This window comes from Alcanivorax sp. HI0007, from assembly GCF_001635525.1.
Classification (GTDB): Bacteria; Pseudomonadota; Gammaproteobacteria; order Pseudomonadales; family Alcanivoracaceae; genus Alcanivorax.
This window is the reverse complement of the sequence record NZ_LWEJ01000084.1, coordinates 1-111502: the sequence shown is the minus strand read 5'-3', so window position 1 is coordinate 111502 and position 111502 is coordinate 1. Positions and strand designations below refer to the sequence as shown.

Sequence of the window (111502 nt, the reverse complement as noted above, 5' to 3'; positions counted from 1 at the left end):
CAAAGCGCCGCAGATCTGCCATTCAGGTCACCTTTTCCGGGGCTTCAAGGCTGACCCACACCCGCTATTGCGTGTTGACGTTGAAACGCTGATGGAGAGACATCTCTCGATTCCCCTTGAGGGGGTAGCGTCAAAATTGCGCCCCTCGTTACCTGGCCGAGGGGCGACCAGCCTCAAAGACGGGGCATGCAAGGTGTTACTCAGAGGCTCCCTGGGCGCACCATTTGTTGATGCGCCGGATTGCCATTATCGGCCGTAAGTCTGGTCCAGATAATCGAGAATATCCGCAGACTCGAACAGTTCAGTGCCCGTATTGGGATCGACCAGGTAAGGAACGGCGATACGACCGGCCCGCTCCATCAGAGCGATGCGGTTTCGCTGACGGGGTGAATAGTCACTGAGAAGACGCCGGCGCATCGGCGGCAATACCCAGTCCTGCCACTGATCCCGTCCGCACTGGCGTAGCAGGTAGGGAAGCTGAAGCTCGGTGAGGCGTTCGCGAACCAGGCGGGCGAAGGGGCTGGCCTCAAAAGAGTAGAGTTCCAGCGCCTGCTCCGGCGTTTTGCTATCCAGGGCGTGCAGGCCCCGTGACGCGCGGGGGAGGGAAGCGGACACCGCCGCTGCCGTGCGCAAACTGCGTACCAGCCAGCGGCGAGGTGCCGGGCGACCACCGTATTCCCGGTAAAGGTAGTCGATGATATCCGCGGACTCGTAAAGGGCAGCCCCGGTATTCGGATCCATCAGGTAGGGGAACTGCTGGCGCCCACCCAGGCGTTCTACCAGGGGACGATAACGCTCCCCCCCTTTGGGACAGGGGAAAATCAGCACATCCAAGTCCAGATCCGTCAATGCTTCACGGACCAGGCGGCAGAACGGGCACCCTTCCATGTCATACAGTTCAAGGGGCTCCTGGGGGTTCTTGCGGTGGCCTTTGCTGGCAATGCCGCGGCCCTGTTGCAGGGCGGAAGCGGCCAGGGAGCGCAGCACCTCGGTGTTATGGGACATAGCGAATTCTCCTGAAACGAATGTCCGGACCTTAGCATCTCTGGGGCGCCCCGCATTGGCCCTTAAGACACCTTGCATATCAAGCGGTTAACCACTGCCCGTTCCGCTCACCCCGGCTGTTAACTCCTGTCATTGAGTGACGGGCGCGGGTAGGGCAATCTCTCGGGTCTACATTTGGCCGGCACCTGTCACTTTGTTACGCATGATCCAACACATGCACAGACAGGTGCTGCCCTTCACAACCCGTCAGCTAAGCTGACATCTGCCTGAGGCAAGAGGAAGGTTCCATGACCGAAGCCTATATTTACGATGCCATCCGTACTCCCCGTGGTCGGGGCAAAAAAGATGGCTCACTGCATACGGTGAAGCCGCTGGACCTGGTGGTCGGCCTGATCGATGAAGTGAAAGCCCGTTTTCCCAATATGGACACCAACCGTATTGATGACCTGTTGTTGGGCGTGGTTACCCCGGTGGGCGATCAGGGCGCCTGTATCGCCAAGACTGCGGCGCTGGCTGCGGGCCTGCCGGATACCGTGGCGGGTTACCAACTGAACCGCTTTTGTGCTTCCGGCCTGGAAGCGGTGAATACCGGTGCCCAGAAAGTGGCCTCCGGGTGGGATGACCTGATTCTGGCGGGTGGTGTCGAAGCCATGAGCCGTATTCCCATGGGCTCCGACGGTGGCGCCTGGGCCATGGATCCGGTGACCAACTACAAGACCGGTTTCGTGCCCCAGGGCATCGGTGCAGACCTGATCGCTACCATCGAAGGTTTTTCCCGCCGTGATGTGGATGAGTTTGCTGCCGAATCCCAGGCGCGCGCTGCCACTGCCTGGGAAAAAGGCTACTTCGGCAATTCCGTGGTACCGGTGAAAGACCTCAACGGCCTGACCGTTCTGGATCGTGACGAGCATGTCCGTGCCGGCACCACCGCCGATGGCCTGGCGGGCCTGAATCCCTCTTTTGCCATGATGGGCGAAATGGGGGGGTTCGATGCGGTAGCGCTGCAGAAATACCACTGGCTGGAAAAGATCGATCACGTTCACCACGCCGGTAACTCTTCCGGCATCGTGGATGGCGCGGCACTGGTCGTACTGGGTAACGAGCAGGTCGGCAAGGATTACGGCATGAAGGCTCGTGGCCGCATTGTCTGCACCGCCATCAGCGGGGCGGATCCCACCATCATGCTGACCGGTCCGGGCCCGGCTGCCAGGAAGGCGCTGGCAAAAGCCGGCCTCAAGGCCAGCGACATCGATCTGTGGGAAATCAACGAAGCGTTCGCCGCTGTGGCCATGCGTTTCATGAAGGACATGGATATCACCCCGGATGTGACCAACGTGAATGGTGGTGCAATTGCCATGGGCCACCCCCTGGGTGCCACCGGCGCCATGATTCTGGGCACCGCGCTGGATGAACTCGAACGTCGCGACAAGAAGTACGCGCTGTGCACCCTGTGTGTGGGCGGTGGCATGGGTATCGCCACCATCATTGAGCGTCTGTAAACCGCGTCGAACGAATTCGGAGAAATGAAATGAGTGAACAAACTGCTATCCGTTGGGAACAGGACGCGGACAACATCGTTACCCTGATTCTGGATGATCCCAATCAGTCCGCGAACACCATGAACGAGCTGTACGGCAAGTCCATGGCCGCCACCGTAGAGCGTCTGGAAAAAGAGAAAGACAACATTGCCGGCGTCATCATCACCTCTGCCAAGAAGACCTTCTTTGCCGGCGGTGATCTGCGTGACCTGCTCAAGGCGAAAAAGGAAGACGGCCAGGTATTCCTGGATAACGTGACCGAGATCAAGCGCCAGCTGCGTGTGCTGGAAACCCTGGGCAAGCCGGTTGTGGCAGCCCTGAACGGTACGGCCCTGGGCGGCGGTCTGGAAATCGCTTTGGCCTGTCATCACCGTGTTGCCATCAACGATAAATCGGCCCAGTTCGGTCTTCCTGAAGTGACCCTGGGTTTGCTGCCCGGTGGTGGCGGTGTCACCCGCGTAGTGCGCATGCTGGGCATCCAGGACGGCCTGATGAAGGTGTTGATGCAGGGCCAGCGGATGAAAGCCGACAAGGCCCAGAAAGTGGGGCTGATCGACGAATTGGCCGCCGACCGTGATGAGATGCTGGCCAAGGCCCGCGAATGGATCAAGGCCAACCCGAAAGCCCAGCAGCCCTGGGACCAGAAGGGTTACAAGATCCCCGGCGGCGACCCCAAGAATCCCAAGTTCGCCATGAACCTGCCGGCCTTCCCGGCCAACCTGAAAAAGCAGATCAAGGGTGCCAACTACCCGGCCCCGCTGGCGATCATGTCGGCGGCCGTGGAAGGGGCCCAGGTGGATTTCGATAATGCCTCCACCATTGAAGGCCGCTACTTCGTGTCCTTGGTCACCAGCCAGGTGGCCAAGAACATGATCACCGCTTTCTTCTTCAACCTGCAGGCGATCAACGCCGGTGCCAGCCGTCCCAAGGATGTGCCGAAATTCCGCGCCGAAAAAGTCGGTATTCTCGGTGCGGGCATGATGGGTGCAGGTATCGCCTATGTGACCGCTCGCAGTGGTGCCCAGGTGGTGCTGAAAGATATCTCCCAGGAAAACGCGGAGAAAGGCAAGGACTACTCCCGCAAACTGCTCGACAAGGAAATCTCCCGGGGCAAGATGACCGAGGAGAAGAAAGAGCAAATCCTGTCCCTGATCCACGCCACGGCGGATGCCAAGGATCTGGAAGGGGTGGACTTCGTGATTGAGGCGGTATTCGAGAGCACCGAACTGAAGCACAAGGTCTTCCAGGAAATCGAGGATGTGGTGAAGCCGGATGCCGTGCTTGGCTCCAACACCTCATCGCTGCCGATTACCGGCCTGGCCAAGGGTGTGAAGAAGCAGGACAACTTTATCGGTATCCACTTCTTCAGCCCGGTGGACAAGATGCCGCTGGTGGAAATTATTTCCGGCAAGGACACCAGTCCGGAAGCGCTGGCGAAAACCTACGATTACTGCCAGCAGATCAAGAAGACCCCCATCGTGGTCAACGATGCCCGTGGCTTCTTCACCACCCGCGTGATTGGCACCTTTGCCAACGAAGGTATTGCCATGCTGGGTGAGGGCATTAACGCCCAGTCCATTGAGCAGGCGGCCATGCAGGCGGGTTATCCGGTAGGCACCCTGAACCTGATCGATGAGATCAACATGGAAACTGCCCTGAAGATCGGCAAGGCAGCCCGTGATGATGCCAAGCGTGAAGGCACAGAGCTGCCGCCGGAGCATCCTGCGGAAGTGGTCATGAAGAAAATGGTCGAAGAGCTCAATCGTCCGGGCAAAGCCCAGGGCAAGGGCTTCTACGAATACCCGGAAAACGGCAAGAAGCACCTTTGGGCTGGCCTGAAAGACGCCTTTGGTGGTGACAAGGAAATCCCGTTCGAAGATATCAAGGAACGGATGATGTTCGTGGAAGCCATTGAAGCGGTGAAATGCTTTGACGAGGGAGTGATGGAATCCGTGGCGGACGCCAACATCGGCTCCATCTTCGGTATCGGCTTCCCGGCCTGGACCGGTGGCGTGATCCAGTACATTAACCAGTATGAGGGTGGCCTGCGCGGTTTTGTGGCTCGTGCCCAGGAGCTGGCCAAGCTGTACGGTGATCGCTTCAATCCGCCGGCTTCCCTGGTGGAGAAAGCGGAAAAGGGCGAAATCTACAAATAACGTGGATGTCGTCTGTTAAAAAGCCCGGCCCTGTGCCGGGCTTTTTTATGTCTATCCGTTGCTGATACTAGCGAGGTCCAACCCAGAAGTGCGGGTTGCAGGCGACTTCCCAGAGATGGCCATCCGGGTCGGCAAAGTAGCCGGCGTAACCGCCCCAGTCGGTGGGCTGGCCGGGTTTGATCCGTTGTGCGCCGGCTTCCCGGGCCTGGGCGAGCAGCTGGTCAACCTGCTGTGGGCTTTCCACATTGTGTGCCATCGCCACTCCCCGAAAACCCTCACCGGCTGCTCCAACGCCGGCATCAGCCGCCAGGTCGTCATGACCGAACAACCCCAGCCAGGTGCCATTCAATTCAAAGAACGCCACCGGCGCATCGTCGGGACCGTGGCGGCGAGGCAGGCCCAGGCCCTGTTCATAAAAGCGGATCGCCGTGGCCAGATCCCTGACGCCAAGGGTGATCATGCTGATGCGTGGTTCCATGAAAATCTCCTTTTTGCGTGCGGGGCTTCTGGATCACGCCATGCGCACTCGCGCGGCCGATATGCTTTTCAGGCCTCCTCTGCCGGCGCTTCCAGGCTGACCGGCACTCGTTGTTGCGGTTTTTCGGTGGATGGACATACACTTTCAAAACCGCGCATTCTGTGCTCTGCGAGTGGGGATTGCGACCCAGCCTGAAAGACTGAGCATGCAAGGAGTTATTCAGAGGCTCCCGAGATCACGCTGCCCATTATGCTCAATACGGTATACCCAAGGGAGTCAGCATGGAACTGGACCGCTTTGGTTGGCCCTCAGGACCGACCCTCAACGTGCAGAGTTTGCCAACACGTTTTCCGGACTCTCCGGAGCCGTGCCTGGATACGGCACTGGCCGGCCTGCAAGAATACCAACGGCGACTGTTTGCCAATCGGCGTAATGGGGTGCTGCTGGTTGTGCAGGGTCTTGATGCTTCCGGCAAGGATAGTTTGATTCGCACCCTGGCCGGAGCAATGGATCCGGCCGCGTTCCGGGTGCACGGATTCAGTCGCCCCCTGGGTGAGGAGGTGGACCATGATTTTCTCTGGCGAGTATGGCGGCATTTGCCGGCCAGGGGGGAAGTGGTGGCATTCAATCGCAGTCATTACGAATCGGTACTGGCCGAACGGTTATGGCCGGTCACCGAGCACAGTAGTGATGACTGGCCACTGAAATATGAGGCCATCAACGCGTTCGAACAACATCTGCATCGGGAAGGCACCCGGATAATCAAAATCTGGCTGAACACCTCTCGCGAAGAACAGCGCCGCCGGCTGTTGAAGCGACTGGACAAGCCTCGCAAGCGCTGGAAGTTCGATCCCGCCGATGTGGAAAGCTGGATGGCGAGGGAATCCTATCTAACGCTGGTCAATGAGACCCTGACGGCAACCCATACCCTTCATGCTCCCTGGCATCTTATTCCCAATGATGACAAGCACCGTGCCAGGGCGGCTGTGGCACAGTTGTTGTTGTCTACGCTTCAGGAGCTGGCACCAGAATATCCCCGTGAAGACCTGCAGTGTATCGAGCACTATCGCCGGGAACTGATGAAAACGCATGATTGAGTTGCAGGTATGAACAGTGTGCTGACCATGATTGCCGGGCTGGGGTTGTTCCTGTTTGCCATGCAATTGGTGGAGCAGGCGGTGCAGACCCTTTTCAGCGAAAAGGCCTCACACTGGCTGCAACGGTCCACCAACACCACGCTGAAAGGCGTTGTGGCAGGTGCGTTGATAACTGCCGTGATGCAGAGCAGCTCCCTGGTCGGATTGCTGGTCCTGGCATTCGTGTCGGTGGGCATCCTACCCCTGCGTCATGCCATGGCAGTGATGCTGGGTGCCAATCTGGGCACTACGGTTACCGGCTGGCTGGTGACACTGCTGGGTTTCAAACTCTCGCTCTCTGCGGTGAGCTTGCCACTGGCGGGGGCCGGTGCTCTTTGCTACGTGCTTTTGCCGAAAGGGTTGTGGCGCTCTGGCGGCCTGTTTTTGCTGGCATTCGGATTGCTGATTTTCGGTCTGGATACCATGAAGGTGGCGGTTGAAGGCGTCGGCCAGCGTTTTGATGTGAGCTGGCTGCAGGGCTACCCACCACTGGTCTATCTGCTGGCCGGCGTGCTGCTGACCGCCATCATCCAGTCGTCGTCGGCGGCCATGTTGATTACGCTATCGGCGCTCAATGGCGGTTTGATCGCCTTGCCGGAAGCCCTCGCGTTGGTGATTGGTGCGGATCTGGGTACCACGAGTACCTTGTTGCTTGGCGCGATCAAGGGCTCCGTGCAGAAGAAACAGGTGGCGGCCTTTCATGTGTTATATAACGTGGGAACGGCCCTGATGGCGTTTTCTCTGATGATGCCTGTATGGCCACAAGTGGCGGCCTGGCTTGGTGTCAATGATCCGTTATATGGCCTGGTGGCCTTTCATACCGGTTTCAACCTGATCGGGATCGTCGTGTTCGCGCCGTTTCTGGCCGCCATGGAAAAGGGGATTGAGAAACACATTGGTAAGCGAGCACATCATGACCTGTTTGCCGATATCAGCCCGCAATCGGTGGAGCCGGCGTTACTGGTGCTGAGTCGTGAGACGGACAGTCTCATTGAGCGGGTCCGCAACTATTGCCGTTACCCCCTGCAGGGGCGTTCCTTGTCGCGTTTCCTGGAGGAGTATGAGCAGGTAACAGATCAGGAAATGCAGTTGGCGGATTATGCCAACCGGCTGGCTCAACAGACCCTGACCGAGGGACAGGAACAGCGCCTCCAGCGGCTCCGGGCTCGGGTTCGCGAGGCCGTTTATGCCTTGAAAGCGTTGAAGGATGTGGCCGATGATCTGGCGCTTCTTGCAGAAAGCCGGGACCCCGGTCTGAAGGGATTCAGTGAGCAGATTTTGCTGGCGCTGGACAGGCTTTACCAGGCATCGCCCGGCGCCGAGCTGGCGGCTGAGCATCGTCTGGCCATGGAGAAACTCCAGCGTGAGGCCTATTCGCTGGTCTCAGGCGCTCGTTTACGGGGTATCAGCGTGTTGAATCTGGCCCGGGAAGTGGATGAGAGCGGGCGGCACTGGTTACGCAGTCTGGCGGTGACAAATGACGTTAGGCAATGAGGGCTGAGGTCAAGCGGAGGCGTCAGAGGGGGCAAGGTTGCCGGCAGCTAACTGGCTGAAAGCCATTTCCAGCCAGCGCCGCAATTCACTGGGTCGCAGGGGTTTGGGCATCAAGGTCTCGCCGCCAGCGTCCAGGCATTGTTGCCGATAGGATTCGCTGTTGTTGCCGGATATAAAAAGGATGGGAGTATGGCCATTCTGGTTGCGGATTTCCCGGGCGACGCTGAAGCCGTCCAGAGACGGTAGTTCCACATCCAGAATCAGCAGATCCACCTTCCGTTGTCGAAAAAGGCGAAGCGCCACTTCACCGTCGGCGGCCAGCACATATTCATGGCCCAGCTCTTCAATGATGCGGCAAATGATCAGACTGACAGCTTTATTGTCTTCGACAACGAGAACATTCATGACTGATTTTGTAACGTAATGACGGGTGGATAACAAGGGTGAAAGATGCGTCAAGGCGATTTTTGTTATTTCCACGTACAATGGCACGGTCGGACCGGGTAAACACTATGTCAATTATAGCGAGTTTCTTTATTATTGACGGCCCGGATTCCGTGCTGAGGATTCGAGAGACAAGCCCGTTGGACAACAATGATGAACGGGTAACCATTTCAGGATACTGAATAAGCGGTTAAGCCGTTTTTTGGCATTGCCAGCGGTGTGAGGGTGGCGGTCGATGTACCAGCGCAGAACAATCAATATCAATCGCGTCGTAAAATTGCTCCAGGGGGCGGCCCGGTCTGGTGCCAGCATTCCCGATCTCTTGGATCAGTGCGACATTCCCCGACAGTTGCTCGATGACCCGAACGGGAGCATTGAGCGCGACACCTTTATCAAGATGATGCTGCTGATCATGCAGCAGACCCAGGACGAGTTCCTCGGTTTCGGCCAGGGGCGCAAATCCAAGCCCGGCACCTTTTCCATGATGGCCCATGCGGTCATCAATTGCCCGACCCTGGGGGCAGCCGTTGAGCGGGGTATCCGTTTTTACGATTTGTTCGAGCTGAGCATGTATTCCCGCATTACGCGAGAAGGCGACATCGCCAGGTTGGTGGTTCGCGCGGACCCCCGTCTGGATTTTCGGGAAGTAATCATCGAGACCTCCCTGTTTGTGTGGCTGCGCTTCATGAGCTGGCTGGTCGGCAAGGCCATTGAGCCGAAACTGGTGAAACTGGATTACACCGATGTGAGAAACGACGAAGAACATCGTTTCCTGTTTGATTGCCCGATTGAGTACAGTGCCGACGAGAGTTCGGTGACCTTCCGGGCCGACTTTCTTGATTTGCCGCTGGTGCAGAATGAGTTGTCCCTGTCCAAGTTCCTGAAGGATTCTCTGACCCAGCTGTTTAACGGCAATATTCATAATGTGGGCCTGCCAGCGCAAATACGGGCCATTATCTCCAACGAATACGGCAACAGTTTCCCCGATTTCACGGAAATCTGCGGTAAACTCAACATGACGCCGCAAACCCTGCGCCGGCGGCTGAAAGAGGCCAATACCAGCTACCAGGAGATCAAGGATTCCATCCGCAAGGATGCCTCGGTCTACTACCTGTCCAAGCCGGATCTGAGCATTGATGAAATTGCCCTGTTGATGGGCTTCAGCGAGGCCAGCTCTTTCCACCGTGCTTTCAAGAAGTGGACGGGCAAGACCCCATCCAGCTTCCGCAAGGAGCACTTCGGCGTCAGTCAGTAATTTGTGCCGACCCGTTAATTCAGGACCTGCAATGACAGTGCAAGACGCCAATACGGCGCGCCTGCTGGTGACCTGTCCGGACAAGCCGGGCATCATCAGCGCCGTCAGTACCTTTCTGTTCAATCACGGTGCCAACATCACCGATTTCGACCAGCATTCCAGCGATGCCCGTGGCGGCACCTTCTTTTTGCGACTGGAATTCCAGACGCCGGAGCTGGACTGTTCCCGGGAGGCCCTGCGTAACAACTTCGCCAGCCGGGTTGCCGAACCCTATGGCATGCAGTGGCAAATCAGCTATGCCAGCGAGAAAAAGCGCATGGCGGTGATGGTGTCACGCCATGACCACGTGATCATGGACCTGTTGTGGCGTACCTCCCGGGGCGATTTGCCTGCCACCATTCCCATGGTGATCAGCAACCATGAAGACCTGCGCGGCGAAGTGGAGCGCTTTGGTATTGAGTATCACCATATTCCTGTCAGTGGCGACAACAAGGCCGAGGCGGAAGCCAAGGCATTGGCGCTGCTCGAGGGCCAGGTGGATGTGATCGTGCTGGCACGCTACATGCAGATATTGAGCAGCGATTTCGTTTCCCATCACCCGCACCGCATTATCAATATCCACCATTCTTTCCTGCCGGCCTTTGTGGGGGCGAATCCCTATCAGCAGGCCCACGATCGTGGTGTCAAACTGATTGGTGCCACCAGCCATTATGTGACCGAAGATCTGGATCAGGGGCCGATCATCGAGCAGAACGTGCAGCGGGTAAGCCATCGCCATTCCGCCGAGGAGCTCAAATCGCTGGGGCAGGATGTGGAGCGTCAGGTGATGCTGCGAGCGGTCCGTTGGCACCTGGAAGACCGGGTGATCGTGGATGGCAACAAGACCGTAGTGTTTGTGAAGTAGCAGCAGAGGGTGGTCTGCTGTGGGATGAAAAGGCGTGGCGCGGTTGGAGCCTTGCAAACAAAGGCTCCAACCGCGTTTTCGAATCAGTTGGAAAAACGCAGCCCGACACCAAAGGTGCCATAGTTTTCGGATTCCAATTGCGTTTGGCGGTAATCCGCGGTGACGGACAGCTTGTCCAGAACCGGGATGGCCAGGCCCACGCCGAGATAAGGGGCGATACCACTTTGGCTGTCGTTCGTTGGGGCTTCGTTCACGCTGGCAACCGTGTCTGAATTATCGTCAAGAAATGCCCGTTGCTGACGGTTTTCGAGCTTGAAATCGTAGATATAAGCACCGCCTTTCAGATAGACCCAGCGTTTGGTCTGCCAAACAACCCCCACTGTAATGCCGTTAAGGCGAAGGGAGTTCTCTTCGTTGATTCGGACAGTGTCGATGGGAGTGCCATTAATCGGGGTTTCGTTGGATTCTGGGGCTCGTTCAAACTGACGGCCGTTCGAGTCTTCGCTGTGACGCAGGAAGCCCGCCTCCAGTCCCAGCCGAGAGTTTCCACCGATATCAACGCTGTTGAGCCACATGCCCAGACGAATATCCAGGCCGTCGGTGGTATCAAAGCCGTAGGGCGCCAGGTCGGCGCGCAGCATCTGCGCCTCGGCGTAGAAATCCACATCCGGTGGCGCCAGTTCCTCTTCAGCGTGTACAAAGGGGGAGAGCAGGGCAGCGCCAAGGCCCAGGGTCAGCGGCAATATTGTTTTCATTATTGATCCAGCCGTTGTGATAAGGACAATGTGCCACATTGTAACCACCGCGAGACCGACATGCACAGTGACTTGCAGCACTCCCATGATGAAACCCTGCTGGGGTTGTGCCGACCCGGCTTCGAGAACGACCTGGCTGCGGAGCTGAATTACCATGCGGCTGAGCAGATGGTCGGCGGTTATCCCCGTACCACCCCGGACAGCGGCTATGTGCTCTGGCACAGCCAGCAGGGCTCCATGGCTCCACTGCTGCAGAGTGGGCTGATTTTTGCCCGCAGTCTGAGCCTGGCCGAGGGGCAGTTTGTGAATATCGGCGATGACAGGATCGCCGAGCTGTGGCCATTACTGAAACAGGCCGCGCCTTTCCGTGAGGTGTTTCTGGAGCACCCTGACACCAACGACGGCCGGGAAATGCAGCGGTTTCTGCGTGGCTTTCGCAAGGCGCTGGAACCTCGCCTGAAAAAAGCCGGCTTGTTGAAAGCCAATGCCCGGCAACGGGTACATCTGTTCTTTAGTGATTCCCACAATGGCTGGGTGACCAGCAGTCCGACGTCGGTGCCGCTTGCCGAAGGCGGGGTGCGGCGGCTGAAACTGCCGGCCGAAGCGCCCAGCCGATCTGCCCTCAAGGTGGAAGAGGCGTTACTGCGCTTTTTCGGTAGCACTGACAGCCTCACTGCGAAGACGGCTGTGGATCTGGGTGCCGCGCCGGGAGGCTGGAGCTGGCAACTGGCCAGGCGCGGTATCAAGGTTCAGGCAGTGGATCACGGCAAACTCGATGGGCGTCTGCTGGATGAATACCCGGTAGAGCATATTCACGGTGATGCCTTTACCTGGCGGCCCCGCAGCAGTGTGGACCTGGTGGTCTGCGATGTGGTGGACAAGCCGGCACGTACCCTGCAGCAGATGGAAAAGTGGCTTACCCAGGGCTGGTCCCGGGCTGCCCTGTTCAATCTCAAGCTGCCCATGAAGCGCCGGTTCCAGGAAGCCTGGCAATTGCTGGAAAAGCTGACCGCGGCCATGGAACGTCATGAGCACCTGGGTGTACCCGAGATCAAGGCTGCCCAGCTCTATTATGATCGTGAGGAAATCACCGTCTGGGCCGCCTTCCACCGGGATTACTGATCATGTCAGCCCCCCGTGCCACCCCGGCACTCTTTGTCACTCTGGGCATGCTCTACTTTGCCCAGGGCCTGCCCGCCGGGTTGTTGGGCAAGTCCATGCCGGCCCTGGCCAGGGACGCAGGTCTGTCACCGGAATGGATTGGCCTGCTGGCGTTGCCGGCGCTGCCGTGGGCACTGAAGTTTCTCTGGGCGCCCTGGGTGGACCGCTGGGGCAGCGGCAAGCCCAATCACCGCAAGCGCTGGATTCTTGCCTGCGTGTTTGCGGTAATGCTGGTGTTGGCAGTCACCGCCCTGTTTCCCCGCGAATGGTTGTTCGGGTCCGGCTTCGCGTTGCTGGTGGTGCTACTTTTCCTGCTCAACCTGTTCAGCGCCACCCAGGATATCGCCACTGACGGCCTGGCCACGCGCTTGCTTACACCGGACCTGCGTGGGTTAGGTAACAGTATTCAGGTGAATGGCTACAAGATTGGCATGATTCTCGGCAGTGGTGCCCTGTTGATCATGGTCGGTCACTGGGGCTGGCAGGGTACTCTGGCCAGCCTGATGCTTGCCCTGTTGCTGGTGGCGCTGGTTGTCTGGCGGTTTCATGAACCACCGGAGCAGATCCGGCCCCGCCGACCGGTGACGTTACGCTGGTGGCGCCGGCAATTGACCCTGTTCTGGTGGCGCCCGGGTATGGCCATTTGGTTGATCATTCTGCTGGGCTACAAGGTCGGTGATGGTTTTGGTACACGTATGATCAAACCCTTTCTGGTGGACCGGCAATGGACGCTGGAAGCCATCGGTCGTCTGGATCTGGTGTCATCCCTGGTGGGGCTGGCCGGGGCGGCGCTGGCCGGGGTGTTGATGATGCGCCTGTCGCGCAAACTGGCCCTGTTCGGGTTTGCCGGGTTGCAGGCCCTGTCTTTTTTGGGTTGGTGGGCGGTGGCCAGCAGCCCGGCGGATCACTGGATCTGGCCGGTGGCGCTCTTCGAGCAGTTCGCCGATGGCCTTTCCACCGTGGCCCTGTTTGTGTTGATGATGGACTACTGCCGCAGTGGCCATGAGGGAAGTGACTACACCATGCAGGCGTCCGTGCAGTTGTTTGCGGTGGGGGCCTTTACCCTGGCCAGCGGCTTCAGTGCGGCCTGGCTGGGATATGCTGGCCATTTCCTGCTGGCTGCGATTCTCTGCACAGCCGTTATAATGGCCGCCTTTTTCTGGCAAGCGCCTCTTGTTGGCAACGCAAAAAAGGTAACTCCATGAGCCACGATGCCCAACACCACCTCGACGCCACCGGCCTGCTGTGTCCGGAACCGGTAATGATGCTGCACAACAAGGTGCGTGACATGGACCCCGGCGAGGTTCTGGAAGTGCGTGCCACCGACCCGTCCACCGAACGGGACATTCCCAAGTTCTGTCAGTTTCTTGGCCACACCCTGCTGGGGCAGGAGCAGGAGGGGGAGCTGTTTGTGTATTGGATAAAGAAGAAGCAGTGAACAGTTAATAGTTAACAGTGAATAGTTGCGCGCCCAAGCGCATTGAAAGTTGAACGCAAAGAGGCCGCGCTCAAGCCATGGGCGGGGCCTCCTGTGTTGTGGATTCTCTCACGGATCAATCCGCGTAGCTGTTAACTATTAACTGCCTTTCAACTCCTTGCCAGCATTGCCACCGCCGCCAGCGCCTCCGGATCTCGTTCTTTGAGTTTGTTGGCGATGCCGTGCTGGAAGAAGTAGCGGAAGTCCGGGAGTTGCTGGGCCTGAATCAGACACTTGGCGCCGGGTAGCACTGGGGTTTCCATGGAGCCGGATTCGTCGGCCACCATGGCGGCCAGGGTGCCGTCTGCGGTCAGCCGCCAGCTCACCACTTCCATCAGGCTGATGGTGTGGAAGTCGTCCTCGGAAAACACAGCATGAGTGCCGATGGTATCGGGGATTTCCTGAATCGTCTGGTGGCCGGGCTGGGGCTTGCCGAAGAAGCCCAGTGCCGCATCCAGCTCCTGCACCTTGTGCTCCGGGGCATCAATGAACAGGTAGTCGCTTTCCGGCAGGCGGTAACCTTCCCAGCGTCCGTTCAACGGATCAGCCAGGGCCATGGCGGTCACCGGTTCTTTCAGCCAGGGTACCATGGCCACAGTGTCGCCATTGGCGAGACGGGCCCAGGCCAGAATTTTCAGTGAGAAGAGTTTATCCGGGTGATGATCATTGGCGTACAACAGCTCAATGCCATCGTATTCCGGGGAGAGACGCAAAATGGGGGGCTGTGCCGCTTTGCGGCGTGGAGAGAAAGGAACCACATTGTTCCCGCCAGGGTGTTGCCGGTGAGCCTGAGTCATGGGCACCTCCCGGTACAAGTCCTTGGCGCCGCCAGCCCGACACACAGTGTTCGTTCTGCACGGCCCGTTAATTCACGTTAGCCTGTACGGGCCGGCCATGCAAGCCGCTGCAGATAACCGGCTTATCGTGGCATTCTTCTTCAGGAGGCGAGTGTGCAGTGTGAGTATTATTTTGCCTATGGCTCGAACATGAATCCGTCCCGCATGGCGGTGCGGGGGATGCAGTATCGGGATTCCATGGCGGCGCGGCTGGAAGGGTGGGCGCTGGCCTTCAACAAGCGAGCCCACGGTCTGCAGGGTATTGCCTACGCCAACATCGTGCCGACGGATGGGGTCGTGGAAGGGGTGTTGTACCGCTTGCGCGATCACCAGGAAATCGAGCGAATGGATCCCTATGAGGGCCACCCGGTGCGTTACCGGCGTGAATGCCTGCCGGTGCAGACCGGCGCCGGTGAAGTGCTCACCTGGGTTTATATTGCCAACGCCGACTGGCAGGCGGAAAACCTGAAACCGGAGCGCTGGTACCTCAACCATTTGCTGAGCGGGCGGCCCTGGTTGAGCGACAGCTATTATCGACGTTTATTGCAGGTCCCGGTCTTTGAACCCTGACAACCAAGGATTAACGTGCAAAACCTGAATGCTCAGGTTTCCTGCCCCGAAACTGTGTTCGCGTCTCGTAGGGTGCACTGAGCCTAGGGCGAACTGCACCATTCAGACGCCGGATAGGTGCAGTTCGCCTTAGGCTCAGTGCACCCTACCGAGATGCCGTAGGTGAAACGTCAGCCGTCGGTGACAGGGTTTGCCGCATCCGCCAGCGCAGCCGCCATCCCAGCAGAATCGCCGCCACGGTCAGGCCCGCCACCAGGCCGATCCAGAACCCTGCCGGCCCCATGGGTTCGCCGAACCAGTGGGTCAGGCCCAGGCCGTACCCCAGTGGCAGGCCCACACCCCAGTAAGCGAACAGGGTCATGATCATTGGCCAGGCGGTGTCTTCAAAGCCGCGCAGGCAGCCGTTGGCACATACCTGCAGGGCATCGGATACCTGGTACAACGCCGCGAACAGCAACAGATAGGTGGCCAGTTCGATCACGTCCCGGTTGTTGGTATAGATATGGGGGATCCAGCCTCTTGCCAGGACCAGCGCCGCTGCTGCTGTCACGCCCACCACGGCGGTGATACAGAGTGCCACCTGCACCGCATGTCGCAGCCCCTGCTCGTCGTGGCGTCCCCTGGCATGGCCCACTCGCACGGAGGCCGCCAGGGAAAAGCTGAGCGGTACCATGAAAATCAGCGAGGTGAAATTCAGGGCGATCTGGTGGCTGGCCACGATCTGGGCGCCCAGGCTGCCAATCAGCAGGGCAATCACGGCAAAGATGCTGACCTCGAAAAAGATCGATAAGCCCACCGGCAGTCCCAGACGCAACATGTACCCCAGACTGGCCATCTCAACGTGGCGCCGGCGCAGATTCAGCGGAGCATGCTGGTACACCGGGTGGCGGTGGGTATAAAACAGCATCATCAGTGCCATGGACCACATCACCAGGGAGGTCGCCCAGCCACAGCCCACGCCGCCCATGGCGGGAAAGCCCAGCTTGCCGTAGATCAGCACATAGTTGCTGGGAATATTGATCAGCAGGCCGATCACACTGAACAGCAACACCGGGCGAGTGTGATTCATGGATTCCGTGTAGCTGCGCATGGCCAGCATTAGGGCGGCACCGGGCATGCCCCAGCTGAGCGCATCCAGATAGCCACTGACCAGCGGGCGAATGGCCGGGTCCACGTCCATCCACACCAACACCGGTGCGATGCTGCGCAGGATCATGGCACATAGCACCCCCAGCCCCAGGCCCAGCCAGATACCCTGCTGGGCGAGCGGGTTGATGCGATGGTAAGCTTCGCCGCCGAGATGGCGGGACAGAATCGGCGTGGCACTCATCAGCACGCCGGTCATGAACAGAAACAGGGGCACCCAGATGCTGGCACCCACCGCCACTGCCGCCAGATCATTGGCACTGACCCGACCGGCCATCATGGTATCCACGAAGCCATTGGCGGTCTGGGCCAACTGGCCGCCGAGGATGGGCAGGGCAAGGGTGAGCTGGGCGACGAGCTCCTGACGACGGGATGACATAGGCGCGACGAATCTTATGGGTGATCTTGGCGGTAAACCACAGGGCCAAACAAAGGCGGCTACCATACCGCAAAGCGCTGTTCGGGGGCACCGTAGCGAAGACCTGGACAGACTGTTTAGGGCCACTTTTTTTCATTCCCACACCACCGTGCTGGAAGGCGGCGCGGACGAACCCGTGTATCGTCCGGGCAATCCCCATCGTATCTGCTATACCCGTGACTATTTTCGCAGCGCTCTGCACGAAATCGCCCACTGGTGCGTGGCAGGTCCGGCGCGCCGTCAGCAGGAAGATTATGGCTACTGGTATGCCCCGGATGGCCGCAATGCGGAGCAGCAGGCAGAGTTCACCCGGGTAGAAGTGTTGCCCCAGGCCTATGAGGCGCTTTTCTGTGCGGCCTGTGGGCATCCGTTTCGGGTGTCACTGGATAACCTGGATGGGGAGGCGGGGGATGAGAGGGACTTTGCTGTGAAGGTCAGAGAAAAAGCGCAGGCCCTTTTGAAAGCCGGGTTAGCGGAGCGGCCAAGGCTCTGGTGTCAGGTACTGATGGAGTACTACGGCAGGGCGCACGGGGAGCTGGAAACGGCTTTGGAAGAGACATTCATGCACCCAAGCTAGTCGTAGGAGCGTCGCTGGCGGCGCGATAGCACACCTTGGAGCACACAGAGAAAACCCAGTCTTTTCCTCAGTGATCTCTGCGCCCTCTGTGGTACAGCCGTCTTTTCAGGTTTTGGGTTTATGCACTCCGTGCACCCTGCGGGCCGCCCTGGCGGACGTTACCTGCACTTCGTTCCGGCTCGCGCCGCCAGCGACGCTCCTACGGCGGGGCGGGATTGGATCTATAAGCGTCCGCTGCGTTTCAGCATCAGGTAAAGGTTGTTGAGCTGCGCCGGCATGTGCTGCGGGGTGGTTGCCGTGACCAGGGCGCCGGCATGACGCAGGCGGGTATGCAGGTCGTGGCGGGCCTGTTGTTCCTGAGCGTCGGCACAGACTTGCAGGGCCTGATCAAAATCATGGCCCACCGGTTGCCGTGACAGTTGTTCCTGCTCCGGCAGCAGCATGTCGGCAATCAGCACCAGATGGTGACGACGCAGCAGGGACACGGCGCTTATCAAGTCATCCAGATCTTCCTGCTGCAGGCGGGTAACCAGAACCACCAGGGCTCGCCGGCGGCTGCGGCGGACCAGTTGCCGGGCGGCCAGGCTGAAGTCGCTGGCATGCTGGCTGGGGTGCAGATCGTAGAGTCCGTTGAGCAGGTGGTTGATGCCCTGCTGGCCCTGCACCGGTGGCAGCCAGCGTGGCTGGTCGCCGGAAAAGAGCATGGCGCCGGCCTTGTCCTTTTGCTTGAGGGCGCTCCAGGCGAGCAGCAGGGCGGCGTTAAGGGCGTGATCGAAACCGGTCAGTGAGCCCACCGGCATGCCCAGACGGCGGCCGCCATCCAGCATTATCAGCACCTGTTGATTCTGTTCATCCTGGTATTCCCGGCTGATCAGGCTGCGCCGTCGGGCGGTGGCCTTCCAGTCGATTTGCCGCAGGCTGTCACCGGGGTGGTATTCGCGTAGCTGGTGAAACTCCATGCCTTCGCCGCGGCGCGGTTGCAGGCGGGTGCCGGTGAGCAGGTGGGCATGGCTGGCATCCAGTCCGCTGTGGCTGAGCCGGGAAAAATCCGGGTAAACCGGCACGGTGCAGGCGGCGTCGCACACCTTGCGTACCCGCCACAGCTTCAGGCGGCTGGGGAACCAGAACACCAGATCGCCGAACTGTACCGGGCCGCGGCGGCTGGGCCGGTAATGATAGGTCAGCTCGGTCAGTTCTTCTTTTGCGCGCGTCAGGGTGGCCGGCAGGCCGGTGTGGGGATCATCGCCGGGGTGCTGGTCGGCCAGCTCCACGCTGTCTGGCAGGCTTGCCGAGGTAACCCTGACTCGTACCAGGTGCGGCTGTTGCACCGACAAAGCGGTAGGCAGCTCCCGGTGCGCCTGCGGGGCGGGCCGGCGGCGGGCGTGCCATAGATCCAGCAGCGCAATCACCAGGGCCAGGCCGCCCAGGGCCCACCACAGTGCCACGGCCAGCATGCCGGGTATGACCAGCAATGGCAGGGCCAGTAGCGCCCACAGGCCGGCGAGCAGGAGAAGACGCGGCGCAGGCTTCATTGCTTCGGCGCTTCCACCTGTTCCAGCAGTCGACCCAGGGCGGTTTCCGGAGTCTGGCCTTCGATTTCCGCATCGGCGCTGAGCTGGATACGGTGCCGCAGTACCGGGCGGGCCACCTGCTGTACATCGTCCGGGGTGACGAAGTCGCGGCCCTCGAACAGGGCCTGCACCCGGCTGGCCCGGGCCAGGGCGATGCTGGCGCGTGGGCTGGCGCCGTGACTCAAACCGCTGAAGTCCCGGGTGGCGCGAACGATGCGCAGGGCATAGTCGAGCACCTCGTCATCAATCAGCACGCTGTCGCTCAGGGTCTTCATGGCTTTCAGACCGGCGGCATCGGTGACGGGAGTCAGGCTTTCCACATCCAGGCTGGCGCGGATGGTGCCGTCCAGCACCATGTTCACCAGGCGGGTTTCGTCCGCATGATCCGGGTAGTCGATCAGAACCTTGAACAGGAAGCGATCCAGTTCCGCTTCCGGCAGCGGGTAGGTGCCTTCCTGGTCCAGCGGGTTTTGGGTGGCCAGCACCATGTAGGGCTCATTCAGGGTGAACGCCTTGCCCTCGATGGTGATCTGCCGCTCCTGCATGACTTCCAGAAGCGCCGCCTGCGTCTTGGCCGGTGCCCGGTTGATTTCATCGGCCAGCAGCAGTTGCGTGAAGGCGGGGCCGCGGCGAATGCGGAACTGCTCGCTTTTCTGGTCGTACATGGCGTGGCCGGTGACGTCCGTGGGCATCAGGTCCGGGGTGAACTGGATACGGTTGAAATCCAGTTCCAGTACCTTGCCCAGGCTGCGCACCAGCAGGGTCTTGCCGAGCCCGGGTACCCCTTCGATCAGCACATGGCCACCGGATACCAGGGCAATCAGCACTTCACGAACCACCTGACGCTGACCGATCAGCACCTGATTGAGATGGTGTTCAATATCCTGGGCCAGGCGGGTGGCGTCGGCCAGGGTGGTGGGCTGTGTCATGTTTCACTCCTCAGTGCTTGCAGCAGGGCCACCTGCTGGGTGAGCTGGTCGCGGTTTGCCGGTGGCTGTGTCAGTGCATGGTCCAGTTGTGCCACGGTGACCTTCAGATGCGCGGCGGCGCGTTCCAGGGCCTGCTGGCGCTGGTGATGGTAACGGTTGAGTCGGGCTTGTGCCTGCTGGCGCAAGGCGGTGAGCAGGGTGTCCTGCTGTTCGGTGCGCCACTGGAAATAACCACTGGCGTGTAGATGCTGCAGGTAATCCCGATGGTTGTCTTCGGCCACGGGCTGAATCGGGCCGCGGCGGGGAATCCGTGACCACAACCACAGGCCTAGCAGCAACAGCAAGGCGGTTCCCAGTTCCGGGGCGTGCAGCCATAACCATTGCAGTAGGGGGGGCATGGCCACGGAGCGCACGAACCACACCGGCTGATCGCCGGTGAGCCAGGCCAGCAGCCAGGCATGGTCGAAATAATGCAGATTCTGGTTATTCCATAGTCCCAGGTCGGTGAGCACGGTGATCTGGCCGTCGCCCAGGGATAACTGGACCAGTTGGCTGCCGTAATCATTGTCCGCATAGGCGGAGACCTCCACCGGCCACTCGGGGAGAAACTCTGCCGGGGTGTCTTCCTCGTTCCAGCTGTCGTGCCAGAGTACATGCTGGCTATGCAGCTGGATGCGTCGGGAGGGTTGATCATCACCGGCATGCAGCAGCAGCGGCTCCGGTTGTGGGGGCGCCTCGCAGGCCAGTGCTTCGCAGGTTTCCCGCAGTTCGTCGTTATCGGTCAGCAGGCAGTATTGCAGGGGATTACCGGCAAAGGCCGGTAGCGCATCCAGCAATTCGAAAAACGGGTCCAGCGCTTCGTCGACGGTTTCCTGTTCACTTTTCCAGACAGTGATTCCCAGGCTGAAGAGGAGGGGGTCGTTGTCCTGCCACTCCCTCTCGGTGGCGGTATCTTCATCCCGGGATTTTGGCAATGGGCGTGCTTCGACGATCAGTTCACCGCCAGCTTCCACCCATTGCAACAGTGAGCGGACCTGACCGGTATTGAGCAAGCCGCGCTGTTTGTCGATGATCAGGGTGGTGTCTTCTTCCGGCAACGGGAACAGGGCTGCGGCACTCAGTATGCGTGTGCTGGGCTGGCCTCGCTGTGTCAGCCAGTCCTGGGCAGCGCTGTAGGGATTGCGTTGAATGGCGCTGTCCGGCGCCGCTCTCTGGATCACGGTGACCGGCTCGGTCAGTGCGTAATAAGCGATTGTAAGCGCCACTACGAGAAGGGCGCCAAGCCAGGGAAGCTTTTTACGCATTGGCGGCCTCCTCTGCGCTTATTTGCTCCCAGTCAGCCAGCAGTGTGCGCACCGTCTCGGCGTCCACCGGACGATGGGCCCAGGCCGTGCTGATCCAGGCCTGGATCAGGCGTTGCAGATAGAGAATCGGCAAGGGTTCACCATGGGCGGCCTGAAGGTTGCGCAGGCATTGCTGTTCGGTGCTGCCGGCGGCCAGTGACACCGGATAGCGGCGCAGCAGCTCGGCCAGGGCACTGCGCAACATCAGCGACAGGGCCAGGCGAATGTCGTTGGCACCGAGCGCTTGTTCCGTGGCGTCGCGCAGGTTCTTCGGCAGGCTCTGGCGGCGAATATCCATGCCGGCCACATGGGTAGGAATCACCGGGGTGCTATCCCGATTGCGGCTCCCCAGCCCCAGCTGATCCATGACCTTGATCAGCAGCCAGATCGCCAGCCCGGCGAAGACACCCCAGAACAGTATCCATAGCACCGCATCTGGGATATCAAAGGGGCTGTCGGAGGGTTCCTGTTGCTCATCATCGTCCAGGTTATCGAAGAAGTGTTTCCAGAATTTTTCCAGCCAGCTATCGCTGTCGTCGTCTCGATCTTTCCATTGCCGTTCGGTGCGTTCTTCGAAGGGCATGTAGTCCGGGCCGGCCAGTAGTTCGATGACCTGCTGTTGCTCTTCATTATTGCGGGGGGAAGGTTGTGCCGTTACCGGTTCTGGCAAGGGCAGCAACAGGGCCAGCAGCATTAGCAGGGTGGCACCGGTGCGGCTTGCCCGGTGGCGGCCCAACCGGGTCAGGCCCAGTTGCAGGTCCCAGCCTTCCAGCCAGGTGCGCTTGTTCAGATAGAGGGCAAAGCCACAGGCCACATAGAGTGGTTCGGTGACACACATGACCAGGTACAGAGTAGCGCTGGCAATGGCCATCTGCAGGGCACTCTGATCGTAGAACCAGTCACTCCATTCCAGGCTGAATTGCCAGGGCACCAGGGTGTAAAGCAGTACCATCAGCCCCATGGCCATGAACTGCTCCAGATGCAGCACCACGATGGTCATGATGCCGGCCCGGTTGGAAGGGTAGCTGTTCAGTGCCCGCAAACGCTGGCTGAGTTGTTCCCCCTTGGCGCCCTCCAGTTGCCAGACGCAGGTGTTGAAACTGCGTGCTGGGCTGAAACGGCGCCAGGTGAGCTGGCTGGCCAGGCCGGGCAGGGCGTACTGGCGCCAACGCTGGAACAGTTGCTTGAGCGTGAGGGTTTCCGCAAACAGGGCATGGCTGTACCAGGCCAGCACCGGTCGCTCCCAGAGGGGTTTGAGCCACCAGAACAGGAACAGCGGCCACAGGGTTTCTGCCAGCAGCGACCAGCCAAGCATTAGTCCGAAAGGGACCAGCGTGAATGCCAACCATACCCATAGCACGGGGGCGGCCCATTGCCGATACAGTTTTGTGCCCAGGTCCACCGCCTGCCAGGGGCTACGTGGTGCCAGGCGGGCGCTAGCTTTCTCGAGTTCCATTACGTCCCCCGAAGAAAAGATAGAGATAAAGCAGAGCCCAGCAGGCCGCACCGACGCTGTATTTTATGGTGGCGTCGAAGTCTCTGGGCGACCAGAACGCCTCGATGAAAGCGGCCAGCAGCAAAAGAGCGAAGACCCCGTACATGGTCGGCAAGGCATCCCGTGCTGCCAGACGCAGGGCATCCAGCCGTGACCATTGTCCCGGTGCAATAATCGACCAGCCCAGTCGCAACCCGGCGCCGCCGGCCAGCACGATGGCGGTGAGTTCCGGGGCCCCATGGGCGATGACGAAGGTAAAGAAGGCCTCATGGCCGCCGGTGTTGATCAGGTGGCCGGCGATGGCGCCAAAGAAACTGCCGTTGAACAGCATGACAAAGATGGCACCCACGCCCAGCAGCAGACCGCCGGCAAAGGTACGAAAGGCAATGCCGATGTTGTTCTTGATGTAGTAACCGAACATCAGCACATCATCCTCGCCCTCTCGCCCGGCATGGATGTCGCTGCTGCCCGAATCCTCCGGCTGATACATGAGCTCCAGATCCGAGAGCATGGCTTCGTCTACTACGGTGTAGATCATCTCCGGTTGCTGCTGCACCAGAATCCAGGCGAGGGCGATGGACAGAACGAAACTGAGGGCGCTGACCAGGTGCCACTTCCATTGCCGTCGCACGGCGGCGGGAAAGCCATGGGCAAAAAATGCGCCAATACGATCCGCCAGGGGCGGGTTGTAGCGGTACAGCTGGCGGTGGGCGCGCAGCACCAGATTGTTCAGGTATTGCTGAAGTTCCAGACTGTAGGTGCGCTCCCGGGCCAGCGCCAGTTGATGGCACAGCTGGCGGTAATCTGCCACGAAGCGGTCCAGCGGCAGGCGTTTCTTGCGCGACACCCGCAGCGCTTCCAGTTGCTCCAGTTGCTGTTCCAGCGACTCCCATAGAGGTCGGTACTGTTGTTCGAAGCGAGCCTGTTTCACCGTGCCCCCTCAAGCAAGTAACGGGTTACGGCTCGCAGGCGTTGCAATGCCTGGGACGGGTTCAGTTCCGGGAACGCCAGTTGCGCCAACTCCTGCTGGCGGGCTTCGGAGAATTGATCCTGGCGTTCGTGGAAGGCCAGCAGAGCCAGCTGGTCCTGGGCGCTGAGTGGCCAGTCCGGCGGATTGGCCGGGCCGCTGTGTTGCTTGCGGGTGGTCCCGGTTTGCTCGATATGGACTACCAGGGTGTTGGCCGCCATGTCCCCCAGGCGCTGATAGCGCGGACTGATCAGGGTGGTGATAAAACCGAGCAGATAAAACAGCGGGAAAGCATCTGCAGTGCGCAGCAGATTCCGGATCAGACTGCCGTTGAAACTGAGTGGACTCCCGTTGGCATGCACCACGGCAATGCCCATGGCTTTCTTGCCCGGGGTCTGGCCATGACGCAACGCCTCGAACAGGGTGGGGTAAAACCATTCCAGGGCAAAGCCGATAATCAGCAGCAGGCCAATGCCCATTTTGCCAAGCATGCCCAGCACAAACGCCAGGACCGCGAAAATCAGCAAACGAATGAGGAGGTCGATACCGTAGGCCATGGCCCGGGTTACCGGGCCCGCCAGGGACAGGCTGAGCATGGCCCCTTCCGGTGTCTCCACCTCATACCGTTCGTCAATCAGCATTTTGCCCCTGGCGAATCTGCAGGGCAGAGAATACAAACAGCATCACCGTCAGCGAGGTCTTGGCGATGGCCAGGGTGCGCACCGGCGGCGGATCCAGTAGCTGGACAGCATAGCCGCAGAAATAGAACAGCAGAATAAAGCACAACCAGGTGGCCTGGCGCTTGTTGCCACTGATCACGGCCGGCAGCATCAGCACCAGCGGTGCGTAGAGAATCGCCGCAAAGATGATGCTGGAAAGAGGATGAACATCCGGCGGCGCCAGGCTGAACAGCCCGGTGATGCCCACAAACAGCAAGAGTGCGTAGCTGATACGCAGAAGCAGAAGATTCATTGTCAGGCCTTGAGTTGGCGGGCCAGGGTCGCCAGGCGTTTGCCCAGCGCCCGTGCCAGGGAGATTTCATGATCGGTCAGCGACGGGTCCGCATCGATGCCGGCAACGTGGGTAGGACCGTAGGGAGTGCCGCCACTGCGGGTATCCAGCAGCGCCTGTTCGGAATAGGGCACCCCGGTTATGACCATGCCGTGATGCAGCAGCGGGGTCATCATGGATAGCAGGGTGCTTTCCTGGCCACCATGCAGACTACTGGTGGAACTGAATACGCCGGCGGGTTTGCCGATCAGGGTGCCTTTCATCCACAGATCGCTGGTCTGGTCGACAAAGTATTTCAAGGGTGCCGCCATATTGCCGAAGCGGGTGGGGGAGCCCAGCGCCAGACCACTGCATCCGGCCAGGTCATCCAGGCTGGCGTAGGGAGCCCCCTGTTCGGGTACGGCGGGTTCACTGGCTTCACTGTTGGCGGAGACTGCCGGTACCGTGCGCAGTCGCGCCTCCATGCCGGTGCTTTCGATACCACGGGCAACCTGTTGCGCCAGGTTGGCTACGCTGCCGTTGCGGCTGTAGTAAAGCACCAATACATAATCCGTCATGATGGTGTCAGTCCAGCAGGTTAAGGGCGTTTTCCGGGGGACGCCCCAGTACCGCCTTGTTGCCCCGTACCAGGATGGGACGCTCAATCAGTTTCGGGTACTGCACCATGGCAGCAATGACCTCATCGTCGCTGCTTTCCGCAGACAAGCCGGCCGTTTTATAGTCGGCTTCCTTGTTACGCACCAGATCATGGGCGCTGGGTAAGCCGAGTTTCTTGACCAGAGTTTTCAACGTGGCGGCGTCCGGGGTGTCGTCCAGATACTTTACGATAGTGGGCTGGATGCCGTTGTCTTCCAGCAATGCCAGCGTCTGGCGGGATTTCGAGCAGCGTGGATTATGGAAGAGGGTGTAGTCCGTCATGAGTTTTGCATATTCTGTGGATGAGGGTGTCATTGTAAGGCGCTTGAATCCGCTGGCAAGGAGAGGATGCCGATAGCATGGAAACTGATGAAGAGGTCATTCCGGTCCGCGCCAGGCTGGATTCCATTCGTGCCTTTTTTGCCTTGCTGGTGCGTCAGTTCAAGGAAGATGGCTGTCGGGAAAGCGCTGCCGCACTGACTTACACGACGCTCTTTGCCATCGTGCCGGTGATGACCGTGAGCTTTTCGGTACTGGCCTCGGTGCCTGCACTGAAGGGCAAGGGGATTCAGCTCCAGCAATGGGCGTTTGAATACTTTGTGCCGTCGGCGGGCAATATGCTGTTGGAGCACCTGCAGTCGTTTGCCCGCCAGGCCACCAATCTGACCGGCCCGGGGGTCATTATTCTGATCATCACCTCGGTATTGATGCTGCGGACCATCGAACAGACCGTGAATCGAATCTGGAAGGTGCGCACTGCCCGTAAGGGGCTTACCAGTCTGATGATGTACTGGGCGGTGTTGTCACTGGGGCCGATCTGTCTGGGTGCGGGGCTGGCGATCTCGTCCTATCTCACCTCCCAGGCTATTTTCAGTGACACCGTGCACTATCTGGGTGGTGTCAGGCTGTGGTTGTCGTTGCTGCCTTTCCTCTTCACCACGGCCATGCTGACGTTGCTATACACGGTGGTTCCCAACACCAATGTCCCTTTGCGTCAGGGCATGCTGGGTGCGGCCTCTGCAGCATTGCTGTTTGAACTGGCAAAAAGCGGTTTTGCCTTTTTTATCCGCCAGGCCCCCAGCTATGAAGTGGTGTACGGGGCGTTTGCGGCGGTGCCGCTGTTTCTTCTGTGGGTGTACATTTCCTGGATCATTGTGCTCGGTGGCGCGGAGCTGGTTCGGGCCCTGGTGGTATTCCAGGAGCATCGACGTCGGGTGCCGAGAATGCATGCGCTGATGCGTTTACTGCATGCTTTCTGGCTACGTCAGCAACAGGGCAAGGTGCTGCGCAGCAAGGAAGTGCGTCAGGTGATGCGCGATTGCGGAGTCAGTCAGTGGGATGAGTTTCGCAACTTATTGATGGACGCCAAGCTGATACGGCGCACGGACGAGGGCGGTTATATGCTATCCCGGGATCTGCGCAACCTGACACTGGGACAGCTGGTAGCTATGCTGCCGTGGCCGGCCCATACCCAGCTTCGGGTGCGCCTGGGCAATGATGAATCCGCCTGGGAGCAGGTATTGAAGGAAAAGATGGATCAGGCCCGTGACGGTATGATGGCGCCGCTGGATATGCCGCTGGATACACTCTTTCACCGTCGTGACAGTATTACCGACGACGAGGAGATTGGGGAGAGCAATGATGGCGATCACTAAACATGTACTGGTGAGCGGTAGGGTTCAAGGGGTAGGCTACCGGGCCTGGACCCAACGCCAAGCCAGCCTGCGAGATCTTGCCGGTTGGGTACGTAATTGTGACGACGGCCGTGTGGAAGCCATCCTGCACGGCCCGCCGGATGCGGTATCGGCGATGCTGGACGCTATGCGCCAGGGGCCGGCCATGGCCCGGGTGGAAGAGGTAATCACCCGGGATTCAGAGGCGCCGCTGACCCGGCACTTTGAGGTAACTCGATGAAACAAGTTGAACTGGTAAACGGTGACTTGCGTTTTCCGGCACTGATGGCCGGCAGTGGCGAGCCCGTGATTTTGTTGCATGGTTTTCCGGATACCCATGAAAACTGGGCGGTGCAAATCAATGCGCTGGCGGAGGCAGGTTATACCGCCATTGCGCCAGCGTTGCGCGGCTATGCCCCGGGCTGCCAGTCCGGAAGCGGCGATTATTCTCTGTATGCCGCAGTGGACGACCTGATGGTGTTTGCCGCTCAGCTGGGTGGCCGTGTGCACCTGATCGGTCATGACTGGGGGGCGGCGGTGGGCTACCTGGCGTGCGCCCAGTCCCCGGAAACCTTCTGCTCTTTCAGTGCTCTGGCCATACCGCCCCTGCGCCGGATTCCCCAGGCACTGCTCAAGGTTCCCGAACAGGTGCTGCTCAGTGGCTACATGCAGTTTTTCCAGTTGCCGATGGCCCCGGAGGCCTGGCTCAAGCGCGGCGATCTGGGTGGTGTGGAAACCCTCTGGCGGCGTTGGTCGCCGGACTGGGACCCGGGGCTCTACCTGGACAATGCCAAGCACACGTTGGCGGAGCCGGGGGTGATCAGTGCAGCGCTGGCCTGGTATCGGGCCATGTTCAAGCTGTGGAAGAAGGAGCAGCGTAAGGCCCTGACCTGGCTGGGGCAGGATATCGCCACGCCCACCCAGATTCTGATCGGCGAAAATGACGGCTGCATGAGTCCCAAACTGCTCGAACATACTCTGGTGGACACTGATTTCAGCGGCGGCGTGGAGTTGCAGCAGATTGCCAATGCCGGGCATTTCCTGCATCTGGAGCAGCCGGAAGTGATCAACGATCATCTGCTGCGTTTGCTCAACAATACCCGCTGCGACTGAATGAGCTACGAGCTACGTTCGTTGGATGGGGACAGGGTGGAAAGTCCCCAAGACCTTGGCATTTCTACGAAGCCGCTGTAGGAGCGCCTCTCGAGGCGCGAACCGAGCGGCGCGAGGCAATAAGGACGATTGTCCGTCATTCTTTCTGGAGCCTGTCGAGTTCTGCGATTCCTGATCGCCCTGCGGGCGATTTCCGCGCAAGCGCGGTTCGCACCTCAAGAGGTGCTCCTACGGGTGCCTTTGGTAGGGGCGTCTAGGTAAAATTCTCAGGCTTCACACTCTGCGCTATACTACGCGCCCCCAAATTGTCCCAGCAGGAGTAATCCCATGACGGTGATTCGCCAGGATGACCTGATCCAGAGCGTGGCTGATGCCTTGCAGTACATCTCTTACTACCATCCGGTGGATTTCATTCGTGCCGTCACCGAAGCCTACGAGAAGGAAGAGAGCAAGGCTGCCAAGGACGCCATGGCGCAGATCCTGGTCAATTCCCGCATGTCTGCCATGGGCCGTCGGCCTATTTGCCAGGACACCGGTATCGTGACCGTATTCGCCAAGGTGGGCATGAATGTCACTTTTGAAGGCGACATGAGCCTGGATGACATGATCAACGAAGGTGTACGCCGGGCCTACAACCATCCGGAAAATGTCCTGCGCGCTTCGGTGCTGGCGGACCCGGACGGCAAGCGGGCCAACACCAAGGACAACACCCCGGCAGTGATCAACTATTCCATCGTACCCGGTGACAAGCTGGAGATTGACGTGGCGGCCAAGGGCGGCGGTTCCGAAGCCAAGTCCAAGTTTGCCATGCTCAACCCTTCTGATTCCGTGGTTGACTGGGTGCTGGAGCAGGTTCCCAAGATGGGGGCCGGGTGGTGCCCGCCGGGCATGCTGGGCATCGGCATTGGCGGTACCGCCGAGAAGGCCATGCTGCTGGCCAAGGAATCGCTGATGGATCCCATCGATATTCACGAGTTGCAGGCCCGTGGCCCGCAGAACCGCTCTGAAGAGTTGCGTCTGGAACTGTTCGAAAAGGTCAATGCATTGGGCATCGGTGCCCAGGGTCTGGGCGGCCTGACCACCGTCCTGGACGTGAAAGTGGCCGATTATCCCACCCACGCGGCCAACAAGCCGGTGGCCATCATTCCCAATTGTGCTGCCACCCGCCATGCCCATTTTACCCTGGACGGCACGGGGCCAGCGGACCTGAAAGCGCCGGATCTGGAAGAATGGCCGGAGATTGCCTGGGGCAATGATGAGGGCGCCAAGCGCGTCAATCTGGATACCGTGACCCCGGAAGAAGTGCAGACCTGGCAGCCCGGTGACACCCTGCTACTGTCCGGCAAGCTGCTCACCGGCCGTGATGCGGCCCACAAGCGCATGGTAGACATGATTTCCAAGGGCGAAAAACTGCCGGTGGACTTCACCAACCGCTTTATCTACTACGTGGGTCCGGTGGATCCGGTGGGCGATGAGGTGGTTGGCCCCGCTGGCCCGACCACAGCCACCCGGATGGACAAGTTCACCCGCACCATGCTGGAAGAAACGGGGCTGATCGGCATGGTCGGCAAGGCCGAGCGTGGCGATACCGCTATCGAGGCCATCAAGGACAACAAAGCGGTGTATCTGATGGCCGTGGGCGGCGCCGCCTATCTGGTGTCCAAGGCTATTCGCAAGTCACGGGTAGCGGCCTTTGAAGATCTGGGTATGGAAGCCATCTACGAGTTCGAGGTGGAAGACATGCCGGTGACCGTGGCAGTGGACTCCAAGGGCGAATCCGTTCACAAGACTGGACCGGTGATCTGGAAAGAAAAGATCGCTGCACGTTAAGGTTCTGCATGTCTCGGAGGGGGTAGTCTGGCTACCCCCTTTCTTCCTGTCCCGATGCCACAGGCGACGTTCTGTTTTGCGTATTGTTCCGGCTATTCTCATTGGGTGTCTGGCAGCCGCGGTCAGCGGTTGCAGTTCCCTGGTGCCGGCCACGGCCGACTGGCTGGGCTGGACCCGTGCCCCGACCCTGGTGGATGGTCTCGACTACGATGAGATCGACGCACTGGGTGCCCGGACAGGAGCGTGCCTTTCTCTCTATCAGCACTACATCGACGGCCGTTACCTGAGACAGCAGCAGGGGGCGGTATGGCATGAGGAGTGTAAAGAACGCATTGCCCAGGCCCGCAAGGCCCGAGAATATGCCCGACAGCTGGATCAGGAAGTGGAGATCGCCTGGCAGGCGGTACTGGACCACAAGGAAGCGCAGCGGCAACAGGCCCAACGGCGCCGCCAGATCCGTGAGGACATGCGTCAGGCCCAGCAAATGGCGGAAACCCTGCGAAATGCCGAAGAGGAGCAGGAGAAGGCACAGAATCAGCGGTTGGAGAGGCTGGACGGGGCCAATATTCATAACCTCATGCTGGAGGTGCCCAACCTGCCACTGGCGTTCACGGTAGGGTCCCCCTCGGACATGACCCTGAAGCGCTTTCTGGCCTGTCTGGAAGTGCTATATCCCAATGAGGGCTATCAGATACGCCGCAATGGCGACAAGCTGACGGTGAAGGCCGAGCGGGCCACCATGATGCGTGGCGATGTGTTGCTGGAAAGTCGCTATACCCGGATCTGGGATAACTGGACCCTGCAGTACCTGTCGGTGGGAGAGATCCGGGCGGAGAGCGCCCAGGACCGCTACGTGCTTGCCCGGAATCTGCTGGGTTCCCAGTGTCAGCCGGACCGGCAAGACGATCAATGAGTCTGGCTGTTTCATGGTGCCAATGAATCGGCCCACTCCTTCTTTCCCTTTACCTTTCCCAATCTCGCCTTTCCGATCTATCGAATAAGTCCGGGAGCCCGGCCCCATCCCTGGGGCTACGGAGATCAATCAGGTCTTCCTGGGGTCACAGTACGAAGGCCTGGGGCCACCCGGACAACCAATATACTGTTCATTTGGTCAGTGGTCAATCAAAGGCAGTGACGAGTCGCGAGGAGCGAGTTTCGAAAGGCGGGGTGGTTTGCTTTTCGAGACTCGCTTCTCGCAACTCGTTCCTATCCCGCCCGCAGCTTCGGTTTCACCGAGATCAGCAGTGCCGGCAGCAGCGTCAGGTTGCTGAGCAGGGCGACCAGCATGGCCAGGCCGGTGAGCAGGCCGAAGTACACCGTGGGGTTGAAATTGGAGAACGCCAGGATCGAGAAGCCGGCAATGATCGTCAGCGAGGTGTAGTACATGGCCTTGCCGATGGAACCATGGCAGCGCTTCATGGTGGCTACGTAGTCATTATCTTTCGGCAGCTCCTCATGGAAGCGGTGGATGTAGTGAATGGTGTCATCCACGGCGATGCCGATGGTGATGGCGGTGATGGTAATAGTCATCAGGTCCAGCGGCAGGCCAATCCAGCCCATCAGGCCCAGCACCAGAGATGCGGAGATCAGGCTTGGCACCATGCTGATAAGCGCCACTGGCAGGCTGCGGAAGAGGATCAGCAGCATTACCAGAATGGCGGCAAACACATAGCCCAGGGTCTTGATCTGGGAATCGAACAGGCTTTGCAGCATGTTGTTGTAGAGCACCATGGCGCCGGTGAGGTTTACCTGCTCGGGTTGCAGGCCAAAGTCGCTTTCCAGGTCGGTGCGGATCTTGGCCAGCAGCTCGTTGCGGTTAAGGTTCTGATCCGAATCGATCACCCTTACGCTGAAACGCACCTGGTTGCCGTCGTCGGACAGGTAGGGACGCACCAGCTGGTCACGCAGGTCCTCGGGAATAAAGCTGGCCAGCAGCATCAACTGGACATAGCTGAGCGGTCCCTCGTTGAGTTTTTCCGCCACCTTGTAGGTGGTGGCGATGGACAGCACCTTGCCGGTTTCCGGCAGGGATTGCAGGTAATTCTGGATTTCCACCAGCTGGGCCAGACGTGCCGGGGTAAACCAGTAGGCCCCTTTCAATGGATTGGGCTTGGCCTGCTGGGATTCGGCAAACGGATCGGCAGAGGGCGCGCTTGCAAAGGGATCGTCGCCGCCTGAGCCAGCGGAGAAGGGGTCGCTATCGGCAAACGGGTCCGGCTCGGCAGTGGCAAACGGGTCGCTATCGCCACCCGCCGCGAACGGATCTGTTGCGGCGCTGTCGTCCATGGATTCACCGTCCCAGCCGGTGGCAGGCCCGGATGACGCTGTCGCACTGCGGGCGTCAGTACTGGGCGCATCGATGACGATATCCAGCGGCGTTGTGCCCCCGAGCTTGCGATCAATCTGCAGCATGCCCTGGTAGATTTCCGTGTCTTTCTGAAAGTAGTCGATAAAGCGGTTTTCCACCGTTAATCTGCTGATCCCCCACAGGGAGGCGACCACGGTGACAATAGCCAGCACCATCAGGGTAGGGCGGTGCCGTTCGGTAAAGTCGGCAAAGGCCAGGGTGAACTTGCGGCTGAAGTCGCGCCCCTGTTGCGGTTGGCCGGCCTTCAACGGACCCAACAGGGCCGGGAAAACCAGAAAACAGACCACCAGGGCCACGCCCAGGCCGAATGTCATCATCCAGCCGAAGTCGATCACCGGGCGAATGCCACTGATCACCAGGGACGAGAAGCCCACCATGGTGGTGAGGATCATGTAGATCATGGGCCGCATCATATGGGCGGCAGTTTCCCGGATCAGCCATTTCTGGCTGGCCTCCGGGTTCTCCTCATGGAGCTCCCGGAAACGTACGGTCAGGTGAATGGTGATCGACATGGTGATGATCAGCAGTAACGAGATGTAGTTACTGCTGATCACCGAGACTTTCCAGTCCATCCAGCCCAGCCAGCCGGTCACGGTCAGCACGGTGACACCACAGCAGGCCAGGGGGACGACTACCCAGCGGGGGCGGCGGAAAATCATGAACAGGGTGACGATCAGGAACGCCAGCACGCCGATGCCGAAGATTTTCAGGTCCGCACGAATAAAGCGCACCAGATCCGTGGCGATCATGGGCACCCCGCCGAGGAACAGTTTTGCCTCGTCCCGGTAGCTGTCCATGATATGGCGCACCTGATCAATCTCGCCGGCGGTGCGTTCCTGAATCTGGCTGCTGTAGTCACTGAAGGCCTGGGAGGCCTCTTCCAGCGCCTGTTCGCCGTCTTCGTCCAGCTCGCCCTCGTGTTGCTGGGCACGCAGCTCATTACGGCGGTAAAGCAGGTCGTAATATTTTTCGTCGCGCTCGAAGCTCACCAGCAGGGCGGTGGTGTTGCCGTCGTCGCTGACCAGCAGATCTTCATAGAGCGGGTTTTCTTCGGTGAATTCCTTCTGCGCCAGTGACAGGTCCACATCCTCATCAGTGAGGGTCCGGTAGTCGTTGGCCAGGTCACTGAACTCCACCTGGGGGCTGAACAGCAGGGGGACATCCAGCATGCTGTACACCGAACTGACCCTGTCGACCTGTTTCAGATCGTTCTGCAATGCCTGCAAGTGCGCCAGGGTATCGCGCTGGAACAGCGGCGCCTGGGACGGGGTGTAAGTGATGATCAGGAAATCACTGCCCCCGTAGCGCTTGGAAATCTTCCGGTAGTACTGCAATGCCTCATCGTTCTCGAGCACCAGCGAATCCGCCGATGCATCAATCTTGAAGTCCCGGGCCTGCCAGGCGGCGACCGAACAGATAAGCGCCAGCAGAGCCAGCCAGAAAACCGGGTGAGCCAGCACAACCCGGCAGTAGGCATTAAACAGTCGATGCGTCATGAAGGAATCCGTTCAGGGTCAACAATCAGAACATGGCAGCGTATTCTGCCGCAAAGCGGGTATCGAAGCGGTGAATCAGTTTGCCGGCGGGCCAGGCGAGCAGGGTGAGCAGCCCTTCAGTCCATTCTTCCTGGTGGACGCGACAGCCACCCTGGCCGTCATCGATAAAGGTGAATCGATGGGTGATACGCGCGAAGGGAAGATGCAAGCCCCAGGTGATACGCTCGTTTTCCTTGTATTCCATCACCCGGACCACCACCGGCGCCGGCGGCAGCCCGGGCAAGTCTGCCACGAACAGTAGCAGGGCGCCGGGGCGCCAGTTGCCATTCAGCAGTCGGGCATGACGCACCACCGAGCACCAGTTCTGCCAGTTGGTTGCGTCGGTGAACAATTTGAAGGCCTGTTTGCGCGAGGCCCGGGTGTCGGTGACCTCGTCGACCAGATAGCGTTTGAGCATAATCGATCCGGTTGTTGATTGGGGTAACAGCAGGAAGCTGGATGAGGTGTTACACCTATGCCCTGACCCGCTTCGCGAGGGGGTTATTCAGGGCTCTCTAGAGTACTCACTGTCCGAGGGAACCTCCAGTAGGTCAAACGGGCCAATCCCCGGCCGCTGGTTGACCTGCCCGATACCTTTGCCTAGTTTCTGGGGATTGCGAGGAAACATCATGAACACAACGTTGCTTCCGGCTTCCATTCTTCCCGGCCTTCTTGAAGTCTCCCTGCGCGGGCGTCTGGATGTGCAGTCCCTGTTCGAACGGGCCGGTATTGATGCGGACATTGTCGGACGCAATGACCGGTTCATCAGCCTGCTGCAGCTGGATGAACTGCTTTATTCCGCGTTCAGTGAAAGCGATGATCCCTTGTTCGGTTTGCAGGTGGGGGCCGACAATCATTACGGCAACCTGGATCTACTGGGTAACCTGATGGCAACGGCCGACACCCTGGAACAGGGGTTGGCCATGCTTTTTCGGTACAAGGATCTGGTGGTTCCGTACCTGGATTTCTCTCTGACGACCAGCGGCGACGAAGTGATGCTGGCAGTGGCCAGCAAGGATCCGAGCCTGCGCTTTACCGCCACCCGGACCCATAATGAAGTGGTGGTGGCCACCATGGTGGCCATCGGACGCTCCTTGCTGGCGGGTGACATGCCAGTAAGGAGTGCCTGGTTTCTCCATGACGAGCCGCTGGCCGAACACCTTGCGGTTTACCAGCGGTTTTTCCAGTGCCCGCTGTACTTCGCCCAACAGCACAATGCCATCACGATTCCGGGCAGTCTGTTAGCCGAGCCGTTGCCGAGGGCCTATCCCAAGTATAATGAACGTCTGCGCAAATCCGCGGATCAGGTGTTGTCCGGTCTGTCGCGGGCTGCGGGCGTCTCCGGTCAGGTGATCAAGCAGCTGGAAATCATGCTGGGAGGCCAGACGGTGACCATGGAAGCGGTAGCCGATGCGCTCGCCATGACCCCTCGCACCCTTCAGCGACGGCTTCAGGAGGAGGGCACCCGCTTCGCCCAGCTCCGCGACCAGGTCCGTCATCAGCATGCCTGTCAGGTACTGCGCGGCCCGGGTTGTGACATGCAGGCACTGGCCATGGAGCTGGGCTTTTCCGATACCGCCAATTTCTACCATGCCTTCAAGCGCTGGCAGGGTTGTGCCCCCGGGCAATATCGCAAGCAATTCTCCTGATACAGGCGCTCCTCACAGCTGCGACGTTTTGCCACATTGGTTTTGCCCGCAGCATCGTTAGGCTGCCCACTTCTGTTATTCAGTGGGGAGGCGACACATGCCCAAGACAGCAAAACTTCTCGTGGTGGCAACGGCCATGGCCAGCGTGGGCCAGGTTCAGGCTCATTATGATGGCGGTCGGGCCGACAGCCATGCGCCGATTTCAGTGATGGGTGACCACACCCATGGCAAAGGCGAATGGATGCTGTCCTATCGTTATATGGGCATGGGGATGAGTGGTGCCAGGTCCGGCAGTGAATCCCTGAGTACCAACGAGGCCTTCGGCGAGATTCCCGGCATGGGCATGATGAACATGAAGGCATTGCCCGACGAGATGACCATGCACATGCACATGCTCGGGGGCATGTACGCGCCGACGGACAATCTCACCCTGATGGCCATGCTGCCGTATACCACCAACAAGATGACCACCAAAACTCGCATGACCATGATGATGAACACCATGGATGACGAGTTCGACACCGAAACCTCCGGTATTGGTGATGCCAGCATCGGTGGCCTCTACAAGTTCTTCGACCAGGATGGCTATCGTCTTCATTTGAACCTGGTGTTGGGGTTGCCCACCGGCTCTATTGATGAAGAAGACTATGTGCCCATGCAGGGCAAGGAGATCCAGTTGCCATATCCCATGCAGTTGGGGTCTGGCAGCTACGAGGCACGCCCGGGCATTACCCTGAACAAGCAATACCAAAGCTGGAGCTGGGGTGCGCAGGTGAGTGCCAGAATCGCACTGGATGAGAATGATCAGGGTTACAAACTGGGTTCCCGACGTTACCTGACGGCCTGGGCAGCGAAGCCAGTCAGTCCCTGGGCCTCTGTCTCTCTGGCGGCCTACAAAAGCTGGTGGTCGGACATTCATGGCCAGGCGGAAGATCTGACCATTTCACCCAACATGAATCCTGCCGCCGATCCGGACGCCAAGGGTGGGCAGCGACTGGATATCGGCCTGGGGCTGAACCTGTTGGGCAAGAACGGCACACTGAAGGGCCATCGTTTGGCGCTGGAATACAAGGCCCCGGTTCACCAATCCCTGCATGGTGTCCAGATGGAAACCGACTACACCTTCACGGTGGGTTGGCAGAAGGCCTTCGGCGGGAAATAAGAGGTTGTCGCAGGATGGACCAAAAAAAGCCGCCTTAAAAGGCGGCTTTTTTATGATTCGATGGTGCCGGAACGCGGAATCGAACCGCGGACCTACTGATTACGAATCAGTTGCTCTACCGACTGAGCTATCCCGGCATGCCCGTTATTCAGAGCGGCGCTAGTTTAGCAGGACGCCCCGGGCTGGCAAGTAGCGGCGTCAAGAAACCTGCTTGATGCCGGCCAGTTTGCGGGCGTGCCATTTCTTGGCGTCCACATCCATGCCGCGCAGGATCTGTATGCGCTGTGCCTGGGGGCTCCCGGCGCCGTGCATGGATTCGGTGAGGTACCCGACGGCGTTACGACCCAGCGTCATGTTTTCGATCAGGCGCAGGATGCGCATGCGGTCTTCGGTGGGAATGTCGTCCCGCCCTTTCAGGAAACGGCGGATAATGTCGCCGGCTTCCTGGTTTTCCAGGTCTTTCTCGCTGGGCATGGTGACCATGATGCCGCCGGCCAGATCCTGTGCCAGTCGGGAGATTTCATAGGGAAAGCGGGTCACGTTGTGCTTGCACACGTTGGACAGCATGGCGTCGTTCATGAAGATGCCGCTGGGCATCTGCTTGGCCTCGTGGGAGCTGGCGATGCCTGAGGAGTAGATGGTTTCGTTCAGGTGCACCATTTCCACCAGCTTGTCGCGAATATGGCTGATTTTCTCCAGGCCGTTGTATTCGGCAATGGACGCGGCGGCACCCACCAGCACATCGCCCAGGCCGGTTTTGCACACATAGCTGGCCCGGTGATAGGCGGTGAAACGGGCCACCATGTCCTGGGCAAATTCGTACTCGCCGTCCATGAAAACATGCTCATGGGGAATAAAGACGTCATCGAAATAGACCAGGACTTCCTGGCCGCCATATTCGGCATTGCCCTGATCGATGTCGCCACCTTCCATAGCCCGGGTATCGCAGCTCTGGCGGCCGTAGATATAGGTGATGCCTTCCGCGTCGCCGGGGATCATGCCGACCACCGCATAATCCCGGTCGTCTTCAGTCAGGTTCATGGTGGGCATGACGCAGATCCAGTGCTGATTCCAGCCACCGGTCATATGGGCTTTCACGCCTTTCACGTAAATGCCCTTGTCCGTGCGACGGGTCACGCGCATGAACATGTCCGGATCACTCTGCTGGGCCGGGCGCTTGCTGCGATCGCCCTTGGGGTCAGTCATGCCGGCGGCGATGAGGATGTTCTTGCGCTGCGCTTCTGCGAGAAAATCCAGGAAACGCTGGTGATACTGTGTGCCATGCTTCTCGTCGATCTCGTAGGTAATCGAATGCAGCACGCTGATGGTGTCCAGGCCGGTGCAACGTTGAAAACAGGTCCCGGTAATCTGCCCCATGCGGCGTTGCATCTTGTTCTTTTTCACCAGGTCTGCCGGCGATTCCACGATGTGCAGAAAGCGGTTCACCGGAGCATCAATCAGCGGTGACCAGGCCGTGGCCAATTCCGGATCCTCAATGGCCAGATCGTAACTAGCACGCAGGGCATTGATGCTGGGTTTGATGATCGGGTGGTCAGCGGGTTCGTCGATCAGTTCGCCGAACAGGAATAGGCGGGTGCCGCGGTTGCGCAGGCTAGCCAGGTAATCCTCACCGGTTTTCAGGACAGAAAAGCGATTCCAGCGCTGTTCAGCGCTTTCCTCGCGGCGCGGGGCAGGGGTCGCGGCGTTCATGTTGCCTCCTGTGATTTCCATTGCAGGGTATTGTGACTTGGGGGTCACATCCGATGGTATACAGGGTGTTGCGGGAGGCAATGACAGAAACGGCCGCTGTACGCTGCGGTCAAGTCAGGGGTGCTGTGGTGCCGGGATGGCTGGCTGTAGGAGCGTCGCTTGCGGCGCGATAACTAACCCAGGATTAAAAGCTTTTTCACCACTGTGGGCACACACAGAGCACACAGAGAAAAAACAGTCTTTTCCTCAGTGATCTCTGTGTCCTCTGTGGTAATACGTCTTTTCAGGTTTTGGTTTATCGTGCCGCCAGCGACGTTATTCGCTTCGCACCTACGGATGGGGTGGGTCAATCCTGTGCCTTGAACACCATCGACGCCGAATTCAGGCAATAGCGCAGGCCGGTAGGGGGCGGTCCGTCCGGGAAGACATGCCCCAGGTGGCCGTCGCAGCGGGCACAGCGGATTTCCACCCGGACCATGCCATGGCTGGTGTCGCGCAGTTCGCGGATATGCTCCGGGTCAAAGGGCTGGTAAAAGCTGGGCCAGCCCGTACCGGATTCGAATTTGGCGCTGGCGGCGAAAAGTGGCAGCTCGCACAATTTGCAGTGGTAGACGCCATTTTCCTTGTTGTCGAGCAGGCCACCGCAGAAGGGAGGTTCCGTGCCCTGATTGAGGAGAATGCGTCTTTCCTCGGCGGTGAGGCTTTCCGCGCGTTGCTGTTTTTCCGTGTCACTGAGAGGGGTCAGATCATGACCGCTGGCGGAATGTGTTGCGCTCATTGGGTGTCCCCCTTGAGCAGATCGGGAAAGGCGTGGATGAGCTTTTCCACCTTGGGTTTGGCCACGTGAACGATATAGCCCTGATTCGGGTTGTGATTGGCGAAGTTCTGGTGGTAATCCTCGCCCCGGTAGAAAGTTTCCAGGGGCTCCAGTGTGGTCACGATGGGCGCGGTAAAGGCCCCGGCGTTTTCCAGCTGCTGGATATAGGCCCCGGCCACCGCTTTTTCTTCCGCACTCTGATAGAAAATGGCGGAGCGGTACTGGGTGCCCCGGTCGTTGCCCTGGCGATCTTTCTGGGTCGGGTCGTGGGCGACGGAGAAGAACACCTTGAGCAATTGACCATAGCTGATCACCTTGCTGTCGTAGGCGATTTCCACCGCTTCCGCGTGACCGGTGGTGCCGGTGCAGACCGCCTCATAATTGGCGCGGGAGGCATGGCCACCGGTATAACCAGACGTGACCGCCAATACGCCGTCCAGATTGAGGTAAACCGCTTCCACACACCAGAAGCATCCCCCCGCCAATATGGCTTTGCGGATGCCATCCGTTGGCAGGTCGTCCACCGGATCCGGGAAGCGTTCCGGATGAATGGCCAGGGATGTTCCGGGTATTACTGCACTCATGGAGTCCTCCGCGGGTAAGAATGTCCCGGCGCGTGGCCGGGGGCTACTGGCCTGAAACTGGCTGTTGGAGCTTTGCTTGCAAAGCGAAGGTTTCAGGTTGCACCGCACTTGATCAACCCCTTCCCCTTGCAAGCCAGGCTCTAACAGTCGCTCAGGTCAGTCCTGCTTCACTGCGCCGCTATTGATCAATCTGTCGATCTGTTCGTCACTGAAACCCGCCTGGCGCAGTACCGCCTGGCTGTCGGCTCCGGCGCTGGCCGCGGGTTTGATATCGCTGGCGGCGCTGCGCGAAAAGCGCGGCGTCGGCGCCGGCTGTACGGTGTTGCCAACAGTGACAAAGGAACCTCTTGCCACGTTATGCGGGTGTGAAGGCGCTTCTTCAAGGCTCAATACCGGTGCAAAGCACACGTCGGTACCTTCCATCAACGCGGTCCATTCATCACGGCTCTTGAGTTTGATGACCGCCGCCAGTTTCTGTTTCAGTTCCGGCCATTTGGCCGGGTTCATTTGCTGAGCAAAGTCCTCGGCGGGCAACTCTGCGATGCGGCACAGTTCGGCGTAGAACTGCGGTTCGATACTGCCGATGGACACAAACTTGCCGTCCGCCGTTTCGTAGACCTCATAAAAGTGGGCGCCGGAATCGAGCATATGGGTGCCGCGATTCTCGGTGAACATACCCTGGGCCTTGAGGCCATAGAACATGGCCATGAGGGCAGCGGAGCCTTCCACCATGGAGCTGTCGACCACCTGGCCCTCGCCAGAGCGCTGGGCTTCCAGAGCGGCACAGACCATGCCGAAGGCCAGCATCATGCCGCCACCGCCGAAATCACCCACCAGGTTCAGGGGAATGGCGGGTTTTTCTCCCTGGCGGCCCATGGCATGAAGCGCCCCGGACAGGGAGATGTAGTTCATGTCGTGGCCGGCGGCCTTGGCCAGCGGACCTGTCTGGCCCCAACCGGTCATGCGGCCATAAACCAGTTTGGGGTTACGGGCCAGGCACTGTTCCGGGCCAATGCCCAGGCGTTCGGTCACGCCCGGACGGAAGCCTTCGAACAGGCCGTCGGCGGTTTCACAGAGCTTGAGGACGGTCTCGATGCCTTCCGGGCTTTTCAGGTCCAGGGCCAGGTTCTGGCGATTGCGGAACAGCACGCTATGGCCGATGGCCGCATGTGGGTTGCCGCCGGGGCGGTCAATGCGAATCACGGTGGCACCCATGTCCGCGAGCATCATGCCGCAGAAGGGGCCGGGGCCGATGCCGGCCAGTTCGATAAAGGTCAGTCCGTTCAGTGGGCCAGTCATAGTCTTGGTTTTCCGTTGTCAGGGAATTAACGCGTTTTCTTTGAGTGTTTTGCGCAGGGCCGTACATTGGCTCTTGGCAATGGCAACGGTATTGCTGGCTTCGTGGGTGGTCGCGATGCCGGTCCACAGCGGCTTGCCGTCGGCGTTGATCAACTCGGCACCATGTTGACGCAGGGCCTCGGGCACGTCCTCCGGGGCCAGCTCGCCACCGATGCCGACTTGCCAGGTCGGCGTCATCTCGCCGGCGGACTGGTCCATGGGGTTGAGGCGATTGCCCGACGTGGGTGGCGCCGCGGCATCAATCAACAAGTGGGTCAGTTCCACCACCAGAATCCGTTGCACATCATTGCTTTGCGCCCAGTCGAGAATGCGGTTTTTTCCGCCTTCGTACCATAGCGGTAATTCCTGGTGGCTGAGCAAAATGGTCAACGAACCACTTGAAAATATTTCCTTGCAGGTCAGTTCCCAGGTTTCGCGGGTGTTGCCTTCCGGGGTGTGGGCCACCAGCAGCAATGTGCCCTGAGGAGGGTGGCTTTCGTCGGCGGTAAAGCGGGTGGTGACCTGGGTGGTGCTGGCACAGCCGGCAACGAGAAGGGCGGGTAACAGAAAGCGAAACAGCGGGTGCATGGCGGATCTCCGGGAGAAAAACGGTGCCATCTGGCACGGCATCAGTGTAGCAGTGCCGCGGGTTTGGCTCACCCGTTACCGCGTTACCCTGTTCGGGGTTGTGACGGTGTTGTCAGCCAGTAAGGGCCGTCTCGCAGAACCCGGCAAATCCGTGCGGTTCCGGCACGGATCAGGGCACGGGCGCGGAAAACAGCGGTTGCCTCTCGCCGGTATCGATGGCAAAGCGACAGGGCCGGGACGGCGGCTGTGTGCCGGGGTACCAGCGCACTTCATAGCGACCGGTTTCCTTTTCGGTATCGCGCAGATGAAGAAGCTGCAGCTCGGCACTGTCATCGGTAATTACGTGATCATGGCAATGAATCGCCAGCAGCGGACGATCCAGTGTCATCCGGCTGGCAGCTTCTGCAGACAATTCCAGACTCCAGTAAGGGCCGCTGGTGGCGTTACCCTGATGATGCGTGGGTGCATTTACCCAGCGACGTGGGCCCGGCCCTGTCAGCATTTCAGGAAAATACTGTCGGCTCAGCAGGGAAAAGGTCTGTTGGCGCGGAATCTGGTCGATGTTGCCCTGTTGCTGTAAATCCCGGCTCAGCCTGACGCTTTGCTGTATCAGGAAATCCAGGGTGTGGGGGCCATACAGGGTGTGCCCGCCCTCGTAGTACTGAAGCGCGTATTCCTCCGGGGTCACGGCATAGCCGAAATAGCCATTGGCCAGGCTGGAAATTTCCACCTGCCAGTCGGGGCCCTCAGGCAGGGTAGCGGCTACCGCCTGTCGAATCCGGTTGCCGCTTTCCAGGGTGATTTCCCAGGGCAGGGGGACCAATACCAGCTGATTGATGCGCACGATCTGGAAAAGGGCCTGGTGGGGGAAGCGCTCCGCAGGTAATAACAATTGCAGTTTGGACAACATCCATTGCTTCACGCCCTGGCAGTTATCGGTAAAAAACCGGCGCGGCCAGTTCTCCGCGAGAAACGGCAGGTAAGACACCGGGAAAACCTCATCGCCGTTGGCTGCGCCTGCCACGGAGGCCCCGGCAATCGCCCGCTCGCAAAGCTCGAAGCGCCCCCCCTCTATGTCGTCAAGCAGGTCCAGCTGGCGGCTGGCGATGGCGGTGGTCAGGGTGGGGGAGAGCCGGGGTTCGAGAGAATGAAACAGCCGGATGGCATGGCTCCCCAATGCCTTGCCGATACGTTCTGCCTCCAGGTCACCGCGTAAATCCTCCTGCCAGGCCGGGTTGTTGTCCGCATGGGTGGCCTGGGCAACCCCGTGGATGAATCGTGAGTGGTCACCGGCGAATTCTCTTTCCAGTTCTTCACTGATCCAGTGCCAGACATCCGCATGATAGGGGCGGGTGAAGGGAGGGATGGCTGTGCCATGGATGGAATAGAGGCTGAGTGCTCCGGCGGGCTCGAAATGATCACCCTGGCGTTGATCAATCCGCAACAGTGTCATGGTCGGATTGACTGCCTGCATGGGGTCTGCCGTTGATTGATCCTGATCAGGAAAGTTATTGGCCCAGGCCGCCATGGAGCGGTTGCGGGTAACGCCGAACAGGTCGCTCTGGCCCACCGCAAAGCGGGCTTCGCGCCGGGATTCATAGGCATCGATCACTGCATCGGCAATTCGCTGGCTGAGAAATTCGAACAGGGCCGGGTCGAAGCCGGGTTTATTGCTGCCAAACACGTTATAGAAGTCGCTGCCCAGATACTGGCCGGGGCCAGAGTGGGTATGGGTAACCAGAAGGGTCAGCGCATGGGCGGGCACATCAGTGCGTTCCATGACCAGTTCTGCCACCCGGTGGCGCAGCACCAGCGAGCCGGAGCCGAGGTCCAATTGAACAATGGCAAGGGGAGTCTGCCCCGGACCACTCAGATAGAACGCTCTGGCCTTGAGACGCGTGCGGAAGCCATCAGCATCCCTGGCCCAGGCGGAATAGCCGAATTTGGGCATGCCGATGGGCGGCGTAATGTCCCGTTCGGCGATACCGGCTTTCGCGACGGTCCCCTCAGCTGTTATCGGTTGTGCAGGGAAGGAGAAAGACAGGGTCTGGCGGGGGTAAAATAGGAAAGGCCAGGCGGCGTGCAACACAGCGCCAAGGATAGCGGTCCCCAGGAGGGTTAGCAGTAAAGTGCGGGTGCGGGGGTTGCGCATGGGTAGGTAATCCCTTTTATTTTGCACCATGGTGCCATATCTCGTTTCCAAAGGGACATAAATCCGCTAAAAGTGTCCTCATTGGTTGGTTTTGATACGAAAAGATACGCTCAGAAACAAATGCTGTTGCCAGCAACTATTCGGCAACATTAAAGCAACGTAACGGCACTCGTTGATGGTTTCAAAGCGCGCGCAATCCTATTTCAATAATTGCACAGATCAATCATACCCGAGGGGGGTAACCATGAAAGGATGCATTCGACTCTCTGCACTTGCACTTTCTGTGGCCGTGGCTAACCAGGCGTTCGCAGAAAACAAGTCAGAAGACACTACTCGCCAGTATCTGGCACCCATGGCCAGCTATCTGGTTTTGGACGAAGACCGTGAAATCTCTCGCAAGGGATTGGGTGCAAGCCTGATTTACGGCCGTGAACTGTCTGAACACTGGTGGTGGGAGACTGAAGGTGCCGCATACGGCCTGGATAGTGGCGTCGATGGTGCCACGGATTTTTACCAGTACACCGCCAGCACGGGTCTGGCCTATGCATTCGGTGACCGTGAAGGTTTCACCCCCTTCGTATTGGCCAATATCGGGGCGATCTATAACGATGTGGTGCCGGATGATGACGATGGCGTAGACCTGCATGCCAACGTTGGTATCGGTGCAGTAACGGGGCCCATCTTCGATAACGGCCTGAAACTGCGCGCGGAAGCGCGTTATATGTATGACGACTTTGACGGTGTCACTGGCACCCTGTCCGAAGATGAGGGCGGTTTCAACGACTGGCGTTTCTCTCTGGGTCTGGAAGTGCCGCTTGGCGTGACCAAGGTTGTTGAAGTCGAGAAGATCGTCTACGAAACCCGTGAAGTGGAAAAAATCGTCGAGAAACCCTTCGTGGACAGCGACGGTGACGGTGTGCCGGATGACCGTGACAAGTGCCCGGATACCATCCAGGGCGCCAAGGTCGATTCTGATGGCTGCATGATCACCAACCAGACCATCACCTTCAACAACATCAATTTCGAACTGAACTCCGCGGAGATTACCGCAAGCTCAGGTCCTTCTCTGAATCGTGTGGCCAAGGCGCTGCAGGCCCAGCAGAACTTCAACGTTGAGATTGCCGGCCATACTGACAGCACCGGTTCTGCGTCTTACAACGAGAACCTGTCTGACCAGCGTGCCAAATCCGTACGCCAATACCTGATTGAGCAGGGCATTGATGCCGATCGCCTTACCGCTCGCGGTTACGGTGAACTGGAGCCCATTGCCAGCAACGAAAATCAGTCTGGTCGTGCCATGAACCGTCGCGTTGAATTCCGCGTCAGTGAGAAATAGGGGATAACGATATGAACTCGCAAATGAAATTCTTGTTTGCCATTCTCCTGACCGCTCTGCTGGGCATGGGACTGGCAGGCTGTGAAGCGGAAGGTGATGGAAGCAGTGGTGGTAACAACAACCCTGTGACCCGTGATAACGACCAGGACAATGATGGTGTGCCGGATGACGTGGACAACTGTCCCGCTAACGCAAACGCCATGCAGGAAGATCAGGACGGCGACGGCATCGGTGATGTGTGTGATGACGACCGTGATGGTGACGGTGAAGACAACCCCACCGATAACTGTCCGCTGGTTGCCAACCCGAACCAGGAAGATACCGACGGTGACGGTATTGGTGATGCCTGTGACATGAACAACGATCAGGACAACGACGGTATCGATGACGGCGTTGATAATTGCCCGACGATCTTCAATCCTGAGCAGGGTGATGTTGATAACGATGGTATCGGTGATGTCTGTGATGATGATGCCGATGGCGATGGCATCGACAACAACAACGACAACTGCGTATACACCCCGAACAATGATCAGGTGGATACGGATACTGACGGCATCGGTGATGCCTGCGAAGACGACCGCGACGGTGACACCATTCTGGACCCGAATGACAACTGTCTGAACACCCCGAATACGGATCAGGCGGATCAGGATCTGGACGGTATCGGCGATGTGTGCGATGACGACCGTGATGGTGATGGCATCCCCAATGACACCGATAACTGCCCGTTCACTGCCAATGCGGATCAGGCTGATTCCGATGGCAATGGTATTGGCGATGTCTGCGACGGCGGCGGCGGTGATCCCACCGACACCGACGGCGATGGCATTCCGGATGTCAACGATAACTGTCCGATGATTCCGAATGCGGACCAGGCAGACGCGGATGGCGACGGCAAAGGTGACGTGTGTGATGACGACGGTTTCACTTGCTCCGCGGCTACGACTTACCAGCCGCTGACCAATGCAGATTTCACTGCAAACGGTGGTGTGCTGGGTGTTTGCCTCGGATGTAGCGTTGACAGCCCGGAACTGAGCATCGACAACAACAACAGTACCTTTGCCCAGATCAACATTGGCGCGGCACTGGTGTACGGCGGTGGCTTTGTGGCTGCAGTAGCCAACGATACGTCCGTGGATATTGCTGACAGCGTAGTGGGCTTTGTGGTCAGCGACCCAACGTCCCAGCTTGTGAATCTGGAACTGCTCGGCAACTTCACCACCATCCGCTTCTTCAACGATGGAGTAGAGGTTGACAGTGCAACCGTTGGTGGAGGTCTTCTGGATCTGGATCTGCTGGGTCTGGGTGCGAACTCCGATCAGCGATTCATTGCGGCTCCGGCGTCCAGCCAGGCGTTTGATTCCATTCAGCTGGATTACGCTGGCTTGGTGAATGCCAACAAGTCCTTCCGCGTACACGATGTCTGTGTCGGTACTCCCTGATTACTCACGGAAGTGAAAAAAGGGGCCTTCGGGCCCCTTTTTTTGTCTGCGCATTTCTCCAAACGGGCTTTCACGTGACTGCGGCGCAAGCATTGACAAAATAATCGCCTACTTCGCCCTGAATGGTTACCCTGTCAGTAAGCGCCTTACTGGCCGTAAAGAATGACAATCAGAGCAGTAAAGGGGGGCTCCATGCGACGCAGTATTCTCCTGACAGTGTGCTTGATGATTTCCCTGTTGACCGGTTGTGAAAAGGAACCGGGGGTCGGTGAAGTCGTTAGCACCTTCAACAACTATGAAGAAACCGGCGACTTACCTGCCTTGCAGGAACACGGCTTTATTCGCCTGCTTGCCCCGCGTTTCGATGAGCCCTCCGGCTTGCCCCGGGAGGGAGTTCCCGCCAGAGAATACCAGGCGCAGGCTGAGGAATTTGTCAGGCACCTGGGGCTGGAGCCCCGTTGGGTTTATGCAGACAGCTTCGCGGAGCTGGGTCAGCTGATCAACGCCGGCGCTGCCGATATCATCGTCACCAACTATTCGGTGACCAAGGCACGACAGAAAGACCTGGCATTTTCGACCCCCGTCAATGCGGTTCAGGAGAAACTGATCGTGCCTGCCGATCAGGCAGGAATTGCCCTGACCAAGCTGAAAAATCTCACTATTTCAGTCCCGGAAGGGACGGCTTACCAGGAGACGGCCGAAAAACTCGCCCGTCGCCATGACAATATTTCGGTGGATGTTCTGGACGCTGACCTTTCCGATGAAGAGCTCGTTGAGGGAGTGGAGTCCGGTGATCTGGGTGCCACCATCATTGACAGCAATATGCTGGATATCCTGATTACCCCTGACTCTGCTGCGGGAATTGGTCCGGTGGTGAACCGCAAACGGCGCATTGCCTGGGCCGTGCGGCAGGACAGTACCGAGCTGCTGGATCGTATCAACCAGTTCATCACCAGCCAGCGGGTCATGTCGTCCGTCAAACAGCAGGAAAAACGTGATTGGGCGGCAATCCAGGAGCAGGGAGTTCTGCGTGTCATTACATCCAACAACCCGGCCAGCTACTTCATGTGGCGAGGAGAGTTGATGGGGTTTGACTACGACCTGATCAATGATTTCGCCAAGAAACACCGGCTCAGGGTCAGTGTGGTTGTTCGTGACAGTCCGTCTGCCATGTTTGCCGCGCTGGAAGCCGGGGAGGGAGATGTGATTGCGGCTTCCATGACCATCACCGAAGACCGTCAGCGCCAGGGCTGGATGTTCAGTGACCGCTATCTGGAGGTGAATGAGCAACTGATCGGTCGTGCTGATGAGTCGCCGCTGGAAAACATCGGGCAGCTTGCCGGTCGCACTGTGGCGGTCAATCCGGAAACGGCCTATTACGATACTCTGCAGCGACTTCGTGAGAGTGATTTCCCCTTCATCGTTCAGGAGGTGCCGGGCGCCAGCACAGAGATGCTGATCAATGCCGTCGCCAATGGAGAATACGACCTGACCATGGCTGACAGCCACCTGGCTGCCATGGAATCCACCTACCGGGACGATATTGCGGTGTTGTTTGAATTTGAACCTGCCAAGGAAATTGGGTGGGGCTTGCGTCCGGAACAGACCGCGTTGAAAGAGCAGCTTAACAGCTATATTGCCCGTCATTATCGTGGGCTGAATTACAATATTACCTATAACCGCTATTTCCGCGAGAAAAAAACCATTAACACCCACGAGGCATATCGTGTGGGGTCCGGAAAAGCCATTTCTCCCTACGATGACCTGGTCAAAAGCGAGGCGCTGAAGTATGGACTGGACTGGCGCTTGATTACCTCGCAGATGTATCAGGAAAGTCGCTTCAACCCCAAGGCGCGCTCTTTTGCCGGCGCCCAGGGGTTACTGCAGGTAATGCCGAGAACCGGTCGTCAGTTTGGTTACAGCAACCTGACGCGCCCGGAAAATGGGGTTGCCGCGGGGGTGGCCTACATGGATTGGCTGGAGCAACGGTTCCCGGCGCGTCTCGACCTGGCAGAGAAACTGTATTTTACCCTGGCGGCCTACAATGCCGGCCACGGCCATGTGGAGGACGCCCGACGTCTTGCCGAGCGACTGGGCAAGGATCCGGATAAATGGTTCGGCCATGTGGAAGAGGCCATGTTGCTGCTATCCCGGCCGGAATACGCGCGTCAGGCCCGATATGGCTATGTGCGGGGCGCCGAGCCGGTGAAGTATGTCAGACAGATCAAGAACCGTTATCTGGGCTATGTGTCTGCGCTGGAGGAAGAAGAGGGCTAGATTTAGCCGGGACGGCGACACGGTAAAGGGATGTTTTACAAAGTTGCCATGGAAAAGCCCTTTGTCGGCCCCATGATAGAGGTACCCATTCATTGAAAGGAGATTGTGATGGATCGCAATGCTTTCATCGAAAAGATTAAAGGTAAGCTTAACGAACTGGATAATGAATTCGACCAGTTGCAAGTCAAGGCGGACAAAGCCAGTGAAGACGTTCGTCACAAGTGGGAAAGTCGCAAGCTGGAGCTGAAGGAAAAACGCCAGGAACTGGCGGCCCGGCTCGATGAGTTGCGTAACGATAGCAACGCCCGCTGGGAAGATGTGAAGGCCAGCGTGGAAAAAACCTGGGATAGCACCCTGGATGGCCTCAAGGACATCAAAAACAATTTGTTCAAGTAACGGTGTAGCAACGAGCTACACACAAAAAAGCGGGCTTGTTAAAGCCCGCTTTTTTTATGATCCATTAGCGGTGAAATGGCGCTGACCTGACGCCTGTCATCATCGCTACCCCGCCAGGGGATCAAGCCATTGGCGCAATGCATCCAGTACCTGCTCCCGGCAGTGATCATTGAGAAGTTCATGGCGTCCGTCAGGCCAGAAGTGCGCGGTCAAGGGTTGCTCCATGGTATGCAGGACTTGCTCAAGGGCCATCATGCCCTTGCCCATATCACTCATGGGATCCTGCTCACCGCCTAGCAGTAACACCGGTAACGCATCGGGGAGTTCGGCAAGATGCTGGATGCTGTGGATCTGACGTAGTCCGTCGATCAACTGGCACCAGGACTCGGTGGTGCAATCGAAACCACACAGATCATCATCCAGATAACGTTGTACCTGGTCCCGGTCGTTGCTCAGCCAGTCGAACTCACTGCTGGGGTCGGGCACGCGTTTGGCCCAGGCGCCAAACGTCATTCTGCGAATCAAGGGGCTGACACCGCGCTTGCCATTACGGCGCCGTGCCAGTTTCACGGGTAGCCCCATCAGGGTGTAAAACGTTGCCGGGTGATAATCGCTGGCGCAGAGCACCAGTCCGGCCAGGTTCTCGCCGGTCTGTTGGGCCGCTGCCAGGGCAATGAACGAGCCCATGCTGTGGCCGCCAAGCACGCAGGGAAGCCCCGGGTGGGTTTCGCGGGCCATGGTGATCACGGCAATCGCATCCTGTACCAGGCAAACCCAGCCGTTTTCATCACCGAAATGGCCTTTCGGGCAAGCCTCACTGATGCTCAGACCGTGGCCACGGTGGTCCGGGCAATACAGATGCCAGCCCTGGTCATTCAGCGCTTTCGCCAGGGCCTCATAACGGGCACCATGCTCCGCCATACCGTGCAACCACACCATAATGCCCTTTGACGTGGCGGCTTCGGTGGGCCAGTGATGAATGGCGGTGGAATGGCCGTCGCCCGTATTCAGGTAGCGCATCTGCTTGCTCATAACATTCTCCGGCGGCGCGGTCAGTGGACAGGTTGGATGCCTGTGGCGTGCAGGCGTTGCTGGCGAGGGAAAACGTTCCCGCGGCAGCCTGTCGGACAGGTTGCCTGAGCCCGTCACGGACCATGGCATAATAACAGCTATGGCAACAGGGTGATGCAGCAACTACCATGCCGGACGCTGTTGCACGCTGCCCGATTTCCAGGAGAAACCATGATCGAATACCGGATTCGCCCACTGCGCCCTGAAGCCCATCTTTTTGAAGTGACGCTGACCGTGGCGAAGCCGACCCCGGAAGGGCAGGCGTTTACGCTGCCGGCCTGGATTCCCGGCAGCTACATGATCCGGGATTTCGCCCGCCATCTGGTCTATCTGGAGGCCAGTTGCCAGGGTGAGACGCTGCCCGTGGCGAAAATCGACAAGCAAACCTGGCAGGTGCCACCTTGCGATGGTCCGGTGCAGCTGCATTACCACGTTTACGCCTGGGACCTGTCCGTGCGTGGCGCCCACCTGGATACCACCCACGGTTATTTCAATGGCACCTGTGTATTCCTGGCACCCATGGGGCACGAGGATAAGCCCTGCGAAGTAGATATCGACGCACCGGAAGGTGTCGCCTACCTGGGCTGGCACCTGGCCACCGGGCTGCCCCGGCTGACCGGCTCGGAGCTGGGCTTTGGCCGTTTCCGGGCAGACAACTACGATGCCCTGATCGACCATCCGGTGGAAATGGGCCCCTTCGAGTATGCCCAGTTCGAAGCCTGTGGTGTGCCGCACTGGGTGGTGTTGGCCGGTCGTCACAAGACCGATATGGCGCGGCTGTGCCGGGACCTGAAGCCGATCTGCGAACACCATATCCGCATGTTCGGCGAACCGGCGCCCATGGATCGCTATGTGTTCATGACGTTGGTCACCGGCAACGGGTACGGCGGTCTGGAACATCGTAATTCCACCAGCCTCATGTGTGCCCGCGACGACCTGCCCAAGCGCACCGACGAGCCCGGCAAGGTACGCGATGGCTATCGCAATTATCTGGGCCTGTGCAGCCACGAATATTTCCACACCTGGAATATAAAACGGATCAAGCCGGCGGCGTTCACGCCCTTCGATCTGTCTCGGGAAGTGCACACGGAACTGCTGTGGGCCTTCGAGGGTATCACCAGTTATTACGATGACCTGTCGCTGACCCGTACCGGCCTGATTTCGCCGCAGAGCTATCTGGAGCTGCTCGGGCAAACCCTCAGTCGGGTCTATCGTGGACAGGGCCGTCACAAGCAGACCGTTACCGAATCCAGCTTCGATGCCTGGACCCGCTTCTACAAGCAGGACGAAAACGCTGCCAATGGCATCGTCAGCTATTACACCAAGGGCTCATTGGTAGCGCTGGCGCTGGATCTGACCCTGCGAAATCTGACCGCCGAGAAGAAGTCCCTGGATGACCTTATGCGATTGCTCTGGGCCCGTTACGGCCAGACCGGCGAAGGCGTACCGGAGCAGGGCATCCAGCCCCTGGCCGAGGAAGTGGCTGGTTGCGAGATGACAGACTTTTTCGAGCAGGCGCTCTACAGCACCGAAGATCTGCCACTGGCGGAACTTTTGGCTGAGCGGGGCGTAGAGCTGAACTGGCGCAGTGCGGCCAGCCATGGTGACAACGGTGGCAAGCCGGGCAAGGAGGGTATTGCCAATCTGGGCGTGCGGCTGGTTGCCGACCCCATGGGCGCGAAGATTGCTGTCGCCTTCGAGCAGGGCCCGGCAATGGCAGCCGGATTATCCGCCGGGGATGTGATCATCGCTGTGGATGGCCTGCAGGCCACACAGGGCAATATCGACAATTTGCTGGCCAACTTCCTGCCCGGCGAAATGGTGGAAGTGCATGCTTTCCGTCGCGACGAGCTGATGAAGTTCAACGTGAAAGTGGCGCCCACCGAGCCGAGTACCGCGTATCTGACCATTGCCAAGGGCGGGTTAACCGAAAAGGGCAAGGCCTGGCTGCATTGGCAAGGCAATTAATAGCGCAAACCCTGGAGTGTGAAGTGACTGTAGGAGCGGCGCTCGAGTCGCGAACCTGCTTGCGAGGGTTTTCCCAAGTACGACCCGCGGCTCGGGCGCCGCTCCTACGACGTTTTATGGTTGATTGAATTTTTCATGTCTTTGAAGCCACTCTACAGCCAGCTGGGTAACGTTCGCAGAGCGGACCATTTTCGCTTGAAAAAGCGGATCGATGGTCTGTCTCGCTTGCCTGCTGACAAGCGCAATGACCAGGCCGTGGAGAAGGTATCCAAGGCCATTGCCGCTTCCATTGCCAATCGGGAAAAACGTCAGGCGTCCCAGCCCGTACTGAACTGGCCGGACCTGCCGGTGGTAGCCAGCCGTGAGGAGATCAAGACAGCGATCCGCGACCATCAGGTGGTGGTGATTGCCGGGGAAACCGGCTCCGGCAAGACCACCCAGCTGCCGAAGATCTGCCTGGAACTGGGGCGGGGCATTGAGGGCACCATCGGTCACACCCAGCCAAGGCGGCTGGCGGCCCGTGCCGTGGCCAGCCGGGTAGCGGAAGAGCTCAACAGCCCGCTTGGCAGTGCCGTTGGCTTCAAGGTGCGTTTCGCCGAGCAGGTCAGCGAGACCAGTCTGATCAAGGTGCTCACCGATGGCATGCTGCTCAATGAAATCCAGCAGGATCGCTTTCTCAACCAGTACGACACCCTGATTATCGATGAAGCCCACGAACGCAGTCTGAACATCGACTTTCTGCTCGGCTATCTCAAGCAGCTGTTACCCAGGCGTCCGGACCTGAAACTCATCATTACCTCGGCCACCATCGACCACGAACGTTTCGCCCGGCATTTCGGTGAGGCCCCGGTGTTGGAGGTTTCCGGGCGGACCTACCCGGTGGAAATGCGCTACCGGCCTCCCGCTGAAGGCCAGGAGCTGTCCCGCCAGATTGAAGACGTGCTGCAGGAAATCCAGCGCGAGGAACGTCGCGAGGGCCTGCCTGTAGCCCGGGATGTGCTGGTCTTTCTGGCCGGCGAGCGGGATATTCGCGATGTGCATCATCACTTGAAGCGCTGCGAACTGAGAGACACGGAAATCCTGCCGCTCTATGCGCGATTGAGCCAGGCGGAGCAACACCGCATTTTTGCGTCTCACCGGGGTCGGCGAGTGGTGCTCAGTACCAATGTGGCGGAAACGTCCCTGACCGTGCCGGGTATTCGTTATGTCATCGATGCCGGCACCGCCCGCATCAGCCGTTACAGCGTGCACTCCAAGGTGCAGCGGCTGCCGGTGGAGCCGGTCAGTCAGGCCAGCGCCAATCAGCGGGCCGGGCGCAGCGGGCGGATCATGCCGGGTATCTGTTTTCGGCTGTACGAGGAAGACGACTTCCTCAATCGTCCCGCTTTCACCGACCCGGAGATTCAGCGCACCAACCTGGCAGCGGTGATTCTGCAGATGGCCGACCTGAAACTGGGCCGGGTGGAGGATTTTCCCTTCATTGAGCCGCCGGACGGGCGCCTGATCCGTGACGGTTACCGGCTGCTGGATGAGCTGGGTGCGCTGACGCCGAAACAGACCCTTACCCCCCTGGGCCGGCAGTTGGCCCGCTTTCCGCTGGACCCGACCCTGGGGCGGATACTGGTGGCGGCGTCCCAGCAGAAGGTGCTGCGCGAAGCGCTGATCATCGTGTCCGCTCTGGCCGCCCAGGACCCCCGCGATCGACCCCATGACAAGCAGCAACAGGCGGATCAGGCCCATCAGCCGTTCACCGACAAGGACTCGGATTTCCTGTTTTTCGTCAAGCTGTGGCAATGGGCGGAGAACCAACGGGAGTCCCTCAGCCGCAACCAGTATGAGAAGCTGCTGAAGAAAACCTTCCTGTCGCCCACTCGCATGCGCGAGTGGCGAGATACACACCGCCAGCTGCTGTTGCTCTGCAAGGAGCAGGGCTGGGAGCTGAACCCGCCGGCCATGAACGAGCAGGGGCTGGCCGACGGTGCCTATGGGTCCCTGCATCAGGCCCTGTTGCCCGGGTTGCTTGCCAACGTCATGCAGCGCACGGACGAGGGGGAGTGGCTGTCCACCCGTAATCGCAAGCCGCTGATCTGGCCGGGCTCGCCCCTGTCGAAAACCAAGGCCCGCTGGCTGATGGCGGCTGAGCAAGTGGAAACCAGTCGGTTGTTTGCCCGTACTGTGGCGCGAATTGAGCCGGAATGGGTGGAAGCGGCCGCCGCTCACCTGGTCAAACGCCAGTATTTCGAGCCCCACTGGTCGAAGAAGCGGGGGTGTGCCATGGCCAAGGAGCAGGTGAACCTGTTCGGCCTGATTCTGGCTAGTGGTCGGCGGGTCAACTATGCGCCCATTCATCCCCAGGAAGCCCGCGAATTGATGATTCGCGAAGGGCTGGTGATGGGAGAGTTGCACCGGGAGCCGCCCTTCGTGAAGGCCAACCGGGAGCAATTCGAAACCCTGGAGGAGATGGAACACAAGTTGCGCCGGCGCGATATTCTGGTGGACGAGGAGGCCCGGGTGGCCTTTTACGATGAGCGGTTGCCGCAGGACGTGACCAGCCTGGCCGGGCTGATGAGCTGGTATAACAAAAAGGCCTCGCCGGCCCAGAAAGAAGCACTGCTGATGCCGCGGGATTTCCTGTTGTCACGGAGCCCGGATCTGGGCAGCGACCAGTTCCCGGATCAGCTGCGCCTGGATGGCATCAGCCTGCCGCTGGAATACAGCTTCGATCCCACCGGGGAGCGCGACGGCGTCACGTTGATTGTCCCGCTCGCGGTCCTCAATCAAGTGCCGGACACACGGCTGGACTGGCTGGTCCCCGGGTTGCTGCGGGAAAAACTGGAAGCCCTGATCCGTGCGTTACCCAAGGCCCGCCGCCGTCATTTCGTACCCGTGCCGGACTTTGTCGGCGCGCTTCTGGATATCCTGGATCCGCAGGAGCCGCTACTGCCGGCCATGACCCGTGAATTGCAACGGATGACCGGTGTGCGGATCGAACGGGAAGAGTGGCAGGATGCCACGCTGCCCGACCATCTGCGCATGTTTATCCAGGTGGTGGACCGGGTTGACGGTAACCGGAAAGTGCTGGCCCAGGGACGCCACCTGGACGAAGTCCGTGACAAACTGGCTGGTGTCACCGCTAACCTGCCGGAACCGGCGGCGCAGGAACCGGTACCGCGGGGGCAGGATTGGCTGTTCGGTCGCCTGCCGGACACCCACGAACAGGATCTGGGTGGCATGGTGGTGCGCCGCTATCCCGCCCTGGAAGATGATGGTGACGCGGTGGAGCTTCGCTACCGTGATGATGTGGATGAGGCCCGCTGGAGCCATCAGTGGGGTACGGCACGCCTGTTGGGCTTCAAACTCAGTGTCCAGCTGCGTGACCTGCGCAAACAGGCCTCACAGATGCCCGGTTTTCAGAAGCTCAAGGGCGAGAAGGGCGCCATGGCCCGCCAGGCACTGGATCATGCGGTACTGCGTTTGCTGGCAGAGCATTTCCGGCTGGACGAGCCGGTACGCGATGAGGCTGCCTTCCGGGCCCGTCTGGATGCCCATCGGGGGGATTTCGTGCCCTGGGCAGGCCAGCAATTGAGCGCTTTCGGCAAGCTGTTCGCCGATTATCGGAAGCTGATGGGCAAGCTGGAAAAAAACTTCCCGCTGGCCTGGGCCCATGCCCACCGGGACCTTAAGCAACAACTGGGCAACCTGTTCCGCGACGACTTCCTGCTGCAGGTGCCCTGGCCCTGGTTGATGGAATACCCGCGCTATCTGGAGGCTATCAGCCACCGTCTGGACAAACTGGGTGGCCAGATTGGCAAGGACCGCACCCTGACCGCAGAGCTGGAGGCCTTTGACAAGCAATACGCCACTCGTGCTGCGGGTCTGCCCCTGTGGCAGCAGCCGGCGCCTCTGCAAGAGTATTTCTGGATGTTGCAGGAATACCGGGTGAGCCTTTTTGCACAACAGCTTGGCACCCGGGTCCCGGTCTCTGCCAAGCGCCTGAATAAACAGTGGGAGCTCTGCTAATCAGTCACCCCCTCTACGAAGCCGCTGTAGGAGCGCCGCTTGAGGCGCGAACCTCGCTTGCGAGGAAACACACGGTAGGCAATCAGGCATAACAGAACGTTACGCCCGATTCGTGCCTCAAGCGGCGCTCCTGCATTGACTCCGTAACAAGCATAACAACTATCCACCCACGCCCTTTGCGCTGGCCACTCCGAATCCGGATAATCGACCCATTATCCCATTTGTGGAACGGGGCCCTTTACCCCGTTCGAGTGCGAGGACTCGCTTGTGAGCTATTCTGTAGTAATCAGTGGCACCGGCCTGTGGACCCCGGAGCAGACCATCACCAACGATGAATTGGTGGAATCCTTCAACGAGTATGTGAAGCGGTTCAATGCGCGTAACGCCGAGGCCATCGAGGCCGGCGAAGTGGATGCCCTGGGTCCTTCAGACAGCGCCTTTATCGAAAAGGCCTCCGGTATCAAGCAGCGCTTTGTCATCGACAAGAGCGGGATTCTTGATCCGGACCGGATGGCTCCCCGCATCGCCGAGCGATCTGACGATGAGGTATCCATTCAGGCGGAAATTGCTGTCAAAGCGGCCAGGCAGGCCCTGGAACATGCCAACCTGACCGCGGACGATCTGGATGCTGTCCTGGTGGCCTGTTCCAACATGCAGCGCCCGTATCCGGCCATGGCCGTGGAAGTCCAGGCGGCCCTGGGCATGGAGCACGGCTGGGGCTATGACATGAATGTGGCCTGTTCCAGCGCCACCTTCGGGATTCAGGCCGGTGTGGATGCCATCCGTAATGGCAGCGCCCGTCGGGTGCTGATGGTCAATCCGGAAATCTGTTCCGGTCACCTGGCCTGGGAAGATCGCGACTGCCATTTCATTTTTGGTGACGTGGCCACCGCGGTGATTCTGGAGCGCAAGGAAGACGCCACCTCCGACAACCAGTGGGAAGTGCTGGGCACCCGGTTGCAGACCAAGTTTTCCAATAATATCCGCAACAATTTCGGTTTTCTGAACCGTGCGGATGAAAGCGGCATTGGCGCTCGCGACAAGCTGTTCCGCCAGGAAGGGCGCCGCGTTTTCAAGGAAGTCTGCCCCATGGTGGCCGAGCAGATTGCCTCGCATCTGTCTGATACCGGGGTGCCGGTGGAGGCCCTCAGCCGGATGTGGCTGCACCAGGCCAACCTGAGCATGAATGAACTGATTTCCAAACGGGTCCTGGGACGCCCGGCTTCCCGTGAGGAAGCCCCGGTGATTCTGGATGACTATGCCAACACCAGTTCCGCCGGTTCCATCATTGCCTTCCATAAGTACAACGCGGATCTGCCGGTGGATACCAAAGGCGTGATCTGTTCCTTTGGGGCCGGTTACTCCATCGGTAGCGTGATTGTGAACCGAATCAAGTAACTGCGTCCGGGTTTCACGTTTGCTTCACGAAGGCCGCATTTTGCGGCCTTTTTTCATGCTGCCTGTAACGTTTACCTCACGGCTTCATCTCTATATTGTCTGAGACAGGCGCTACGCAAACAAACGTGGTTTGCCTGAGCCGCAGAGTGCGGTTTCGGATACCCTCAATAATGATGGATGGAGACTGAACATGGCTAAGTTGAGCAAACTGAACCCCCTGGCCGCCACTGTTGGTGCCGCTTTTGTTGCTTCCGCGCTTTCCGTGCCGGTTGCTACTGCTGCTGAAAACCCCTTTGCCGCTTCCGACCTGCAAGCCGGTTACCAACTGGCTGGTGACCACGCTGAAGGCAAGTGTGGCGAAGGCAAGTGCGGTGACAAGAAAGGCGAAGGCAGCTGTGGTGAGAAAAGCGGTGAAGGCACATGCGGCGCCGATGACAAAAAAGGTGAAGGTAAATGTGGTGAAGGCAAGTGCGGTGGTGATGCCTAACAGGCAGGAGCCAACGTATGAAACCTGAGACACCAGTGTCCGGAGTGGGCCTGGGTCTTCGGCGGGCCCTCATGGGCCCGCTTTCCCCGACCCTGGATTCCCCGGAAAGTGCCCCTTTCGATTTTATGGAAGTCGCACCGGAGAACTGGATCCCCATGGGTGGGCGTCTGGCGAAGGATTTCCGTGCTTTCACCGAACGTTTCCCCTTTGTTACCCACGGTTTGAGCCTGTCATTGGGTGGGCCTGAGCCGCTGGATTTTGAATTGCTGAAAGCGGTGAAAGGGTTCCTCAAGGAACACAACATTCGTCGTTATACCGAGCACTTGAGTTATTGCAGTGACCACGGTCACCTTTACGATTTGATGCCGATTCCCTTTACCGAAGAGGCCGTTCACTACGTGGCAGACCGGGTCCGGCAGGTGCAGGATTTTCTCGAACAACCCATCGGTATCGAACACGTCAGCTACTATGCTGCGCCCGGTTCCGAAATGTCGGAAATCGACTTCGTTAATGCGGTGCTGGAAGAAGCAGATTGCCAGCTGTTGCTGGATGTGAACAACGCCTACGTGAACAGCATCAATCATGGCTATGATCCCCGTGAATTTATCAGTGCCTTGCCCGGCGAGCGTATTTGCTACCTGCATATCGCCGGTCACTTTGATGAAGCGGAAGATCTGAAAGTGGATACCCACGGCAGCGCGGTCATTGATCCGGTCTGGCAACTGCTTGAGCACGCCTATCAGGAATTTGGTGTACTACCCACCTTGCTGGAGCGGGACTTCAACTTTCCCGGTAACGATGTGCTGTTTGGGGAGCTCGGGCAGATCCGCAAATATCAGCATCAACCGTATTCAGCGACTCGGAAGCTGGGATGAGTCAGACAGATTTCCAGGCCCTGCAACGTCGCTTTGCGGCGCACTTGCGTAACCCGCAGACGCACTCTGCGCCAGACGGAATTGAAGAGCGCCGCCTGGCGATTTACCGCAACCTGTTTTTCAACAACGTTAACGGGTTTATCAGCCAGGGCTTCCCGGTGCTGCATTCCCTGCTGGATGCGGAACGCTGGCATCGGTTAGTGCGGGCCTTCTTTGACCAGCACGCCTGTCAGACACCGTATTTTCTCGAAATTCCCCAGGAATTTGTCAGCTTTCTGGCATCCGGTCAGGGCAGGGAAGAGGGAGATCCGCCTTTCCTGCTGGAGCTGGCACATTACGAATGGATGGAGTTGGTGCTGGATGCGTCCACCGAGGTCTTTCCCAAAACCGGATTTCATCCCGAGGGGGACCTGCTTCGTGCCATCCCCCAGCTAAGCCCCTTGCATGTGGTGCTCAGCTATCAGTACCCGGTCCACGAAATTTGCGTGGACTTTCAGCCGCAGACCCCATTGCCACAGCCGCTCTGGCTGCTGGTCTACCGGGATCGTGATGATCAGGTTCGCTTTATGGAAATCAATGCACCTACCGCCCGGTTGTTGCAATTGATCGAGGAGAACCCGAACAGCACCGGTTTTCAGGTGGTTGGCCAATTGGCGGAAGAACTGCAATTTGCGGATGTGGAGAAACTGGCCGAGTTTGCCCGGGATATCCTGCTGCAAATGCACCAGCGGGACATCCTGGTCGGTGCCAGTCTGAAGAGCTGCTGATGCCGCTTCAGGCTGTGGGTCCGATCTGTTCACCCGCTCTCGCTGTAAAATCCGCCAGGAAGCCGGACCGTTCGGTTCGTGGCCCTGTTCGGGCATGCGACGGGCTGGCTATAATGCAGCGTCGACGACATACCGGGGTGACCGTGCGTTATTTACTGCTGACCATATTGCTGAGCATTTCCTGTACCGTGATGGCGGAAGAGGAAGACTGGGGAGACGCGTCCACTGCGTTTGATGCGCCCCAGAGCAGTCAGGCCAAGGATGACGACCCCTGGGAAGACATCAACCGCAAGATCTTTGCCTTCAACGAAGCACTCGACAAGTATGCCCTCAAGCCTGCGGCCAAGGGCTATCGCAAGGCGACGCCGGGCTGGTTCGATGACACGGTAACCCGCTTTTTTGAGAACCTGCGGGATTTTCGCAGCAGTCTCAACAGTGTGCTGCAGTGGCGCTGGGGGCATGCCGGTCACAACTTTGGTCGTTTCGCGGTCAACAGCACTCTGGGTATCGCCGGCTTGTTTGATGTGGCCAGCAAGGTGGACCTGGAAAAGCACAATACCGATCTGGGACTGACCTTTGCCCGCTGGGGGATCCCGGAGGGCAACTATCTGGTGCTCCCGTTCTGGGGGCCATCCACTGTCCGCGATGCGGCAGCGATTTTCCCGGAGGACTACATGCGCCCCAGGCACTACATCCAGCATGACCTGACCCGCTACAGCGTCACGGCGTTGTACGTGGTGGACTTGCGCGCCGACCTGCTAGATCTGGAGCGCAATATCGTCGGCGACCGCTACACCTTCCTGCGCAATGCTTACCTGCAACGTCGCCGCTTCGAATCCGGTGATGCACCGTCCCTGCGTTTCCCGGACATAGAGCAGCGGGATTCGGAGCTGGAGGACGAGGGGTGGTGAAGGCAATTAATAGTTAATAATGAATAATTAATAGTTGCGCGAGCAGCAGCGATATTGGTTCAAACGCAAGAGGCCGTGCCCATAGGTTGGGCGCGGCCTCTTGCGTTTAAAAAAGATAAAGCTGAGTCGCGAGTTATTAGTTATTCATTATTAACTATTAATTATTAACCGCCTTCATCTTTGCTCTTATATAGTCCCCGTGGGACACATACAGCAGGTCACTGACCCGTCGGATCAGGTGTTCTTCGTGGACATCCACATGGCCGTCAGCGGCGGCCATGGCCCACATTTCCTCAATCAGTGTGACCCTGGGCTCCGGTCCCCAGTGGTCTCGGAGGGGACGGGTGAATTCGAACAGGTCAGTGGCCTGGTCCACACGGGTTTCCAGTTCGCTGAGGATGTCATCCATTTCCTGGGGGTCCAGATGCCAGTGCGTCTTTACTGCCTGAATCAGACGTTGTGATTCTTCCGGTGCCACGGTGCCGTCAGTACGGGCCACTTCCAGAAGCAGGGCGGCAGCCGCCCGGTGCAGGTCGTGCTCATTTGTCTGTTGCTGGGGCTGGTCGGGGCGAAAGAGTCGGTTAAGCCAATTCAAATTACACCTTCCTCCTGCAATAGCGCTTCCAGCGCCAACTGGTCGTTGGCGAAGCGGCGGATGCCATCGGCAAGCAGGTCGCTGGCCATGGCATCGTCATTGAGTTGCCAGCGGAACGCGGCCTCGGTAACGGCCTGCCAGTCGTCCTCCGGGGCCACCAGTTCCGCATCCAGTACCCGGGTCAGACTCCCGGTATCGGCAGCCAGTTCCCTGAGCAGGGCCGGGCTGATGGTGAGCTTGTCGCAACCGGCCAGGGCTTCGATCTGGCCGGCATTGCGGAAGCTGGCGCCCATGACGATGGTTTCCAGACCCCGGGCCTTGAAGGTGCGATAGATCTGGCGCACGGACTGGACTCCCGGGTCGTCATCCGGGGTGGCAATCTCCATGCCCTGTTTACGGTGCCAGTCGAAGATACGGCCCACGAAGGGGGAGATCAGGGTAGCGCCGGCTTCCGCCGCAGCCAGGCCCTGAGCCTGGTTGAAGACCAGCGTCACATTACAGCGGGTGCCTTCCTCCTCGAGGACTTCCACGGCGCGGATGCCTTCCCAGGTGGCGGCGGTCTTGATCAGGATGCGGGATGGGTCCACGTCCAGCTCCCGGTAGATGGCCATCAGACGACGGGCCTTTTCCACCGTGGCGCGGGTATCAAAGGACAAGCGCGCATCCACCTCACTGGAAACACGGCCGGGAATCCGCTCCAGGATGGCCTGGCCTGCCAGGCAGGCATAGCAGTCGGTCAGCCAGTCCATCTCCCCGCCATGGCCCAGGGTGCGACACAGATCGGCTGCCTGTTGCAGCAATGGCCGGTAACGTTCGTCTCGGGCCGCTGCCAGCAGCAGGGAGGGGTTGGTGGTGGCATCTTCCGGTGCCAGTTCGGCGATCGTGTCCAGATCACCGGTATCGGCCACCAGAGAGGTCCATTGGGCTAGCTGTTCGCGTTTGTTCACGGTATCCGTTCCTTTCAGTGTCATGGTGGGGCACGTTAAGGCGTTGCCATGACAGTATGGTGTTAGCGTGCAGTAATCATGTCCCGATGTGGGTGAAGAGAGTTGCAAGTTGAAAGTTCAAAGTTGAAACGCGGCGACGGATCGTACCAACCGACTACGATGTTGGCCGCGCTTTACCTGGGGAGTGAGCGCGGGCAGGACATTTCCCTTACGGATGGGCTTTCACGCGCTTTTCAACTTTGAACTTTCAACTTGTAACTCAACCACGATTCTTGCTAAGAATTGCGGGCTCATTACAGCCTAAGGCAGTTGCGCCAAAGCGTCCATGAGCACTTGCGGGGTGGTGCCGGGCTTGTGCATGTTTTCGCTCAGGTGACGGCGAAAACGGCGGGCGCCGGGTTCGCCCTGGAACAGGTTGAGGATATGACGCAGGGAATGTTTGGGGGCATGACCCAGCGCGTAGCGACGTTCTACATAGGGGAGAAATTGCTCGGCGATGTCCCGGCGGCTGGGCACGGGGTGATCGTCGGCAAACACGATGCGATCTGCATCGGCCAGGAAATAGGGATTCTGGTAAGCCTCGCGACCAATCATCACGCCATCCACGTCACCCATGTGGGCATGCACTTCCTCCAGTGTCTTCACGCCACCGTTGAGAATGACCTCCATCCGGGGGAACGCCTGCTTGATGGCGTAGGCCCGCTGATAGATTAGCGGCGGAATTTCCCGGTTTTCTTTCGGCGACAGCCCGGAAAGGATGGCCTTGCGGGCATGGATGGTGAGGCTGGTGCAGCCGGCCTGTTCCATACGGGAGACAAAGCGGTAGAGAAAGTCGTAATCATCCTGGTCATCGATGCCGATGCGGGTCTTTACGGTCACGGGGACGCTGACAGCAGCCTGCATGGCCTCCACGCACTGGCCCACCAGTTCCGGCTCGGCCATCAGAATGGCGCCGATCTTGCCCTGCTGCACCCGGTCCGACGGGCAGCCCACATTGAGGTTGATCTCGTCGTAACCGTATTGTTCGGCAATTCGTGCGGCTTCCGCCAGATCCTGCGGTTCGCTGCCGCCCAGTTGAAGCGCCACCGGGTGCTCTTCGTCATTGAATGCCAGAAACCGCTCACGGTCCCCGCGCAGAATCGCCTGGGCCACCACCATTTCGGTGTAGAGCAGGGTGTGGCGGGTAATCAGCCGGGCCAGAAACCGGTAGTCGCGGGTGGTCCAGTCCATCATCGGGGCGACGGACAGGCGCCGATCAGGCTGAAGCGACGGGGCTGTTTGGATCAAGGAATCATTCATGCTAGGCGATAACACGGGTATTGGGTCGACTATTGTCGCATGTTGCGGCGCTGCGGCGTAGGGCGGGCGGCGGCGTTGCCTGTCCAAGGCCTGCCGGCTCTGCTAGACTCCGCGCCTTTCCGAACCACTCGAGACTGTTCATGATCCTCTCCCGGCTGAGTCCGCCCTAGTAGACAGCCCGTCTCCGGCTTTGCCGTATGGTGCCCTGCGCCATGTCATCCCGTGTTCTGTTGCCCTTGAGCAGCATCCTTGTCTGTCGTATTTGCAAAACAGGATTGTTCTTCATGCTTCGATCTATTCAGCAGGAATGGTTCAGCAATATCCGTGGTGATTTGCTGGCTGGTTCCGTTGTTGCCCTGGCCCTGATTCCCGAGGCGATTGCCTTTTCCATCATTGCCGGTGTGGACCCCAAGGTAGGCTTGTACGCTTCCTTCTGTATCGCCGTTGTCATTGCGTTTGTCGGTGGCCGCCCGGGGATGGTGTCGGCGGCGACCGGGGCCATGGCGCTGGTGATGGTGACGTTGGTCAAAGACCATGGCCTGCAGTATTTACTGGCGGCGACGGTGTTGACCGGGATGCTGCAGATTGTTGCGGGCTTTCTGCAGCTTGGCAATCTCATGCGCTTTGTCTCCCGCTCCGTGGTCACCGGCTTTGTGAATGCCCTGGCTATCCTGATTTTCATGGCGCAGTTGCCGGAGCTGGTCGGGGTAACCTGGCATGTGTATGCCATGGTGGTCGCCGGCCTGGCGATCATTTACCTGCTGCCGCTGCTGACCACCGCAGTACCATCACCCCTGATCTGTATTGTCGTGATGACCGGGATTGCCATGTATCTGGGTCTGGATGTGCCCACCGTCGGTGACAAGGGTGATCTGCCGGACAGTCTGCCCGTATTCCTGTTGCCGGATATCCCGCTCAACCTGGAAACCCTGAAAATCATTCTGCCGTACTCTCTGGCCCTCGCCGTGGTAGGTCTGCTGGAATCCATGATGACGGCAACCATCGTGGATGATCTGACCGATACCGATAGCGACAAGAACCGCGAATGCAAAGGGCAGGGCGTGGCCAACATTTTCTCCGGGTTCCTGGGGGGGATGGCCGGGTGTGCCATGATCGGCCAGTCCGTGATCAACGTGAAATCCGGTGGCCGCAAGCGCCTGTCCACCTTGTTTGCCGGTTGCTTCCTGCTGGTGCTGGTGGTGTTCCTGGGTGAATGGGTGTCCCGGATTCCCATGGCCGCGCTGGTGGCGGTGATGATCATGGTGTCCATTGGTACCTTCAGCTGGGAGTCCATTACCAACATGGCCAAGCATCCGGCGAGCAGCACCGTGGTGATGCTGGCTACGGTGTCGGCCACCGTGGCAACCCATAACCTGGCGATCGGGGTGGGTATCGGCGTGGTACTCAGCGCGCTGTTCTATGCCAATAAAGTGGGGCGCGTGTTCTATGTGCGCTCGGATCTTGATGAAACTGACAGCAGCCACCGCCGCTACGAGGTCCTGGGGCAGGTATTTTTCACCTCTGCGGATCAGTTCATCGCTTCCTTTGATTTCAAGGAAGCACTGGATAAAGTGACTATTGATGTGCACCGTTCCCACTTCTGGGATATCACCGCCATCGGAGCGCTGGACAAGGTGATCATCAAATTCCGTCGTGAAGGGACCGAGGTGGAATTGATCGGTCTGAACGAGGCCAGCGCCACCCTGGTGGATAAATTCGCCGTGCACGACAAGCCTGAGGCGGTCGAAAAACTCATGGGCGGCCACTAGTCCCCTGCCAAGGAGAAAACAATGAGTGATGTTATTGCCTGTATTGATGGTTCTCCGGCCGCGGCTCGGGTGTGCGACTATGCGGTGTGGGCGGTGCAGCGGTTGAATGCCCCCTTGACCCTGCTGCATGTGCTGGATCACTCCCGTTATCCGGTGGAAAGTGATCTTAGCGGCAACCTGCTGCTGGGCGGTCGCGAAGCCCTGCTTACCGAGCTCTCCGAGCTGGATGCCAAACGGAACAAGCTGGCCCTGGAGCAGGGCAAGCTGATGCTGGAAGCCGCTGCTGCCCGAGCCATCGAAAAAGGGGTGAGCGAGCCCAAACAACGACAGCGCCACGGCGGCCTGGTAGAAACTCTGGCCGGCATGCAGGAGCAGACCCGCATTCTGGTGATTGGCAAACTGGGTGAAGAGCACACCGGTGAGGCAGAGCAGGTGGGCGACCATGTGGAGCAAGTGATTCGTACCATGCACAAGCCGATTCTGGTGGTGCCCTCGGATTTCACCGAGCCACGCAAGGTGATGCTGGCCTTCGATGGCAGCCCGACCTGCCGTGAAGGGGTGAAAATGCTGGCCGCCAGTCCGCTGTTCCTGGGCCTGCCATGTCACCTGGTGGCGGTGGGCAAGGACAAACAGCTGGGGGAGGATCTGGCCTGGGCCCGTGACACCCTGGAGCAATCCGGTCACGAGGTGGAAGTGGCGCAGTTGGAAGGGGACGTGGAGCCTTCCTTGCACCAGTACCAGCAAGACAACCATATCGAGATGGTGGTCATGGGCGCCTACGGGCATTCCCGTATCCGCGAGTTCTTTGTGGGTAGCACCACCAGCAAGATGATCAAGCATGCCACGGTGCCGCATTTGCTGCTGCGATAAGTCGCCGGTCCGGCGCACCGCAAAGCGCTCAGGGAAAGGAAAATGGTGCGGGCAGAACCGCATCGCGTCGGCCTGACTTTTCTGGCAGACCGATTGGTCCCCGGGATGGGTGATTGTCCCGTCAGCGTGTGCTGTACTGAGCATGCCAGTGTCTGGGTATTGATCCGAGCCTATATCGGGAGGTTGTCTTGCCGGAATTGAAAATTCTGGGGCTGTTTTTGATCACGGCGATCGCCGAGATCGTGGGCTGCTACCTGCCTTATCTATGGTTGCGTGAGGGGAAGTCTGCCTGGTTGTTGGCGCCTGCTGCGCTGAGCCTGGCGGCCTTTGCCTGGCTGTTGTCTTTGCATCCAACGGCGGCGGGGCGGGTCTATGCGGCCTACGGCGGCGTGTATATTTTTGTGGCCATTCTCTGGTTGTGGGGCGTGGACGGTATTCGTCCCACGGGCTGGGATATTGTCGGGTCGCTGGTGGCGCTGACGGGGATGGCGATCATCATGTTTGCGCCTCGGCAGATGGGGTGATGCCAGAGGCTTGATGCCGGACGTTTGACGCTGAAAGACAAGCCCTTCTGGCGTCCGACGTCCGGCGTTTAATGCTTACTCCACCGTAATGGTGATCTTTTCGGACATTACCGGCGGTTCATGGGGCACATGCATGTGGTCACCCAGCAGCAATTGCAGGGTGTGTGTGCCCGGCTCCAGTTCCAGTTCGGTCTGGGTCTGGCCCTTGCCGAAGTGCACCACGTTGTCGTTGGCCGGCAGCGGGAAGTCCATGGCAGGCATGGACTCCTGATCCAGGTCGATCAGCAGGTGGTGGTGGCCGGCATGCTCCTGCTGGGTGCCGGCGGGTACCACCTCCATGCCTTCCAGGCCGAACTCCACGGTAACCGGGCTGGTCACGGTGGCACCATCTGCAGGGCTGAGAATGGTGGCGCTGGCCCCTTCCGGTGCCGCGCTACGGGTTATGCCGTTGTTGCTTGCCGTTTCTTCGGTGCTTTCTTGGGCGCTCTCTTTGCTGCTTTCTTTGGCGCTTTCACCGGCATTGTCCATGGCGGGTGCTTCCGCAGCCGGGGTATCGGTTTTTGCTTCCTCTTTATTGTCAGAGCAGCCCTGGAGCAGGGTGGCACCGGCAATCATGGCTACCAGCAGGGAGTGTTGAAAGGGAATACGCATGGTCTTTTCCTTTACGTCCTGTCGAGTGGGTCAAGCCCGCCGGTGGCCCGGCGGGCGAAAGCATGAGTCGCGTTCAACCTTAGCAGAAAGCCGCCGGGCCGTGTCTATAAGCTTCCTGTTTTGACAGGTATAATCCGCGCCAGTTTGCATTATTGGAGTCAGCATGACCGTCCGTACTCGCGTAGCGCCGTCACCCACCGGTGACCCCCACGTAGGCACCGCCTATATTGCCCTGTTCAATCGCTGTTTTGCCCACCAGCACGGTGGTCAGTTTATTCTGCGTATTGAAGATACGGACCAGACCCGTTCCACCGATCAGTCCGAGCAGATGATTCTGGATTCGCTCAAATGGCTGGGGCTGAGCTGGGATGAAGGCCCGGATGTGGGCGGCCCCCATGGCCCGTATCGGCAGAGTGAACGCAAGCATATGTATCGGGAGTATGCCGAGGCGCTGATCGAGAAAGGCCATGCCTTCAAGTGCTATCGCACCAGTGAAGAGCTGGACAGCCTCCGTGCGGCACTGAAAGAGCAGGGCGAGAACCGCGCGCTGAAGCCGATGGATCTGGAACTGCCGGCGGAAGAACAGGCAAAGCGGGAGGCGGACGGGGCGCCCTACGTGATTCGCATGCGCGTGCCCACCGATGGCCGCTGCGAAATCCAGGACATGCTGCGCGGTACCGTGGAGCTGGATTGGGCGTTGGTGGATGCCCAGATCCTGCTCAAGTCCGACGGCATGCCCACCTACCACCTGGCCAATATCGTGGATGATCACCTGATGGAGATCACCCATGTGATCCGTGGTGAGGAATGGCTGAACTCCGCGCCCAAGCACAAGTTGCTGTACGAATATTTCGGCTGGGAGATGCCGGTACTTTGCCATATGCCGCTGCTGCGCAACCCGGACAAGTCCAAGCTCAGCAAGCGCAAGAACCCCACCAGCATCCTGTTCTACCAGCGTATGGGCTACCTGCCGGAGGCGCTGGTGAATTACCTGGGCCGGATGGGCTGGTCCATGCCGGATGAGAGCGAGAAGTTCACCCTGGCGCAGATGCAGGACGCTTTCGATATCAACCGGGTCTCCCTGGGTGGCCCCGTTTTTGATGTGGAAAAGCTGAGCTGGCTGAATGGCCAATGGCTGCGTGAGCAGAGTGATGAGCAGTTTCTGGATACTTTGCTCGATTGGGCCTACAACCGCGACTACGCCATGAAGATCATTCCCCATTTGCGCCAGCGAGTGGAAACCCTGTCGGACGTGGCGGACAAGGCGGCATTCTGTTTCAACGGCATGCCGGCGATCAGCGAAGCCAGCTTCGAGCACAAGCAGTACGGTGGCGAGGATATGAAAGTGTGGCTCCAGTACCTGCTGTGGGCCTACGAGGCGCGCAATGACTGGAACCGTGACGGTCTGTTTGCGGATGCCAAGGCCATTGCCGGTACCCTGGACGTGAAGATCAAGGACTTCCTGTTTCCGGCCTTTGTCGCCATTGCCGGCACCAGCGCCAGCTTCTCGGTGGTGGATTCCATGGAAATCATCGGCGCCGACCTGAGCCGGGCCCGTCTGCGTAACGCCATCGAGGTGCTGGGCGGGGTGTCCAAGAAGCAGATGAAGAAGCTGGAGAAGGCCTACCGGGATTTGCCGGTAGGCTGAGGCCTGAGTCGCTGGCGGCGCGATAAGACCAGTTGCGAGTAACGAGTGACGAGAATCGAAAATCATCGGGCTTTCCCGGGATTTGGGGTTTGTCTTTCGAAACTGTCTTCTCGCAACTCGAAACTGGGGTTATCGCGCCGCCAGCGACGCTCCTATGGCAGAGGCTGTGGATTTTCGCCCAGTTTTTCAGCAGCTTGTTCAGGATGTAGTCAAATGGACTTCATTCTGAAAAAAACCACAGGTCTACGCTTGACAGAGTAGGGGTGCTGGGTAGAATACGCCGCACCAACCGGGACGCACCTTGTCTTGATTGATGTATTTGGGGCCATAGCTCAGCTGGGAGAGCGCAACACTGGCAGTGTTGAGGTCGGCGGTTCGATCCCGCCTGGCTCCACCAAATACGTCCCCTTCGTCTAGTGGCCCAGGACACCGCCCTTTCACGGCGGTAACAGGGGTTCGACTCCCCTAGGGGACGCCATATAGAAAAGCCCTGCTCGAAAGAGTGGGGCTTTTTTATTTGTGGTTATTGCGGATGTTGCAAGCTGCCAGTTGGCGGAGCTGGATGCCCGATATGGATGATAGAACCGTAAATCTGCCCCGTCGCCGATGATTGTGTAGGGTGCACTGAGCCTAAGGCGAATTGCACCATCAAACGCCGGATCGGTGCAGTTCGCCTTAGGCTCAGTGCACCCTACGCCCCGGAATTCTGCGATTAACCTTCCAGTTCCCGCAGCACCGTTTCCCGCAAGGTCTGTAGTCGTTCACTGAAGGCAACCGGGTAGCCTGATTGTGCAGGGTTCAGGCTGAGCAGAGCTTCGGGTAGCTTTCTCAGATGCCTGGCCACGTTCTCCCGGGTAACCGCCAAATCCGGCGCCTCGCGGCAGGGCTCGCCTTCCTGGATAACGGGCTGTAATAACGGTTCGCCCTCACTTTGCTCGTCCCGGGCGGTAATCCGGTCCTGCTGATAATGTCCCTGCTCATCGGTTTGTCGCCATACCTGCTTACGGCCCGGGTGTAGCTGCTTGCCGGGAGAGTTTTTCAGCCGGGGACGACCCGCATAGTCGGTGAGCTTGTAGGCCAGATCCAGGGTGGGGGCATCGCTGGAGGCCCCCATGCTGGTGCCTACGCCAAAGCCGTCGATGGGCGCGCCAGCCGCTAACAGGCCGGCAATCCGGTATTCATCCAGACCACCACTGACCAGGATGCGGATCTGTTGCAGACCTGCGTCATCCAGTTGATGACGGGCGTCTTTTGCTTGCTGCGAAAGGTCACCGGAATCCAGGCGAATGGCGCCCACATCCAACCCTTCATTGCGCACCAGGTGAATGACTTTTTCCACGCCAGCCCGGCTGTCGTAGGTGTCTACCAATAGGGTGGTGCCGGGATACAGTCTGGCGTAGGCGCGGAAGGCATCCATCTCATTATCATGGGCCTGGATGTAGGAGTGCGCCATGGTGCCGCGGAGTGGTAGCCCGTGTTGCAGGCCGCCCAGCACATTACTGGTGCCGGCCAGGCCGGCGGCGCGATAGGCACGCACCCCGCGCAGGGCGGCGTCGCTACCATGCATGCGACGCATGCCGAAATCCACCACCGGCCGGCCATCGGCGGCGAGGACCATACGCACCGCCCTGGAGGCCAGCACGGTCTCCAGGTGCACATAATTCATCAGCAGGCTTTCCAGTAGCTGCGCTTCCATCAACGGGGCGGTGATTTCCAGCAGGGGTTCCTGGGGAAATACCGGGGTGCCTTCCGGCAGGCAGTGGATGTGGCCACTAAAGCGGAAGTCCTTCAGCCACTGCAGAAAGTCATCCTGAAACAGGTCCAGCGTCTTGAGCCGGTTAACCTGCCGGGAGGGGAAGTGCAGTTGGCTGACCCGTCGGGCGGCGTACTCCTGCCCGCAGGCCAGGATCACGTTGCGTTGCACCGGCATTTGCCGATAAAACAGGCTGAAGGTTGCGGTGTCATTCATGCCTTCATGCCAGTAGGCCTGCAGCATGGTCAGTTCGTAGAGATCGGTCAGCAGGCCCAGCGCATCATTGTCAGCAGAAAGATCCATATCAGGCGATATCTTCCAGTTGGGTGCCGGCTTCACGCAAGGCTTCGAGGGTGGGGGCTTCCTGATCGGGGAAAACCGGGCGAGTGGCGTTGCGGAGCAGATGGACCTGGAAGCCGGCGGCACAGGCATCCTTGATGGAGTGGAAGACGCAGACATCTTCTGCCAGACCGCCAACCCAGAGACGTTTGACGCCTTTTTTGCGCAGCCAATCTGTCAGACCCGTCCCGTCAAAAGCGGAGTAGGCATCCCGGTCGAAGGCCGTGCCCTTACTCACAATTACCGTGCCTGTGGGCAGGTGCAAATTCGGGTGAAAGGCGGCACCCCAGGTATCCTGTATGCAGTGCGTCGGCCAGGGGCCGCCCTGGGTCTGGAAGGAGCAGTGGTCCACGGTGTGCCAGTCGCGGGAGGCGATCGCCGGCAGGTTGGCGTCGGCGGCGGCTTTCAGCCAGCGATTGATTACCGGCACCACCTGGTCACCACCGGCGACGGCCAGAGCGCCACCGGGACAAAAATCATTCTGGATATCCACGGCCAGCACAGCATCGCCGGCCTTGAGCGGGAAGTGTTCCATCGCTGCCAGCCCTCTGTTGCTTGTGACTACTCTCAGTGTCGGGGCCTGCTGGCAGTGATACAAGGGGGGGGCGGTTTATTCGAGCAGGCGGGTCACGGTTCGGGCGACGGCGCGGATGTCGGCCTCCAGGCGGAACTCCCCGGTGATGGTTTTCTCGTCGCCGGCCCGGTATTTCCCGGTTTGCACCAGGCAGGCCTGCATGCCGCTGTTCAGGGCACCTTCCACGTCTCCATGGACATCGTCTCCGATCATCAGGGTGTCTTCCGGCCTTGTACCCAGGTCGGCCAGCACCTGTTCGAAAAAGGCGGGGGAGGGTTTGCCGGTGATGATGGCCCGGCAGTCGGCGGCATACTCCAATGCCCTGACAAAAGGGCCCGCATCCAGATGCAGGCCGTCATCCAGCTGGTAATAACGGTTCTCGCCGATGGCTATCAGCGGTGCGCCGTCCTGCAGCAAGCGAAACGCCTGGTCCAGATGCTCATAATTGAATTTTCTGCCGGCATCACCGAGTAGCACTGCATTGGGTGCCTTGCCTTCCAGATCGGAAAATTCCTCTTTCAGGTTCGGATGAAACAGGCAGTAGGGCGTGAGCTGATGGCGGGTCAGGTAGTCGTGGGCTGCTTGCGGGGCGGTAAACAGTTCTGTCTCGTCTACCGCCAGGTTCAGACTGGCCAGGTCATTGAGTATCTGACTGCGGTTGCGCTGGGAGGTGTTGGTGACAAATCGCAGGGGCAGCCCAGTGGCGCGCAGGCGTTGAAGCGCGTCCTGGGCACCCGGTAGCAGACGCGGGCCCTGGTAGAGCACGCCGGCCAGGTCCAGACAGATGGCACGCAGCGGCATGGCACTCCTCCGTGAGGCTTCTCTGAACAGCCTGTTAAAGCATAGGCCTGGCGGTGTGGTCAGCTCAAGCGGCGAATGGTCAGCGTGTGGGCAATTTTCTCGCCATCCCAGATGTATTCATAGTGGGCGCTGGGGGTGATGGCTTCGATCGGTTGGGGGGTGAGCAGGGCGTAGCAGTGGCTGCCGGGGGCACGGACGGATTCGTAGTGAAGGCCGGTTTCGTGTAGCTGGTAAAGCTGCTGGCCGAGCTGTTGTGGGGCCTGGTAGTGGTCCGGGTCATGCCACTGTGGATAGCGGCTGGCCGGGGTGATATCGCACAGGGTGGCCGAGAAGTGGACCCTGAGGCCCCGCATGACAATACGATCGTATTTCAGGCCCTCTACTCGCTGAAAATACCGTTGCTGATGGTACCGGGTTTCGGCAATGGCGGTGGCCATGCGGTCTGCGCAGTAGAAAACACCGTAGGCACCATCGGAAAACCGGGAGCCGGCCGGGTTTACGTGGACAAAGGGGCCCAGGGCATAGTTGCAGCCGGGAATGCCCCAGGGACGCTCTGCGGCGGGTACCCGGTTCAGGTCGCCCACTTCGTTCTGCAGGCGCGGGTTGGTCAGGGCCTGCACGGCAAAGAGCGCATCGAAGTCAGCCTGGTCCGCCACATCATCAAAGATGGCAATGGGCGGGTATTTGCCGTTGACCAGCCGGTAAGCCGCCTGGGATGGGAAGGCTTGTCGGGGCAGGGCGTGGATCTCTGTGTCGCTCACCCCCATTGCCCGCCCCGCAGACTGTCCAGTTGACGATGCACTTCGTAGAGACTGGCCACTCGGCCGTTGCTCATGATGTCCATGGGGGTGGCCCCATTGAAGAACGGGTTGTGGTTGGCCATGCGAACGAAGCCATAGACGTTTTCCCGGTTGCCAAACAAGGTGCGCAGTGCCTGATGGATGTTCAGCAAGTAGCTGAGGCGCTCCAGCAGGTCGTTGCCCACCCGGGCACTGTCCGGCTGACTCTGGTACTTGTGCAGGGTGGAGCGACCCACGCCAAGCATTGCCATCTTTTCCTTCTCGCTGCACTGCCAGTGCTCCAGCAGTTTGAGAACTGCGCGCAGTGCTGCATGGCGGGCACCGTCGTTCACTGCCAGCGTTGTCTGTTGTCTGGCTGCTTCCATAACGCCTCCTGACCTAACTCATGGTTCAATAATGGCCCTTTTTCCATTTATTGTCTATATGTGGATATGCAGAGAGATCCGGGTCGCAGTTTATGAGAATGGTCAGAACTTGAGCCGGGTTTCCCGGTCCCTGACAGCGAGATGACAGACAGGGCATTGTGATGGGAAAGACAGGGTTGTCGATATGGGTATTGCTGATAATGCTGGGCAGTCCCGGGCTTCAGGCCAGGACGCTGACAGATGCGCACCTGCACTACGTGGATTTCATGCAGGACAGTGAGGGCAGCGAGGCCATGCTGGCGGCCATGGATCAGGCCGGGGTGGAGACGGCCTGGTTGTTCGGTTTGCCGGTGATGAAGAAGTGGCAGGCGGAGGCGCCCCGCAAACCCCGCTATTACCTGGGGGATGAAGCGCCGCTGTATTACTACAGCGCCACCGATGACATTGTGGCGCAGGCGGTTCTTGCCTTGCCTGAGTCACAGCAGAAGCGTCTCAAACCTTTTGTCAGCGGCGTTAACCCCACGGACATGAATGCCGCGGATCAGATTGAGGCGCTGATACAGCGCTATCCGGGATTGTGGTTCGGCATTGGCGAAATCCTGACTCGTCATGATCAGCTGACGGCGTTGACCGAAGGCGAAACCCCCAGGGCCAACCACCCGGCTCTGATGCGGGTTTACAAGCTGGCGGCCCGCTACGATCTGCCGGTGTTGCTGCACAGTAATCTGACATCGCTGCGGGAAGAGACGCCGATTTTCCTGGAAGAGCTGGAGGCGGCGTTGTCCGCTAACCCGCAGACCCGCTTTGTGCTGGCCCATGCGGGTACCAGTGGTGGGGTGGAAGAGCGACAGGCGCCCCTGGGGACCCTGGTGCCAATCCTGCGGGCCTTACTGAGCCGCTATGCACATTTTTATGTGGATCTCTCCTGGAGCGTCAAGGATCACTATTTATTGAAGAACGACAAACCCGCATCGGAATGGGTTGAACTGATCCGGGATTATCCGGACCGTTTTGTCCTCGGTTCGGACCTGGTGGGGCACTTCGACAGCATGAAACGGCTGATGGATGACTACCAAGCGCTGCTGGATGCCTTGCCCCAAAAAGTGGCGGAGCAACTGGCAAGCGGCAATGCTGCTGCGCTTGTGCCCGAAAAAGGTGCGCAATATCGGCGTGATTGAGGGGCATTAAATGTTCCGTTGTTGCCTTGGTGAAAAGGCAACAACGGCGGTGGCGGGCTACTCGGATTTTTGCAGACGGCGCAGCAGGGCGGAGGTATCCCAGCGCCCGCCACCCATGGCCTGGATCTCCCGATAGAAATCGTTGACCTGGGCCGTCACCGGCAAGAGGGTGCCGTTGCGGGCAGCTTCTGCCAGGCAGATATCCAGATCCTTGCGCATCCAGTCCACCGCGAAACCATGTTCGTACTGGTCGTCGATCATGGTCTGGTGGCGGTGGGTCATTTGCCAGGAGCCGGCGGCGCCATGCTGAATGGTCTCGAAGACTTTGCCGGCATCCAGTCCGGCATTCCGGGCAAAGGCGACGCCTTCGGCGAGGGCTTCTACCAGGCCTGCCACGCAGATCTGGTTGACCATCTTGGTGAGCTGCCCACTGCCCGCCGGGCCCATCAGATTGACTGCTTTGGCATAGTGGTTCAGCACGGGAACCGCGCGCTGGTAGGCCGCATCGTCACCGCCACACATGATCGATAGCTGGCCGTTTTCGGCACCTTGCTGGCCGCCTGACACTGGTGCATCGATAAAGTCTGCCTGGCGATCCCGGCAGGCGGCGTCCAGCTCCCGGGCCACGGCGGCGCTGGCGGTGGTGTGATCCACCAGCAGGGCGCGTTCGCTGAGCGTTTTCAGTACGCCGTCAGGTCCCAGGGTGACCTGGCGCAGATCATCGTCATTGCCCACGCAGACAAACACCATGGCAGCGCCCGCGGCGGCTTCTGCTGGCGTATCCGCAGTGCGGCCACGGTAATCCCGGGCCCACTGCCGGGCGCGGCTGGCGGTTCGGTTGTAGACGGTCACGGACAGCCCGGCCTCGGCCAGGTGGCCGGCCATGGGATAGCCCATGGTGCCGAGCCCGATAAAAGCGGCGTTAATCTGTGACATTGCGGGTGTCCTGCTCCGTTACGGTGGCGGGGTCATTGGCCGGGAGTGGATAGGCGGCAAAGCGGGGGGCGGTGAGACTGCCCAGGTACAGGGTATTGCCGTGTTGCTCCACGCTGGTGATGGGGGCGAAGGCGTCGGCGCTGGTGTCCTGCAAGTTGTGCGTGACGTCACCCTGTTCGTTCAGGCCCAGCACGAAGCCGTGGTGGGCAGGCTGGGGCTGGAGGAAGGATGGCAGTCGGAAGGCCACCTTGCGCAGCAGGGGCTTGTCGGACATGGCGTCCAGCATGGCATTGCGCGGGCTGAACAGGGCCACCCAGAAGGTGCCATTGCCGTTGGCGGAGACGCCGTCGGGAATCCCGGGCAGGTTGTCGAAGAACACATCATGGCTGCCGGCTTTGTCGCCCTTCAGCCAGTAGCGGACGATCCGGTAACTCCCGGTTTCATTGACCAGGACAAAGTCCTCGTCCTGGGACAGTGCCACGCCGTTGGCGAATTGCAGACCATCCAGCAGGACTTCGGCTTTCTCTGTCGCCGGGTCATAACGTAGCAGGCGGCCATGACCGCCGTGTTCGAGAATATCGTCGCGGGCGTGCAGGGCGGGACCGAATTTGCTGGATGCATCGGTAAAGTAGATGACCCCATTGCTGTCCGCGTCCACATCGTCGGTGAACCGGTAATCCACACCATTGGCCCGTTGTGACAGTGCGGCAATGGCGCCGGAGGGGCTGATGCTGAGCAGGCCCTTGTAGCCGTCGGCCACGATCAGATTGCCCTGGGGGTCGAAATCCAGACCCAGCGGACGCCCCTTGGTGTCGGCTATCAGGTCCGGGTTGCTGCCATCCGGGTCAAAACGGACGATGCGCCCGTCCACATAGCCAACGTAGAGAAAGCCGTCGTCATCAATGGCCACGTCTTCCGGGCCGACACCTTCATCCACTGCCAGAGAGCGGCTTTTTGCCAGGGCGGAGTTGCTGGCGTAGGGGCCTTCCAGTGCTGGCGCTTCGGGGGCTTGCCAGGCAACAGGGTCAATGGATACCGGCCAGAACAACAGATAGCCAACCAGAATGACGAGAATCAGCAGTGCGATGTTTTTTATCATTGGAATCCGGAAGATCAATTAACGGAAAGCTGATGCTTGCATGCACGGCGCAACCACGCAAATGCAGGGCGGTAATAGCGTGTAATCAGCGCGGTGAAGTCTGTGTTGGCTGGTGAGCGAGAAGCGAGTTTCGAGGAGCGAAAGGCGGAGTCACGAGAGGGTTTTGGGGTTCGTGGCTCGCAACATTCAACTCGTAACTGCTTTTCTTCAGGCACAAAAAAACCGCCCGGAGGCGGTTTTTTTGTCTGGCGATAACAGGCGCTTATTTGCGCTCGTTGACCGGTACGAACTCGCGTTCGGTCTCGCCGGTGTACAGCTGACGCGGACGGCCAATCTTGTACGGGTTGGAGATCATTTCGTTCCAGTGTGCGATCCAGCCCACGGTGCGGGACAGGGCGAAGATCACGGTGAACATGGAGGTCGGAATACCGATCGCCTTGAGGATGATGCCGGAGTAGAAATCCACGTTCGGGAACAATTTCTTCTCTTTGAAGTAGGGGTCGCTCAGAGCGATCTCTTCCAGCTTCATGGCCAGTTCCAGCTGCGGGTCGTTGACACCGAGTTCGGCCAGCACTTCGTGGCAGGACTCGCGCATTACCGTGGCACGCGGGTCGTAGTTCTTGTAGACGCGGTGACCGAAGCCCATCAGCTTGAACGGATCGTTCTTGTCCTTGGCCTTGGCGATGTAGGTGTCGATGTTATCCAGGGAGCCGATTTCATCCAGCATGTTCAGCACGGCTTCGTTGGCGCCACCGTGTGCCGGGCCCCACAGGGCAGAAATGCCGGCAGCGATACAGGCGAACGGGTTGGCACCGGAGGAACCAGCCAGACGCACGGTAGAGGTAGAGGCGTTCTGCTCGTGGTCAGCGTGCAGGATGAAGATGCGATCCATGGCCTTGGCCAGGGTCGGGCTGATCTTGGATTCTTCGCAGGGGTTGCCGAACATCATGTGCAGGAAGTTCTCTGCGTAACCCAGGTCGTTGCGCGGGTACATGAAGGGCTGGCCCAGCGCGTACTTGTAGCACATGGCCGCGATGGTGGGCATCTTGGCGATCAGGCGGTATGCGGTGATTTCACGGTGCTCGGGATTATTGATGTCCAGAGAGTCGTGGTAGAAGGCGGACAGGGCGCCCACTACGCCACACATGATGGCCATGGGGTGAGCATCGCGGCGGAAACCGTTGAAGAAATTGCGAATCTGCTCATGCACCATGGTGTGGTTCTTAACGGTGCTGACAAATTGCTCTTTCTGCTCAGCTGTCGGCAACTCGCCGTAGAGCAGGGTGTAGCACACTTCCAGGTAGTCGGACTTACCAGCCAGTTCCTCGATGGAGTAGCCGCGGTGCAGCAGCTTACCCACTTCACCATCAATAAAGGTGATCTTGGATTCACAGGAAGCGGTGGAGGTAAAGCCCGGGTCGAAGGTAAAGACACCATTGGCTACCAGTTTGGACACGTCGATAACGTCGCGGCCCAGGGTGGGGGAGTAGATAGGCAGGTCCAGGTCCTTACCATCTACCTTGAGAGTGGCTTTCTTCTCGGTCATGGGAATCTCTCCATTGGCGGACGAGGGAACGTTCCTCAAGGCAAGGAAGGTCCTCCAAAGCGCGGGGGAAGGTAAAGTTTTGACACACCTTTGTCAACGCGAACCCGGGAACCGGTGAGTCAGACTTTTGTAGGGTAAACAGCTTGTTACGGCCATAAACCCGTTTTGCATCAGGGTGGTGCAGGCTCTTTTCGTGGCGCTCACATCCGGTGCGGCATTGTAAATCAAGGCGTTAGGAGAAAGATACTTTGTCTTAATCGCCTGTTTAAGGTGCTCGGCGTTTGTTTTGCTCAGGGCGCGGCGATATACTGCCGCCCGGCAGAAACCTCTGACTGGGGGTTTTGTGCGGGCCCACCCCGGCCCGGGCGAGGTTGTTAAGATCAGACTTCACGTTTTGATCTCAACAACTTTGCCAAAGTTCCCGACAACCGCCCCAACCTGGGGCCCGGCTATAAGTAGGCTACCGTGAACGATAAGCGACCCGTTAACCTCGATCTGAGCACGATCAAGTTCCCGGTCACGGCTATAGCATCTATCACCCACCGTGTAACCGGCGTTGCCATTTTCCTGGCGTTGCCGATTCTGCTGTGGATGCTGGATCGCTCCCTGGCGTCTCCCGAGAGCTTTGCGGACCTGAAAGAACTGATGACCTCCCCGCTGGTGAAGCTGGTGGTATGGGCCATTCTGGCAGTACTGCTGTATCACCTGGTGGCAGGTATTCGCCACCTTGTTATGGACGCTGGCGTGGGTGAGAGCCTGGAAGGCGGCCGACGTGGTGCCAAGCTGGTATTCATCATTTCTGTAGTACTGATTCTGCTGGTAGGAGGCTGGATATGGTAACCAGTGTGACGAGCCTGGGCCGTAACGGCCTGTATGACTGGCTCATTCAACGTGTATCCGCCGTGATCATCGGGGTCTACCTGATCGGCATGCTCGGCTACCTGATAGTTGCCGGCGATCTGGACTATGGCAGCTGGAAAGCTCTGATGGGCTCTGTCTGCATGCAGATTGCCAACACCCTGCTGGTAGTTTCAGTTGCAGCACACACCTGGGTAGGTCTGTGGGGCGTAACCACCGACTACCTGACCAGCTTGACCTTCGGTAAAGCCGCCACTGGCGTTCGCCTGATTGCCCAGCTGGCAATTGCACTGGCTCTGGTGGTGTACCTGCTGTGGGGTCTGGTTCTGATCTGGGGAGGGGCGTAATCCATGTCCATTCGCACTATTACGTTTGACGCTATCGTCGTAGGTGGTGGTGGTGCCGGTATGCGCGCCTCACTGCAGATGGCCCAGTCCGGTTTCAAGACCGCGCTGATTTCCAAAGTTTTCCCGACCCGTTCGCACACCGTTTCCGCCCAGGGCGGCATTACCTGTGCGATCGCGTCTGCCGATCCCAACGATGATTGGCGCTGGCACATGTACGATACCGTCAAGGGCTCCGACTACATCGGTGACCAGGACGCTATCGAATATATGTGTAATGTGGGCCCGGAAGCGGTATTCGAGCTGGACCACATGGGCCTGCCGTTCTCCCGTACCGAAGAAGGCCGTATTTACCAGCGTCCGTTCGGTGGCCAGTCCAAGAACTTCGGTGAGGGTGGTCAGGCTGCCCGTACCTGTGCGGCCGCTGACCGTACCGGCCACGCGCTGCTGCACACCCTGTACCAGCAAAACCTGAAAAACGGCACCCAGTTCTATAACGAGTGGTACGCCGCCGAGCTGGTCAAAGATGCTGACGGCAATGTCTGTGGCGTGATCGCCATCGACATCGAGTCCGGTGAGACCGTGTTCTTCAAGGCCAAGGCAACCGTCTTTGCCACCGGTGGCTCCGGCCGTATCTACGCCTCCACCACCAATGCCCTGATCAACACCGGCGACGGCGTTGGCATGGCCCTGCGTGCGGGTCTGCCGGTTCAGGACATTGAAATGTGGCAGTTCCATCCCACCGGCATTGCCGGTGCCGGTGTGCTGGTGACCGAGGGTTGCCGGGGCGAGGGTGGCTACCTGATCAACAAGGACGGCGAGCGCTTCATGGAGCGTTATGCGCCGAACGCCAAAGACCTGGCATCCCGTGACGTTGTGGCCCGCTCCATGATGATGGAAATCCTGGATGGGCGTGGTGCCGGCCCCAATGGCGATCACGTGTTCCTGAAGCTGGATCACCTGGGTGAGGAAGTGCTGCACAGCCGCCTGCCGGGCATCTGTGAACTGGCTATTACCTTTGCCCAGACCGACCCGGTGAAAGAGCCGATTCCGGTTGTTCCCACTTGTCACTACATGATGGGCGGCATTCCCACCAATGTTCACGGTCAGGCGATCAAGTTGTCCGGTGGCCATGAGGGCGAAGACCAGTTTGTTAACGGTCTCTTCGCGGTGGGCGAGGTAGCCTGCGTATCTGTACATGGTGCCAACCGTCTGGGTGGCAATTCGCTGCTGGACCTGGTGGTATTCGGTCGTGCGGCCGGTCTCTTTATCGAAGACCAGCTGCGTCAGGGTATGACCCAGTATGAGCCTTCCGATTCTGATATCGAACAGGCTCTGTCCCGTGTGCGTCGCTGGGATGAGTCCAGCGGTGGAGAATCTGTTTCTGCCCTGCGCAAAGAGCTGCAGAGCGTGATGCAGAATCACTTCGGGGTGTTCCGTAAGGGTGACCTGATGGCGGAAGGTGTGGCCAAACTGGCGGATCTGCGTGAGCGGATTTCCAAGGCGCATCTGGATGACAAGAGCAAGCCGTTCAACACCGCGCGTATCGAAGCGCTGGAGCTGGACAATCTGCTTGAGGTGGCGGAAGCCACTGCTATCGCCGCAGAAGGCCGTACCGAAAGCCGTGGCGCGCATTCCCGCTACGACTACCCGGATCGTGATGATGAGAACTGGCTGTGCCATTCCATCTTCGACCCCACTGCCAAGAAGCTGGGTAAGCGCGAGGTGAATTTCAAGCCGAAGACCGTTGACACCTTCCAGCCCAAGGCGCGGACCTACTAAGGGGAGCTAACGATGAAAGTCAGTATCTATCGCTACAATCCGGAAACGGACCGCGAGCCGACCATGAAGGAGTATGAGGTCGATACCCAGGGTAAAGACCTCATGGTGCTGGATATCCTGGCTCTGGTGAAAGAGCAGGACGAATCCATGTCCTACCGTCGCTCCTGCCGTGAAGGCGTGTGTGGTTCCGATGGTATGAACATGAACGGCAAGAACGGCCTGGCCTGTATTACGCCGCTGTCCCAGGTGGCACCGGGTGTCCTGGAAGGCAAGAAGCCGCTGATCCTGCGTCCCTTGCCCGGCCTGCCGGTGATCCGTGATCTGGTCGTAGACATGGGCATGTTCTACAACCAGTACGAAAAGGTGCAGCCGTTCCTGCAGAACAGCACCCCGGCGCCGGCCATTGAGCGCCTGCAGACTCCGGAAGATCGTGCCAAGCTGGATGGTCTGTATGAGTGCATCCTGTGCGCCTGCTGCTCTACCAGCTGTCCGAGCTTCTGGTGGAACCCGGACAAGTTCCTGGGTCCGGCGGCCCTGTTGCAGAGCTACCGCTTCCTGGCGGACAGCCGCGATACGGCCACTGAAGAGCGATTGAGCAAACTGGACGACCCGTTCAGCCTGTTCCGTTGCCATGGCATCATGAACTGTGTCAGCGTGTGTCCGAAAGGGCTCAACCCGACCCGGGCCATTGGCCATATCCGTTCCATGCTACTGGAACGGGGCATCTGACCCGAACGAAGGAGGCGGCCATGTGGCCGCCTTTTTTGTTTCTGGTGTTGAGCAATACCGCTGTCTATTCGACGTTTCGCCAATGCAGTGACAGGCATAAAAAGTGTTACCTTATTTTATCAAGACGGCGTCTAACAAAAGCGAAATAAAAGGGCTACACTAGACGTCGGTTCGAGGTAATCCCTCGTCGAGACGTGGCATAACACTCACTCTCACCAACCCGGTGAAGATGGGTGGTTTTGTTGCATCTCATGGGTGGGGCAGGGCTTAAAAGGCGCTGTCCCGGACAATACAAAGCGTACGGGAACAGGGTCGCCCCCCTGTGGTCGCAGTGACACCAGTTACCACAGAGTGTGACACCTCCCGCTGAAGGAACGAGCTGACATGCAAGACAGTTCCATGCAGCGCCAATGGCAGTCCTCCCACATTGGAGGAGCCAACGCCGCCTATGTCGACGAACTGTACGAATCCTATCTGACTGACCCCAATTCTGTGCCGGAAGACTGGCGCGTCTACTTCGAAAAACTCCCCAGTGTTGATGCCGCCGTCGAGTCCGACGTGCCCCATGCGGCTGTTCGCGAATATTTCCTGCTACAAGCCAAGAATCGCTCCCGTGTGCAAAAGTTTGGCGCCAGTGCTGTCAGCACTGAGCACGAGCGGCGCCAGGTGCGTGTGCTGCACCTGATTGCGGCGTACCGCAACCGGGGCCATCAGGTGGCCAAGCTGGATCCGCTGGGGATTATGGAGCGTGAAGCGGTACCGGATCTGGAGTTGTCACACCACGGGTTAAGTCCCGCGGACCTGGATACCGTATTCCAGACCGGTAACCTGTTTATCGGCAAACCGGAAGCCACCCTCCGTGAAATTGTTGACTGCTTGCAAGGCACCTATTGTTCCAGTGTCGGTGCTGAATATATGCATATCGTCAACACCGCGGAAAAACGCTGGTTGCAACAGCGTATGGAAGGGGTGCGCAGCCATCCGGAATACGGCGAAGACGTCAAAAAGCATATCCTCGAACGTCTCTCCGCCGCGGAAGGCCTGGAAAAATACCTGGGCAGCAAGTACCCCGGCACCAAACGTTTTGGGCTTGAAGGCGGTGAATCGCTGATTCCGCTGATGGATGAAATCATCCAGCGGGTCGGCAGCTACGGTGCCAAGGAACTGGTCATCGGTATGGCCCACCGGGGCCGCCTGAACGTGCTGGTCAACACCCTGGGCAAGAGCCCCAAGGATCTGTTCGAGGAATTTGACGGCAAGAGCTTTATTGAAACCGGTTCCGGTGATGTGAAGTATCACCAGGGTTTTTCCTCCAACGTGCAGACTTCCGGTGGCGAAGTGCACCTGGCCATGGCCTTCAACCCGTCTCACCTGGAAATCGTGTCTCCGGTGGTGGAGGGCTCGGTACGGGCCCGTCAGGACCGCCGTGAGGATTTTGAAGGCGAGCAGGTGGTGCCGATCTTGCTGCATGGTGACGCGGCTTTCGCCGGCCAGGGTGTGGTCATGGAAACCTTCCAGATGTCACAGACCCGCGGCTTCAAGACCGGTGGGACCCTGCATGTGATCATCAACAATCAGGTCGGTTTCACCACCAGCCGACGTGAGGATGCCCGTTCCACCGAATACTGCACCGACGTGGCGAAGATGGTCCAGGCGCCGATCTTCCACGTCAATGCGGACGACCCGGAAGCCGTGTACTTCGTTACCCAGCTGGCCGTGGACTACCGCATGCAGTTCAAGAAGGATGTGGTTATCGACCTGATCTGTTATCGCCGGCTTGGTCATAACGAGGCGGATGAGCCGTCTTCCACCCAGCCGTTGATGTACAAGAAGATCAAGTCTCACCCGACCACCCGTACCCTGTACGCGGAACGCCTGGTCAGGGAAGGCGTAGTCAGTGAACAGGCTGCGCAGAAAACGGCTGACGATTATCGCAACATGCTGGACGCGGGCGACCATGTGGTGAAATCGCTGGTACGCGAGCCAAACAAGTCACTGTTTGTGGACTGGTCACCCTATATCGGTCATCAGGTGGAAGATGACTGGGATACCAGCTATCCGCTGAAAAAACTGCAGGATCTGGCTACCCGTCTGGAAACGCCGCCGGAAGGCTTTGTGGTTCAGCGTCAGGTAAAGAAGATCCTTGAAGACCGACGCAAGATGACGGCCGGGGCCTTGCCGCTGAACTGGGGCTATGGGGAAACCCTGGCCTATGCCACCTTGATTGATCAGGGCTTTAATGTCCGTATCACCGGCCAGGATTCCGGCCGCGGGACCTTCTCCCACCGTCATGCGGTTCTGCATAACCAGAAAGACGGTGAGCAGTATGTGCCGCTGCAGCATCTCTATGACGAGCAGCCGCGCTTCGACATTTATGATTCCTTGTTGTCGGAAGAAGCGGTGCTGGGTTACGAGTACGGCTATTCCACCACCACCCCCAAGACCCTGGTGATCTGGGAGGCGCAATTCGGCGATTTCGCCAATGGAGCTCAGGTGGTGATCGACCAGTTCATCTCCTCCGGGGAAGCAAAGTGGGGCCGCCTGTGTGGTCTCACCATGCTGTTGCCCCATGGCTACGAAGGGCAGGGGCCGGAGCATTCCTCCGCTCGACTGGAACGTTTCCTGCAGCTGTGCGCAGAGCACAACATGCAGGTCTGCGTGCCCAGCACCCCGGCCCAGATTTACCACCTGCTTCGCCGTCAGGCAGTCCGCCCGTTGCGCAAGCCGCTGGTGATCATGAGCCCGAAGAGTTTGCTGCGGCACAAGAAAGCCATCTCCACACTGGAAGAGCTGGCCGACGGTATTTTCCGTACCGTGCTGGATGATCCTGCGGAGCTGGATCGTGACAAGGTGAAACGGGTAGTGATGTGCTCTGGCAAGGTGTACTACGACCTGCTGGAGAAGCGGGACAGTGATGATTTGAACGACACTGCGCTGATTCGTGTCGAGCAGCTTTACCCGTTCCCGGAACAGCGTCTTCAGCAAGTGCTGGAGGGATACCCCAATCTGGAAACCCTGGTGTGGTGTCAGGAAGAACCCATGAACCAGGGCGCCTGGTATTGCTCGCAACACCATATGTATCGGGTGGCCCGTGAGGTCGGAGACCTGCGGGTGCATTACGCAGGCCGGGATATGGCTGCCGCGCCGGCGGCCGGGTCCATGGCCCTTCATGTGGAACAACAGCAGCGTCTGGTCCAGGACGCCTTCGAGATCAAGTAAATAAGGATTAGGCATGGCGACTGATATCAAAGCACCGCAGTTTCCCGAATCAGTAGCGGACGGCACCGTAGCCACCTGGCACAAGCAGGAAGGTGAAGCGGTCAAGCGTGATGAGCTGCTGGTGGATATTGAAACCGACAAGGTGGTGCTGGAAGTAGTGGCACCGGCTGACGGTGTAGTCAGCAAGATTCTCGCCGGTGAAGGCGACACGGTTGAGAGCCAGCAGGTGCTGGGTCATTTCGAAGAGGGCGCCAGCGGTGGTGCTTCCCCGTCCGGTGACAAGGCCGATTCGGCACCGGCGGAAGAAGAGAAAGAGGAACCGGCAGAAGCACCGGCGAAAGCCAGTGAGTCTGCCAGTGATGATGACAGCGCGTCGGACCAGGCGGGTCCGGCTGCCCGCAAGTTGATGACCGAGCACGGCGTGGCCGCGGAACAGGTAACGGGTACTGGCAAGGGTGGCCGTATTACCAAGGCGGATGTGGAAAAAACCATCAGCGCCAAGGAAGAGAAGCGGGCCAGCCAGCCGGCTCCGCAGCAGCCCGCTACCGTGGATGTGCCGGCAACGCCGGGCGAGCGCGAAGAGCGTCGGGTACCGATGACCCGCCTGCGCAAGCGTATCGCCGAGCGTCTGGTGTCTGCCCAGCAGAACTCCGCCATGTTGACCACCTTCAACGAGGTCAACATGAAGCCGATCATGGATATGCGCAAGCATTACCAGCCGGAATTCGAAAAGGCCCACAACGTGCGTCTGGGCTTCATGGGCTTCTTTACCCGTGCCTGTGTGGAAGCGCTGAAGCGTTTCCCGGCGGTGAATGCCTCTATCGACGGTGAGGATATCGTGTACCACGGTTACTACGACGTGGGTGTGGCGGTGTCCACCGAGCGCGGGCTGGTGGTGCCGGTGATTCGCGATGCGGACCAGCGTGGTCTGGCAGAAGTGGAATCACAGATCATCGAGTTCGGTCAGAAGGCCCAGAAGGGCAAGCTCTCCATTGAGGAAATGACCGGTGGCACCTTCACCATTTCCAATGGCGGGGTGTTCGGGTCACTGATTTCCACGCCCATTCTCAACCCGCCGCAGACCGCCATCCTCGGTATGCACAAAATCCAGGAACGTCCCATGGCCGTGGACGGCAAGGTGGAAATTCTGCCGATGATGTACCTGGCGCTGTCCTACGATCACCGCTTGATTGATGGCAAGGAAGCGGTGCAGTTCCTGGTGGCAGTGAAAAACTTTATCGAAGATCCGGCGCGTTTGCTGCTGGATATCTGAATGTATGCCTGCACGCATCACGTCGGCACGCAACCACGCTAAGGGCGTGCCAGCGTGTTGCGTGAAGCGTGCCAGCGATTGAAGGAATAGATCATGGCTGACAAGTACGACGTCATTGTCATCGGTGGTGGGCCCGGCGGTTATGTGGCTGCCATTCGTTGTGCGCAACTGGGTTTCAACACGGCCTGCATTGAAAAACGGATCAACAAACAGGATGAGCCGGCACTGGGCGGTACCTGCCTGAACGTGGGCTGCATTCCCTCCAAGGCGTTGCTGGATTCTTCCTGGAAGTATCACGAAGCGCAGAGCTCTCTGGCTGACCATGGCATCAAACTGGGTGATGTGAGCCTGGATCTGGATGCCATGCACAAGCGCAAGGACACCATCGTCCGCAACCTGACCGGTGGTATCGCCCAGCTTTTCAAGGCCAACAAGGTGACCTGGCTGCAAGGCTCCGGCCAGCTGAAAAGTGGCAAGCAGGTGGAGTTTACGCCGTTGGAAGGGGATGCCCAGACCTTGCAGGCCGAGAACATCATTCTCGCCGCAGGTTCTGTGCCGGTGGAAATTCCGCCCACTCCGATCGACCAGAAGCTGATCGTCGACTCGACCGGCGCGCTGGATCTGCCCGAAGTGCCCAAACGTCTTGGCGTGATCGGTGCAGGCGTGATCGGGCTGGAGCTGGGCAGTGTCTGGGCCCGGCTCGGCAGTGAAGTGGTGGTCCTGGAAGCGGTGGATACCTTCCTGCCCACGGTGGATCAACAGATCGCCAAGGATGCCCGGAAACAGTTCAGTAAACAGGGGCTGGATATCCGCCTTGGCGCCCGGGTCACCGGCTCCGAGGTGAAAAAGAACCAGGTCGTGGTCAACTTTACCGATAAAGACGGGGACCAGCAGGAAACCTTCGATCGGTTGATTGTCGCGGTGGGCCGTCGCCCCTACACCGAGGGCCTGCTCAGCCAGGATGCCGGTGTCAGCCTGGACGAGCGTAATTTCGTCTATGTGGACAGCCAGTGCCGCACGGATGTTCCCGGTGTCTACGCCATCGGTGATCTGGTCCGCGGTCCGGCGCTGGCTCACAAGGCCATCGAAGAAGGCGTGATGGTGGCCGAGGTGATTGCCGGTGAGCACACTCAGGTCAACTACGATGCTGTCCCGGGGGTGATCTATACCCATCCGGAAGTGGCCTGGGTGGGCAAGACCGAAGAAGAAGTGAAGGAATCCGGGGAAGCTTACAAGACCGGTGCGGTGCCATTTGCGGCCAATGGTCGCGCCATGGCGGCTGGTGAGACCGGGGGCATGGTGAAGTTTGTGGCGGATGAAAAGACCGACCGCATTCTCGGCATGCATGTGGTCGGTCCTCAGGCGTCCGAGTTGATCCAGCAAGGCGTGGTGGCGATGGAATTCGGCGCCACCATCGAAGATTTGCAACTGATGGTGTTCGGTCATCCGAGCCTGTCGGAAACCGTTCATGAAGCCGCCCTGGCCGTGGATTACAAGGCAATCCACGTGGCGCAGCGTCGGCGCAAGAAATAACGCCGCAGAACGGTCGCGAAGTGACGGCGTCCAGATGGGCGCCACTCATTCATTGATATGGAAGTATTGGCATGAATCTCCATGAATATCAGTCAAAGCAGCTTTTTGCTGATTATGGTCTGCCAGTTTCTACCGGTTTCGCCTGCGATACTCCTGAAGAGGTCGCAGCCAAAACCAGAGAAATTGGTGGTGACAAGTGGGTGGTAAAAGCCCAGGTGCACGCGGGTGGCCGGGGCAAGGCCGGGGGCGTGAAGCTGGTCAACAGCCCGGAAGAAGCGGCGGAGTTTGCCAAGCAATGGCTGGGCAAAAACCTGGTCACGTTCCAGACCGATGAACACGGTCAGCCGGTGTCCAAGATTCTGGTGGAAACCTGCACTGATATCGCCAAGGAACTCTATCTGAGCGCGGTGTTTGACCGTGCCTCCCGACGAGTCGTGTTCATGGCCTCCACAGAAGGTGGCGTGGATATCGAAACCGTTGCGGAAGAGACCCCGGAAAAGATCCTCAAGGCAGAGGTGGATCCGCTAGTGGGTGCACAGCCCTACCAGGCCCGAGAGATCGCTTTCAAACTTGGCCTTGAGGGCAAGCAGGTCGGCCAGTTCGCCAAAATCTTTGTGGGCCTGGCCAAGCTGTTTGAAGACAAGGATCTGGCATTGATCGAGGTGAACCCCCTGGTGATCACGGACCAGGGCGATCTGCATTGCCTGGATGCCAAGATCAACGTGGATGGCTCAGCACTGTACCGCCACCCGGACATCAAGGCCCTGGAAGACCCCAGCCAGGAAGATGAGCGTGAGCGCCGTGCTGCAGAGTGGGATCTCAACTACGTGGCCCTGGACGGCAACATCGGCTGCATGGTCAACGGTGCCGGCCTGGCCATGGGCACCATGGATCTGGTCAAGCTCAAAGGCGGTGCGCCGGCCAACTTCCTGGATGTGGGCGGTGGCGCCACCAAGGAGCGGGTCACCGAAGCCTTCAAGATCATCCTCTCCGATGATCAGGTAAAAGGCGTTCTGGTTAACATCTTCGGTGGTATCGTTCGCTGCGATCTGATCGCCGAGGGCATTATCGGAGCCGTGGAGGAAGTGGGTGTGACCGTACCCGTGGTGGTTCGCCTGGAAGGTAACAATGCGGAGCTGGGCTCCCAGAAGCTGGCAGAAAGTGGCATGAACATCATCGCCGCGCAAAGTTTTGACGATGCTGCCGAGCAGGTAGTGAAAGCAGTGGGAGGTGCCGCATGAGCGTACTGATCGACAAGAACACCAAAGTCATCTGCCAGGGGTTTACCGGCAGCCAGGGCACCTTTCATTCCGAGCAGGCCATCGAATACGGCACCAAGATGGTTGGCGGTGTGACTCCGGGCAAGGGCGGCCAGACTCACCTGGGCTTGCCGGTGTTCAACACCGTGGCTGAAGCGGTTGCCGAAACCGGCGCCACTGCCAGTGTGATCTATGTGCCGGCACCGTTCTGCAAGGACTCCATTCTGGAAGCTGCCGATGCAGGGGTGGAGCTGATCGTCTGTATTACCGAGGGCATCCCGGCGCTGGATATGCTGTACGTGAAGGAATACATCACTCGCAAGGGCGGCGTACGCCTGATCGGCCCCAACTGCCCAGGTGTGATCACTCCCGGTGAGTGCAAGATCGGTATCATGCCCGGTCACATTCACCAGCCGGGCAAGGTGGGTATCGTATCCCGCTCTGGCACGCTGACCTATGAGGCGGTCAACCAGACCACCAAGCTGGGTTTTGGTCAGTCTACCTGCATCGGTATTGGCGGCGACCCGATTCCCGGTACCACCTTTATCGATGCCCTGGAACTGTTCCAGAACGATCCCCAGACCGAAGCCATTGTCATGGTCGGTGAGATCGGGGGCACTGCAGAAGATGAAGCGGCAGCCTATATCAAGGAGCACGTGACCAAGCCGGTAGTCAGCTACATTGCCGGGGTGACGGCGCCTCCGGGTAAGCGCATGGGGCATGCTGGTGCCATCATCGCTGGCGGCAAGGGGACTGCGGACGAGAAGTTTGCTGCTCTGGAAGCGGCCGGAGTGACAACTGTGCGGAACCCTGCGGAAATCGGCAAGGCTGTCAAAGAAGCGACGGGCTGGTAAATCGCCCTCCGCATCGACAAAAAGGCCGGCATTTGCCGGCCTTTTTGTTAGTGGAGTACGTCGTCGTCCAGATTAAAGAACTCGTATTCATTGAGTTCCTTTTTCAGGCGCCGCTCCTCCAGGCGATCTTCGATGCGATGGCGCATGTCCATGTTGAAAGCCCTGGAGCGCGCGCTGCGCTCTTCCTGCTCCTCATCGTCCATGTCGTCATCCAGAATATCGAAATCTTCGTTCATCAGCAGATCTTCCGAATCAAGGTCTTGCTCATTACGACGGTTACTCATGGTGGCCTCCTGTGTCTGACCTCCTCAAACAACCTGTTAATCGGCTAGTCAGGCCCGGAGTACCGGTTTCCTAACGTCCTCAGCGCCTATATATCTGCTGATTTTCTCCCTTACAAGTTTTTTTTTATTTCCGATGATGAGTGGTGGTGGCAGGCGCGCCCGACGGCGCCGGGGGCGTTGCCCCGGCCGCTGCAGACAATGCCGAATGTGATGGAGATCATACCTGGCTGCCGGATAGCAAAATCAGTCACTTAAGTGCTGGAATGCCCGGGCGCGGCTTTGTAAAGTGGAGCCAACGGGCCAACGGTATGTCTGTAACCGGCAGACTCTGGTCTGAAGGTTAGTGCGGCAAAAATGCTTCAAGAAGCCTGCTCAACGCTCCGTTGAGGAATCATCCGCTGAGAGAATAAGAAGATGGCAGAACTGCTGATCATTATTGGGGTAAGTGGCTTTATCATCAGCACCCTGGGACTGATGCACGAGGCCGCCAGTCGGGGGCATAGCGCCCTGTTTTTTCTGGTGCCACTGGCAAGCCTGGGGCAGGTACAGCAGCACTGGGAAGAGTACCGGTGGTGGGCGCTGGGCCGTGTTGCGTCGCTGCTGACGGCCGCGGTTGGCGTTGCCTTGTTCCTGGCAACCGGACAAACCCTGTTGGAGCCGTCTACCCGGCAGAATCTGGCGGGCCAGGCTGGCCAGGTGTTGCGGGGCGATAATATGGCGTCCAGTACTTCTTTCGTGACCTCCGAGAAAGCGGCGTTGCTGGTGGTGGAAGGGCAGGGCAAAGCCCTCTCGGGGCGCCTGCACGGTCAACGGTTTCGCTATGATCGTGTGGCATTGATTGATGGCGTGCTGACCGCCAGTCAGGGGGAAGGCTTTCTTCCCGAGTTGGAAGTGCGCATTCTGCTGGGCTGGAATCCGCAAGACATTACCGAGCGCCGTTCATTGTTGGTGAACCCGTCCGATGAAGAGGCGCCGGTAGTGCATCTTTCCTGGAAGCCAGATGGCCAGGATTACCCGGAAACCCGTATCTTTTCCGGGGGCTACCGTCTGGAACTGGCCCTGGCCCCGCTGGATACCGGCCAGCTTTCCGGGTCCATGGTCCTTGTCATGCCGGACAGTTTCAAAAGCTACCTGGTCGGCGACTTCACGGCGTATTCCAACCACCTTCGTTATCGTAATGGGGAGGTTGATCTGCACTTCGATCACGATGATACCCTGGCCCATGTGGCCGAAGAGTATCTGGTGACCCAGTTCCCGGAGGGGCTGCTGGAATCCGTCAAGGCTGAGCATGTACAGCTGAGGCGTGCCGAGGCCAGTGGTCAGGTAATGGCCCGGGTGGTGTTGACCAATGGTGCGGTGGAGCAGCGGCATGTCCGCCTGGAGAAAAGCGAGGTTGGCTGGGCAGTAGTGCCGGGCTCGATGGAAACACGGGTGATTACACCACCGTCAGAGGGTGGCGCCACGCTGGTCACCCCCACCTTCGAGAAAGCGGCACCAGAACAGCCAAAGGCGCAGCCGCCGGTGGAAAAGACCTTCCCGGAGCTGGTCGCTTATGTGGACAAGAAAGTGCTGCTGGAAACCCAAAGTGGTCGACAGCTTGATGGCGTACTACGACGGGTCAGCGGTAATCGTCTGTGGCTCGTCATGAATGTTGGCAGCGGCAATGTGGAGCGTAGTGTGTCAGACGAAGAGCTCAAATCCGTGACCTTGTCCAATGGACAGCGGATTGATCTGATCTCGGAGTCGGACACTGGCAGTGAGGTGGTCATTGCCCCTGACAGTGAGGCAGCGCCAGTACAGCCTGAGCAGTTGCAGCAGGAGCCGCAGCCGGAAGAGGCCATCTCCGCCAAGCTCAGGGAATTGCGTGCCCTGGTCGGCAAATCCGTGACTATTACTGCCGACGGCGTCGTGACACGGACAGGGATCCTGCAAGCGGTGAGCGAGGATCATTTGACCTTGAGTGTGGCGATGGGAGCAGGCAACATCGAATACTTCTATGACATGAACAGCATTCAAAAAGTTGAGGCGGTACGTTGAAGATACTGATAACCGGAGGCAGTGGTTTTATCGGCCAGCATTTGTGCCGGCGCCTGGCGGCCCATGGGCACGAACTGGTTGTGCTCAGCCGGCGCCCGCGCCGGGCAGCCAAGGTGCTGCCGGAGGAAACCCGTATCGTGTCGAGCCTGGACGACATTGCCGATGATGATGCCATTGACGGTATCATCAACCTGGCCGGGGAAAGCCTGTTTGCCGGTCGCTGGACGGAGCGTCGCAAAAAGGTGCTGTTCGATTCCCGTATCGGTGTCACCCAGCAGCTGGTCAGCCTGGTGTCCCGGTTGCAGCGCAAGCCGGCAGTCATGGTATCCGGCTCGGCGGTGGGTTTTTATGGTGATGCGGGCAATGCGGAACTGACCGAAGACAGCTCTGCCCGCAAGCGTGACTTCGGATACCTGCTTTGCGATGCCTGGGAGCAATCGGCGCGACCGGTTTCCCGGCAGGGTGTTCGGCTTTGTCTGGTGCGCACCGGCATTGTGCTGGGGCGTGATGGCGGCATGCTGGGCAAGCTGCTGCCGGTTTACCGCCTTGGCCTTGGCGCCATGCTCGGCGACGGTAGCCAATGGCTGAGCTGGATCCATATTGATGACATGGTCGCGATTCTGGTCCGGGCGGTAGAGACCCCGGGGATCGATGGCGTGTTCAACGCGACTGCGCCTGGCCCTGTCACCCAGCGCGAGTTTCATCGCTCGCTGGCCAGTGCCGTGAAGCGTCCTGCTTTTTTGCGCGTCCCGTCAATCGCCTTGCGTACCGGGTTGGGCGAGCAGTCAGACATCCTGCTGGGTGGGCAGCGGGTCTATCCCCGTCGTCTGGAGCAGCAGGGTTTCGTGTTCCGCTTTCCGGATTTGCAGTCGGCCCTGGCCCAGCAGATCAAACGCTGACCCTCCCAGGGCGCCTCTGAAAGACCGAGCTTGCAAGGCGTTACTCAGAGTCTCCCTGGCCCTTGAAAAAAGTCCGGCTGCCCCTATTACTCCCGGGTGATTAACGCCCATAGGAGTCAGCCGTGTCCGTAGAAAAACAAACCCATGGTTTTCAGGCAGAAGTCTCCCGCCTGTTGCACCTGATGATTCATTCCCTGTACAGCAACCGGGAAATTTTTCTTCGCGAACTGATCTCCAATGCCTCGGATGCTTGCGACAAATTGCGTTTCAAGGCATTGGATGAGCCGTCGCTGCTCGAGTCCGGGAGTGACCCTGCCATCAGCCTGCGGATAGACAAGGCGGCGGGCACCCTGACCATTGCCGATAACGGTATTGGCATGAACCAGGAGGAAGTGATCGAGAACCTGGGCACGATCGCCCGTTCCGGCACCGAAAAATTCCTGGCCTCACTCAGTGGTGATCAGAAGAAAGACGCCCAGCTCATCGGTCAGTTTGGTGTAGGCTTCTACTCCGCCTTCATTGTGGCCGATCGGGTAACCGTAGAAAGCCGTAAGGCCGGCACCGATGCGTCAGCGGGTGTGCGCTGGGAAAGCGATGGCCAGGGCGAGTTTACCGTAGAGACCATTGAGCGGGTCGAGCAGGGTACGGCGGTGATTCTGCATCTACGCAAGGATGCCCGTGAGTTTCTGGATGATTTCAAGGTTCGCCAGGTGGTTCACCAGTATTCGGATCATGTGGCATTTCCGATCACGCTTGTTACCCCGGGCGATGATGGGGAAGAGGAGAAAACCGAGACTCTCAATTCGGCCACGGCCCTGTGGCAGCGCCCTCGTCAGGAGATCAGTGATGAGGAGTACCAGAATTTCTACAAGCATATCAGCCATGATTTTCAGGATGCCCTGAGCTGGAGCCACAACAAGGTCGAGGGCAAGCTGGAATACACCAGTCTGCTTTATATCCCTGCCCGAGCGCCTTTTGATCTTTACCACCGCGATGCCAATCGTGGCCTTAAGCTCTATGTGCAACGCGTTTTCATCATGGATGATGCGGAGCAGTTCCTGCCGCAGTATCTGCGTTTTATCAAAGGGGTCATTGACGCACCAAACCTGCCTCTGAACGTGAGCCGGGAGTTGCTGCAGGACTATGGTCCGGTACAGAAAATCCGTGCCGCCCTGACCAAGCGAGTGCTGCAGATGCTCAAGAAACTGGGTAAGGACGAGGAAAAATACGCCACCTTCTGGTCCCAGTTTGGTCAGGTTATCAAGGAAGGCATTGGCGAAGACCGGGATAATCAGCAGGCGATCGCTGCGCTGTTGCGGTTTGCCAGTAGCAAACAGCCAGGCAAGGCGGCCACCTCACTGGATCAGTATCTTGAGAACAAACCCGCGGATCAGGACAAGATCTATTATCTGCTTGCCGACAGTCCATCCGCGGCGGAAAACAGTCCGCATCTGGAAGTGTTCCGCAAGAAGGGCATTGAGGTGTTGTTGCTCAGCGACCCGGTGGATGAGTGGATGGTCAGCTACCTGGACAGCTATCAGGACGTGAAGCTGGTCAATGCGGCCCGTGGCGAGCTGGATCTGGGGGATCAGGAGGAAAAAGCGGATAACGATAATCCGTTGATTGCCCGCCTGGGCTCCACCCTGGCTGAACGGGTAGAAGCGGTCCGCGCCACCTCACGCCTGGTGGATTCCCCCGCATGTCTGGTGTTGGCCGAAGATCAGTTGGGGCCGCAAATGCGCCGCATGCTGGAAGCTGCCGGTCAGCCGGTACCGGAAAACAAGCCGGTGCTGGAGGTGAATCTGGATCACGGTCTGTTGCAGGCGTTGGCAGGGATGGAAGAGGGCGAACGGTTTGACGATCTGGCCGCACTGCTGCTGGACCAGGCCATGCTGGCGGAAGGGCAGTTGCCCAAGGACCCGGCGGCCACCGCACGACGCCTGCAGGAGCTTCTTGTCAGAGCGTTGTGATAGCCCCCTGTAGGAGCGCTGACTATTCGCTTCGCTCACCCCTTCGGGGCTGCCTTGCAGGCGTTCCTTCGCTTCGCTTGGTGAGGCGCGAACCGAGCGTAGCGAGGACAGCGGTATCTTTGCCTTGTCCTTTCTATTGGCACATGTTGAGCTCTGACAGGCTTGATCGCCTGCGGCGATTTCCTCGCTGGCGCGAGGTTCGCGCCTCAAGAGGCGCTCCTACAGGTGGTTTCGATCCAGGCTTGATGAGGCTTCCGTTGTCTCTGCTTCGATGGGCGCTTATGATGCCTCAAAAGCTGCTATACAAGGCGTTCCGTATGGAGCAGGAAAGACATAACGCAACAATTCTCGGCGGTGGCAGCTTTGGCACCGCCATGGCTAGTATCCTGGCCGCCAACGGTCATCGAGTGAATATCTGGGTGCGAGACCCGGAAACCGCTGCCGCGATCAATATGGACCGCGAGAACAGCCGTTATCTGCCCGGCGCAGAACTGCCCGCCGGAGTGAACGCCACTGATAGCCTGGAAGAGGCCTTGCACCAGGCCTCTCTGGTGTTTGTGGCGATTCCCAGCAAGGCGTTCGTTGAGGTTTTGCGTCAAGCGAAAGAGTGGGTCCCCGCCGATACCCTGGCCATCAGTTGTACCAAAGGCATATATGCAGAAGGTTTTCTGCTGATGAGCGAAGTGCTGCAGCAGGAGTGGCCCCACGCCCGTATCGGTGCTCTCAGTGGTCCCAATCTGGCCAAGGAAATCGTGGAGCAGAAGTTCAGTGGTACCGTGGTGGCAAGCCCGGATGAGACGCTTTGCCAAGTGGTGCAGACAGCCCTCAGCTGCGATTACTTTCGGGTTTATGACAACCCGGATATCTACGGCGTGGAGCTTGGTGGCGCGTTAAAGAATATTTATGCGGTGGCGTCCGGCATGGCTGCTGCCATCGGCGTCGGTGAAAACAGCCGCAGCTTCATGATTACCCGCGCCCTGGCGGAAATGAGCCGTTTTGCTGTGGAGCTGGGTGCCAACCCGATGACGTTCCTGGGTCTTTCAGGGGTGGGGGATTTGATTGCCACCTGTAGCTCCTCCCTGTCCCGCAACTATCAGGTGGGGTTCCAGCTGGGGCAGGGCAAGACCCTGGAAGAGGCGATAGAAAGCCTTGGCCAGACCGCAGAGGGTATCAATACCATCAAACTGGTGGCGGACAAGGCCGCCGAGCTGGGGGTCTACATGCCGTTGGCCACGGCGCTCTACCAGATCGTCTACCATGGCCAGCCACTGGAACTGGTAATCCAGCAGCTGATGAGTGGGGAATACAAGCACGATGTGGAGTTCCAACTGGCGGGACCCGGGTTGTGAGGTTGTATCTCAGCCGACATGGCCAGGCTGTTTCCCAGGCCCCCACCGATGCTGAGCGGCCATTGACCGAAACCGGCAGGGCAGCCTTGCTGGCGCATTGGCAGCAGATGCGCAGCAGCGGCATTACCGTTTCAGCGCTGATTGCCAGTCCTTATGTGCGGGCCCAGCAGACGGCTGACTGTATCCAGCAGGTCTATGGTGATCTGCCACGAGTCACCTGTGAGCAGTTGGTTCCGGATGCCCGTCCCGGAGAGCTGTTCGATTGGCTGCTTGCGAATCCCCCCGCGGAGAATACCGCGCTGGTCAGTCATATGCCGTTAGTGGCGCAGCTGACGGCAAGCTGGACCGGTTCCGCAGAGCGTATTGGTTTCAATGTGGGAACGGTCGCCAGCCTGGATGTGGACGTGGCTGCCGCAGGGGGTGCCCGACTGTTGTGGCTGCGTAGCCCGGGAGAGGCGGTGGCTGGCCGCTGATCCGCCAAACGCTACCCCTGATAACACACTCTCTACCGTTCGCCGTAATCCGCTGGTCAGGCCCGTTGTGATTGTCCTAGTCTGACCCTGATGGCACCGGAACGCATGGCAGACTCCTGAAGGGTGTCATCGGAACCACCTAAGGGGGGGAATGCGATGTCTCCTTGCGTCGCATCAACTTAGGCAGATCCTAGAGCACCAACCCGTGTTGGTGCTTTTTTTATGTCCGCAGTATTTCCGTTATTCCCAGACCCGTCAGCGACGAAGCTTACAGCGCCTTGTGCGGCAAGGATTCATGAGGTGTGCTAACCCGATTCGGATTCCGGCTCCCAGGCCAGCCTCTCGATGGGTTGGCCATCGGCAGCCACCAGGTTTAGCTGCATTGGCAGTCGCCCCAGGAACGCCAGATCATCGGACTGGCGAAGTTCCTTGAGATACTGTTTTACCCGGCCGCTGATCCAGGGGTGCAGGGTCGCTTTGATCGTGACGCTCTTGCAGCGCGAGCCTCTTTGTTGATGCCAGTCCTGAAGGGCGGAGCGTAGCACCGGGAAATGAGACTGAAATTGCTCGAAGTCGTCAGCCACCAGATAGATGTCGTACTGGTAGAGATTGCCTCTCCAGCTCATTCCCGCCTTGGTTTCCTTGAGTCGTAGCCGAGGCGCCAGGGCACCGTTGATGCCCGTTTCCTGTGGCCGGTAGCGGGCCCGTTCCCGGGTGTAATGTTCCGGTGACTCCAGATTATCGAGCAGCTCGGTAATGGCGGTGCCACTTTGTGGTCGGTCCGCGGGCGACTTGGCCAGTAACTGGCGGAGTAACGGCTGATAGTGGCGGAGTTTGACCGGTAGCAGGGGAATGGGCTCGCGCTGATGGGCCTGGGCCATGGCGCTGGCATCATCCCCCGTGTAGGGCGGCTTGCCAGTGAGCATCTCGTAGAATACGCAGCCCAGAGAGTAAAGATCGGATTGTGGTGTCAAAGGCTGGCGGCGATGCTGCTCCGGGCTCATGTATTTGGGCGTGCCCATGACGCTGGTGCTGCCGGTGACGGAGGTATCACGAAGGATGTTTGCGGCGATACCGAAATCCATCAGCAGGGCAGAGCCGTCGGCCCGGAACATCACATTGTCCGGCTTCACATCCCGGTGAATAAAACCGTGCTGGCCGGCATAGTCCAGTGCGCCGGCCAACTGACGGAGAACCGTCTCAGCCTGCCGGGGTTCCATCCCGTCCCGGATGCGCTGTTTCAGGCTGCCTCCGGTGACGTACTCCATGCTCAGATAATAATAGCCCTCGTGTTCGCCCACATCGTAAACCGGCACGATATGCGGGTGATTAAGGCTGGCAACGGTGCGGGCTTCCTGCATGAAGCGCTCGGCAAAACTCGGCTCCAGGGCAAGGGAGGGGGAGAGAATCTTGATGGCAACCTGGCGTTCGAAGGAATGCTGTGTTGCCAGAAACACATGGGCCATTCCGCCCTTGCCAAGGCGCTCGGTAATGCGGTATCCGGGAAGTCTGATGGCCATGCTGTTTTTTCGGGTCGTCCTGACCGTTTGTTGTGGGGCCCGTTTACTCGGGCGGCTCGCCGTAAAGCGCTTTCATCTCGGCTTCCGAGCGACGGGCCTGGGCCAGTTTCGCTTCCAGCCGCTTCTTCTGTTGGTCAAGGCTGAGGAAAAAGCTGACCTTGCTTTGCAACAGTTGAGGATCGATGGGCTTGAACAGATAGTCTACGGCACCACTGCGATAACCTTGTTGCACAAAGCGTGTTTCTTTCGAGATGGCAGTCACAAAAATGATCGGCACAGTCTGGGTACGCTGGTGAGAGCGCATGATATCTGCCACCTCAAAACCGTCCATTTCCGGCATTTGTACGTCCAGCAGAACCAGGGCGTAATCGTGCTTGAGCAGCTTGGCCAGGGCGGCATTGCCACTGGTGACACTGTCCAGATCGCAGTCCATGTCTTCCAGCACAACCTCAAGAGCGACCAGATTCTGCGGGGTATCATCCACAAGCAGAATGCGGGAGCGAGGCAGTTGCAGATTGTCGTCGCTGGATTCAGTGTTGGTGCTCATGCTGTGATCCGGTTGGCGTAGCCGCTGAGACTTTAGTCCTAGACGATGGTATCAACTTTTTTCGGGGCCGTCTTGCTCTTCCAGCTTCCATTGTTGCACGGCTATCTGGGCTTTTACCTGCTCCAGCACATCCATCAGGGTATCGCGGATCAATTGATCCAGCTGCTCCCCTTCGCCCTTGGCGGCGCCGATCAGGTCATGCAGCAGTTGCTCCAGTTGTTGCCGGTTGGCCGGTGAGGCCAGGTCGTCGACCAGCTGGTCCACAAAGGCGGTACCGGTTTCCCGGACGGCTTCGCCGAGCAGTGCGATGGCGCGGGGCCCGGCGACCGGTATGGCCGCCAACCGTTTGCCCGCCTGGGTGCGCGTCAGTGATTCGTCGGTAAGATGCGCGAAATATTCCGCCAGTTGATCCCGGTACTGGCCGTGGCTTTTCTGGGTGGCATCGGCGATGCGCGTGGCGATGAAACTGACCAGTTTGTCCTGGCGTGGGGCCAGCACCTGGGACTCAATGCGATGAAGCAGGGGGCTGCCACCCCCAATTTCCCGTTGCGCGCCGCTCAGGACATTGATCACTACCCGGTCAGAAATCTCCTCCACCACAATGTTGTAGTACTTGAGAATGGTCTGGCCCAGCCAGGTTTGCGAGAGGTCGATGATTCCCATGCGCTGCAAGCGCATGAGCAGGCCAACCACCCTCAGGATCCGCAACCAGCGGAAGCTGCCCACCGGGATACAACCAAGCAGGTCGTACCAGTGGGCAAAGGGATAGAAAAACCAGCGGTGGTAGGTGCCCCTGGCAATGGCGACGATCCAGCGGATCACGAACTCCGTCAGGTAGACGGCCACGAAACAGAGGTCGTAGAACAGGAAGTTGCTGTGAATCGTGTCCCGGTAGAAAGCATGAAACCCTGGCGTCATCCCGGCCAGGAATTCCTGGACAGGGGGAACCTGGAAAAGCCAGTCAAAGAGGATCAGCCCGAGGTTGAGTATCACCAGACCAATCATGAACAGGTCGATGATAAAACCGAGGGTATCCAGATTGAGCTTGAGCTTTTCCGGGTGCAATTTGATTTTCATGGTTCAACCGCGAAATCGCGCCCAGACCGGGCAGTGATCAGAGGGCTTTTCCATGCCGCGTAGCTCGTAGTCAACGCCGGTGCTGTCCAGTTTTTCCAGCAACGGCGCGGTGGCCAGCACCGTATCAATGCGCAGGCCCCGGCGTGGTTCTCGCTCGAACCCCCGGGAGCGATAATCAAACCAGGAAAAAATATCATCGGTGTGCGGATTCTGATGCCGGAAAGTGTCAGTCAGACCCCAGTCAATCAGGCGCTGCCACCATTCCCGTTCCTCCGGCAGGAAGCTGGTTTTGCCTTCGCGAAGCCAGCGTTTACGGTTGGCCTCGCCGATGCCGATATCCCGATCGGTGGAGGAAATATTGAAATCGCCCATCACCGCCACCTGCTCGCCGGGTTGGTGGTGGCTATCCAGGTATTGCTGCAAGTCCTGGTAAAACTTCTCCTTGGCAGGAAATTTGGTCGGATGCTCGCGGTTTTCCCCCTGTGGGAAATAACCATTGAGTACCGTTATGGCAGAGCCATCGGTGTGCCGCAGGGTGCCGATGATCATACGACGTTGGGCGTCTTCCTCGTCGGAGGGGAAGCCGTACTGCACGGATTCAAGAGGCTCACGGGTTATCAGTGCCACGCCATAATGGCCTTTCTGCCCGAAATAGTAAGGGTGGTAACCCATGTCGCGGACAGCCTGTTCGGGAAATTCCGGGTCATGGACCTTGGTTTCCTGCAGGCCGATAACGGCCGGCTGATATTTATCGATGACGGCCTGCAATTGGTGCAGACGGGCGCGAATACCATTGATGTTGAATGAAATCAGGGTCATGGAGCCTCCTTTGTGCCGGCATTGTACACCAACAAAAGATGGCGAAGGCAGGCAACGCTGTGGCGTTTTCGGACATGGTCGAGGGTGAACAGATGGGGCTATGATGTCTCTTTTTATTCGATCCGCAACCTAGGGAGACACCATGTCAGCAGTTTCTGCCGGTCGCCAGACGCTGGTCTTCGCCCACGCCAACGGTATACCCGGACACAGTTACGACACCTTCCTGGCGCCATTGGCGGATGAATTTGATATCACCATCATCGATCGCCTGGGCCACAACCCGGCGTATCCGGTGGATACGGGTTGGCACAGTCTGAGCCTGGAGTTGGAAGCCAGCCTGGCATCGTTGCCCAAGCCGTTGGTTGGCGCAGGACACTCGCTGGGTTCGGTGGTGATGTATCTGGTCGCGCAACGGCGGCCGGAGTGGTTTTCCGCGCTGATTATGCTGGACCCACCGATGATGAATGGCTGGCACGGGACCCTGATGCAGGTGGCCAAGCTGACCGGCATGATTGACCGGGTAACCCCGGCGGGCAAAAGCAAGGGCCGCCTGGATTACTGGCCGAATTGGGACGCCGTGGAAAGTTACTTTTCCACGCGTGGCCTGTTCAGGGCCTTTGATCCCCGTTGCCTGGCAGATTATTTGCGTGCGGGTCTGGAGCCTTGGGAGGGCGGTTGGCGATTGCGTTTTCGCCCGGAGGTGGAAGTCGATATTTTTCGCCATACCCCTACGACTGCCACCCGTATGCCAAGGCTGAAAGTGCCGGGGGCAATTATCACCGGCAAGGGATCGCCATCTCCCTTCCTCGACAGTGCCAGGCGGCATGTGCGCCGTCACGGCATGCTTCACCGCATTGCAGAGGGATCGCACATGTATCCACTGGAGAAGCCTGAACAGACCCTGGCCCTGTTCCGTGAAACCCTGCAAACGCTTCAGCAGGGGGAGGCAGGTTAATGGCTGCAAAAGAGAAGAAATTTCACGTTTTCGGACAAACCCTGGCTGCCCTCAGCTGGGACGGCCAGGGTGAGCCGGTGTTGGCTCTGCATGGCTGGCTGGATAACGCCGCGTCCTTTATGCCGCTGGCAACACAGTGGCAGCGTCCCATGGTGGCCCTGGATTTCTCCGGCCATGGTCATTCTGATCACCGTCCGGATGGCGTAGTGACGCACCTGGTGGACCATGTGCGCGATGTGCTGGCTGTGGCCGATCAACTTGGCTGGCAGCGATTCACTCTGGTGGGACATTCCATGGGAGCCGGGATTGCCTGTCTGTTTGCCGCGGCATTGCCGGAACGGGTCTCACGGTTGGTATTGATTGAAGGGCTGGGGCCTCCCACCACCCCCGCTGAAGATGTGGCCAAAACCCTGCGCAAGGCGCTGGATGACATGATGGCGCTGGCCGACAAGCGCAAACCGGTGTACACGGAGATTGCCGATGCGGTCGAGGCTCGCACCCGGGGTTTTGGAGGCTTGAGTCGGGATGCATCCGCATTACTGAGCGAGCGGGGTTTAATGCCGGTGGACTGTGGCTGGACCTGGCGGGCGGACAGCCGCCTGCGGCTTACCTCATCGCTGCGGCTCACTGAAGAACAGGTGGAGGGGTTTGTGCGTGCCATTCAGGCCCCCGTCTGCCTGATTCTTGGCGAGCAGGGGATGGGGGGCAACGGTATGTTTGATCACCGTCTTGAGTGGCTGTCGAATGCCACGGTGGTGCGCTTGCCGGGCCGACATCATTTGCATATGGAAGCCCCGAAAGAGGTGGCGCATGCAATGAATGTTTTTCTTGATAACAACAACGGTTGACTGACCAAAAGCACCAGACCGGATCGGGCTGATATCTGAAAGGGTCATGTATTGACTTGCTGAGGAAGGCTAAGCTTCGGGAAAAACACATTTGAGGAGCGCGTTACGATGAAAGTGGTTGAGGTTGCCTCGCTGACCGAATACGTAGGAAAGGAATTGGGCGCGTCTGATTGGTTTCAGATCGATCAGGACAGAATTAACGCTTTCGCCGACGCGACTCTGGATCATCAGTTTATTCATGTGGATCCTGAACAGGCAAAGAATACCCCGTTTGGCACCACCATTGCCCATGGTTATCTGACCCTGTCCCTGCTGCCTTACCTGCAAGCGTCCATCGACGGTTTTCTTATGCCCAAGGGCATGAAAATGGCAATGAACTATGGCTTCGACAAGCTGCGGTTCATGGCTCCGGTAAAAGAGGGGAAGCGGGTTCGTGCCGTGGCGACCCTGCTGGATGCGAAAGAAAAACGCGACGGCCAGTGGTTGCTGACTTTTTCCTTTACCGTTGAGATTGAAGGCGAAGACAAACCCGCACTGATTGCAGAATGGTTGTTGATGTACTTCGTCTGACCGAAAAATCCCTTCCAATAGTCGTATCCCCCTCTCCTGGTCAGGCCTGTCGTGTTGCGCGCGTCAGGCCTGTTTTTTTCGCACGGGCGGGTTTCAATTCCTGTCATCGTTTGCCGTGCAAAGTTCGGGTTCTACACAAGGTTGATCAAATAAGCTGCTGATTTGGCTCAGTTTGATTTTCTGTTTTGGCCACTTTTGCTGCTGGCAAAAGACCGCATTTCGACGTACTGTAAGGGGGAACTTTCGTAGTAGGGCGAGTTTGCCGCCACCCTTTTATCAGGGCTTTCCCATGTTGCATCGTCCCCGACAATGGCTTCGCCGTCTGGTAGATAACCGATCTGCCATACGCCGCGATTTGCGCCTCAGCCTGACCCATGCGGCGGATATCCCGCGCATGGTGCTGCCTGTTGGCCGCGAGCCGGGTATCCGCTCGGAACTGGCCTGGTCGTCTTATACCAGCCGCGGTGAAGCGGTATTCTCGCTACTACAGTTGTTGGTGCCTGCCACGCGTGAATCCATCAGCCAGGGTACCCTGGTGTGTCATCCTCCGAGGGCTACCGCAGAAGCCCGTTCTTCACGCTGGTTCTTTATCAATGGCATGGGCACAGCGGGACCGGTGGCATTGCTCAATGCCAGCGAGATCGCGCGTATTTTCCGACGTCCGGTCCACCTGATTCATACTCCCACCTGGGGGCTGATTCGCGATGTGGCGGAATCCATCACTGCGCGGACGTTGCGCAAGGATGGCAAGTTGTCCCGCCCGGCACTGAATATCCTTGTGGAAGCACTGGAACACAACGATCAGGTGGTACTGCTCTGTCACTCTCAGGGCACCATCGTGGCCAGCTATATCGTTCGTAAATTGCTCCGCCACCCCAGTGCCCGGGAACTGGTCAAGAAGCTGGAAATCTATTGCATTGGCGGCGTGGCTGACAGTCTGGAAATTGATCCGCAACTGACCCTGGCGGCAGGACATCCCGTGCCCTATGTGGAGCACTTTGCCAACGGCCGCGATTATCTGGCGCAGATCGGCATTCTCTCGCATCTGGACAGTACCGCCGGGACCGTTTACTGCCTTGCTGATCGACCGGGCCATCTTCTCAACGAGCATTATTTGCCAGCCATTGCGCGCGGTGATTTCTGCCAGCGCCGCTCCCGGCTTTACGGGTATGTGCGAGGACGGGAACCCGGCCCCAAAGGGGCGCTGTCCGTATTCAACAAGGAAGTGAAATTACATGGATAACAATAACAAACCGGTACTGTTGTTTGTCGATGACTCCAAGGTGATGCGTCTGGCAGCCGACAAGATGCTGGGCAGGGAGTTTCGCGTGGAGGTTGCGGAAAACGGGGTCGCAGCCTGGGAGATGATCTGCCATAACCCAAGCATCAGCGTGGTCTTTTCGGATCTGGCCATGCCGGAGATGGATGGCTTTACGCTACTGAAAAAAATCCGCACCAACGAGGATGACGGCATTGCCGGGTTACCGGTGATTATCGTCACCGGTGCCGAGAATGATGAGGAAGCGCGTAGCGAAGCCCTGCGGCTGGGGGGGACCGATTTTATCAGCAAGCCGTTCAATTCCACCGACTTGTTGGCCCGCGCGCGCGCCCATGCCCATTATCAGCGTGAGCGCAAGGAGCTGGTCCGCCAGGCCATGATCGATCCGTTAACCCGGCTTGGCAACCGTCGCTATCTGCAACATCGCCTGCGTCAGGAGCTGGCACTGGCCAGTCGGCAGCAAATCCCCCTGTCGGTTGTGCAACTGGAGATTTACCAATTCAATCAACTTTTCGTACAGCTCGGTAAACGCAGAACCGATATGGTGCTGATGAAAATGGCGCAGCTGATGCGGGGAGTGGTGCGCAAGGAAGATTCGCTGGCGAGAAGCAGCGTGGCCCAGTTCACCATTCTGCTGCCCAGTGCCGGGGCGAATGGTGCGCAGCGATTTGTGGAGCGAGCGTTGAAAGTCAGTGAGAAACTGGCCTTCCAGTTCCGTGGCAAACCGCAGCAGCTGCCATTGTCGGTGGTGATCCACACGCCCACCGCGCACACCGGCCTGATACCTCGTCAAGTACAGGCGGTACTGGATCAACAAATGAAGAAGGCCCGTCTGGCGGGGCCCGGAGCAGTGGTGACGGATGGTCCCGACGAGCCTCTGGCCACCGCCCGGGCGGTGCCCTCGATAACCATAGAGCAGGCACTTACCCTGTTGCGGGCAGGCAAGTCCCGTGTGGTGGTGAATGCATTGCCGGATTTGAAACGCCAGCTGGCGCCACTGCTGAAACTGATAGAGCAGACGCCGGCGGGTCAGGAGACAGCATGAAGGTAATGGTTGACCGGGAATTTCCTGTCGGCGTGGACCGGCTTTATGAAATTCTCACCAGCAAGGCCTATTTCGAACAGCGTTTCGAGTGGGGCAAGGTAAATGACTACCGTTTCCAGGCATTTCAGGATACCGCGGAAGGGTTGTTGATACAGATCGTTCAGCCGATCCAGATTCGCACGGACAAGGTGCCGTCATTTGCGCGGCGGTTGCTGCCTGGTCAGGCAGATCTGTTAACCGAGTTTCTCTGGCAGAGCACGGGGCAGCCGGGATGTTATCAGGCCCGCTATCGCTTTCAGCTTGGTAATGTTCCGTTAAAGATCAGTGGGACCATGCGGCTCAGCGCTGACAGTGAAAACCAGTCGATTCAACAAACCCAGGTGGAAATCACCTCATCGGTTCCGCTGGTGGGCAAGAAGCTGGTGGATCTGGTGGCCCCCAAAATTGATGACGCACTGGCCGGGGATTACCGGCACACCCTGCGTTATGTGGAGCAGTTCGCCTGACAGTCAGCCGTTGCGAGACGCGGGATTCGGGTCACAAAACCGGCACAGGGCCCAGGATCCTTGCAAGCCCCCTGGGGTTCCGGCGCTTGTCTCCCTAGCGCCGGTATTTGGCACCCAATGCCCGTAAACCCCGCTCCCAGCGTTCCCTGAACCAGCGTTTGCGTCGCCACTTGCTCCGGGTGTGGCCCGAGGCAATGTGCAGGGCGCTGTCACTGTCCAGTGCCCGCAGAATTTGCTGGCTGAGTTCCTGGCGGGTGACCGGGCTGCGGGCAAGCTTGCGTTGGAAGCGGGCGTCGCTGAGCGGGTCCGTGGCGCACAGGTTATTGGCCTGTTCCGGATAGAGGGGAATCACCACGGTGGTTACCTGGATACCGCTGCTGTGCAATTCGCTGTTAAGACTTTCTCCCATTGCCACGATGGCGGCGCTGGCGGCGCTTTGTGCCGCAGCCAGCGGGCCCGGCAGAATGCCGTATTCCGGCACCACATTGAGAATCCTACCGCCTTCCTGGCGGTGCATGGCGCTGATCGCACTCTGACACAGGTTCACCGTATCCATCAGTTGCTCATCCAGCACCCGCTGCCAGTGGGAGGCCTGGGTGGCCTCGAAGGGCCCCAGGGTCAGCGGGGCCGGCAGGTTGATGACGGTGTCCAGTTGCTGCCAGCGACGTAACACCCGCTCCACGCCCCGTTGCCGGTCTCGGGCGCTGCCGGGCAGGCAGTCCAGGAAAAGGGCTTCCCGGCCGTTACCGTGCAGGTCGGCACACAGCTGGTTTCCGAGCTGCCCATCAGCGTCTGCCAGGGCCACCCGAAAATGCGCTGCGGCGTCACTGGCCAGGGTCTGGCCAAGCTCGGAACAGGCATTGCTGATAAGCAGGGTAGGCTGATGTTTCAAGGGATCTCCGCGGCAAATCGATCAATAGTGAACAAGTGTTGACTTTCTCTTTTTGTGAGTTAACATGTGTTCACTAAACAAGTTCAGAGGAGCATTTCCCATGACTATTATCTCTCGTCTCTGCAAAGATGTTTTCGCTCTGGTTGTGGCTGTTCTGTTCACCGTGCTGATGGTAGCCGGTCTTGCCGATCAGGGGAAAAATCTGTTTCCAGCCATGCTGGCGTTTGCCGCCATGGTCCCGGTAGTGGGCAGTGCGGCGGTAGCCATCAAACGTGACTGGGACAACCGCGACCATCACCTGTCAGTCTGACCCTCGCTGGCGCGGGCGCCTGCCGCCTGCGCCGCTCTCTCTGCTTCGGCCACTGACAACGTCAGCACCTTCTCTTCCCCTTCGCTGCGAGCCAGCAACACCGTGACGACACTGTCCCCCCACACGTTGACGGCGGTGCGGAACATGTCCAGCAGACGATCCGTGACCAGAATCAGGCCAATGGCTTCCGCCGGCAGGCCGATGGCGGCCAGTATCACCGTAATTGCCACCAGCGAGGCGGCGGGAATGCTGGCCACGCCAATGGAGGTGAGTACCGCGGTGATCACAATCATGAATTGTGTGGCCAGTGACAGATCCATGCCATAGGCCTGGGCAATGAACATGGCCGCCACGCACTCGTACAGGGCGGTACCATCCATGTTCACGGTGGCTCCCAGGGGGAGTACAAAGCTGCTGCTTCGTTGGGACACGCCGGCACGATTCTGCACGCATTCCATGGTCAGCGGCAGGGTGGCTGCGGAGCTGGCCGAGGAAAAGGCGGTGAGCAATGCCGGGGTCATGGCCTGAAGGTGTCGAAGCGGGGAGCGGCGGGCCAGGAAAAACACCAGTGCCGGCATGAAAACAAAGGCATGGAGGGTGAGCGCCACCACCACAGAGACAAAGAACCAGGCCAGCGGCTCAATGGCATCCAGGCCGGTACGGGTCACCGTAGCGGCAATCAGGGCAAAAACCCCTATTGGTGTGAAGCGAATCACCAGCATGGTGATTTTCATCACTACCTGGTATATCCCCTCGATCAAATCTCGCAGGCTGCGGCCGGCAGCATTGCGTTCCGTGCGCAGGAAATAGCCGAAAAGAAGGGCAAATACGATCAGGCCCAGCATCTGGCCTTCTGCGGCGGCGGCGATCAGATTGGGCGGCAGCATTTGCATGAGAATCTGGGTGAAATCCCCGGCACCACGCCCTTCGATCCCCGCCAGTACGGCCTCGGTGTCGCTGGCCAGGCCAAGCATGTCCCTGGCCGGTTCACCATTGACGACCCCTGGGGTCAGCAGATTGACGACGACCAGACCGATGGTGACCGCGACCACGGTGGTGGTCATGTACAAGGCAACGGTCTTGAGCCCCATGCGCCCCAGGTTCCTGCCATCACCAACGCTGGTCATGCCATTGATGATGGCCGTGACAATCAGCGGCACCACCACCATTTTCAGCCCATTGATAAAAAGACTGCCCACCAGATCGTAACCGGCCAGTACCGGGACCCCGAACAGGGTGGTGGACTCGCTGGTCAGGCTGCCGGCCAGGGCGCCGGCCAGCATGGCAATAAAGATCTGGTGGTGTAGCTTCATGGTGCTCCCTATCGGTTGTTGTCGGGTTCAACGCGCGAACAGGATTACAAGCCTACCTGATCCTTGTTGGTGTCACAGGGGGGAAATGGCGGCAACGGTTACAGGAGCTGGCGAAGTGCCGCCGGCGCGACCTGGCGTGCCAGGGCCTTCTGATAAGCCGCCTTCAGCTGTTGATCGGCTTCCACCGGGCCGAGTCGCTCGCACAACAGGACATAGGTTCGGTTCAGTTGGTCGCGCAGAGGGGGCAGTGCCAGTGGCGCCAGTGGGCGCTCCGGCGATTGCAGCCAGTATTCCATGGTCAGACGGACCTCGGCACCTACCTGCTGACTACGAAGCTGGGCGGCCAGGTCCAGGCGAAGCTGGCTGGCAGCTGCAGCCCCGATGCCCTCCCACAACGCATGCATCATCTGTTCAAAAGCCCGGCTGCAAGGGTGCTCCTCCACGGGGCTCTCGTCGCTGCTGGCCAGGGGATCGTCGGCCAGTTCCTGTTCGGAGAGTGTCATGGCCTGTACCAGACTCATATGAATCTGGTGACGCCGTTCACCCAGATCAAACAGCTGGCACAGCTCACTGACGAACCCTTGCAATGAAAACCGTGGCCGTTCGGCATAGTTCTGCTGCCAGAGGCTGATAGCCTCAAGCAGCAGGGGCTCATTCATGTAGGGCATGAGTCCGGTGACAATGGCACGCCGTCGGCGTTGCAGTTCCTGACTCATGAACGCGACTCCACAGGGTTGCTCATATCACTGTTGTAGAGGGTGTTCTGGGGAAACTCCGGATAGCCACTCTCGGCATGTTCGCTCAGGTCCAGGCCTCGCTGTTCATGGAGCGCGGGAGCGCGCAGGCCGGCCAGCAGTGAAACCAGCATATACATGACCAGGGCAGTGAAGAACGCCCAGCCAAACGCCACCACGATGCCGAGCAGTTGCACGGTAATCCGTTCCGGGTTGAACAGGTCGCCTTCGTAGAAGAGGCCAGCGGCCAGGGTGCCCCAGGCGCCGGCGAAGGCATGCACCGGTACCGCGCCGACCACATCATCTAGGCGAAATGCCAGCAGGACCCTGGCACCGAACGCGGCCAGGGCCCCGGCCACCAGGCCGGTGAGGACCGCAAACCCCGGGGTCATGACTGCACAGCCGGCCGTCACCGCTACCAGACCGGCCAGGCTGCCATTGACGGTTTCCGTCAACAGAATCGGGCGTCGGCTGACCATGCGGTAGACCACGCTACCCACTGCGCCCGCGGCGGCAGCGAGCTGAGTGTTCAGGTTTACCTTGGCGATATCCACGCTGGCCGCCAGGGTGGAGCCACCATTAAAGCCGAACCAGCCGAACCAGAGGATAAAACCGCCCAGGGCCACGTAGGACAGGTTATGGCCAGGGATTGTGCGAGGTTGGCCGTGGCGGTCGAAACGGCCCAGCCGTGGCCCCACCACCAGTACCCCGGCCAGGGCGCACCAGCCACCAATACTGTGCACGACAGTGGAACCGGCAAAATCGATAAAGCCCAGTTTTGCCAGCCAGCCGTCACTGTTCCATGCCCAGTGGCCGTAAAGCGGATAGATCAGACCGGTGATAATTACCGCCCCGCACAGGTAGCCCACGTAGCGGGTGCGTTCGGCCATGGCCCCGGAGGCGATGGTAGCGGCGGTGGCCGCAAACATGATCTGGAACAGCAGCATGGCCCAGGTGCTGGCATCCGCCTGGCTGAGCATAAACTGGTTCTCGCCGAACCAGCCGGTGCTACTGGTGCCAAACATCAGCCCGAAACCCACCCCCCAGAACACCAGCGTCCCCACGCACAGGTCCATGTAGTTTTTCATCACCACATTCAGGGCGTTTTTGGCTCGGCTCAGGCCGCTTTCCAGCAAGGCAAAACCGGCCTGCATGAAGAACACCAGGGCAGCGGCGACGGCAATCCAGACCGTGTCGACGGCGCTGAGTGAGTCGGCTCTGGCAAGCCCGGGCAAGAACAACAGGACACACCAGGGTAGGCGGCGCAGCGGCATGAGATGAACCTCATTCGTGGATAGTGACGAAGGGTCAACTGCAACGGCTGTGCCAAGCCGGGCGGACGAGGAAATCCGCGGGGTAGTCGTTCTTTTTTCGTATCTCCCAGCCCTGTTTTGGGGCGAAGCATCACAATGGTGCGCGGTGATGCGCCGTAATGATTCCGCTGACAGTCAGGCGCTGGCGCGCGTGGACTGACAGCATTGCTGGATACGCTGAAATTGCCGCTCAATGACTTTCTGTACTGACAGGCGAGGACGAATGACCAGTTCCATATCGGCAAATTCCGGATCCTGGCGCAGGGTTTTCAGGGTTAGCGGCTGTGGATACATGCACACAAAGCGAATATCCACCTGATACCAGCGTGGAGTGTCCGGTGTACTGCGGGGGTCGTAGCCCGTTGAGTCGGGATCAAACTGGCTGGGATCCGGATAGGGGGCACTGGCGACCTGGGCTTCGCCGACAATGGCCGGTTCGGCGCAA

General features: G+C 59.1%; 101 protein-coding genes and 3 tRNA genes. 57 read left to right on the top strand and 47 right to left on the bottom strand.

All coding sequences use genetic code 11. The annotated features are described in order from the left end of the window. Window positions 1-246: 246 nt before the first annotated feature. Window positions 247-1005: a glutathione S-transferase N-terminal domain-containing protein gene (locus A3714_RS04525; protein ID WP_062816253.1), complete on the bottom strand. Its 759-nt coding sequence runs from the start codon at window positions 1003-1005 to the stop codon at window positions 247-249. A gap of 287 nt (window positions 1006-1292) precedes the next feature. Here A3714_RS04525 and A3714_RS04520 point away from each other — a divergent pair, with 287 nt between their 5' ends. Then, window positions 1293-2504, top strand: a complete 1212-nt coding sequence (locus A3714_RS04520; RefSeq protein ID WP_063508727.1) for an acetyl-CoA C-acetyltransferase — start codon at window positions 1293-1295, stop codon at window positions 2502-2504. A 29-nt stretch (window positions 2505-2533) separates the two neighbouring features. Further along, window positions 2534-4699: a 3-hydroxyacyl-CoA dehydrogenase NAD-binding domain-containing protein gene (locus A3714_RS04515; protein WP_062816251.1), complete on the top strand. Its 2166-nt coding sequence runs from the start codon at window positions 2534-2536 to the stop codon at window positions 4697-4699. A gap of 67 nt (window positions 4700-4766) precedes the next feature. Here the strand turns inward: A3714_RS04515 and A3714_RS04510 are convergent, their stop codons facing one another. Beyond that, window positions 4767-5177 carry a VOC family protein gene (locus tag A3714_RS04510; protein ID WP_063508728.1) on the bottom strand — a complete coding sequence of 137 codons (411 nt, stop codon included), beginning with the start codon at window positions 5175-5177 and terminating at the stop codon, window positions 4767-4769. A 281-nt stretch (window positions 5178-5458) separates the two neighbouring features. Here A3714_RS04510 and A3714_RS04505 point away from each other — a divergent pair, with 281 nt between their 5' ends. After that, window positions 5459-6274 carry a polyphosphate kinase 2 family protein gene (locus A3714_RS04505; protein WP_062816249.1) on the top strand — a complete coding sequence of 272 codons (816 nt, stop codon included), beginning with the start codon at window positions 5459-5461 and terminating at the stop codon, window positions 6272-6274. Between the two features lie 9 nt (window positions 6275-6283). After that, on the top strand, window positions 6284-7807 hold the full coding sequence (locus tag A3714_RS04500; protein WP_063525820.1) for a Na/Pi cotransporter family protein: 1524 nt from the start codon (window positions 6284-6286) through the stop codon (window positions 7805-7807). A gap of 9 nt (window positions 7808-7816) precedes the next feature. On the opposite strand, the gene A3714_RS04495 is transcribed toward A3714_RS04500, so the two are convergent. After that, window positions 7817-8212, bottom strand: coding sequence for a response regulator (locus tag A3714_RS04495; protein ID WP_062816247.1), 396 nt, complete (start codon window positions 8210-8212; stop codon window positions 7817-7819). 274 nt (window positions 8213-8486) lie between these two features. On the opposite strand from A3714_RS04495, the gene A3714_RS04490 reads away from it, so the two are divergent. Both A3714_RS04490 and purU read left to right on the top strand, forming a co-directional pair. Then, the gene (locus A3714_RS04490; protein ID WP_063509480.1) at window positions 8487-9506 is read left to right on the top strand and encodes an AraC family transcriptional regulator; all 1020 of its coding nucleotides are present in this window, start codon (window positions 8487-8489) and stop codon (window positions 9504-9506) included. 31 nt (window positions 9507-9537) lie between these two features. Beyond that, a complete protein-coding gene (gene purU, locus A3714_RS04485; RefSeq protein WP_062816245.1) occupies window positions 9538-10410 on the top strand; it encodes a formyltetrahydrofolate deformylase in 873 nt (290 codons plus the stop codon). Between the two features lie 83 nt (window positions 10411-10493). Here the strand turns inward: purU and A3714_RS04480 are convergent, their stop codons facing one another. Next, window positions 10494-11165: an outer membrane beta-barrel protein gene (locus A3714_RS04480; protein WP_063509481.1), complete on the bottom strand. Its 672-nt coding sequence runs from the start codon at window positions 11163-11165 to the stop codon at window positions 10494-10496. A 60-nt stretch (window positions 11166-11225) separates the two neighbouring features. Here A3714_RS04480 and rlmM point away from each other — a divergent pair, with 60 nt between their 5' ends. From rlmM to tusA, 3 genes are read left to right on the top strand one after another with little or no spacing between them, the layout of a single operon-like run. After that, the gene (gene rlmM / locus A3714_RS04475; protein ID WP_063509482.1) at window positions 11226-12287 is read left to right on the top strand and encodes a 23S rRNA (cytidine(2498)-2'-O)-methyltransferase RlmM; all 1062 of its coding nucleotides are present in this window, start codon (window positions 11226-11228) and stop codon (window positions 12285-12287) included. A gap of 2 nt (window positions 12288-12289) precedes the next feature. Next, a complete protein-coding gene (locus tag A3714_RS04470) occupies window positions 12290-13531 on the top strand; it encodes an MFS transporter (RefSeq protein ID WP_082844761.1) in 1242 nt (413 codons plus the stop codon). After that, window positions 13528-13764 (top strand): sulfurtransferase TusA, encoded by a 237-nt coding sequence (gene tusA / locus A3714_RS04465; protein ID WP_062816241.1) that lies wholly within the window; start codon window positions 13528-13530, stop codon window positions 13762-13764. Before A3714_RS04470 ends, tusA begins: the two co-directional genes overlap by 4 nt. Window positions 13765-13913: 149 nt before the next feature. Here the strand turns inward: tusA and A3714_RS04460 are convergent, their stop codons facing one another. Then, entirely contained in the window at window positions 13914-14600 is a 687-nt protein-coding gene (locus A3714_RS04460) for a hypothetical protein (protein WP_063509484.1), read from the bottom strand. Window positions 14601-14753: 153 nt separating this feature from the next. Here A3714_RS04460 and A3714_RS04455 point away from each other — a divergent pair, with 153 nt between their 5' ends. After that, window positions 14754-15209 carry a gamma-glutamylcyclotransferase family protein gene (locus A3714_RS04455; RefSeq protein ID WP_062816239.1) on the top strand — a complete coding sequence of 152 codons (456 nt, stop codon included), beginning with the start codon at window positions 14754-14756 and terminating at the stop codon, window positions 15207-15209. A 145-nt stretch (window positions 15210-15354) separates the two neighbouring features. Here A3714_RS04455 and A3714_RS04450 read toward each other — a convergent pair whose 3' ends face one another. After that, window positions 15355-16734 carry an MATE family efflux transporter gene (locus A3714_RS04450; protein ID WP_063509485.1) on the bottom strand — a complete coding sequence of 460 codons (1380 nt, stop codon included), beginning with the start codon at window positions 16732-16734 and terminating at the stop codon, window positions 15355-15357. Between the two features lie 64 nt (window positions 16735-16798). On the opposite strand from A3714_RS04450, the gene A3714_RS04445 reads away from it, so the two are divergent. Then, the gene (locus A3714_RS04445; RefSeq protein ID WP_063509500.1) at window positions 16799-17350 is read left to right on the top strand and encodes an elongation factor P hydroxylase; all 552 of its coding nucleotides are present in this window, start codon (window positions 16799-16801) and stop codon (window positions 17348-17350) included. Between the two features lie 221 nt (window positions 17351-17571). On the opposite strand, the gene A3714_RS04440 is transcribed toward A3714_RS04445, so the two are convergent. Genes A3714_RS04440 through arsC form a run of 9 tightly spaced genes read right to left on the bottom strand, consistent with a single transcriptional unit; the run spans window position 17572 to window position 25584 of the window. Then, window positions 17572-18882 (bottom strand): DUF58 domain-containing protein, encoded by a 1311-nt coding sequence (locus A3714_RS04440; RefSeq protein ID WP_063509486.1) that lies wholly within the window; start codon window positions 18880-18882, stop codon window positions 17572-17574. Continuing rightward, entirely contained in the window at window positions 18879-19850 is a 972-nt protein-coding gene (locus A3714_RS04435) for a MoxR family ATPase (RefSeq protein WP_063509487.1), read from the bottom strand. Before A3714_RS04435 ends, A3714_RS04440 begins: the two co-directional genes overlap by 4 nt. Further along, entirely contained in the window at window positions 19847-21154 is a 1308-nt protein-coding gene (locus A3714_RS04430) for a DUF4350 domain-containing protein (protein WP_063509488.1), read from the bottom strand. Before A3714_RS04430 ends, A3714_RS04435 begins: the two co-directional genes overlap by 4 nt. Further along, window positions 21147-22649 carry a DUF4129 domain-containing protein gene (locus tag A3714_RS04425; RefSeq protein ID WP_063509489.1) on the bottom strand — a complete coding sequence of 501 codons (1503 nt, stop codon included), beginning with the start codon at window positions 22647-22649 and terminating at the stop codon, window positions 21147-21149. Before A3714_RS04425 ends, A3714_RS04430 begins: the two co-directional genes overlap by 8 nt. Next, window positions 22630-23619 (bottom strand): stage II sporulation protein M, encoded by a 990-nt coding sequence (locus tag A3714_RS04420; RefSeq protein ID WP_062816233.1) that lies wholly within the window; start codon window positions 23617-23619, stop codon window positions 22630-22632. The genes A3714_RS04425 and A3714_RS04420 overlap by 20 nt, the downstream gene beginning before the upstream one ends. Beyond that, window positions 23616-24296: an RDD family protein gene (locus A3714_RS04415; RefSeq protein WP_063509490.1), complete on the bottom strand. Its 681-nt coding sequence runs from the start codon at window positions 24294-24296 to the stop codon at window positions 23616-23618. The genes A3714_RS04420 and A3714_RS04415 overlap by 4 nt, the downstream gene beginning before the upstream one ends. Next, window positions 24286-24627: a DUF2069 domain-containing protein gene (locus tag A3714_RS04410; RefSeq protein WP_062816341.1), complete on the bottom strand. Its 342-nt coding sequence runs from the start codon at window positions 24625-24627 to the stop codon at window positions 24286-24288. Before A3714_RS04410 ends, A3714_RS04415 begins: the two co-directional genes overlap by 11 nt. A 2-nt stretch (window positions 24628-24629) precedes the next feature. After that, on the bottom strand, window positions 24630-25223 hold the full coding sequence (gene wrbA / locus A3714_RS04405; RefSeq protein WP_197463364.1) for an NAD(P)H:quinone oxidoreductase: 594 nt from the start codon (window positions 25221-25223) through the stop codon (window positions 24630-24632). Window positions 25224-25230: 7 nt separating this feature from the next. Continuing rightward, the gene (gene arsC, locus A3714_RS04400) at window positions 25231-25584 is read right to left on the bottom strand and encodes an arsenate reductase (glutaredoxin) (protein ID WP_062816231.1); all 354 of its coding nucleotides are present in this window, start codon (window positions 25582-25584) and stop codon (window positions 25231-25233) included. A 77-nt stretch (window positions 25585-25661) separates the two neighbouring features. Between arsC and A3714_RS04395 the strand changes: the two genes are divergently transcribed. The 5 genes from A3714_RS04395 to A3714_RS04375 all read left to right on the top strand — a co-directional run bounded on the left by A3714_RS04395 (window position 25662) and on the right by A3714_RS04375 (window position 30831). Continuing rightward, complete coding sequence (locus A3714_RS04395) at window positions 25662-26957, top strand: YihY family inner membrane protein (RefSeq protein ID WP_063509491.1); 1296 nt, start codon at window positions 25662-25664, stop codon at window positions 26955-26957. After that, on the top strand, window positions 26941-27216 hold the full coding sequence (locus tag A3714_RS04390) for an acylphosphatase (protein ID WP_063509492.1): 276 nt from the start codon (window positions 26941-26943) through the stop codon (window positions 27214-27216). The genes A3714_RS04395 and A3714_RS04390 overlap by 17 nt, the downstream gene beginning before the upstream one ends. Further along, window positions 27213-28088: an alpha/beta fold hydrolase gene (locus A3714_RS04385; protein ID WP_063509493.1), complete on the top strand. Its 876-nt coding sequence runs from the start codon at window positions 27213-27215 to the stop codon at window positions 28086-28088. The genes A3714_RS04390 and A3714_RS04385 overlap by 4 nt, the downstream gene beginning before the upstream one ends. Window positions 28089-28415: 327 nt before the next feature. Further along, window positions 28416-29918 carry a fumarate hydratase gene (locus A3714_RS04380; RefSeq protein ID WP_062816228.1) on the top strand — a complete coding sequence of 501 codons (1503 nt, stop codon included), beginning with the start codon at window positions 28416-28418 and terminating at the stop codon, window positions 29916-29918. 76 nt (window positions 29919-29994) lie between these two features. Continuing rightward, on the top strand, window positions 29995-30831 hold the full coding sequence (locus A3714_RS04375; protein ID WP_063509494.1) for a hypothetical protein: 837 nt from the start codon (window positions 29995-29997) through the stop codon (window positions 30829-30831). A 293-nt stretch (window positions 30832-31124) separates the two neighbouring features. On the opposite strand, the gene A3714_RS04370 is transcribed toward A3714_RS04375, so the two are convergent. Beyond that, window positions 31125-33782: an RND family transporter gene (locus A3714_RS04370; protein WP_063509495.1), complete on the bottom strand. Its 2658-nt coding sequence runs from the start codon at window positions 33780-33782 to the stop codon at window positions 31125-31127. Between the two features lie 25 nt (window positions 33783-33807). After that, window positions 33808-34239 carry an SRPBCC domain-containing protein gene (locus A3714_RS04365; RefSeq protein WP_062816225.1) on the bottom strand — a complete coding sequence of 144 codons (432 nt, stop codon included), beginning with the start codon at window positions 34237-34239 and terminating at the stop codon, window positions 33808-33810. Window positions 34240-34450: 211 nt separating this feature from the next. Between A3714_RS04365 and A3714_RS04360 the strand changes: the two genes are divergently transcribed. Both A3714_RS04360 and A3714_RS04355 read left to right on the top strand, forming a co-directional pair. Continuing rightward, the gene (locus A3714_RS04360) at window positions 34451-35470 is read left to right on the top strand and encodes an AraC family transcriptional regulator (RefSeq protein ID WP_063509496.1); all 1020 of its coding nucleotides are present in this window, start codon (window positions 34451-34453) and stop codon (window positions 35468-35470) included. A 97-nt stretch (window positions 35471-35567) separates the two neighbouring features. Next, window positions 35568-36632: a transporter gene (locus A3714_RS04355; protein ID WP_063509497.1), complete on the top strand. Its 1065-nt coding sequence runs from the start codon at window positions 35568-35570 to the stop codon at window positions 36630-36632. Between the two features lie 61 nt (window positions 36633-36693). Here A3714_RS04355 and A3714_RS04350 read toward each other — a convergent pair. The 7 genes from A3714_RS04350 to A3714_RS04320 all read right to left on the bottom strand — a co-directional run bounded on the left by A3714_RS04350 (window position 36694) and on the right by A3714_RS04320 (window position 43821). Continuing rightward, window positions 36694-36769, bottom strand: a tRNA-Thr gene (locus A3714_RS04350). 61 nt (window positions 36770-36830) lie between these two features. Continuing rightward, window positions 36831-38342 (bottom strand): 4-hydroxyphenylacetate 3-hydroxylase family protein, encoded by a 1512-nt coding sequence (locus A3714_RS04345; RefSeq protein ID WP_062816222.1) that lies wholly within the window; start codon window positions 38340-38342, stop codon window positions 36831-36833. 346 nt (window positions 38343-38688) lie between these two features. After that, a complete protein-coding gene (gene msrB / locus A3714_RS04340) occupies window positions 38689-39120 on the bottom strand; it encodes a peptide-methionine (R)-S-oxide reductase MsrB (RefSeq protein WP_063509498.1) in 432 nt (143 codons plus the stop codon). Continuing rightward, window positions 39117-39743: a peptide-methionine (S)-S-oxide reductase MsrA gene (msrA, locus tag A3714_RS04335; protein ID WP_063509499.1), complete on the bottom strand. Its 627-nt coding sequence runs from the start codon at window positions 39741-39743 to the stop codon at window positions 39117-39119. Before msrA ends, msrB begins: the two co-directional genes overlap by 4 nt. Window positions 39744-39899: 156 nt before the next feature. After that, complete coding sequence (locus A3714_RS04330) at window positions 39900-41042, bottom strand: CaiB/BaiF CoA-transferase family protein (protein WP_063508797.1); 1143 nt, start codon at window positions 41040-41042, stop codon at window positions 39900-39902. A gap of 18 nt (window positions 41043-41060) precedes the next feature. Further along, window positions 41061-41669 carry a hypothetical protein gene (locus tag A3714_RS04325; RefSeq protein WP_063508796.1) on the bottom strand — a complete coding sequence of 203 codons (609 nt, stop codon included), beginning with the start codon at window positions 41667-41669 and terminating at the stop codon, window positions 41061-41063. Between the two features lie 169 nt (window positions 41670-41838). Beyond that, window positions 41839-43821 (bottom strand): neutral/alkaline non-lysosomal ceramidase N-terminal domain-containing protein, encoded by a 1983-nt coding sequence (locus tag A3714_RS04320; protein ID WP_082850710.1) that lies wholly within the window; start codon window positions 43819-43821, stop codon window positions 41839-41841. Window positions 43822-44065: 244 nt separating this feature from the next. Between A3714_RS04320 and A3714_RS04315 the strand changes: the two genes are divergently transcribed. The 4 genes from A3714_RS04315 (at window position 44066) to A3714_RS04300 (ending at window position 49275) form a co-directional block, all read left to right on the top strand. Then, window positions 44066-45157 (top strand): OmpA family protein, encoded by a 1092-nt coding sequence (locus A3714_RS04315; protein WP_063508598.1) that lies wholly within the window; start codon window positions 44066-44068, stop codon window positions 45155-45157. A 23-nt stretch (window positions 45158-45180) separates the two neighbouring features. Then, window positions 45181-46602 carry a thrombospondin type 3 repeat-containing protein gene (locus tag A3714_RS04310; RefSeq protein ID WP_231866004.1) on the top strand — a complete coding sequence of 474 codons (1422 nt, stop codon included), beginning with the start codon at window positions 45181-45183 and terminating at the stop codon, window positions 46600-46602. Window positions 46603-46794: 192 nt separating this feature from the next. Further along, window positions 46795-48879 carry a transporter substrate-binding domain-containing protein gene (locus A3714_RS04305; RefSeq protein ID WP_063508596.1) on the top strand — a complete coding sequence of 695 codons (2085 nt, stop codon included), beginning with the start codon at window positions 46795-46797 and terminating at the stop codon, window positions 48877-48879. Between the two features lie 108 nt (window positions 48880-48987). Beyond that, complete coding sequence (locus tag A3714_RS04300; protein WP_062816213.1) at window positions 48988-49275, top strand: hypothetical protein; 288 nt, start codon at window positions 48988-48990, stop codon at window positions 49273-49275. Between the two features lie 105 nt (window positions 49276-49380). Here the strand turns inward: A3714_RS04300 and A3714_RS04295 are convergent, their stop codons facing one another. Further along, complete coding sequence (locus tag A3714_RS04295) at window positions 49381-50307, bottom strand: alpha/beta fold hydrolase (protein ID WP_063508595.1); 927 nt, start codon at window positions 50305-50307, stop codon at window positions 49381-49383. 210 nt (window positions 50308-50517) lie between these two features. Between A3714_RS04295 and A3714_RS04290 the strand changes: the two genes are divergently transcribed. The 7 genes from A3714_RS04290 to A3714_RS04260 all read left to right on the top strand — a co-directional run bounded on the left by A3714_RS04290 (window position 50518) and on the right by A3714_RS04260 (window position 60772). Then, entirely contained in the window at window positions 50518-52314 is a 1797-nt protein-coding gene (locus tag A3714_RS04290) for a M61 family metallopeptidase (RefSeq protein ID WP_063508594.1), read from the top strand. A 135-nt stretch (window positions 52315-52449) separates the two neighbouring features. Further along, on the top strand, window positions 52450-56334 hold the full coding sequence (hrpA, locus tag A3714_RS04285; protein WP_063508593.1) for an ATP-dependent RNA helicase HrpA: 3885 nt from the start codon (window positions 52450-52452) through the stop codon (window positions 56332-56334). Between the two features lie 267 nt (window positions 56335-56601). Continuing rightward, window positions 56602-57732 carry a beta-ketoacyl-ACP synthase III gene (locus tag A3714_RS04280; RefSeq protein ID WP_062816210.1) on the top strand — a complete coding sequence of 377 codons (1131 nt, stop codon included), beginning with the start codon at window positions 56602-56604 and terminating at the stop codon, window positions 57730-57732. Between the two features lie 190 nt (window positions 57733-57922). Continuing rightward, a complete protein-coding gene (locus A3714_RS04275; RefSeq protein WP_063508592.1) occupies window positions 57923-58219 on the top strand; it encodes a hypothetical protein in 297 nt (98 codons plus the stop codon). 17 nt (window positions 58220-58236) lie between these two features. Then, a complete protein-coding gene (locus A3714_RS04270) occupies window positions 58237-59094 on the top strand; it encodes a DUF692 domain-containing protein (RefSeq protein WP_063508591.1) in 858 nt (285 codons plus the stop codon). Beyond that, window positions 59091-59861 (top strand): DUF2063 domain-containing protein, encoded by a 771-nt coding sequence (locus tag A3714_RS04265; protein ID WP_062816207.1) that lies wholly within the window; start codon window positions 59091-59093, stop codon window positions 59859-59861. The genes A3714_RS04270 and A3714_RS04265 overlap by 4 nt, the downstream gene beginning before the upstream one ends. Window positions 59862-59974: 113 nt before the next feature. Beyond that, entirely contained in the window at window positions 59975-60772 is a 798-nt protein-coding gene (locus A3714_RS04260; RefSeq protein WP_063508590.1) for a VacJ family lipoprotein, read from the top strand. 157 nt (window positions 60773-60929) lie between these two features. On the opposite strand, the gene A3714_RS04255 is transcribed toward A3714_RS04260, so the two are convergent. From A3714_RS04255 to dusA, 3 genes are all read right to left on the bottom strand, one after another. Then, complete coding sequence (locus A3714_RS04255) at window positions 60930-61367, bottom strand: TerB family tellurite resistance protein (RefSeq protein ID WP_063508589.1); 438 nt, start codon at window positions 61365-61367, stop codon at window positions 60930-60932. Further along, on the bottom strand, window positions 61364-62338 hold the full coding sequence (locus A3714_RS04250; protein ID WP_063508588.1) for a transaldolase: 975 nt from the start codon (window positions 62336-62338) through the stop codon (window positions 61364-61366). The genes A3714_RS04255 and A3714_RS04250 overlap by 4 nt, the downstream gene beginning before the upstream one ends. Window positions 62339-62614: 276 nt before the next feature. Beyond that, complete coding sequence (gene dusA, locus A3714_RS04245; protein WP_082844660.1) at window positions 62615-63613, bottom strand: tRNA dihydrouridine(20/20a) synthase DusA; 999 nt, start codon at window positions 63611-63613, stop codon at window positions 62615-62617. A 284-nt stretch (window positions 63614-63897) separates the two neighbouring features. Between dusA and A3714_RS04240 the strand changes: the two genes are divergently transcribed. The 3 genes from A3714_RS04240 (at window position 63898) to A3714_RS04230 (ending at window position 66776) form a co-directional block, all read left to right on the top strand. Continuing rightward, window positions 63898-65382, top strand: a complete 1485-nt coding sequence (locus tag A3714_RS04240; RefSeq protein ID WP_063508586.1) for a SulP family inorganic anion transporter — start codon at window positions 63898-63900, stop codon at window positions 65380-65382. Window positions 65383-65403: 21 nt separating this feature from the next. Further along, a complete protein-coding gene (locus A3714_RS04235) occupies window positions 65404-66252 on the top strand; it encodes a universal stress protein (protein WP_063508585.1) in 849 nt (282 codons plus the stop codon). A gap of 188 nt (window positions 66253-66440) precedes the next feature. Further along, the gene (locus tag A3714_RS04230) at window positions 66441-66776 is read left to right on the top strand and encodes a YnfA family protein (protein WP_063508584.1); all 336 of its coding nucleotides are present in this window, start codon (window positions 66441-66443) and stop codon (window positions 66774-66776) included. A 75-nt stretch (window positions 66777-66851) separates the two neighbouring features. Here A3714_RS04230 and A3714_RS04225 read toward each other — a convergent pair whose 3' ends face one another. After that, complete coding sequence (locus A3714_RS04225; RefSeq protein ID WP_063508583.1) at window positions 66852-67427, bottom strand: DUF4399 domain-containing protein; 576 nt, start codon at window positions 67425-67427, stop codon at window positions 66852-66854. Between the two features lie 163 nt (window positions 67428-67590). Between A3714_RS04225 and gltX the strand changes: the two genes are divergently transcribed. The 3 genes from gltX (at window position 67591) to A3714_RS04210 (ending at window position 69553) form a co-directional block, all read left to right on the top strand. Beyond that, window positions 67591-69075 (top strand): glutamate--tRNA ligase, encoded by a 1485-nt coding sequence (gene gltX / locus A3714_RS04220; protein ID WP_063525826.1) that lies wholly within the window; start codon window positions 67591-67593, stop codon window positions 69073-69075. Window positions 69076-69396: 321 nt separating this feature from the next. Then, window positions 69397-69472, top strand: a tRNA-Ala gene (locus A3714_RS04215). 5 nt (window positions 69473-69477) lie between these two features. Then, window positions 69478-69553 (top strand) — tRNA-Glu (locus A3714_RS04210). Window positions 69554-69787: 234 nt separating this feature from the next. Here the strand turns inward: A3714_RS04210 and A3714_RS04205 are convergent. From A3714_RS04205 to A3714_RS04185, 5 genes are all read right to left on the bottom strand, one after another. Beyond that, entirely contained in the window at window positions 69788-71131 is a 1344-nt protein-coding gene (locus tag A3714_RS04205) for a nicotinate phosphoribosyltransferase (protein ID WP_063509058.1), read from the bottom strand. A 1-nt stretch (window position 71132) separates the two neighbouring features. Further along, window positions 71133-71702 carry an isochorismatase family protein gene (locus tag A3714_RS04200; RefSeq protein WP_063509059.1) on the bottom strand — a complete coding sequence of 190 codons (570 nt, stop codon included), beginning with the start codon at window positions 71700-71702 and terminating at the stop codon, window positions 71133-71135. Window positions 71703-71777: 75 nt separating this feature from the next. Next, entirely contained in the window at window positions 71778-72542 is a 765-nt protein-coding gene (locus A3714_RS04195) for a TIGR01458 family HAD-type hydrolase (protein ID WP_063509060.1), read from the bottom strand. 59 nt (window positions 72543-72601) lie between these two features. Beyond that, window positions 72602-73309, bottom strand: a complete 708-nt coding sequence (locus tag A3714_RS04190; RefSeq protein ID WP_063509456.1) for an RES family NAD+ phosphorylase — start codon at window positions 73307-73309, stop codon at window positions 72602-72604. Continuing rightward, window positions 73300-73707: an MbcA/ParS/Xre antitoxin family protein gene (locus tag A3714_RS04185; RefSeq protein ID WP_063509457.1), complete on the bottom strand. Its 408-nt coding sequence runs from the start codon at window positions 73705-73707 to the stop codon at window positions 73300-73302. Before A3714_RS04185 ends, A3714_RS04190 begins: the two co-directional genes overlap by 10 nt. Before the next feature lie 161 nt (window positions 73708-73868). Between A3714_RS04185 and A3714_RS04180 the strand changes: the two genes are divergently transcribed. Beyond that, window positions 73869-74885, top strand: a complete 1017-nt coding sequence (locus A3714_RS04180; protein ID WP_156493033.1) for an amidohydrolase family protein — start codon at window positions 73869-73871, stop codon at window positions 74883-74885. Between the two features lie 57 nt (window positions 74886-74942). Here A3714_RS04180 and A3714_RS04175 read toward each other — a convergent pair whose 3' ends face one another. The 3 genes from A3714_RS04175 to gltA form a co-directional block, all read right to left on the bottom strand. Continuing rightward, window positions 74943-75821, bottom strand: a complete 879-nt coding sequence (locus A3714_RS04175; protein WP_063509459.1) for an NAD(P)-dependent oxidoreductase — start codon at window positions 75819-75821, stop codon at window positions 74943-74945. Beyond that, window positions 75808-76920 (bottom strand): SMP-30/gluconolactonase/LRE family protein, encoded by a 1113-nt coding sequence (locus A3714_RS04170; RefSeq protein WP_063509460.1) that lies wholly within the window; start codon window positions 76918-76920, stop codon window positions 75808-75810. Before A3714_RS04170 ends, A3714_RS04175 begins: the two co-directional genes overlap by 14 nt. A 262-nt stretch (window positions 76921-77182) precedes the next feature. Next, window positions 77183-78466 carry a citrate synthase gene (gene gltA, locus A3714_RS04165; RefSeq protein ID WP_062816189.1) on the bottom strand — a complete coding sequence of 428 codons (1284 nt, stop codon included), beginning with the start codon at window positions 78464-78466 and terminating at the stop codon, window positions 77183-77185. A gap of 465 nt (window positions 78467-78931) precedes the next feature. Here gltA and sdhC point away from each other — a divergent pair, with 465 nt between their 5' ends. The 9 genes from sdhC to sucD all read left to right on the top strand — a co-directional run bounded on the left by sdhC (window position 78932) and on the right by sucD (window position 90317). Next, a complete protein-coding gene (gene sdhC, locus A3714_RS04160; RefSeq protein ID WP_062816188.1) occupies window positions 78932-79306 on the top strand; it encodes a succinate dehydrogenase, cytochrome b556 subunit in 375 nt (124 codons plus the stop codon). Beyond that, window positions 79300-79671, top strand: a complete 372-nt coding sequence (gene sdhD, locus A3714_RS04155; protein ID WP_063509461.1) for a succinate dehydrogenase, hydrophobic membrane anchor protein — start codon at window positions 79300-79302, stop codon at window positions 79669-79671. Before sdhC ends, sdhD begins: the two co-directional genes overlap by 7 nt. Before the next feature lie 3 nt (window positions 79672-79674). Continuing rightward, window positions 79675-81450 carry a succinate dehydrogenase flavoprotein subunit gene (gene sdhA / locus A3714_RS04150; protein WP_062816186.1) on the top strand — a complete coding sequence of 592 codons (1776 nt, stop codon included), beginning with the start codon at window positions 79675-79677 and terminating at the stop codon, window positions 81448-81450. A 12-nt stretch (window positions 81451-81462) separates the two neighbouring features. Continuing rightward, window positions 81463-82179, top strand: coding sequence for a succinate dehydrogenase iron-sulfur subunit (locus tag A3714_RS04145; RefSeq protein WP_063509462.1), 717 nt, complete (start codon window positions 81463-81465; stop codon window positions 82177-82179). A gap of 384 nt (window positions 82180-82563) precedes the next feature. After that, the gene (locus A3714_RS04140) at window positions 82564-85398 is read left to right on the top strand and encodes a 2-oxoglutarate dehydrogenase E1 component (RefSeq protein ID WP_062816184.1); all 2835 of its coding nucleotides are present in this window, start codon (window positions 82564-82566) and stop codon (window positions 85396-85398) included. Window positions 85399-85411: 13 nt separating this feature from the next. Further along, window positions 85412-86671, top strand: a complete 1260-nt coding sequence (gene odhB, locus A3714_RS04135; RefSeq protein WP_063509463.1) for a 2-oxoglutarate dehydrogenase complex dihydrolipoyllysine-residue succinyltransferase — start codon at window positions 85412-85414, stop codon at window positions 86669-86671. Between the two features lie 93 nt (window positions 86672-86764). After that, window positions 86765-88204: a dihydrolipoyl dehydrogenase gene (gene lpdA / locus A3714_RS04130; RefSeq protein WP_062816182.1), complete on the top strand. Its 1440-nt coding sequence runs from the start codon at window positions 86765-86767 to the stop codon at window positions 88202-88204. Between the two features lie 71 nt (window positions 88205-88275). Then, window positions 88276-89445, top strand: coding sequence for an ADP-forming succinate--CoA ligase subunit beta (gene sucC, locus A3714_RS04125; RefSeq protein WP_062816181.1), 1170 nt, complete (start codon window positions 88276-88278; stop codon window positions 89443-89445). Then, window positions 89442-90317, top strand: a complete 876-nt coding sequence (gene sucD, locus A3714_RS04120; protein WP_062816180.1) for a succinate--CoA ligase subunit alpha — start codon at window positions 89442-89444, stop codon at window positions 90315-90317. Before sucC ends, sucD begins: the two co-directional genes overlap by 4 nt. A gap of 47 nt (window positions 90318-90364) precedes the next feature. On the opposite strand, the gene A3714_RS04115 is transcribed toward sucD, so the two are convergent. Further along, a complete protein-coding gene (locus A3714_RS04115; RefSeq protein WP_062816179.1) occupies window positions 90365-90601 on the bottom strand; it encodes a PA3496 family putative envelope integrity protein in 237 nt (78 codons plus the stop codon). Between the two features lie 414 nt (window positions 90602-91015). Here A3714_RS04115 and A3714_RS04110 point away from each other — a divergent pair, with 414 nt between their 5' ends. The 5 genes from A3714_RS04110 to sixA all read left to right on the top strand — a co-directional run bounded on the left by A3714_RS04110 (window position 91016) and on the right by sixA (window position 97329). Then, window positions 91016-92638, top strand: a complete 1623-nt coding sequence (locus A3714_RS04110; RefSeq protein WP_063509464.1) for a hypothetical protein — start codon at window positions 91016-91018, stop codon at window positions 92636-92638. Continuing rightward, the gene (locus A3714_RS04105; protein WP_062816177.1) at window positions 92635-93537 is read left to right on the top strand and encodes a TIGR01777 family oxidoreductase; all 903 of its coding nucleotides are present in this window, start codon (window positions 92635-92637) and stop codon (window positions 93535-93537) included. The genes A3714_RS04110 and A3714_RS04105 overlap by 4 nt, the downstream gene beginning before the upstream one ends. A 122-nt stretch (window positions 93538-93659) precedes the next feature. Beyond that, window positions 93660-95507: a molecular chaperone HtpG gene (htpG, locus tag A3714_RS04100; protein ID WP_063509465.1), complete on the top strand. Its 1848-nt coding sequence runs from the start codon at window positions 93660-93662 to the stop codon at window positions 95505-95507. Between the two features lie 317 nt (window positions 95508-95824). Continuing rightward, window positions 95825-96856, top strand: coding sequence for an NAD(P)H-dependent glycerol-3-phosphate dehydrogenase (locus tag A3714_RS04095; RefSeq protein WP_062816175.1), 1032 nt, complete (start codon window positions 95825-95827; stop codon window positions 96854-96856). Further along, on the top strand, window positions 96853-97329 hold the full coding sequence (gene sixA / locus A3714_RS04090) for a phosphohistidine phosphatase SixA (protein ID WP_063509466.1): 477 nt from the start codon (window positions 96853-96855) through the stop codon (window positions 97327-97329). Before A3714_RS04095 ends, sixA begins: the two co-directional genes overlap by 4 nt. 305 nt (window positions 97330-97634) lie before the next feature. Here the strand turns inward: sixA and A3714_RS04085 are convergent, their stop codons facing one another. Genes A3714_RS04085 through xthA form a run of 4 tightly spaced genes read right to left on the bottom strand, consistent with a single transcriptional unit; the run spans window position 97635 to window position 101292 of the window. Next, entirely contained in the window at window positions 97635-98849 is a 1215-nt protein-coding gene (locus A3714_RS04085) for a serine/threonine-protein kinase (RefSeq protein ID WP_063509467.1), read from the bottom strand. A gap of 43 nt (window positions 98850-98892) precedes the next feature. Then, window positions 98893-99396, bottom strand: coding sequence for a two-component system response regulator (locus A3714_RS04080; protein ID WP_062816172.1), 504 nt, complete (start codon window positions 99394-99396; stop codon window positions 98893-98895). A gap of 51 nt (window positions 99397-99447) precedes the next feature. After that, entirely contained in the window at window positions 99448-100473 is a 1026-nt protein-coding gene (locus A3714_RS04075; RefSeq protein ID WP_062816171.1) for an ion transporter, read from the bottom strand. Window positions 100474-100476: 3 nt separating this feature from the next. After that, the gene (gene xthA, locus A3714_RS04070) at window positions 100477-101292 is read right to left on the bottom strand and encodes an exodeoxyribonuclease III (RefSeq protein WP_062816170.1); all 816 of its coding nucleotides are present in this window, start codon (window positions 101290-101292) and stop codon (window positions 100477-100479) included. 142 nt (window positions 101293-101434) lie between these two features. Here xthA and A3714_RS04065 point away from each other — a divergent pair, with 142 nt between their 5' ends. The 6 genes from A3714_RS04065 to A3714_RS04040 all read left to right on the top strand — a co-directional run bounded on the left by A3714_RS04065 (window position 101435) and on the right by A3714_RS04040 (window position 106495). Further along, entirely contained in the window at window positions 101435-102247 is an 813-nt protein-coding gene (locus A3714_RS04065; protein WP_062816169.1) for an alpha/beta fold hydrolase, read from the top strand. Then, entirely contained in the window at window positions 102247-103095 is an 849-nt protein-coding gene (locus tag A3714_RS04060; RefSeq protein ID WP_063509468.1) for an alpha/beta fold hydrolase, read from the top strand. The genes A3714_RS04065 and A3714_RS04060 overlap by 1 nt, the downstream gene beginning before the upstream one ends. A 108-nt stretch (window positions 103096-103203) precedes the next feature. Beyond that, a complete protein-coding gene (locus A3714_RS04055; protein ID WP_062816167.1) occupies window positions 103204-103665 on the top strand; it encodes a MaoC family dehydratase in 462 nt (153 codons plus the stop codon). A 289-nt stretch (window positions 103666-103954) separates the two neighbouring features. Further along, the gene (locus tag A3714_RS04050; protein WP_063509469.1) at window positions 103955-104908 is read left to right on the top strand and encodes a hypothetical protein; all 954 of its coding nucleotides are present in this window, start codon (window positions 103955-103957) and stop codon (window positions 104906-104908) included. Next, window positions 104901-105989: a diguanylate cyclase domain-containing protein gene (locus A3714_RS04045; protein WP_063509470.1), complete on the top strand. Its 1089-nt coding sequence runs from the start codon at window positions 104901-104903 to the stop codon at window positions 105987-105989. Before A3714_RS04050 ends, A3714_RS04045 begins: the two co-directional genes overlap by 8 nt. Further along, window positions 105986-106495 (top strand): DUF2505 domain-containing protein, encoded by a 510-nt coding sequence (locus tag A3714_RS04040; RefSeq protein WP_062816164.1) that lies wholly within the window; start codon window positions 105986-105988, stop codon window positions 106493-106495. Before A3714_RS04045 ends, A3714_RS04040 begins: the two co-directional genes overlap by 4 nt. Before the next feature lie 94 nt (window positions 106496-106589). Here the strand turns inward: A3714_RS04040 and A3714_RS04035 are convergent, their stop codons facing one another. Continuing rightward, the gene (locus A3714_RS04035; RefSeq protein WP_063508559.1) at window positions 106590-107387 is read right to left on the bottom strand and encodes an SDR family NAD(P)-dependent oxidoreductase; all 798 of its coding nucleotides are present in this window, start codon (window positions 107385-107387) and stop codon (window positions 106590-106592) included. A gap of 100 nt (window positions 107388-107487) precedes the next feature. On the opposite strand from A3714_RS04035, the gene A3714_RS04030 reads away from it, so the two are divergent. Then, complete coding sequence (locus A3714_RS04030; RefSeq protein WP_063525731.1) at window positions 107488-107697, top strand: hypothetical protein; 210 nt, start codon at window positions 107488-107490, stop codon at window positions 107695-107697. On the opposite strand, the gene A3714_RS04025 is transcribed toward A3714_RS04030, so the two are convergent. From A3714_RS04025 to A3714_RS04010, 4 genes are all read right to left on the bottom strand, one after another. Beyond that, complete coding sequence (locus tag A3714_RS04025; protein WP_063509203.1) at window positions 107682-109010, bottom strand: dicarboxylate/amino acid:cation symporter; 1329 nt, start codon at window positions 109008-109010, stop codon at window positions 107682-107684. The two genes, A3714_RS04030 and A3714_RS04025, sit on opposite strands and share 16 nt — an antisense overlap. A 98-nt stretch (window positions 109011-109108) precedes the next feature. Then, window positions 109109-109726 carry a hypothetical protein gene (locus tag A3714_RS04020; RefSeq protein ID WP_063509202.1) on the bottom strand — a complete coding sequence of 206 codons (618 nt, stop codon included), beginning with the start codon at window positions 109724-109726 and terminating at the stop codon, window positions 109109-109111. Continuing rightward, complete coding sequence (locus tag A3714_RS04015) at window positions 109723-111018, bottom strand: ammonium transporter (RefSeq protein WP_062816159.1); 1296 nt, start codon at window positions 111016-111018, stop codon at window positions 109723-109725. Before A3714_RS04015 ends, A3714_RS04020 begins: the two co-directional genes overlap by 4 nt. A 174-nt stretch (window positions 111019-111192) precedes the next feature. Next, on the bottom strand, window positions 111193-111502 hold a 310-nt coding region (locus tag A3714_RS04010), incomplete at its 5' end, for an EVE domain-containing protein (RefSeq protein WP_156493826.1).

What these genes read in the sequence shown, in the direction of transcription:
- A3714_RS04525 (WP_062816253.1), bottom strand. Translation starts at nt 1,005, where the DNA reads ATGTCCCATAACACCGAGGTGCTGCGCTCCCTGGCCGCTTCCGCCCTG.
- A3714_RS04520 (WP_063508727.1), top strand. Translation starts at nt 1,293, where the DNA reads ATGACCGAAGCCTATATTTACGATGCCATCCGTACTCCCCGTGGTCGG.
- A3714_RS04515 (WP_062816251.1), top strand. Translation starts at nt 2,534, where the DNA reads ATGAGTGAACAAACTGCTATCCGTTGGGAACAGGACGCGGACAACATC.
- A3714_RS04510 (WP_063508728.1), bottom strand. Translation starts at nt 5,177, where the DNA reads ATGGAACCACGCATCAGCATGATCACCCTTGGCGTCAGGGATCTGGCC.
- A3714_RS04505 (WP_062816249.1), top strand. Translation starts at nt 5,459, where the DNA reads ATGGAACTGGACCGCTTTGGTTGGCCCTCAGGACCGACCCTCAACGTG.
- A3714_RS04500 (WP_063525820.1), top strand. Translation starts at nt 6,284, where the DNA reads ATGAACAGTGTGCTGACCATGATTGCCGGGCTGGGGTTGTTCCTGTTT.
- A3714_RS04495 (WP_062816247.1), bottom strand. Translation starts at nt 8,212, where the DNA reads ATGAATGTTCTCGTTGTCGAAGACAATAAAGCTGTCAGTCTGATCATT.
- A3714_RS04490 (WP_063509480.1), top strand. Translation starts at nt 8,487, where the DNA reads ATGTACCAGCGCAGAACAATCAATATCAATCGCGTCGTAAAATTGCTC.
- purU (WP_062816245.1), top strand. Translation starts at nt 9,538, where the DNA reads ATGACAGTGCAAGACGCCAATACGGCGCGCCTGCTGGTGACCTGTCCG.
- A3714_RS04480 (WP_063509481.1), bottom strand. Translation starts at nt 11,165, where the DNA reads ATGAAAACAATATTGCCGCTGACCCTGGGCCTTGGCGCTGCCCTGCTC.
- rlmM (WP_063509482.1), top strand. Translation starts at nt 11,226, where the DNA reads ATGCACAGTGACTTGCAGCACTCCCATGATGAAACCCTGCTGGGGTTG.
- A3714_RS04470 (WP_082844761.1), top strand. Translation starts at nt 12,290, where the DNA reads ATGTCAGCCCCCCGTGCCACCCCGGCACTCTTTGTCACTCTGGGCATG.
- tusA (WP_062816241.1), top strand. Translation starts at nt 13,528, where the DNA reads ATGAGCCACGATGCCCAACACCACCTCGACGCCACCGGCCTGCTGTGT.
- A3714_RS04460 (WP_063509484.1), bottom strand. Translation starts at nt 14,600, where the DNA reads ATGACTCAGGCTCACCGGCAACACCCTGGCGGGAACAATGTGGTTCCT.
- A3714_RS04450 (WP_063509485.1), bottom strand. Translation starts at nt 16,734, where the DNA reads ATGTCATCCCGTCGTCAGGAGCTCGTCGCCCAGCTCACCCTTGCCCTG.
- A3714_RS04440 (WP_063509486.1), bottom strand. Translation starts at nt 18,882, where the DNA reads ATGAAGCCTGCGCCGCGTCTTCTCCTGCTCGCCGGCCTGTGGGCGCTA.
- A3714_RS04435 (WP_063509487.1), bottom strand. Translation starts at nt 19,850, where the DNA reads ATGACACAGCCCACCACCCTGGCCGACGCCACCCGCCTGGCCCAGGAT.
- A3714_RS04430 (WP_063509488.1), bottom strand. Translation starts at nt 21,154, where the DNA reads ATGCGTAAAAAGCTTCCCTGGCTTGGCGCCCTTCTCGTAGTGGCGCTT.
- A3714_RS04425 (WP_063509489.1), bottom strand. Translation starts at nt 22,649, where the DNA reads ATGGAACTCGAGAAAGCTAGCGCCCGCCTGGCACCACGTAGCCCCTGG.
- A3714_RS04415 (WP_063509490.1), bottom strand. Translation starts at nt 24,296, where the DNA reads ATGCTGATTGACGAACGGTATGAGGTGGAGACACCGGAAGGGGCCATG.
- A3714_RS04410 (WP_062816341.1), bottom strand. Translation starts at nt 24,627, where the DNA reads ATGAATCTTCTGCTTCTGCGTATCAGCTACGCACTCTTGCTGTTTGTG.
- wrbA (WP_197463364.1), bottom strand. Translation starts at nt 25,223, where the DNA reads ATGACGGATTATGTATTGGTGCTTTACTACAGCCGCAACGGCAGCGTA.
- arsC (WP_062816231.1), bottom strand. Translation starts at nt 25,584, where the DNA reads ATGACGGACTACACCCTCTTCCATAATCCACGCTGCTCGAAATCCCGC.
- A3714_RS04395 (WP_063509491.1), top strand. Translation starts at nt 25,662, where the DNA reads ATGGAAACTGATGAAGAGGTCATTCCGGTCCGCGCCAGGCTGGATTCC.
- A3714_RS04390 (WP_063509492.1), top strand. Translation starts at nt 26,941, where the DNA reads ATGATGGCGATCACTAAACATGTACTGGTGAGCGGTAGGGTTCAAGGG.
- A3714_RS04385 (WP_063509493.1), top strand. Translation starts at nt 27,213, where the DNA reads ATGAAACAAGTTGAACTGGTAAACGGTGACTTGCGTTTTCCGGCACTG.
- A3714_RS04380 (WP_062816228.1), top strand. Translation starts at nt 28,416, where the DNA reads ATGACGGTGATTCGCCAGGATGACCTGATCCAGAGCGTGGCTGATGCC.
- A3714_RS04370 (WP_063509495.1), bottom strand. Translation starts at nt 33,782, where the DNA reads ATGACGCATCGACTGTTTAATGCCTACTGCCGGGTTGTGCTGGCTCAC.
- A3714_RS04365 (WP_062816225.1), bottom strand. Translation starts at nt 34,239, where the DNA reads ATGCTCAAACGCTATCTGGTCGACGAGGTCACCGACACCCGGGCCTCG.
- A3714_RS04360 (WP_063509496.1), top strand. Translation starts at nt 34,451, where the DNA reads ATGAACACAACGTTGCTTCCGGCTTCCATTCTTCCCGGCCTTCTTGAA.
- A3714_RS04355 (WP_063509497.1), top strand. Translation starts at nt 35,568, where the DNA reads ATGCCCAAGACAGCAAAACTTCTCGTGGTGGCAACGGCCATGGCCAGC.
- A3714_RS04345 (WP_062816222.1), bottom strand. Translation starts at nt 38,342, where the DNA reads ATGAACGCCGCGACCCCTGCCCCGCGCCGCGAGGAAAGCGCTGAACAG.
- msrB (WP_063509498.1), bottom strand. Translation starts at nt 39,120, where the DNA reads ATGAGCGCAACACATTCCGCCAGCGGTCATGATCTGACCCCTCTCAGT.
- msrA (WP_063509499.1), bottom strand. Translation starts at nt 39,743, where the DNA reads ATGAGTGCAGTAATACCCGGAACATCCCTGGCCATTCATCCGGAACGC.
- A3714_RS04330 (WP_063508797.1), bottom strand. Translation starts at nt 41,042, where the DNA reads ATGACTGGCCCACTGAACGGACTGACCTTTATCGAACTGGCCGGCATC.
- A3714_RS04325 (WP_063508796.1), bottom strand. Translation starts at nt 41,669, where the DNA reads ATGCACCCGCTGTTTCGCTTTCTGTTACCCGCCCTTCTCGTTGCCGGC.
- A3714_RS04320 (WP_082850710.1), bottom strand. Translation starts at nt 43,821, where the DNA reads ATGCGCAACCCCCGCACCCGCACTTTACTGCTAACCCTCCTGGGGACC.
- A3714_RS04315 (WP_063508598.1), top strand. Translation starts at nt 44,066, where the DNA reads ATGAAAGGATGCATTCGACTCTCTGCACTTGCACTTTCTGTGGCCGTG.
- A3714_RS04310 (WP_231866004.1), top strand. Translation starts at nt 45,181, where the DNA reads ATGAAATTCTTGTTTGCCATTCTCCTGACCGCTCTGCTGGGCATGGGA.
- A3714_RS04305 (WP_063508596.1), top strand. Translation starts at nt 46,795, where the DNA reads ATGCGACGCAGTATTCTCCTGACAGTGTGCTTGATGATTTCCCTGTTG.
- A3714_RS04300 (WP_062816213.1), top strand. Translation starts at nt 48,988, where the DNA reads ATGGATCGCAATGCTTTCATCGAAAAGATTAAAGGTAAGCTTAACGAA.
- A3714_RS04295 (WP_063508595.1), bottom strand. Translation starts at nt 50,307, where the DNA reads ATGAGCAAGCAGATGCGCTACCTGAATACGGGCGACGGCCATTCCACC.
- A3714_RS04290 (WP_063508594.1), top strand. Translation starts at nt 50,518, where the DNA reads ATGATCGAATACCGGATTCGCCCACTGCGCCCTGAAGCCCATCTTTTT.
- hrpA (WP_063508593.1), top strand. Translation starts at nt 52,450, where the DNA reads ATGTCTTTGAAGCCACTCTACAGCCAGCTGGGTAACGTTCGCAGAGCG.
- A3714_RS04275 (WP_063508592.1), top strand. Translation starts at nt 57,923, where the DNA reads ATGGCTAAGTTGAGCAAACTGAACCCCCTGGCCGCCACTGTTGGTGCC.
- A3714_RS04270 (WP_063508591.1), top strand. Translation starts at nt 58,237, where the DNA reads ATGAAACCTGAGACACCAGTGTCCGGAGTGGGCCTGGGTCTTCGGCGG.
- A3714_RS04265 (WP_062816207.1), top strand. Translation starts at nt 59,091, where the DNA reads ATGAGTCAGACAGATTTCCAGGCCCTGCAACGTCGCTTTGCGGCGCAC.
- A3714_RS04260 (WP_063508590.1), top strand. Translation starts at nt 59,975, where the DNA reads ATGCAGCGTCGACGACATACCGGGGTGACCGTGCGTTATTTACTGCTG.
- A3714_RS04250 (WP_063508588.1), bottom strand. Translation starts at nt 62,338, where the DNA reads ATGACACTGAAAGGAACGGATACCGTGAACAAACGCGAACAGCTAGCC.
- dusA (WP_082844660.1), bottom strand. Translation starts at nt 63,613, where the DNA reads ATGAATGATTCCTTGATCCAAACAGCCCCGTCGCTTCAGCCTGATCGG.
- A3714_RS04240 (WP_063508586.1), top strand. Translation starts at nt 63,898, where the DNA reads ATGCTTCGATCTATTCAGCAGGAATGGTTCAGCAATATCCGTGGTGAT.
- A3714_RS04235 (WP_063508585.1), top strand. Translation starts at nt 65,404, where the DNA reads ATGAGTGATGTTATTGCCTGTATTGATGGTTCTCCGGCCGCGGCTCGG.
- A3714_RS04225 (WP_063508583.1), bottom strand. Translation starts at nt 67,427, where the DNA reads ATGCGTATTCCCTTTCAACACTCCCTGCTGGTAGCCATGATTGCCGGT.
- gltX (WP_063525826.1), top strand. Translation starts at nt 67,591, where the DNA reads ATGACCGTCCGTACTCGCGTAGCGCCGTCACCCACCGGTGACCCCCAC.
- A3714_RS04205 (WP_063509058.1), bottom strand. Translation starts at nt 71,131, where the DNA reads ATGGATCTTTCTGCTGACAATGATGCGCTGGGCCTGCTGACCGATCTC.
- A3714_RS04200 (WP_063509059.1), bottom strand. Translation starts at nt 71,702, where the DNA reads ATGGAACACTTCCCGCTCAAGGCCGGCGATGCTGTGCTGGCCGTGGAT.
- A3714_RS04195 (WP_063509060.1), bottom strand. Translation starts at nt 72,542, where the DNA reads ATGCCGCTGCGTGCCATCTGTCTGGACCTGGCCGGCGTGCTCTACCAG.
- A3714_RS04190 (WP_063509456.1), bottom strand. Translation starts at nt 73,309, where the DNA reads ATGGGGGTGAGCGACACAGAGATCCACGCCCTGCCCCGACAAGCCTTC.
- A3714_RS04185 (WP_063509457.1), bottom strand. Translation starts at nt 73,707, where the DNA reads ATGGAAGCAGCCAGACAACAGACAACGCTGGCAGTGAACGACGGTGCC.
- A3714_RS04180 (WP_156493033.1), top strand. Translation starts at nt 73,869, where the DNA reads ATGGGAAAGACAGGGTTGTCGATATGGGTATTGCTGATAATGCTGGGC.
- A3714_RS04175 (WP_063509459.1), bottom strand. Translation starts at nt 75,821, where the DNA reads ATGTCACAGATTAACGCCGCTTTTATCGGGCTCGGCACCATGGGCTAT.
- A3714_RS04170 (WP_063509460.1), bottom strand. Translation starts at nt 76,920, where the DNA reads ATGATAAAAAACATCGCACTGCTGATTCTCGTCATTCTGGTTGGCTAT.
- gltA (WP_062816189.1), bottom strand. Translation starts at nt 78,466, where the DNA reads ATGACCGAGAAGAAAGCCACTCTCAAGGTAGATGGTAAGGACCTGGAC.
- sdhD (WP_063509461.1), top strand. Translation starts at nt 79,300, where the DNA reads ATGGTAACCAGTGTGACGAGCCTGGGCCGTAACGGCCTGTATGACTGG.
- sdhA (WP_062816186.1), top strand. Translation starts at nt 79,675, where the DNA reads ATGTCCATTCGCACTATTACGTTTGACGCTATCGTCGTAGGTGGTGGT.
- A3714_RS04145 (WP_063509462.1), top strand. Translation starts at nt 81,463, where the DNA reads ATGAAAGTCAGTATCTATCGCTACAATCCGGAAACGGACCGCGAGCCG.
- A3714_RS04140 (WP_062816184.1), top strand. Translation starts at nt 82,564, where the DNA reads ATGCAAGACAGTTCCATGCAGCGCCAATGGCAGTCCTCCCACATTGGA.
- odhB (WP_063509463.1), top strand. Translation starts at nt 85,412, where the DNA reads ATGGCGACTGATATCAAAGCACCGCAGTTTCCCGAATCAGTAGCGGAC.
- lpdA (WP_062816182.1), top strand. Translation starts at nt 86,765, where the DNA reads ATGGCTGACAAGTACGACGTCATTGTCATCGGTGGTGGGCCCGGCGGT.
- sucC (WP_062816181.1), top strand. Translation starts at nt 88,276, where the DNA reads ATGAATCTCCATGAATATCAGTCAAAGCAGCTTTTTGCTGATTATGGT.
- sucD (WP_062816180.1), top strand. Translation starts at nt 89,442, where the DNA reads ATGAGCGTACTGATCGACAAGAACACCAAAGTCATCTGCCAGGGGTTT.
- A3714_RS04115 (WP_062816179.1), bottom strand. Translation starts at nt 90,601, where the DNA reads ATGAGTAACCGTCGTAATGAGCAAGACCTTGATTCGGAAGATCTGCTG.
- A3714_RS04110 (WP_063509464.1), top strand. Translation starts at nt 91,016, where the DNA reads ATGGCAGAACTGCTGATCATTATTGGGGTAAGTGGCTTTATCATCAGC.
- A3714_RS04095 (WP_062816175.1), top strand. Translation starts at nt 95,825, where the DNA reads ATGGAGCAGGAAAGACATAACGCAACAATTCTCGGCGGTGGCAGCTTT.
- A3714_RS04085 (WP_063509467.1), bottom strand. Translation starts at nt 98,849, where the DNA reads ATGGCCATCAGACTTCCCGGATACCGCATTACCGAGCGCCTTGGCAAG.
- A3714_RS04080 (WP_062816172.1), bottom strand. Translation starts at nt 99,396, where the DNA reads ATGAGCACCAACACTGAATCCAGCGACGACAATCTGCAACTGCCTCGC.
- A3714_RS04075 (WP_062816171.1), bottom strand. Translation starts at nt 100,473, where the DNA reads ATGAAAATCAAATTGCACCCGGAAAAGCTCAAGCTCAATCTGGATACC.
- xthA (WP_062816170.1), bottom strand. Translation starts at nt 101,292, where the DNA reads ATGACCCTGATTTCATTCAACATCAATGGTATTCGCGCCCGTCTGCAC.
- A3714_RS04065 (WP_062816169.1), top strand. Translation starts at nt 101,435, where the DNA reads ATGTCAGCAGTTTCTGCCGGTCGCCAGACGCTGGTCTTCGCCCACGCC.
- A3714_RS04060 (WP_063509468.1), top strand. Translation starts at nt 102,247, where the DNA reads ATGGCTGCAAAAGAGAAGAAATTTCACGTTTTCGGACAAACCCTGGCT.
- A3714_RS04055 (WP_062816167.1), top strand. Translation starts at nt 103,204, where the DNA reads ATGAAAGTGGTTGAGGTTGCCTCGCTGACCGAATACGTAGGAAAGGAA.
- A3714_RS04050 (WP_063509469.1), top strand. Translation starts at nt 103,955, where the DNA reads ATGTTGCATCGTCCCCGACAATGGCTTCGCCGTCTGGTAGATAACCGA.
- A3714_RS04045 (WP_063509470.1), top strand. Translation starts at nt 104,901, where the DNA reads ATGGATAACAATAACAAACCGGTACTGTTGTTTGTCGATGACTCCAAG.
- A3714_RS04040 (WP_062816164.1), top strand. Translation starts at nt 105,986, where the DNA reads ATGAAGGTAATGGTTGACCGGGAATTTCCTGTCGGCGTGGACCGGCTT.
- A3714_RS04030 (WP_063525731.1), top strand. Translation starts at nt 107,488, where the DNA reads ATGACTATTATCTCTCGTCTCTGCAAAGATGTTTTCGCTCTGGTTGTG.
- A3714_RS04025 (WP_063509203.1), bottom strand. Translation starts at nt 109,010, where the DNA reads ATGAAGCTACACCACCAGATCTTTATTGCCATGCTGGCCGGCGCCCTG.
- A3714_RS04020 (WP_063509202.1), bottom strand. Translation starts at nt 109,726, where the DNA reads ATGAGTCAGGAACTGCAACGCCGACGGCGTGCCATTGTCACCGGACTC.
- A3714_RS04015 (WP_062816159.1), bottom strand. Translation starts at nt 111,018, where the DNA reads ATGCCGCTGCGCCGCCTACCCTGGTGTGTCCTGTTGTTCTTGCCCGGG.